Annotated in this window: 120 protein-coding genes, 22 tRNA genes, 3 rRNA genes, 2 riboswitches and 1 other annotated feature (1 of these 148 only partly in view); of the genes, 33 read left to right on the forward strand and 112 right to left on the reverse strand. The window is 41.7% G+C overall.

Going from position 1 to position 113,632, the window contains the following annotated elements; genetic code table 11:
* Positions 1–210: 210 nt before the first annotated feature.
* From MKZ05_RS13590 to MKZ05_RS13605, 4 genes are all read right to left on the reverse strand, one after another.
* Entirely contained in the window at positions 211–963 is a 753-nt protein-coding gene (locus MKZ05_RS13590; protein ID WP_339160368.1) for an NAD(P)-dependent oxidoreductase, read from the reverse strand.
* Positions 964–1,009: 46 nt separating this feature from the next.
* Positions 1,010–1,912, reverse strand: coding sequence for a dienelactone hydrolase family protein (locus MKZ05_RS13595; protein ID WP_339160370.1), 903 nt, complete (start codon positions 1,910–1,912; stop codon positions 1,010–1,012).
* A 130-nt stretch (positions 1,913–2,042) separates the two neighbouring features.
* Entirely contained in the window at positions 2,043–4,457 is a 2,415-nt protein-coding gene (gene leuS / locus MKZ05_RS13600) for a leucine--tRNA ligase (protein ID WP_050943523.1), read from the reverse strand.
* Positions 4,458–4,554: 97 nt separating this feature from the next.
* Positions 4,555–4,776, reverse strand: a binding site (T-box leader).
* Positions 4,777–4,879: 103 nt separating this feature from the next.
* Positions 4,880–5,209, reverse strand: coding sequence for a DUF4257 domain-containing protein (locus MKZ05_RS13605; RefSeq protein WP_223250657.1), 330 nt, complete (start codon positions 5,207–5,209; stop codon positions 4,880–4,882).
* A 425-nt stretch (positions 5,210–5,634) separates the two neighbouring features.
* Between MKZ05_RS13605 and MKZ05_RS13610 the strand changes: the two genes are divergently transcribed.
* Both MKZ05_RS13610 and MKZ05_RS13615 read left to right on the forward strand, forming a co-directional pair.
* Positions 5,635–6,438 carry an STAS domain-containing protein gene (locus MKZ05_RS13610; RefSeq protein ID WP_003217570.1) on the forward strand — a complete coding sequence of 268 codons (804 nt, stop codon included), beginning with the start codon at positions 5,635–5,637 and terminating at the stop codon, positions 6,436–6,438.
* 86 nt (positions 6,439–6,524) lie between these two features.
* On the forward strand, positions 6,525–7,226 hold the full coding sequence (locus MKZ05_RS13615; protein WP_106033025.1) for a hypothetical protein: 702 nt from the start codon (positions 6,525–6,527) through the stop codon (positions 7,224–7,226).
* Between the two features lie 58 nt (positions 7,227–7,284).
* Here MKZ05_RS13615 and MKZ05_RS13620 read toward each other — a convergent pair whose 3' ends face one another.
* The 7 genes from MKZ05_RS13620 to MKZ05_RS13650 all read right to left on the reverse strand — a co-directional run bounded on the left by MKZ05_RS13620 (position 7,285) and on the right by MKZ05_RS13650 (position 12,172).
* Entirely contained in the window at positions 7,285–8,595 is a 1,311-nt protein-coding gene (locus tag MKZ05_RS13620; protein ID WP_339160371.1) for an FtsX-like permease family protein, read from the reverse strand.
* Complete coding sequence (locus tag MKZ05_RS13625; RefSeq protein ID WP_044142163.1) at positions 8,585–9,283, reverse strand: ABC transporter ATP-binding protein; 699 nt, start codon at positions 9,281–9,283, stop codon at positions 8,585–8,587. Before MKZ05_RS13625 ends, MKZ05_RS13620 begins: the two co-directional genes overlap by 11 nt.
* A 21-nt stretch (positions 9,284–9,304) precedes the next feature.
* Positions 9,305–10,300: an ABC transporter permease subunit gene (locus tag MKZ05_RS13630; RefSeq protein ID WP_335364906.1), complete on the reverse strand. Its 996-nt coding sequence runs from the start codon at positions 10,298–10,300 to the stop codon at positions 9,305–9,307.
* Positions 10,294–11,172: an ABC transporter ATP-binding protein gene (locus MKZ05_RS13635; RefSeq protein WP_050943515.1), complete on the reverse strand. Its 879-nt coding sequence runs from the start codon at positions 11,170–11,172 to the stop codon at positions 10,294–10,296. The genes MKZ05_RS13630 and MKZ05_RS13635 overlap by 7 nt, the downstream gene beginning before the upstream one ends.
* Positions 11,165–11,557, reverse strand: a complete 393-nt coding sequence (locus tag MKZ05_RS13640) for a GntR family transcriptional regulator (protein ID WP_003217551.1) — start codon at positions 11,555–11,557, stop codon at positions 11,165–11,167. Before MKZ05_RS13640 ends, MKZ05_RS13635 begins: the two co-directional genes overlap by 8 nt.
* Positions 11,558–11,574: 17 nt before the next feature.
* Positions 11,575–11,754 (reverse strand): hypothetical protein, encoded by a 180-nt coding sequence (locus MKZ05_RS13645; RefSeq protein ID WP_003217546.1) that lies wholly within the window; start codon positions 11,752–11,754, stop codon positions 11,575–11,577.
* A 142-nt stretch (positions 11,755–11,896) separates the two neighbouring features.
* On the reverse strand, positions 11,897–12,172 hold the full coding sequence (locus MKZ05_RS13650) for a YtzC family protein (RefSeq protein WP_003217632.1): 276 nt from the start codon (positions 12,170–12,172) through the stop codon (positions 11,897–11,899).
* A 152-nt stretch (positions 12,173–12,324) separates the two neighbouring features.
* On the opposite strand from MKZ05_RS13650, the gene MKZ05_RS13655 reads away from it, so the two are divergent.
* Together MKZ05_RS13655 and MKZ05_RS13660 are read left to right on the forward strand one after the other, a co-directional pair.
* A complete protein-coding gene (locus MKZ05_RS13655) occupies positions 12,325–13,290 on the forward strand; it encodes a TIGR01212 family radical SAM protein (protein WP_012010971.1) in 966 nt (321 codons plus the stop codon).
* A complete protein-coding gene (locus MKZ05_RS13660; RefSeq protein WP_339160374.1) occupies positions 13,287–13,868 on the forward strand; it encodes a class I SAM-dependent methyltransferase in 582 nt (193 codons plus the stop codon). The genes MKZ05_RS13655 and MKZ05_RS13660 overlap by 4 nt, the downstream gene beginning before the upstream one ends.
* Before the next feature lie 15 nt (positions 13,869–13,883).
* Here the strand turns inward: MKZ05_RS13660 and MKZ05_RS13665 are convergent, their stop codons facing one another.
* Entirely contained in the window at positions 13,884–14,963 is a 1,080-nt protein-coding gene (locus tag MKZ05_RS13665) for a tetraprenyl-beta-curcumene synthase family protein (RefSeq protein WP_050943513.1), read from the reverse strand.
* A 30-nt stretch (positions 14,964–14,993) separates the two neighbouring features.
* The gene (locus tag MKZ05_RS13670; protein ID WP_339160377.1) at positions 14,994–15,773 is read right to left on the reverse strand and encodes an alpha/beta hydrolase; all 780 of its coding nucleotides are present in this window, start codon (positions 15,771–15,773) and stop codon (positions 14,994–14,996) included.
* A 45-nt stretch (positions 15,774–15,818) separates the two neighbouring features.
* Between MKZ05_RS13670 and MKZ05_RS13675 the strand changes: the two genes are divergently transcribed.
* Entirely contained in the window at positions 15,819–16,334 is a 516-nt protein-coding gene (locus tag MKZ05_RS13675; protein ID WP_034620867.1) for a gamma carbonic anhydrase family protein, read from the forward strand.
* Positions 16,335–16,477: 143 nt separating this feature from the next.
* Here MKZ05_RS13675 and asnB read toward each other — a convergent pair whose 3' ends face one another.
* Both asnB and metK read right to left on the reverse strand, forming a co-directional pair.
* On the reverse strand, positions 16,478–18,376 hold the full coding sequence (gene asnB, locus MKZ05_RS13680; RefSeq protein WP_106028996.1) for an asparagine synthase (glutamine-hydrolyzing): 1,899 nt from the start codon (positions 18,374–18,376) through the stop codon (positions 16,478–16,480).
* 148 nt (positions 18,377–18,524) lie between these two features.
* Positions 18,525–19,727, reverse strand: a complete 1,203-nt coding sequence (metK, locus tag MKZ05_RS13685) for a methionine adenosyltransferase (protein ID WP_050943510.1) — start codon at positions 19,725–19,727, stop codon at positions 18,525–18,527.
* 195 nt (positions 19,728–19,922) lie between these two features.
* Positions 19,923–20,056, reverse strand: a riboswitch (SAM riboswitch).
* Between the two features lie 227 nt (positions 20,057–20,283).
* On the opposite strand from metK, the gene pckA reads away from it, so the two are divergent.
* On the forward strand, positions 20,284–21,870 hold the full coding sequence (gene pckA / locus MKZ05_RS13690; protein WP_003217554.1) for a phosphoenolpyruvate carboxykinase (ATP): 1,587 nt from the start codon (positions 20,284–20,286) through the stop codon (positions 21,868–21,870).
* A gap of 45 nt (positions 21,871–21,915) precedes the next feature.
* On the opposite strand, the gene MKZ05_RS13695 is transcribed toward pckA, so the two are convergent.
* The 6 genes from MKZ05_RS13695 to MKZ05_RS13720 are packed head-to-tail and all read right to left on the reverse strand — an operon-like array spanning position 21,916 to position 27,052.
* Entirely contained in the window at positions 21,916–22,158 is a 243-nt protein-coding gene (locus tag MKZ05_RS13695; RefSeq protein WP_003217584.1) for a DUF2584 domain-containing protein, read from the reverse strand.
* Positions 22,159–22,197: 39 nt separating this feature from the next.
* A complete protein-coding gene (locus tag MKZ05_RS13700) occupies positions 22,198–22,992 on the reverse strand; it encodes a prolyl oligopeptidase family serine peptidase (RefSeq protein ID WP_137055392.1) in 795 nt (264 codons plus the stop codon).
* A gap of 26 nt (positions 22,993–23,018) precedes the next feature.
* A complete protein-coding gene (gene crtI / locus MKZ05_RS13705) occupies positions 23,019–24,500 on the reverse strand; it encodes a phytoene desaturase family protein (RefSeq protein ID WP_339160379.1) in 1,482 nt (493 codons plus the stop codon).
* Complete coding sequence (locus MKZ05_RS13710; protein ID WP_106035201.1) at positions 24,497–25,624, reverse strand: glycosyltransferase; 1,128 nt, start codon at positions 25,622–25,624, stop codon at positions 24,497–24,499. The genes crtI and MKZ05_RS13710 overlap by 4 nt, the downstream gene beginning before the upstream one ends.
* Positions 25,609–26,355 (reverse strand): lysophospholipid acyltransferase family protein, encoded by a 747-nt coding sequence (locus MKZ05_RS13715; protein WP_106035200.1) that lies wholly within the window; start codon positions 26,353–26,355, stop codon positions 25,609–25,611. Before MKZ05_RS13715 ends, MKZ05_RS13710 begins: the two co-directional genes overlap by 16 nt.
* Positions 26,324–27,052: a carotenoid biosynthesis protein gene (locus MKZ05_RS13720; RefSeq protein WP_251190195.1), complete on the reverse strand. Its 729-nt coding sequence runs from the start codon at positions 27,050–27,052 to the stop codon at positions 26,324–26,326. The genes MKZ05_RS13715 and MKZ05_RS13720 overlap by 32 nt, the downstream gene beginning before the upstream one ends.
* Positions 27,053–27,225: 173 nt before the next feature.
* Between MKZ05_RS13720 and MKZ05_RS13725 the strand changes: the two genes are divergently transcribed.
* Genes MKZ05_RS13725 through MKZ05_RS13735 form a run of 3 tightly spaced genes read left to right on the forward strand, consistent with a single transcriptional unit; the run spans position 27,226 to position 29,794 of the window.
* Positions 27,226–28,227 carry an ABC transporter substrate-binding protein gene (locus tag MKZ05_RS13725; protein ID WP_253622308.1) on the forward strand — a complete coding sequence of 334 codons (1,002 nt, stop codon included), beginning with the start codon at positions 27,226–27,228 and terminating at the stop codon, positions 28,225–28,227.
* A 15-nt stretch (positions 28,228–28,242) separates the two neighbouring features.
* The gene (locus tag MKZ05_RS13730; protein ID WP_106035199.1) at positions 28,243–29,013 is read left to right on the forward strand and encodes an ABC transporter ATP-binding protein; all 771 of its coding nucleotides are present in this window, start codon (positions 28,243–28,245) and stop codon (positions 29,011–29,013) included.
* Entirely contained in the window at positions 29,000–29,794 is a 795-nt protein-coding gene (locus tag MKZ05_RS13735) for an ABC transporter permease (RefSeq protein ID WP_339160381.1), read from the forward strand. The genes MKZ05_RS13730 and MKZ05_RS13735 overlap by 14 nt, the downstream gene beginning before the upstream one ends.
* Positions 29,795–29,824: 30 nt before the next feature.
* On the opposite strand, the gene ytkD is transcribed toward MKZ05_RS13735, so the two are convergent.
* On the reverse strand, positions 29,825–30,301 hold the full coding sequence (gene ytkD, locus MKZ05_RS13740; RefSeq protein WP_034665337.1) for an RNA deprotection pyrophosphohydrolase: 477 nt from the start codon (positions 30,299–30,301) through the stop codon (positions 29,825–29,827).
* A gap of 248 nt (positions 30,302–30,549) precedes the next feature.
* Between ytkD and MKZ05_RS13745 the strand changes: the two genes are divergently transcribed.
* Both MKZ05_RS13745 and MKZ05_RS13750 read left to right on the forward strand, forming a co-directional pair.
* Positions 30,550–31,203, forward strand: coding sequence for a TerD family protein (locus MKZ05_RS13745; RefSeq protein ID WP_003217746.1), 654 nt, complete (start codon positions 30,550–30,552; stop codon positions 31,201–31,203).
* A 22-nt stretch (positions 31,204–31,225) separates the two neighbouring features.
* Positions 31,226–32,017: an AIM24 family protein gene (locus tag MKZ05_RS13750; protein WP_339160383.1), complete on the forward strand. Its 792-nt coding sequence runs from the start codon at positions 31,226–31,228 to the stop codon at positions 32,015–32,017.
* A gap of 29 nt (positions 32,018–32,046) precedes the next feature.
* Here MKZ05_RS13750 and MKZ05_RS13755 read toward each other — a convergent pair whose 3' ends face one another.
* From MKZ05_RS13755 to MKZ05_RS13770, 4 genes are all read right to left on the reverse strand, one after another.
* Positions 32,047–32,355, reverse strand: coding sequence for a hypothetical protein (locus MKZ05_RS13755; protein WP_003217683.1), 309 nt, complete (start codon positions 32,353–32,355; stop codon positions 32,047–32,049).
* 43 nt (positions 32,356–32,398) lie between these two features.
* Entirely contained in the window at positions 32,399–32,803 is a 405-nt protein-coding gene (locus MKZ05_RS13760) for a phage holin family protein (protein WP_003217754.1), read from the reverse strand.
* Positions 32,804–32,959: 156 nt separating this feature from the next.
* Positions 32,960–33,151, reverse strand: a complete 192-nt coding sequence (locus MKZ05_RS13765) for a hypothetical protein (RefSeq protein WP_003217712.1) — start codon at positions 33,149–33,151, stop codon at positions 32,960–32,962.
* Between the two features lie 125 nt (positions 33,152–33,276).
* Positions 33,277–33,714, reverse strand: a complete 438-nt coding sequence (locus tag MKZ05_RS13770) for a Dps family protein (protein WP_003217576.1) — start codon at positions 33,712–33,714, stop codon at positions 33,277–33,279.
* Between the two features lie 131 nt (positions 33,715–33,845).
* On the opposite strand from MKZ05_RS13770, the gene ytzI reads away from it, so the two are divergent.
* Positions 33,846–33,992: a YtzI protein gene (gene ytzI, locus MKZ05_RS13775; protein ID WP_003217544.1), complete on the forward strand. Its 147-nt coding sequence runs from the start codon at positions 33,846–33,848 to the stop codon at positions 33,990–33,992.
* Positions 33,993–34,000: 8 nt separating this feature from the next.
* Here ytzI and MKZ05_RS13780 read toward each other — a convergent pair whose 3' ends face one another.
* Together MKZ05_RS13780 and MKZ05_RS13785 are read right to left on the reverse strand one after the other, a co-directional pair.
* Positions 34,001–34,435 (reverse strand): FixH family protein, encoded by a 435-nt coding sequence (locus tag MKZ05_RS13780; protein ID WP_003217735.1) that lies wholly within the window; start codon positions 34,433–34,435, stop codon positions 34,001–34,003.
* 114 nt (positions 34,436–34,549) lie between these two features.
* A complete protein-coding gene (locus MKZ05_RS13785) occupies positions 34,550–35,023 on the reverse strand; it encodes an S-ribosylhomocysteine lyase (protein WP_339160384.1) in 474 nt (157 codons plus the stop codon).
* 126 nt (positions 35,024–35,149) lie between these two features.
* On the opposite strand from MKZ05_RS13785, the gene yidD reads away from it, so the two are divergent.
* Positions 35,150–35,374: a membrane protein insertion efficiency factor YidD gene (gene yidD / locus MKZ05_RS13790; protein ID WP_003217666.1), complete on the forward strand. Its 225-nt coding sequence runs from the start codon at positions 35,150–35,152 to the stop codon at positions 35,372–35,374.
* A gap of 1 nt (position 35,375) precedes the next feature.
* Here yidD and MKZ05_RS13795 read toward each other — a convergent pair whose 3' ends face one another.
* The gene (locus tag MKZ05_RS13795; protein WP_106028995.1) at positions 35,376–35,942 is read right to left on the reverse strand and encodes a carbonic anhydrase; all 567 of its coding nucleotides are present in this window, start codon (positions 35,940–35,942) and stop codon (positions 35,376–35,378) included.
* A 214-nt stretch (positions 35,943–36,156) separates the two neighbouring features.
* Between MKZ05_RS13795 and MKZ05_RS13800 the strand changes: the two genes are divergently transcribed.
* Positions 36,157–37,146, forward strand: a complete 990-nt coding sequence (locus MKZ05_RS13800; RefSeq protein ID WP_003217657.1) for a zinc ABC transporter substrate-binding protein — start codon at positions 36,157–36,159, stop codon at positions 37,144–37,146.
* A 76-nt stretch (positions 37,147–37,222) separates the two neighbouring features.
* Here the strand turns inward: MKZ05_RS13800 and MKZ05_RS13805 are convergent, their stop codons facing one another.
* On the reverse strand, positions 37,223–37,465 hold the full coding sequence (locus MKZ05_RS13805) for a type B 50S ribosomal protein L31 (protein WP_253622304.1): 243 nt from the start codon (positions 37,463–37,465) through the stop codon (positions 37,223–37,225).
* Positions 37,466–37,641: 176 nt separating this feature from the next.
* On the opposite strand from MKZ05_RS13805, the gene MKZ05_RS13810 reads away from it, so the two are divergent.
* The 4 genes from MKZ05_RS13810 (at position 37,642) to MKZ05_RS13825 (ending at position 40,485) form a co-directional block, all read left to right on the forward strand.
* Positions 37,642–38,973, forward strand: a complete 1,332-nt coding sequence (locus MKZ05_RS13810; protein ID WP_003217550.1) for a cytochrome ubiquinol oxidase subunit I — start codon at positions 37,642–37,644, stop codon at positions 38,971–38,973.
* Between the two features lie 21 nt (positions 38,974–38,994).
* Positions 38,995–40,041, forward strand: coding sequence for a cytochrome d ubiquinol oxidase subunit II (locus MKZ05_RS13815; RefSeq protein ID WP_170966031.1), 1,047 nt, complete (start codon positions 38,995–38,997; stop codon positions 40,039–40,041).
* Between the two features lie 68 nt (positions 40,042–40,109).
* A complete protein-coding gene (locus MKZ05_RS13820; RefSeq protein ID WP_008360682.1) occupies positions 40,110–40,268 on the forward strand; it encodes a DUF1540 domain-containing protein in 159 nt (52 codons plus the stop codon).
* 25 nt (positions 40,269–40,293) lie between these two features.
* Positions 40,294–40,485: a hypothetical protein gene (locus MKZ05_RS13825; protein WP_012010998.1), complete on the forward strand. Its 192-nt coding sequence runs from the start codon at positions 40,294–40,296 to the stop codon at positions 40,483–40,485.
* Between the two features lie 106 nt (positions 40,486–40,591).
* Here MKZ05_RS13825 and menC read toward each other — a convergent pair whose 3' ends face one another.
* From menC to MKZ05_RS13855, 6 genes are all read right to left on the reverse strand, one after another.
* Positions 40,592–41,716 carry an o-succinylbenzoate synthase gene (gene menC, locus MKZ05_RS13830; RefSeq protein ID WP_339160385.1) on the reverse strand — a complete coding sequence of 375 codons (1,125 nt, stop codon included), beginning with the start codon at positions 41,714–41,716 and terminating at the stop codon, positions 40,592–40,594.
* Positions 41,703–43,163: an o-succinylbenzoate--CoA ligase gene (locus MKZ05_RS13835; protein ID WP_106035196.1), complete on the reverse strand. Its 1,461-nt coding sequence runs from the start codon at positions 43,161–43,163 to the stop codon at positions 41,703–41,705. The genes menC and MKZ05_RS13835 overlap by 14 nt, the downstream gene beginning before the upstream one ends.
* 71 nt (positions 43,164–43,234) lie before the next feature.
* Positions 43,235–44,053: a 1,4-dihydroxy-2-naphthoyl-CoA synthase gene (gene menB, locus MKZ05_RS13840; RefSeq protein WP_003217719.1), complete on the reverse strand. Its 819-nt coding sequence runs from the start codon at positions 44,051–44,053 to the stop codon at positions 43,235–43,237.
* A 14-nt stretch (positions 44,054–44,067) separates the two neighbouring features.
* Positions 44,068–44,892: a 2-succinyl-6-hydroxy-2,4-cyclohexadiene-1-carboxylate synthase gene (gene menH / locus MKZ05_RS13845; protein ID WP_137055398.1), complete on the reverse strand. Its 825-nt coding sequence runs from the start codon at positions 44,890–44,892 to the stop codon at positions 44,068–44,070.
* Positions 44,877–46,619: a 2-succinyl-5-enolpyruvyl-6-hydroxy-3-cyclohexene-1-carboxylic-acid synthase gene (gene menD, locus MKZ05_RS13850; protein ID WP_339160386.1), complete on the reverse strand. Its 1,743-nt coding sequence runs from the start codon at positions 46,617–46,619 to the stop codon at positions 44,877–44,879. The genes menH and menD overlap by 16 nt, the downstream gene beginning before the upstream one ends.
* Positions 46,612–48,030: an isochorismate synthase MenF gene (locus MKZ05_RS13855; RefSeq protein ID WP_310426635.1), complete on the reverse strand. Its 1,419-nt coding sequence runs from the start codon at positions 48,028–48,030 to the stop codon at positions 46,612–46,614. Before MKZ05_RS13855 ends, menD begins: the two co-directional genes overlap by 8 nt.
* Positions 48,031–48,412: 382 nt before the next feature.
* On the opposite strand from MKZ05_RS13855, the gene MKZ05_RS13860 reads away from it, so the two are divergent.
* The 3 genes from MKZ05_RS13860 to MKZ05_RS13870 all read left to right on the forward strand — a co-directional run bounded on the left by MKZ05_RS13860 (position 48,413) and on the right by MKZ05_RS13870 (position 50,766).
* Positions 48,413–49,351 (forward strand): 1,4-dihydroxy-2-naphthoate polyprenyltransferase, encoded by a 939-nt coding sequence (locus MKZ05_RS13860; RefSeq protein WP_003217744.1) that lies wholly within the window; start codon positions 48,413–48,415, stop codon positions 49,349–49,351.
* Positions 49,352–49,468: 117 nt separating this feature from the next.
* A complete protein-coding gene (locus MKZ05_RS13865) occupies positions 49,469–50,203 on the forward strand; it encodes a TraR/DksA C4-type zinc finger protein (RefSeq protein ID WP_251190190.1) in 735 nt (244 codons plus the stop codon).
* Positions 50,204–50,289: 86 nt separating this feature from the next.
* Positions 50,290–50,766, forward strand: a complete 477-nt coding sequence (locus MKZ05_RS13870; protein ID WP_034620862.1) for a tryptophan-rich sensory protein — start codon at positions 50,290–50,292, stop codon at positions 50,764–50,766.
* Between the two features lie 79 nt (positions 50,767–50,845).
* Here MKZ05_RS13870 and MKZ05_RS13875 read toward each other — a convergent pair.
* The 25 genes from MKZ05_RS13875 to MKZ05_RS13995 all read right to left on the reverse strand — a co-directional run bounded on the left by MKZ05_RS13875 (position 50,846) and on the right by MKZ05_RS13995 (position 59,830).
* Positions 50,846–50,917, reverse strand: a tRNA-Glu gene (locus tag MKZ05_RS13875).
* Positions 50,918–50,924: 7 nt separating this feature from the next.
* A tRNA-Ser gene (locus tag MKZ05_RS13880) sits at positions 50,925–51,015 on the reverse strand.
* A 3-nt stretch (positions 51,016–51,018) separates the two neighbouring features.
* Positions 51,019–51,093, reverse strand: a tRNA-Asn gene (locus MKZ05_RS13885).
* A gap of 6 nt (positions 51,094–51,099) precedes the next feature.
* Positions 51,100–51,176: transfer RNA gene (locus MKZ05_RS13890), tRNA-Ile, on the reverse strand.
* A gap of 17 nt (positions 51,177–51,193) precedes the next feature.
* Positions 51,194–51,267 (reverse strand) — tRNA-Gly (locus tag MKZ05_RS13895).
* Positions 51,268–51,278: 11 nt separating this feature from the next.
* Positions 51,279–51,354: transfer RNA gene (locus MKZ05_RS13900), tRNA-His, on the reverse strand.
* Positions 51,355–51,381: 27 nt separating this feature from the next.
* Positions 51,382–51,454: transfer RNA gene (locus MKZ05_RS13905), tRNA-Phe, on the reverse strand.
* Positions 51,455–51,472: 18 nt separating this feature from the next.
* A tRNA-Asp gene (locus MKZ05_RS13910) sits at positions 51,473–51,549 on the reverse strand.
* 48 nt (positions 51,550–51,597) lie between these two features.
* Positions 51,598–51,674, reverse strand: a tRNA-Met gene (locus MKZ05_RS13915).
* 23 nt (positions 51,675–51,697) lie between these two features.
* A tRNA-Ser gene (locus MKZ05_RS13920) sits at positions 51,698–51,790 on the reverse strand.
* 7 nt (positions 51,791–51,797) lie between these two features.
* A tRNA-Ile gene (locus MKZ05_RS13925) sits at positions 51,798–51,874 on the reverse strand.
* 4 nt (positions 51,875–51,878) lie between these two features.
* A tRNA-Met gene (locus MKZ05_RS13930) sits at positions 51,879–51,952 on the reverse strand.
* A gap of 24 nt (positions 51,953–51,976) precedes the next feature.
* Positions 51,977–52,049, reverse strand: a tRNA-Ala gene (locus MKZ05_RS13935).
* Positions 52,050–52,057: 8 nt separating this feature from the next.
* A tRNA-Pro gene (locus MKZ05_RS13940) sits at positions 52,058–52,134 on the reverse strand.
* A 7-nt stretch (positions 52,135–52,141) separates the two neighbouring features.
* Positions 52,142–52,218 (reverse strand) — tRNA-Arg (locus tag MKZ05_RS13945).
* An 11-nt stretch (positions 52,219–52,229) separates the two neighbouring features.
* Positions 52,230–52,315: transfer RNA gene (locus tag MKZ05_RS13950), tRNA-Leu, on the reverse strand.
* Positions 52,316–52,327: 12 nt separating this feature from the next.
* Positions 52,328–52,399, reverse strand: a tRNA-Gly gene (locus MKZ05_RS13955).
* Positions 52,400–52,429: 30 nt separating this feature from the next.
* Positions 52,430–52,512, reverse strand: a tRNA-Leu gene (locus tag MKZ05_RS13960).
* Positions 52,513–52,520: 8 nt separating this feature from the next.
* Positions 52,521–52,596, reverse strand: a tRNA-Lys gene (locus tag MKZ05_RS13965).
* A 37-nt stretch (positions 52,597–52,633) separates the two neighbouring features.
* Positions 52,634–52,709, reverse strand: a tRNA-Thr gene (locus MKZ05_RS13970).
* A 33-nt stretch (positions 52,710–52,742) separates the two neighbouring features.
* Positions 52,743–52,818 (reverse strand) — tRNA-Val (locus tag MKZ05_RS13975).
* Positions 52,819–52,967: 149 nt separating this feature from the next.
* Positions 52,968–54,503 carry a hypothetical protein gene (locus MKZ05_RS13980; protein WP_251191617.1) on the reverse strand — a complete coding sequence of 512 codons (1,536 nt, stop codon included), beginning with the start codon at positions 54,501–54,503 and terminating at the stop codon, positions 52,968–52,970.
* A 488-nt stretch (positions 54,504–54,991) separates the two neighbouring features.
* Positions 54,992–55,107 (reverse strand): 5S ribosomal RNA (gene rrf, locus MKZ05_RS13985).
* A gap of 61 nt (positions 55,108–55,168) precedes the next feature.
* A 23S ribosomal RNA gene (locus MKZ05_RS13990) occupies positions 55,169–58,099 on the reverse strand.
* 182 nt (positions 58,100–58,281) lie between these two features.
* A 16S ribosomal RNA gene (locus tag MKZ05_RS13995) occupies positions 58,282–59,830 on the reverse strand.
* The 16S, 23S and 5S rRNA genes sit together here, the layout of an rRNA operon.
* Positions 59,831–60,267: 437 nt before the next feature.
* Positions 60,268–60,369, forward strand: a riboswitch (TPP riboswitch).
* A 98-nt stretch (positions 60,370–60,467) separates the two neighbouring features.
* Between MKZ05_RS13995 and thiT the strand changes: the two genes are divergently transcribed.
* Positions 60,468–61,043: an energy-coupled thiamine transporter ThiT gene (gene thiT / locus MKZ05_RS14000; RefSeq protein WP_226803854.1), complete on the forward strand. Its 576-nt coding sequence runs from the start codon at positions 60,468–60,470 to the stop codon at positions 61,041–61,043.
* A 240-nt stretch (positions 61,044–61,283) separates the two neighbouring features.
* Here the strand turns inward: thiT and MKZ05_RS14005 are convergent, their stop codons facing one another.
* A complete protein-coding gene (locus MKZ05_RS14005) occupies positions 61,284–61,838 on the reverse strand; it encodes a GNAT family N-acetyltransferase (protein WP_003212763.1) in 555 nt (184 codons plus the stop codon).
* Between the two features lie 169 nt (positions 61,839–62,007).
* On the opposite strand from MKZ05_RS14005, the gene MKZ05_RS14010 reads away from it, so the two are divergent.
* From MKZ05_RS14010 to ftsW, 3 genes are read left to right on the forward strand one after another with little or no spacing between them, the layout of a single operon-like run.
* Positions 62,008–62,643: a DUF1232 domain-containing protein gene (locus MKZ05_RS14010; protein WP_339160387.1), complete on the forward strand. Its 636-nt coding sequence runs from the start codon at positions 62,008–62,010 to the stop codon at positions 62,641–62,643.
* 14 nt (positions 62,644–62,657) lie between these two features.
* Positions 62,658–63,812, forward strand: a complete 1,155-nt coding sequence (gene rodA, locus MKZ05_RS14015; RefSeq protein ID WP_050943986.1) for a rod shape-determining protein RodA — start codon at positions 62,658–62,660, stop codon at positions 63,810–63,812.
* On the forward strand, positions 63,809–64,951 hold the full coding sequence (gene ftsW / locus MKZ05_RS14020) for a putative lipid II flippase FtsW (protein ID WP_339160388.1): 1,143 nt from the start codon (positions 63,809–63,811) through the stop codon (positions 64,949–64,951). The genes rodA and ftsW overlap by 4 nt, the downstream gene beginning before the upstream one ends.
* 30 nt (positions 64,952–64,981) lie before the next feature.
* On the opposite strand, the gene MKZ05_RS14025 is transcribed toward ftsW, so the two are convergent.
* Both MKZ05_RS14025 and MKZ05_RS14030 read right to left on the reverse strand, forming a co-directional pair.
* A complete protein-coding gene (locus tag MKZ05_RS14025) occupies positions 64,982–66,529 on the reverse strand; it encodes a flotillin family protein (protein ID WP_339160389.1) in 1,548 nt (515 codons plus the stop codon).
* An 11-nt stretch (positions 66,530–66,540) separates the two neighbouring features.
* Complete coding sequence (locus tag MKZ05_RS14030; protein ID WP_034620073.1) at positions 66,541–67,071, reverse strand: hypothetical protein; 531 nt, start codon at positions 67,069–67,071, stop codon at positions 66,541–66,543.
* A gap of 204 nt (positions 67,072–67,275) precedes the next feature.
* Between MKZ05_RS14030 and MKZ05_RS14035 the strand changes: the two genes are divergently transcribed.
* Complete coding sequence (locus tag MKZ05_RS14035) at positions 67,276–67,755, forward strand: DinB family protein (protein ID WP_003213650.1); 480 nt, start codon at positions 67,276–67,278, stop codon at positions 67,753–67,755.
* 40 nt (positions 67,756–67,795) lie between these two features.
* On the opposite strand, the gene MKZ05_RS14040 is transcribed toward MKZ05_RS14035, so the two are convergent.
* Both MKZ05_RS14040 and betB read right to left on the reverse strand, forming a co-directional pair.
* Positions 67,796–69,004, reverse strand: coding sequence for an iron-containing alcohol dehydrogenase (locus tag MKZ05_RS14040; RefSeq protein WP_339160390.1), 1,209 nt, complete (start codon positions 69,002–69,004; stop codon positions 67,796–67,798).
* 27 nt (positions 69,005–69,031) lie between these two features.
* Entirely contained in the window at positions 69,032–70,501 is a 1,470-nt protein-coding gene (gene betB / locus MKZ05_RS14045; RefSeq protein WP_003212701.1) for a betaine-aldehyde dehydrogenase, read from the reverse strand.
* A gap of 207 nt (positions 70,502–70,708) precedes the next feature.
* Here betB and MKZ05_RS14050 point away from each other — a divergent pair, with 207 nt between their 5' ends.
* Together MKZ05_RS14050 and MKZ05_RS14055 are read left to right on the forward strand one after the other, a co-directional pair.
* Positions 70,709–71,266: a GbsR/MarR family transcriptional regulator gene (locus MKZ05_RS14050; RefSeq protein WP_106029201.1), complete on the forward strand. Its 558-nt coding sequence runs from the start codon at positions 70,709–70,711 to the stop codon at positions 71,264–71,266.
* Between the two features lie 72 nt (positions 71,267–71,338).
* Positions 71,339–71,411: transfer RNA gene (locus MKZ05_RS14055), tRNA-Ala, on the forward strand.
* A 52-nt stretch (positions 71,412–71,463) separates the two neighbouring features.
* Here MKZ05_RS14055 and MKZ05_RS14060 read toward each other — a convergent pair.
* The 37 genes from MKZ05_RS14060 to MKZ05_RS14240 all read right to left on the reverse strand — a co-directional run bounded on the left by MKZ05_RS14060 (position 71,464) and on the right by MKZ05_RS14240 (position 98,523).
* On the reverse strand, positions 71,464–71,652 hold the full coding sequence (locus MKZ05_RS14060; protein ID WP_106029225.1) for a hypothetical protein: 189 nt from the start codon (positions 71,650–71,652) through the stop codon (positions 71,464–71,466).
* A 114-nt stretch (positions 71,653–71,766) separates the two neighbouring features.
* Positions 71,767–72,591 (reverse strand): peptidoglycan-binding protein, encoded by an 825-nt coding sequence (locus MKZ05_RS14065; protein ID WP_339160391.1) that lies wholly within the window; start codon positions 72,589–72,591, stop codon positions 71,767–71,769.
* 58 nt (positions 72,592–72,649) lie between these two features.
* A complete protein-coding gene (locus tag MKZ05_RS14070; RefSeq protein WP_339160392.1) occupies positions 72,650–73,720 on the reverse strand; it encodes an acyltransferase family protein in 1,071 nt (356 codons plus the stop codon).
* Between the two features lie 62 nt (positions 73,721–73,782).
* Positions 73,783–74,046, reverse strand: coding sequence for a phage holin (locus MKZ05_RS14075; protein ID WP_003212734.1), 264 nt, complete (start codon positions 74,044–74,046; stop codon positions 73,783–73,785).
* 11 nt (positions 74,047–74,057) lie between these two features.
* The gene (locus MKZ05_RS14080; protein ID WP_106029229.1) at positions 74,058–74,270 is read right to left on the reverse strand and encodes a BhlA/UviB family holin-like peptide; all 213 of its coding nucleotides are present in this window, start codon (positions 74,268–74,270) and stop codon (positions 74,058–74,060) included.
* A 79-nt stretch (positions 74,271–74,349) separates the two neighbouring features.
* Positions 74,350–75,834 (reverse strand): hypothetical protein, encoded by a 1,485-nt coding sequence (locus tag MKZ05_RS14085; RefSeq protein WP_284907265.1) that lies wholly within the window; start codon positions 75,832–75,834, stop codon positions 74,350–74,352.
* Positions 75,825–76,016 (reverse strand): XkdX family protein, encoded by a 192-nt coding sequence (locus tag MKZ05_RS14090; RefSeq protein ID WP_284907266.1) that lies wholly within the window; start codon positions 76,014–76,016, stop codon positions 75,825–75,827. The genes MKZ05_RS14085 and MKZ05_RS14090 overlap by 10 nt, the downstream gene beginning before the upstream one ends.
* Positions 76,013–76,342 (reverse strand): XkdW family protein, encoded by a 330-nt coding sequence (locus tag MKZ05_RS14095; RefSeq protein WP_251191363.1) that lies wholly within the window; start codon positions 76,340–76,342, stop codon positions 76,013–76,015. Before MKZ05_RS14095 ends, MKZ05_RS14090 begins: the two co-directional genes overlap by 4 nt.
* Positions 76,343–76,351: 9 nt before the next feature.
* Positions 76,352–77,230 carry a hypothetical protein gene (locus MKZ05_RS14100; RefSeq protein ID WP_339160395.1) on the reverse strand — a complete coding sequence of 293 codons (879 nt, stop codon included), beginning with the start codon at positions 77,228–77,230 and terminating at the stop codon, positions 76,352–76,354.
* Between the two features lie 15 nt (positions 77,231–77,245).
* Entirely contained in the window at positions 77,246–77,629 is a 384-nt protein-coding gene (locus MKZ05_RS14105; protein WP_003212666.1) for a phage tail protein, read from the reverse strand.
* A gap of 11 nt (positions 77,630–77,640) precedes the next feature.
* The gene (locus MKZ05_RS14110) at positions 77,641–78,564 is read right to left on the reverse strand and encodes a YmfQ family protein (protein ID WP_339160397.1); all 924 of its coding nucleotides are present in this window, start codon (positions 78,562–78,564) and stop codon (positions 77,641–77,643) included.
* Complete coding sequence (locus tag MKZ05_RS14115; protein WP_339160399.1) at positions 78,548–79,597, reverse strand: baseplate J/gp47 family protein; 1,050 nt, start codon at positions 79,595–79,597, stop codon at positions 78,548–78,550. The genes MKZ05_RS14110 and MKZ05_RS14115 overlap by 17 nt, the downstream gene beginning before the upstream one ends.
* Positions 79,590–80,012 carry a DUF2634 domain-containing protein gene (locus MKZ05_RS14120; RefSeq protein ID WP_012011034.1) on the reverse strand — a complete coding sequence of 141 codons (423 nt, stop codon included), beginning with the start codon at positions 80,010–80,012 and terminating at the stop codon, positions 79,590–79,592. The genes MKZ05_RS14115 and MKZ05_RS14120 overlap by 8 nt, the downstream gene beginning before the upstream one ends.
* Before the next feature lie 14 nt (positions 80,013–80,026).
* Positions 80,027–80,293, reverse strand: coding sequence for a DUF2577 family protein (locus tag MKZ05_RS14125; RefSeq protein WP_106029232.1), 267 nt, complete (start codon positions 80,291–80,293; stop codon positions 80,027–80,029).
* Positions 80,290–81,300, reverse strand: a complete 1,011-nt coding sequence (locus MKZ05_RS14130; protein WP_339160400.1) for a phage portal protein — start codon at positions 81,298–81,300, stop codon at positions 80,290–80,292. The genes MKZ05_RS14125 and MKZ05_RS14130 overlap by 4 nt, the downstream gene beginning before the upstream one ends.
* Before the next feature lie 11 nt (positions 81,301–81,311).
* Complete coding sequence (locus MKZ05_RS14135; RefSeq protein ID WP_339160401.1) at positions 81,312–81,980, reverse strand: LysM peptidoglycan-binding domain-containing protein; 669 nt, start codon at positions 81,978–81,980, stop codon at positions 81,312–81,314.
* Positions 81,973–86,106 carry a transglycosylase SLT domain-containing protein gene (locus tag MKZ05_RS14140; protein ID WP_339160402.1) on the reverse strand — a complete coding sequence of 1,378 codons (4,134 nt, stop codon included), beginning with the start codon at positions 86,104–86,106 and terminating at the stop codon, positions 81,973–81,975. Before MKZ05_RS14140 ends, MKZ05_RS14135 begins: the two co-directional genes overlap by 8 nt.
* Complete coding sequence (locus MKZ05_RS14145) at positions 86,107–86,244, reverse strand: hypothetical protein (protein ID WP_088002055.1); 138 nt, start codon at positions 86,242–86,244, stop codon at positions 86,107–86,109.
* A 41-nt stretch (positions 86,245–86,285) separates the two neighbouring features.
* Positions 86,286–86,726 carry a phage portal protein gene (locus tag MKZ05_RS14150; protein ID WP_008344099.1) on the reverse strand — a complete coding sequence of 147 codons (441 nt, stop codon included), beginning with the start codon at positions 86,724–86,726 and terminating at the stop codon, positions 86,286–86,288.
* A gap of 522 nt (positions 86,727–87,248) precedes the next feature.
* Positions 87,249–87,692: a phage tail tube protein gene (locus MKZ05_RS14155; RefSeq protein WP_106029234.1), complete on the reverse strand. Its 444-nt coding sequence runs from the start codon at positions 87,690–87,692 to the stop codon at positions 87,249–87,251.
* A gap of 1 nt (position 87,693) precedes the next feature.
* The gene (locus MKZ05_RS14160) at positions 87,694–89,040 is read right to left on the reverse strand and encodes a phage tail sheath family protein (protein ID WP_339160404.1); all 1,347 of its coding nucleotides are present in this window, start codon (positions 89,038–89,040) and stop codon (positions 87,694–87,696) included.
* Between the two features lie 3 nt (positions 89,041–89,043).
* Positions 89,044–89,256: a hypothetical protein gene (locus MKZ05_RS14165; RefSeq protein ID WP_339160405.1), complete on the reverse strand. Its 213-nt coding sequence runs from the start codon at positions 89,254–89,256 to the stop codon at positions 89,044–89,046.
* Entirely contained in the window at positions 89,243–89,698 is a 456-nt protein-coding gene (locus MKZ05_RS14170; protein WP_106036168.1) for a phage portal protein, read from the reverse strand. The genes MKZ05_RS14165 and MKZ05_RS14170 overlap by 14 nt, the downstream gene beginning before the upstream one ends.
* Positions 89,699–89,702: 4 nt before the next feature.
* On the reverse strand, positions 89,703–90,200 hold the full coding sequence (locus MKZ05_RS14175) for an HK97 gp10 family phage protein (protein ID WP_050944008.1): 498 nt from the start codon (positions 90,198–90,200) through the stop codon (positions 89,703–89,705).
* Complete coding sequence (locus tag MKZ05_RS14180; protein ID WP_339160406.1) at positions 90,197–90,553, reverse strand: YqbH/XkdH family protein; 357 nt, start codon at positions 90,551–90,553, stop codon at positions 90,197–90,199. The genes MKZ05_RS14175 and MKZ05_RS14180 overlap by 4 nt, the downstream gene beginning before the upstream one ends.
* On the reverse strand, positions 90,550–90,933 hold the full coding sequence (locus tag MKZ05_RS14185; RefSeq protein ID WP_050944009.1) for a DUF3199 family protein: 384 nt from the start codon (positions 90,931–90,933) through the stop codon (positions 90,550–90,552). Before MKZ05_RS14185 ends, MKZ05_RS14180 begins: the two co-directional genes overlap by 4 nt.
* A 13-nt stretch (positions 90,934–90,946) precedes the next feature.
* The gene (locus tag MKZ05_RS14190; RefSeq protein ID WP_253622286.1) at positions 90,947–91,870 is read right to left on the reverse strand and encodes a phage major capsid protein; all 924 of its coding nucleotides are present in this window, start codon (positions 91,868–91,870) and stop codon (positions 90,947–90,949) included.
* 22 nt (positions 91,871–91,892) lie between these two features.
* Positions 91,893–92,981 (reverse strand): XkdF-like putative serine protease domain-containing protein, encoded by a 1,089-nt coding sequence (locus tag MKZ05_RS14195; protein WP_339160407.1) that lies wholly within the window; start codon positions 92,979–92,981, stop codon positions 91,893–91,895.
* Positions 92,982–93,019: 38 nt separating this feature from the next.
* Positions 93,020–94,477 carry a phage portal protein gene (locus MKZ05_RS14200; protein WP_044140773.1) on the reverse strand — a complete coding sequence of 486 codons (1,458 nt, stop codon included), beginning with the start codon at positions 94,475–94,477 and terminating at the stop codon, positions 93,020–93,022.
* Positions 94,474–95,775: a PBSX family phage terminase large subunit gene (locus MKZ05_RS14205; protein ID WP_226805368.1), complete on the reverse strand. Its 1,302-nt coding sequence runs from the start codon at positions 95,773–95,775 to the stop codon at positions 94,474–94,476. Before MKZ05_RS14205 ends, MKZ05_RS14200 begins: the two co-directional genes overlap by 4 nt.
* An 8-nt stretch (positions 95,776–95,783) precedes the next feature.
* Entirely contained in the window at positions 95,784–96,428 is a 645-nt protein-coding gene (gene terS, locus MKZ05_RS14210; protein ID WP_339160408.1) for a phage terminase small subunit, read from the reverse strand.
* 152 nt (positions 96,429–96,580) lie between these two features.
* Positions 96,581–97,099 (reverse strand): sigma-70 family RNA polymerase sigma factor, encoded by a 519-nt coding sequence (locus tag MKZ05_RS14215; RefSeq protein WP_339160409.1) that lies wholly within the window; start codon positions 97,097–97,099, stop codon positions 96,581–96,583.
* A 136-nt stretch (positions 97,100–97,235) separates the two neighbouring features.
* Complete coding sequence (locus tag MKZ05_RS14220; protein ID WP_012011053.1) at positions 97,236–97,442, reverse strand: XtrA/YqaO family protein; 207 nt, start codon at positions 97,440–97,442, stop codon at positions 97,236–97,238.
* A complete protein-coding gene (locus MKZ05_RS14225) occupies positions 97,439–97,840 on the reverse strand; it encodes a holliday junction resolvase (protein WP_339160410.1) in 402 nt (133 codons plus the stop codon). Before MKZ05_RS14225 ends, MKZ05_RS14220 begins: the two co-directional genes overlap by 4 nt.
* 50 nt (positions 97,841–97,890) lie before the next feature.
* On the reverse strand, positions 97,891–98,133 hold the full coding sequence (locus tag MKZ05_RS14230; protein WP_310025092.1) for a hypothetical protein: 243 nt from the start codon (positions 98,131–98,133) through the stop codon (positions 97,891–97,893).
* A complete protein-coding gene (locus tag MKZ05_RS14235; RefSeq protein WP_170965973.1) occupies positions 98,111–98,263 on the reverse strand; it encodes a hypothetical protein in 153 nt (50 codons plus the stop codon). Before MKZ05_RS14235 ends, MKZ05_RS14230 begins: the two co-directional genes overlap by 23 nt.
* Positions 98,260–98,523 (reverse strand): helix-turn-helix transcriptional regulator, encoded by a 264-nt coding sequence (locus tag MKZ05_RS14240; RefSeq protein ID WP_310025094.1) that lies wholly within the window; start codon positions 98,521–98,523, stop codon positions 98,260–98,262. Before MKZ05_RS14240 ends, MKZ05_RS14235 begins: the two co-directional genes overlap by 4 nt.
* A gap of 158 nt (positions 98,524–98,681) precedes the next feature.
* Here MKZ05_RS14240 and MKZ05_RS14245 point away from each other — a divergent pair, with 158 nt between their 5' ends.
* From MKZ05_RS14245 to bioB, 4 genes are all read left to right on the forward strand, one after another.
* Complete coding sequence (locus MKZ05_RS14245; RefSeq protein ID WP_050944016.1) at positions 98,682–99,059, forward strand: helix-turn-helix transcriptional regulator; 378 nt, start codon at positions 98,682–98,684, stop codon at positions 99,057–99,059.
* Between the two features lie 200 nt (positions 99,060–99,259).
* The gene (locus MKZ05_RS14250; protein ID WP_003213146.1) at positions 99,260–99,610 is read left to right on the forward strand and encodes a hypothetical protein; all 351 of its coding nucleotides are present in this window, start codon (positions 99,260–99,262) and stop codon (positions 99,608–99,610) included.
* 363 nt (positions 99,611–99,973) lie between these two features.
* Positions 99,974–100,327 carry a hypothetical protein gene (locus tag MKZ05_RS14255; RefSeq protein WP_339160411.1) on the forward strand — a complete coding sequence of 118 codons (354 nt, stop codon included), beginning with the start codon at positions 99,974–99,976 and terminating at the stop codon, positions 100,325–100,327.
* Positions 100,328–100,486: 159 nt separating this feature from the next.
* A complete protein-coding gene (gene bioB, locus MKZ05_RS14260) occupies positions 100,487–101,482 on the forward strand; it encodes a biotin synthase BioB (RefSeq protein WP_339160412.1) in 996 nt (331 codons plus the stop codon).
* A 41-nt stretch (positions 101,483–101,523) separates the two neighbouring features.
* Here bioB and MKZ05_RS14265 read toward each other — a convergent pair whose 3' ends face one another.
* From MKZ05_RS14265 to MKZ05_RS14280, 4 genes are all read right to left on the reverse strand, one after another.
* Entirely contained in the window at positions 101,524–101,997 is a 474-nt protein-coding gene (locus MKZ05_RS14265; RefSeq protein ID WP_003212767.1) for a hypothetical protein, read from the reverse strand.
* 170 nt (positions 101,998–102,167) lie between these two features.
* A complete protein-coding gene (locus tag MKZ05_RS14270) occupies positions 102,168–103,001 on the reverse strand; it encodes an undecaprenyl-diphosphate phosphatase (protein ID WP_050944681.1) in 834 nt (277 codons plus the stop codon).
* A gap of 125 nt (positions 103,002–103,126) precedes the next feature.
* A complete protein-coding gene (locus tag MKZ05_RS14275; RefSeq protein ID WP_050944018.1) occupies positions 103,127–104,269 on the reverse strand; it encodes an AI-2E family transporter in 1,143 nt (380 codons plus the stop codon).
* A 65-nt stretch (positions 104,270–104,334) separates the two neighbouring features.
* The gene (locus MKZ05_RS14280; RefSeq protein ID WP_284907279.1) at positions 104,335–104,727 is read right to left on the reverse strand and encodes a DoxX family protein; all 393 of its coding nucleotides are present in this window, start codon (positions 104,725–104,727) and stop codon (positions 104,335–104,337) included.
* Positions 104,728–104,927: 200 nt separating this feature from the next.
* Between MKZ05_RS14280 and MKZ05_RS14285 the strand changes: the two genes are divergently transcribed.
* On the forward strand, positions 104,928–105,911 hold the full coding sequence (locus tag MKZ05_RS14285) for a Gfo/Idh/MocA family oxidoreductase (RefSeq protein WP_003213546.1): 984 nt from the start codon (positions 104,928–104,930) through the stop codon (positions 105,909–105,911).
* Between the two features lie 82 nt (positions 105,912–105,993).
* Here the strand turns inward: MKZ05_RS14285 and MKZ05_RS14290 are convergent, their stop codons facing one another.
* The 5 genes from MKZ05_RS14290 to MKZ05_RS14310 form a co-directional block, all read right to left on the reverse strand.
* Positions 105,994–106,518, reverse strand: a complete 525-nt coding sequence (locus MKZ05_RS14290; RefSeq protein WP_339160413.1) for a type 1 glutamine amidotransferase domain-containing protein — start codon at positions 106,516–106,518, stop codon at positions 105,994–105,996.
* A 90-nt stretch (positions 106,519–106,608) separates the two neighbouring features.
* Entirely contained in the window at positions 106,609–108,597 is a 1,989-nt protein-coding gene (locus MKZ05_RS14295) for a methyl-accepting chemotaxis protein (protein ID WP_339160415.1), read from the reverse strand.
* A 165-nt stretch (positions 108,598–108,762) separates the two neighbouring features.
* Positions 108,763–110,739 carry a methyl-accepting chemotaxis protein gene (locus MKZ05_RS14300; protein WP_339160417.1) on the reverse strand — a complete coding sequence of 659 codons (1,977 nt, stop codon included), beginning with the start codon at positions 110,737–110,739 and terminating at the stop codon, positions 108,763–108,765.
* A gap of 176 nt (positions 110,740–110,915) precedes the next feature.
* On the reverse strand, positions 110,916–112,907 hold the full coding sequence (locus MKZ05_RS14305) for a methyl-accepting chemotaxis protein (protein WP_050944024.1): 1,992 nt from the start codon (positions 112,905–112,907) through the stop codon (positions 110,916–110,918).
* A 129-nt stretch (positions 112,908–113,036) separates the two neighbouring features.
* A protein-coding gene (locus tag MKZ05_RS14310) for a methyl-accepting chemotaxis protein (RefSeq protein WP_339160419.1) crosses the window boundary here: on the reverse strand, positions 113,037–113,632 show its end. 1,396 nt of this gene lie beyond the right edge of the window; 596 of the gene's 1,992 nt are visible here — the last part of the coding sequence; the start codon falls outside the window, past its right edge; it ends in the stop codon at positions 113,037–113,039.

Consider the following 113,632-nt stretch of genomic DNA (forward strand, 5'->3'; position numbering starts at 1 on the left):
TATGTTCATCACGCCCTTTCTTTGTAAGCGTTATCATTTTATCCGAAAATAAGCTGCAGCCTGTGACGATATCGTGATTAAAATGTAACAAATGGGGGAAGAAAGCGTCTATAATCATCTTGACAGTCCAACTGGGTCGATCCTGTCAGTCGTGCTTTTATGCTCATGAAACAAAAGAATAAGATCATCAGCTAATGACATGATTATGCCCTATGCCTGATCGTTTTCTTCAAGGATTTCCGTCGTATTCACATCGGGTCTATAGCCTAACTCCTGCTTCGTGTTTTCCGTAGACCAAGGCTTTTCTTCGTTTTCTGATACGGCATAATATGTCCCAAAGGGAACGGTCGTTTCAATCGCTGCCTTTATCATCCCTGCTAGATCTTCATGTGAAAGAAGTGTTCGTTTTGTTCGATCTTTCTCGTGTAATGCCTCCATCTCATCCGTCACAACCGTTCCAATCCGTAAATTGATAACAGACATTCCCGTTTGATCGTGGAACAAACGGCCTAGCTGTTCAGAAGCAAATTTTAAAATGCCATAGACATTTTGAGTCGCAGGTACATCGTTTGTTGTAATATGTCTCCCTAGTAAGGAGCGTCCATCTTTTTCATAACGATCGGTCACGTGATTGCTGCTTGCAAAAATGACTTTTCGTATGCCGAGGCTTGCAGCTGATCGAAACATAGAATAAGAGCTCCTCCAAAAAATATCATTCATTTTTTCAAACTCCTCATGATTCATCACATCATGCGTCATCTCCATGTTTAAAAGGTGTATGATGACATCTATATCTCGCGGAATCGCCTCATATAATTCCTGTTCATTCGTTGCATCTGCTAAAATGTCTCCTTTTACACAGCCCGTTTGATCAATAATGGTGATCTCATACTCAGAAGAGAGCGTTTTTGTTAAAATACGGCCGATCACACCGCACCCGCCAATGATCGTGATCTTCTTCATGTGTCTCCTCCTTTCTAATGACGTAGTATGTCCAAGCCTTTATAGATTACAGCCATTTTTTTAAGAATCGAGTGGCCTCGTGACGCATAGCGGCTGTTTCAAAATGACCTGCATGAAGACCAACAAGCTGATACCGTTCTTTCAATGAAGCCGCTTGATAAGTTTGGCTCAATCCCTTTTGAATGCGAGCGACGCCTTCAGCAGGCGTGAGTGGATCAAGTTTTCCAACTAAGCTTAAATGCGGCCTTGGAAAAATCATTTCCTGAATATCAGCTGCCGTAAAGTACTTTGCTAAGCTTGGTACATAGTAATAAAAGCCATGCCTGTCTAAATTGTTCGTTTCAATTAATGTGTGGTGATCGACCTGTGCGCAAAGATCAATACACACACTGACCCTCTCATCAAGCGCAGCCGTCCACCAGGAAAGAAGCCCGCCCATTGACATTCCAAAAATAGCTAACCGGTCCGGCAGCACATCAGGTCGAGACAGCACATAATCAATTGCACACATGCTTTCATACAGCATCATGCCCCACATCACTTTCCCTGTTAAAAGCATTTCCTTAAAAATTTCACTTTCGGTTCTTCCTCTTCTCTCACCAAATCCTGCATGATCAATAGCCAGAACACTATAGCCTTTTGAGGTGAACTCTTTCGCATATGAAGGCGCTTGCAAATAATGAGCACCCTTGATGAGCTCTTCCTTCCCATCGACGTAGTTCCCGCCATGAGAGTGCTGAAAGAGCACAACGGGTCTTTTTTTCACCGTATCCTTCGGCTTCACAAAATAAGCGGGCACTTCCTCCACACCATGGATTGAAAGAATGAGTGTTTCGATGACGTACGATTCACGATCCTCGACCTTTAACGTATATGCCTCCACGCGATGGCGTTCTGGCATTTCTCCTAACAGACTGAGCAGTTGTTCACGTTTGCTTTCCTTTTCCATTGACGTCACTCCTCCTTTTGTTGATCATCTGTTAACATACGAGATCGATCGTGCAATCACCTTGTTTTCGACAAAATTATGTCCCGGGAAATAAAGAACACCCACCGGTTCATACCGATGGGTGTCATCATTAATTTGCAACAATATTGACAAGCTTCCCAGGAACCGCAATCACTTTGCGAATGGTTTTCCCTTCAAGCTGTTCTTTTACACGTGCATCATTTTTTGCAAGCTCTTCTAACTGTTCTTTTGTTGCATCAGCAGGAACAGTTAATTTTGCTTTCACTTTCCCATTCAATTGTACGACAATTTCTACTTCATCGTCGACAAGCTTTGACTCGTCATATTGCGGCCATGCTTCATAAGAGATAGACCCTTCATGACCAAGTTTATTCCAAAGCTCTTCCGCTACATGCGGTGCAATTGGAGAAAGTAGTTTCACAAAGCCTTCTGCATATTCTTTCGGCAGTGTATCAGCCTTGTAGGCATCATTGATAAACACCATTAATTGTGAAATCCCTGTATTGAAGCGCAGGCCTTCATAATGGTCTGTCACCTTCATCACGGTTTCATGATAGCTGCGTTCTAATGCGCCTCCAGTTTGCTCTGTTATTTTATCACTGATTGTGCCATCTTCGTTTGTGAATAGACGCCATACACGATCAAGGAAGCGGCGAGCACCATCAAGTCCTGTTTCAGACCAAGCGATTGATGCATCTAAAGGTCCCATGAACATTTCATAAAGGCGCAATGTATCCGCACCATGAGATTCTACGATATCATCTGGATTGACAACATTTCCTTTTGATTTACTCATTTTTTCATTATTTTCCCCAAGAATCATTCCTTGGTTGAACAATTTCATGAAAGGTTCTTTTGTCGGAACAACGCCGATATCATACAAGAACTTATGCCAGAAGCGCGCATATAGAAGATGAAGTACAGCATGTTCTGCTCCGCCAATATATACATCAACAGGAAGCCATTTCTTCAGCTTTTCAGGAGATGCAAGCTCTTCTGAGTTATGCGGGTCAATATAACGTAAGAAATACCAGCAGCTGCCTGCCCATTGCGGCATTGTATTGGTTTCACGGCGTCCTTTTTTACCTGTGACAGGATCGACAACCTCAACCCAATCTTTAATATTGGCTAAAGGTGATTCACCTGTGCCACTTGGCTTGATCTCAGTCGTTTTAGGCAAAATGAGTGGAAGCTCTTCCTCTGAAACAGCTGAAGACGTTCCGTCCTCCCAATGAATAATTGGAATTGGCTCACCCCAATAACGCTGGCGGCTAAATAGCCAGTCTCTTAAACGGTAAGTGACTTTCTTTTCGCCTTTTTGATGTTCTTCCAGCCATGCAATGACTTTTTCAATCGCTTCTTCTTTTCCTAATCCATCGAGGAAATCAGAGTTAATGTGTTTTCCATCACCTGTGTAAGCTTCTTTTTCAATGTCTCCGCCTTCAACAACTTCCTTGATTGGAAGATCAAATGTTTTGGCAAATTCATAGTCACGCTCATCATGGGCAGGTACCGCCATAATCGCGCCTGTTCCATAAGTAGCCAGCACGTAATCTGCAATCCAGATCGGCATCTTTTCACCATTTAATGGATTGATGGCATAAGCGCCTGTGAAAATACCCGTCTTCGTTTTTGCAAGATCTGTCCGCTCTAAGTCGCTCTTAGATTGAATTTCTTTCATATATGCTTCGACTGCTTCTTTTTGAGCAGCTGTTGTCATTTTTTCAACAAGTGCATGTTCTGGTGCAAGTACCGCATAGGTTGCCCCAAACAATGTATCAGGACGCGTTGTGAAAACAGTAAACTGTTCATCATGTCCTTCTACTTCGAAATGAACATGTGCACCTTCTGAACGTCCGATCCAGTTACGCTGCATATCTTTAATGCTTTCAGGCCAATCAATGTCTTCTAAATCTTCTAACAGCCTGTCCGCATATGCCGTAATCTTTAGCATCCATTGCTTCATCGGACGTCTTTCAACCGGATGCCCTCCGCGTTCACTTTTTCCATCAATGACTTCTTCGTTTGCAAGGACTGTGCCAAGCGCTGGGCACCAGTTCACTGGTACTTCATCGATATACGCCAATCCCTTTTCGTACAATTTCAAGAAAATCCATTGTGTCCATTTATAATAATTTGGATCAGTCGTGTTGATTTCTCGATCCCAATCATATGAGAACCCTAGTGATTGAATTTGGCGGCGGAAGTTATTGATGTTCTCTTCTGTAAAGACCGCCGGATCATTCCCTGTATCTAGCGCATACTGTTCTGCTGGAAGACCAAATGCGTCCCATCCCATTGGATGAAGAACATCATATCCCTGCATACGTTTCATGCGTGATAAAATATCCGTTGCTGTGTAGCCCTCAGGGTGGCCGACATGAAGTCCTGCTCCTGATGGATATGGAAACATATCAAGTGCATAGAACTTTGGTTTATCTTCCGAGTCAGATGTGGCGAATGTTTTATGTGTCAGCCAATAATCCTGCCACTTCTTTTCAATTTCCCGATGCTGAAAACTCAATGTGAAAACCTCCTTTAATATGTACGGCTGTATCTGCTCAGATGACCACTGCAAGAATTCAGATTTTTCTAAAATCAACAAAAAACCCTCATCCCTGGAAAGGGACGAGAGATTTTTTGGTTCCCGCGGTACCACCCTTGTTAGCGTAACTTTCTGTTTGTACGCTCACTTAATATCTTTAACGCAGACATGCGACAGAAGCTTTAACGCAACTGCAACTCTGAGGCGAGTTCAGAAGCAGATTTGATTGACTTTCACCAGCCGTCAATTCTCTAAAGACAAATACTGCTTTCCTACTACTCCTCTTCACTGTTCTTATCGTAACCGTCATCTAAGTAGTATTTTATAGAATTATGATCATAAGTGCAAGCAGGTTTGTATACAATGGGAATGTACCCTAGATCAGGGTAAAGTAGAGGATATTATTCGTGTGGAGATCGGTTATGACGGTTGGAGTCTGCATTCTGTGAATGCTGTTCTCTTACAAAATCAAAGCTTCGCAGAACTGCTTCTCCTCCGTAACCTGAAATAATTGATAAGATGACCAAGTGCAGACTAGAATCGGGATTTGAGGATAAGACAAGCAGTGTAGCGGCAATCATCCCAACGAGCCAATCTTCAATAAACCCTAAATAAATAAACTTTTTTGTCATTCTGGGCTTCTCTAGCCTGCCTTTTTTCTTTACGTGACCGAGAATGCCCATGACCCCTCCAATGGCGCAAGCAATAATGACTTGTTGCAGCATTTTCATCACCTTCCTAAAGCCCTTAGAATAGTAAAGCGACTTCAGGCTGTCCAGCCCCCTGTAATGCCATTCTGCTGTTCCGTCATAATCCATGTAAAAGGTCTATTCTCTCTAACGAAGAAAAAAAGCTTGTTTCTTCCATTATATGTGAATGACCCAAAACAATCTTGATGCATTGGAATCATTTTTACCTAATCCATATTGACTATTTTTGTCATTTTATGAATTATGAGCAATTGATTCCTTCTTTTTCTAAAGAAAAGTCTCCTTACTTACTATATTCTAATGGAGGACAAACTATGATGACAAATTTAACAAAGCCATTGCAATCGTTGAAACAGAACATATGTTATGTTACGTTAGTAAGGAATACCTTTGGTTGAAAAGACAACCATTTGATATGTCTGATAGCAGCAACAAAGGAGGGTAATATGGTCAGCTCGAACATCTTCGGCTTACAAAAACAGCTTGAACTCATAAAAAAAGCGCTAGATCATGCGCGGATCGGTGTTGTCATTACAGACCCTTCTTTAGAGGATAACCCTATCGTTTATGTGAATCATGGCTTTACACACATGACTGGATACAAACCAGATGAGATTCTTGGGCGTAACTGTCGATTCCTTCAAGGGAAAGACACAGATCAAAAGCAGCTTGATTTAATACGTCATGGAATACAGAATAAAACACCTATTACCACACAGCTAAAAAATTATAAAAAAGACGGTACTTTTTTTTGGAATGAACTCAATATAGATCCTCTATACATTGAACAAGATGATAAAACATTTTTCATTGGCTTTCAAAAGGATATTACGAAACAGAAAGAATATGAACAGCTCCTAGAAGATTCCTTACAGGAAGTCACCTCTCTTTCGACGCCAATCGTCCCAATCAAAAATGGTGTATCTGCTCTGCCACTCATTGGAAAACTATCTGAAGAACGCTTTGATGCCATTGTCGCGAAGTTAACTTGTATATTAGATGATTCAAAGGATGATTATTTAATTGTCGATCTTTCTGGTTTAATCGATGTCGATGATTCCGTTGCAGCACGCATTTTCAAGCTGCATCGTCTTCTTAATCTAACCGGAACCGAACTGATCATCACAGGAATCAAACCGCAGCTTGCAATGAAAATGAAAGACTTGGATACAGATTTTCAGGATACAATCACTTATTTGACGGTTAAGGAAGCAATCAAAGGATTACCATTAGCTGAAAACCCTGTCTAAAACAGGGTTTTTTTAGTTGAAACGCCCCCTAAAAATGGAAAAATGAGGTATGATAGGTGTAATAAAGGATGTAGGGGGGCTACTAGATGATGATGTTACTCATCATAGGTCTTTTATGTGTTTGTTTTGCCATAGGATATGCCGTCAATTTCTTATTACTCAAACACCAGAATGCGCAGATCTTTTCAAAGAAACTATTTTATCCTTTCTTGATCTTGGGTCTCATCTTTTCCATTATGTCATTACCGTTTGCTGCCACAGATGCACCGAAGGCACAAGCAGATCCATCTTCAGAACAGCTGTTAAAGGATCAAAAGCAGCTCACATCTGACATAACGCGCTTAAAAGCTGATAAAGAGGAGCTTACCGCTTCTTTAGAGGACGCAACAAAGGATAAAGAAAAACTAGCGAAAAAGCTAGAAACCATCACCTCAGAAAAAGAAACAATCAAAAAGCAAGAAAAGACCATTCAAGCGCTTGAAGAGAAAATAGACAAGCTTGCCTCAAGCAACGAAACACTCAAAAAAGAGAACAAGAAAAGCAGCAGCGATACTGAGTCTTCTACCGTTCAGCGGTCCGCTCCTAAAGATGAAGGAAAAAGCACAGGCGGTCATGAGTCACAGAAGGAAACAAAAAAAGAATCTGCAGCCTGTAACATCAAAGGAAGTGTCAACGGTATTTATCACACACCGAGCAGCAGATACTACTCTAGAACAAAGAATGTAACCAAGCTATTCTGCTCTGTAGAAGAGGCAGAGCGTGCAGGGTACCGGGCACCTAAGCAATAGCTATACGAAAAAAGAACCTCCTGTCAGCCCAATTGGGTGCCTTAGGAGGTTCTTTTTTTTAGATTTCTCTTCTTAATGCTGCTAATACATTCGTTTTTGTTGCTTTACGTGCTGGGTTAAGCCCTGAAAGGATTGCTACCCCTGCGCTAATCACTGTTGCTGTAATTACAAGGCTGAGCGGAATATAGGAGAAGGTGATCGAGAATTGATCGCTTGACCCTCCCTCTGACATGGACGACAAAATGGCTGGAATGATTAAATTGACGGCGAAACTAATGATATATGAGATGATAATACCGATGATCGACCCAATCACCCCAATGTAAGCACTTTCCATGAGGAACATTCGCTTGATAATCGATGGATTCGCGCCAATGGCTTTCATAATCCCAATTTCTTGTGTCCGCTCTGTTACTGCCATTGTCATCGTATTAAAAATACCAATTGCAGAAATAATGACCGCAATACATCCAACAAAAATAAGTCCAATTTTGAAGACTGTAAAGAACATATCCATTCCTTCGAGCTGATTCGTCACAGAGATGACTTGATAGCCCTCATCTGTCAGCTTATTCGTGAGTGCACCGACATTGTCGAATTTATCTGCATAAACAGAAGTCATTTTCTCGACATTTCCTGCTTCAGGAGATAGATCGAGTACTTGACCAAATTCCTTTTCATACGCATTCGGAATAAAAATTTTATGATCCTCTTGCCACTCCAGATTCGGCTTTTTCAACACACCTACTACACGGAAATCAAATGTTTTTTCTTTGACGACTTCATTTTCTTCGTTGAGTTTTGGTACCTTGACTTGAATCACTTTATTTAAAATATCTTTCGTGTAGCCCTTAGGCTCCTCTGGCATTTCTTCGCCATTTGATGTCTGATTTAATTTTTTTTCATAGGCTTGGCGTTCTTTTTTTGTCCACAGTTGTTCAGCCAGATGATACCCGACCACAATTTCGTTCGCTGATGTTGGGACTTTTCCTCGGTCTAGCTCAAGCCCTGCTTCTTTTTCTTCTTTCATATCGGTTAGAGCAGCCTGCGTTTCACCTGAGCGATCATCGAGCTCGACGTTTACCGTTGGAATGAGCGCAGTTCTTGAGACGACAGATTTCACATGATCATATTTCTTTAAATCATCTGTCTTGACGTCACCTTTTTCCTTGCCTAACACTTTCACTTCTGTGATGATTTGCTGTTTCATGATTTCATCTTGCGCCGATTTTTGCAGACCAAAACCGACAGATGCTAAAACGATTAAGAAAGAGCATGCCATTGTCGTCGCAAGAATGGTCATAAACACACGCAATCTATTTTTCTTCATGTTTCTTCTAATAAATTTGACCTGATCTCTAAATTTCAATGGATTGTTCCCCTTTCTTTAATACACCATCATGAAGCTGGAACGTTGTATCTGCGATTGAAGCGACTTCATCGTCATGTGTAATAATGACAAACGTGATTCCTTTTTCACGATTAAGCTGCTGGATAAAGGCTAAGATTTCTCCTTCGGTTTCTGAATCTAGACTGCCTGTTGGTTCATCCGCTAAAATAATAGATGGATTTAAAATCAAGGCTCTTGCAATACTCACACGCTGCTGCTGCCCGCCTGACAACTCATTCGGGTAATGCCCTGCATGATGTTCTAAACCTACTCGTTTCAGCATTTCTTCTACTTTCGCCTTTCGTTCAGACGGCTTCACACCTTTTAAGGTGAGCGGAAGTTCAACATTTTCATACGTCGTTAAGCTCCCGATCAATTGAAAGCTTTGAAAGATAAAACCAAAGTGATCTAAGCGGAAGTCCGCCCATTCTTTTTCATTAAAACCAGTCACATCGGTACCATCAATGACAATTTGTCCGCTCGTTGGCGTAATATATCCTGAAATTAAGTTCAATAGGGTAGATTTCCCCGAGCCACTTCGCCCAACTATACATGCAATGTCGCCTCTTTTGATGGACAGGTCAATCCCTTTCAGCACAGGAATCTCATTCTCTCTGCCCTTTTTACCAATTGTAAACACATGATCTAACGCTTGAACTTGAATCATCTCTACTCCCCTACTCTCTGTTTATCTTTTTCGATATATTAAGAAATAACTTGTTAGTGCGCCTACAACGCCGCCGATGATCATGCCAACGATATAACCCAATATGGAAGTGTCAGAAGAAAATCCAACCCATCCAAATCCTAGAACACCGAAGACAATGACCAAAATCTGAATCGGTCTATCCATTTTTGAGTAAAGGAAGAAACGGCCATTTCGTTCAATAGGATGCTTCATAAAGCTAAACAAACCAATAAGATAGAATACAATCATCATCACAATAGGTATGATGAATTCTTCACCAGTGAACCAAAGTGGATATTTATCTATATCTCGAAATTGAAAACGGTCTGTTATATAAGTAATTGGGGCGATAGGCATAATAAAGTAGTCATAACTGACATCGACCCAATGCCTATTCGTTCTTAAAATAAAATCCAAATGAAACATCGGAAGCCAAATTAATAAATATGGCAATATCGCTGTACTGAATGTAACAATGGCTTGACTAATTGCGCTTCCTGTTAACGCACCTGCTGCAAGACACAAACTATATATCATTAAGGTTGATACGAGTGCAATGAAGTAACCACTATTAAAGTCAAACGTCTCTTTTGGTTGAGTGCCTAATATGAGTAAGTAAGTGAAAGCATATGACAACACATGAACAAGCGTTATGATTCCGGCACCTAAGAAAAACTTTGTATGATAAATGGTACTTCTACTGAACGGTAAGGATAAAGTAAAATCGATTTGCCCTTTATTTCTTTCATATCCCAGCTGGATAATCGCAAAAAGCAAACCCATAAGCCATGAGAGGGCGATAAAAATATCAGAACTGAAATTATAATAAAAGTATTGATCTCCGATTGTACATGTGGGGTCGTTTACACAAGTTTGAAAGGACGAGTATCCCAGTAAAAAGGATAATGGCGTCGTAAAGACTGCAACCAGCATCACTAAAATAAATGTCAGCTCTGATTGCTTCCATTCCTTATATAATAATTGCCGCTTTACCATCTCCGTTTCCCTCCAAACTTTGCAATAAATACTTCTTCTAAATTCACAGGCAGTTCATGCCATACTTTTGGCTGCAGCGACTTCAAGTACTCTTTGGCCTCTACATCGGTTTTAAGAATAAGTGCTGTATAAAAAATGCCCGCTTGATCTAATATAGCAACGCCATTTTTTCGTATACTCAAGTTCATATCTTCTTCAAAAGCCATCTGGATTTTGACATAATCATTCTTTAATTCATCTAGATCCATGACACTTGTGAGTTGATTTCCTTCTAAAAACCCGATTCGGTTGCACATACGCTCAATATCCTCTAATCGGTGCGATGTGATGAGAATCGACGTTTCACGTTCCGCTACCTCGTCGATCATGAGCTGAAGAACATCATTTCTTGTGACGGCATCAATACCATCTGTTGGTTCATCTAACAGAATCACGGCTGGCTTGATCGCAAAGCTTAAAATTAATGAGAGCTGCTTTTTTAACCCTGTCGATAGTTCACGGTATTTTACTTTTTCCGGTATTTCATAGCGGTTCACAAGCTCATTGGCATATGTCACGTCAAACTTCGGGTAAATATGCTTTAACAGCTGGACAAGCTGCCCGTAATTGTATCTGTCAAAGTAGGGATTGACGACTGGCATATACACAATATTTTGCTTTACTAACGGGTGGTCTTTCACAAGCACGTCTTTAAAATAAATCTCTCCTTCATCTGGAAGAAGAATTTGCTGAATCAAGCGGAGAAGTGTTGTTTTACCAGAGCCATTCCTGCCAAGCAAACCAAAGATCTCACCTTCGCCTATTTTGAAGGAAACGTTACTGAGTACTTCACGTCCATTTAATGTCTTCGATACATTTCTAACCTCAATCAACTTTATTTCCTCCCTCGAGACTTGAGCCAATCTCTTCTATCCATTCCTTCAGTTGTTGAATATCAATACCGGCATAATGAGCTTCTATAATGAGTTGTCTTAATTGCTCCTTCATCTCCAATACCTTCCCTTCATTCAGCTTTAACCGAGCCTCTTCTGTTACATACGTACCGCGCCCTCTTAGTGTTTCAATAATCCCTTCCCGCTCAAGCTCCTTATATGCTTTACTGACGGTGTTCGGATTGGCGATGATAATAGTGGCGAGCTCTCTGACAGAGGGCAGTTTGTCACCAGGTTTCATTACACCTTTTAGACATAAAATTTTGAGTTGCTCAATGATTTGTTCATATATTGGCGCAGCGCTTCGTGGATCTATTTGAATCATGATGGCTCCCTCTTTCCTCATTCATGCTTTTGCAGTCCTATTGCTTGTTCATGCCCTTGCATTAAAGGGATTGAATTAAGTATCAAATCTTTTTGAACTTCAAAACCAATGAAAACGAGAACGAAAAAAAATGTACATGCTAACACAACAGCCAGCACCATCCACTTCAAATTGATTGGTTTTTTTTCTTTTTTCATGGTTAAACACCTTTCTTCACTTTTTAAGTGTCTTTAGTGTATTAGTTGATGTAGTACACTTAATACAATATAGACACTTAAATAAAAAGTCAATAGCCTTTCAAAAAATAAAAAACAGACCCTTTAAAAAAGGATCTGTTCATCATTCGTTGTCGTAAGAAATGCCTAAAATCATTTGATTTTGCAAGCTTTGCATTTGAACACGTGCCCTGTCTAACCGCTCTCTTTGCTGGTCATTGGCGACATCTTTTAATTTTTCTAATTCGTTCACCGCATCTTCAAGCATAAGCTGTGCCTTAGAAAATTCGTCCTCATTATAATGCTCTTGGCGTAAGTTCAAATCAAATTGCTCATTTGCAAACTCAAGGGTTTCAGTACTTTTTTGGATAAATTCATCGATTGACTGCCTTGTTGCCATCTTGCATTCCCTCCATTTCATCATTGCTCCCGCCTATTTTGCCCACGTAAAGCTTTTTCACTAAAGAAAATGTTGGACAGATTCAATTGTCCTCCTTCATGATTTTTGTTAAACTTTAAGGATGCCTATTATTACGCAAGGAGGTTACTGACTTGGATCAGCATAACCCTTTTTTATATTCAAACAGCGAAAAACGCTATCACACATGGAACTATCATTTGCGAGAGCACTTTGGTCATAAAGTTTTTAAAGTGGCCTTAGACGGTGGCTTTGACTGCCCAAACCGTGATGGTACTGTAGCCCATGGAGGCTGTACATTTTGCAGTGCCGCAGGATCTGGTGACTTTGCAGGAAACCGGGCGGATGATCTCGTCACTCAATTTAACGAAATCAAAGACCGGATGCATACAAAATGGAAAGACGGAAAATATATGGCGTATTTTCAGGCGTATACAAACACACACGCCCCGCTTCCTGTTTTAAAGGAAAAATTTGAAACCGTGATGAATTTGGATGGTGTAGTTGGTTTATCTATTGCGACAAGACCTGACTGCCTGCCAGATGACGTGGTGGAGTATTTAGCTGAATTAAATGAGCGCACTTATCTCTGGGTAGAGCTTGGTCTTCAAACGGTTCATGAACGGACAGCGATGCTCATTAACCGTGCCCATGATTATGAATGCTACGTAGAAGGTGTAGAAAAACTGCGAAAACACGGCATTCGTGTCTGCTCGCATATCATCAACGGCTTGCCTCTTGAAAACCGGGACATGATGATGGAGACAGCAAAAGCTGTTGCTGATTTAGATGTGCAAGGAATTAAAATTCATTTGCTTCACCTTTTAAAAGGAACCCCAATGGTCAAGCAATATGAAAAAGGCAAATTGGAGTTTCTAAGCCAGGAAGAATATGTCCAGCTTGTTTGTGATCAGCTGGAGATCCTGCCGCCAGAAATGATTATTCATCGTATTACAGGCGATGGCCCGATTGAATTAATGGTTGGTCCAATGTGGAGTGTAAACAAATGGGAAGTATTAAATGCCATTAATGCTGAGCTTGAAAGACGTAACAGCTACCAAGGCAAACGTTTCGTCAGATTGGAAGAAGCAGCAAAATGATCTTGAAACGCATGCTCCCTTTTAGTAAAGAGCTGTTAGAACGGGCTTGTCAAAAAGGCGACATCGTCATTGATGCAACGATGGGAAATGGCCACGATACACTCTATTTAGCTGATCTTGTCAGTCATGATGGACAAGTTTTCGCATTCGACGTACAAGAAGAAGCCATACAGCAGACGCGTAAAAGGCTTGGCGAGGGATATCCATATGTTCATCTCATTCACGATGGTCATGAAAAACTGGCTCAACACTTGCCAAGAGATGTTTATGGACATATCTCTGGAGCGGTGTTTAACCTTGGGTACTTGCCCGGAGGCGATAAAACCGTCACTACTCAGGCCGAAACAACCATTAAAGCCATTGAGCAGCTCCTCGACTGGCTTAAACCCGGAGGTCTGATCGTCCTTGTGATTTATCATGGACACCCCGAAGGGAAAAAAGAAAAAGAAGTGCTTCTCGACTATTGCAGATCACTTCCTCATGAAGAGGTACAAGTTTTATCATATCAATACATGAATATTCAAAACGACCCGCCTTTTGTGGTCGCCATTGAAAAAAAACTAAAGCTCAAATCCTAATGGATTTGAGCTTTTTTATGAGGATTTCATCCAAGGCATTTTCTGATAGGTCCGGTAGGCTCTTCCGTTGATATAGAAAAAGAACGATGTTTTCCCGCTTGATTTGATCAGCCGTTTTGCCAGCTTATTCATCTCTTTTTGGGCTGTTACTTTTTCATCGGACAAATAGACTGCCAATAATCCTCTGTTAATTAATTTGTGAAAGTTTTCGTGCGGAATGCCTTTCAGCTGCTCATCCGCTTTTTCAATAAAATGCTGAAGTCTATCCATCATCTCATGATGAGAGGCATAGTAGGAGCAAAAGTTCAGATCTCCTCCAAGCCGGTCTTCTTCTTGGTCAATTAAATAATCAAGTAAAATGTGCAGACCTTGAATATAAGGGAAATAACTTTCATAAATTTGCTTCGCCTGCTTTTCTGTAAAGTCCGGTTGCAGCGCGTACGCCACAAGACAGAAAATCCCTAACGTTGATCCTGCACAAGCTGAAAATTCATACCATTCCATCTTAGGCAAATCCTTTTCATATTGGCGGAACCACGATTCTAGCCGCGGCACACGCTCATGAGGAACGACGTGTTTATGTACTTGCAAATCACTGTAGTAATCGCACAGCGTGTGTAAATATGGCTGAATGATCGGATAATGCTTAAGACGCGACAGCACGTCTTGGCATGTGCGGACAAGCGCGTGTAAATATCCATGATCTTCTTGATCATCACGGAATTGGTAGTATGGCTTGAGCTCAGCATGAATATCAAGCGCATCTCTCATCGCTTGATGCAGCATATGAAAATCTTTTGGATCAAGCGACGTACTGCGGTCACACAGGTTATCTAAGTAATCACTGATGGTTTGATACGCCACAATGAATTCAATACACGTTTCTTTCGCCTCACCTGCTAGAAGAGATAAGATACCTCCACCTTCGCAGTGGAAGGTTTTACTCGATATGCTCGCTAACGCCTGCGTACGCAGTTCTTCATTTTCAATCATTTCTGCATGAGCCCGCCACTTTTTTAGCTCCTGATGAACAAGCGGAAAAATATCTTTATACACCTTTGTCATCAGTGCAAAAGGACGCTCTGGTACTGACAAATCAATCCACCCCTAACTTAAAGCTCACCATCAAATATATTGATCTGTAAAGGCTCTTGCCGCCTTAAACACATCTTCTCTTTCCGGTTCATTAAAAATTTCGTGATACAGTTCTTCCCATTCACGATATGATTTATTGGTTGATTCAATGCCATTGAACCATTTGATCACCCTCGTTTTATCGACGATCTTATCATCGCCCGCCTGCATTAAAAGGAGCGGAATCGATTTAAATACATTCGTAGGCTGCATGGCTGCATCAATATTTTTGATCAGCTCTCGGTACCAGCGAACCGACACCTTTGTTACGTAAAGGGAATCATTTGAGTCTGCTTCAATCACAGTCTGATTTCGTGTGGCTAGTTCAATCGACAGCCCTGACTCGACTTTAAAGGACGGTGCGAGCACATTTAGACCTTTTGATGCAAAATCCATTAGCTTCTTCGGTTTAAATTGCAGACCTAAACAAGGTGATGATAAAATAAGGCCATCAATCTTCGTATGGGTATACTGCTTGACCCACTCAATTGAAATGAGTCCGCCCATACTGTGTCCAAGTAAAAAAGTAGGAAGCCTGAATGATTTCGCATGTTCGATCCATTCATCTACTGTATCAATGTATTCTTGAAACGAACGAATGTGGCCGCGCGCACGTGTCGACGTCCCTTGCCCAGGCAGGTCACCCATGACGACGTGATAGCCGGCATTTCGCCACATTTCGATCAGCCATTTATATCGGCCGTGATATTCACTCGCACCATGTACTATCACAATTGTACCAGCTGGTCTTTCAGCATGCCAAGTCCACAAAGTAAACACCTCACAAATGTTGTATTAAGAAAGGAAGTCGAAAAAGTGATTTATCCATATCATCAGTTTACACCTGAGATTCATGAATCGGTCTTTGTCGCAGATAACGCCACCATTACAGGAGATGTCACGATTGGAGAATATTCGAGCGTGTGGTTCCAAACCGTCATCAGAGGCGATGTCGCTCCTGTGAGAATTGGAAAAAACGTCAATATTCAAGATTTATCCTGTCTGCATCAAAGTCCTGGAAAAACACTTCTAATAGAAGATGGTGCTACCATTGGACACCAAGTCACATTACATAGCTCAATCATTCGAAAAAATGCCCTCATTGGTATGGGGTCTATCATTCTCGATGGTGCAGAAATTGGCGAAGGTGCCTTTATCGGTGCAGGTAGTCTTGTCCCTCAAGGAAAGATCATTCCAAAAGGATCACTCGCTTTCGGCCGTCCAGCCAAGGTCGTCCGGCAGTTAACAGATGAAGATATCCAAGACATGGACAGAATCCGTAGAGAATATGTAGAAAAAGGACAATACTATCGTTCCCTTATACCCCGTTAACATCATACGCGTTATCTTCACTTTATCATGTTTTTTTCAGGATATTAAGCAATAACTATGAACCGCTTGTTATTTTACCCTTTTCCGCCGCTTTCTATCATAACAAAAAAGGTTTTCAGCTTTGTGCTGAAAACCTTTTTTCATTAACTAAAGATAACTTCTTTCGGTTGATGATTCAACTGCTCTGGATCAATGCTGCGCTCCACATAAATGCTGTGCCAAATCATAAAGATAAGGACGGTCCAAATCTTACGGCTATGATCTGCTTTACCAGCACAATGCTCATTTAATAAATCAAGCACATACTCTTTGTTAATGTATTCATCTGTTTGACTGTTTTTGATGATGTCTTTTGCCCAAGCATTCATCTCATTTTTCAACCAATGACGAATTGGCACAGGGAAACCAAGCTTTTTACGGTTTAACACATGGTCAGGCACAATGCCTTCTGCTGCTTTACGCAATAAATATTTCGTTGTGCCATCTTTTGTTTTCAGCTCTTCTGGAATTTTAGAAGCCGCTTCAAAAACGACCTTATCAAGGAATGGAACACGAAGCTCAAGAGAATTCGCCATCGTCATCTTGTCTGCTTTCAATAAGATGTCTCCGCGCATCCACGTATGGATATCAACATATTGCATTTTGTTAATATCACTGTAGCCTGCGCTTTCCTCGAAGTATGTCTTCGTTATGTCACGATATGTGATGCTTGGATCATAATGTTTGAGGAGATTTTTCTTCACTGGCTCTTCAAAGATTTTCGCATTACCGATATAACGTTCCTCTAATGGCGTACAGCCGCGAACGATAAAGCTCTTCCCTTTCATTCCTTCTGGCATTAAACGAGCCAGACGAAGAAGAAGCTTTTTCAGCATAGATGGTACAGATTCAAATGGTTTAAGAGAAAGAGGCTCACGGTAAATATTATATCCACCGAACAGCTCGTCCGCTCCTTCACCTGAAAGAACAACCGTCACTTGTTTCTTCGCTTCTTTTGCCACGAAATACAATGGAATCGCTGCCGGATCAGCTAAAGGATCGTCTAAATGCCAGACAATCTTCGGAAGCTCGTTCATATATTCTTCTGGAGAAATGACGGCGCTGAAGTTTTGTAAGCCTAGCTTGTCAGCTGTTTCCTTCGCGACATCGACTTCACTAAAGCCATCCTGCTGGAAGCCAACAGAGAATGTCTTTAGCTCAGGGTGTAATTCCTTTGCGACAGACACGATGAAGGAAGAATCAATACCACCTGATAGGAATGAACCAACAGGTACATCACTTCTCATGTGAACTTTCACAGAATCATAGATCGCATCGCGTACTTCTTCAATTAACTTCTGTTCTTGTGTTTGCTCAGGCTTGAATTGAACTTTCCAGTATGTCTTAAATTCGATCTCCTGTCCTGGGCGTAAAATAAACTGATGACCAGGCTCAACTTTATGCACCTTTTGATCAAGCGTATTTGGCTCAGGAACGAATTGGAACGACATGTACTGCTGCAATGAAGTCTCATCAAATAAAATGTTCTCGTTCACAGCCATCAAGCTTTTGCGCTCAGACGCAAAGTACACTTGCTCATCCATTTGTGTGAAATAAAGCGGTTTGATGCCAAAAGGATCTCTTGCGCCATATAATTGCTGCGCTTCTTTATCCCAAATTAAAAATGCAAACATGCCGCGAAGCTTAGAAGCCGCTTCTTCTTTATAATGACGGTATGTGGCAAGCAGTACTTCCGTATCAGAATCTGTGCTGAACGTATAGCCCTTTTTCACAAGCTCTTCCTTCAGCTCCACATAGTTATAAATTTCCCCGTTAAAAATAATCCAGTACTTTTCATCTTCATAAGAAAGCGGCTGCTTTCCGTGTTCAACATCTATAATACTTAAACGTCTAAATCCAAATCCTACATGCTCATCATGAAAGTACCCCTCATCATCCGGACCACGGTGAACGATGAGACGATTCATTTGTTTAATTAACTCTTCCTGCTCAGTAGTTTCGGACAATGGACGGTGATTAAACACACCAACAAACCCACACATATTATTGCCTCCACGTTATGTTATTTCTTAAAAGTAGACCTATAATTAGACAGTTATTTGTCCGATTTTGTTTCACATTTTTTCGCTTTTTGTAGAATTTTTTTTAATCAAAAGGAAAACCGCTTAAAATAAGCGGTTTTATATGTTGTTATTGTCCTAATGCTTCCTTGCGAAGCGTATCGGCTTTATCCGTTTTTTCCCACGGAAGATCTAAATCATGACGGCCGAAATGTCCGTATGCAGCTGTTTGTTTGTAGATCGGACGACGCAGGTCAAGCATTTTAATAATGCCAGCTGGACGAAGATCGAAGTTCGCACGAACCACTTCAATTAATTTTTCTTCAGAAGCTTTTCCTGTTCCGAAAGTATCAATTGAAATCGATACAGGCTGTGCAACACCAATTGCATAAGCAAGCTGTACTTCACAAGAATCTGCAAGGCCAGCAGCTACGATGTTTTTCGCTACGTAACGAGCAGCGTATGCCGCAGAACGGTCAACCTTTGTTGCGTCCTTCCCAGAGAAAGCACCGCCGCCATGACGAGCGTATCCGCCATACGTATCAACGATGATTTTACGTCCAGTTAAACCAGCATCCCCTTGAGGTCCACCGATCACGAAACGGCCAGTTGGGTTAATAAAGTATTTTGTCTGTTCATCAATTAGTTCACTTGGAACGACAGGGCGGATGACATGCTCTTTTAAGTCGCTTTGAATTTGTTCAAGCGTTACTTCTGGTGCATGCTGCGTTGAAATAACCACTGTATCAATACGAACAGGTTTATTTTGGTCATCATATTCTACTGTTACTTGTGTTTTTCCATCTGGACGTAGATAAGCAAGTGTTTGATCCTTGCGTACTTCAGTTAAACGGAGAGATAATTTATGCGCTAGTGAAATCGGCAGCGGCATAAGTTCTTCGGTTTCGTTGTTGGCAAAACCAAACATCAATCCTTGGTCACCTGCACCAATCGCATCAAGTTCTTCTTCAGTCATTGTGCCTTCACGTGCTTCAAGCGCTTTGTCTACACCTTGCGCAATATCAGCAGACTGTTCATCAATAGATGTGAGCACTGCACATGTTTCCGCATCAAAACCATATTTCGCACGCGTGTAGCCAATTTCCTTAATCGTGTCACGCACCGTCTTTGGAATATCGACATAAGTAGACGTTGTAATTTCTCCGCTTACTAATACGAGACCCGTTGTAACAGAAGTTTCACAGGCAACACGTGCATTTGGATCTTTCTTTAAAATTTCATCCAAAATGCTGTCTGAAATTTGATCACAGATTTTATCCGGATGTCCTTCCGTCACTGATTCTGAAGTAAATAAACGACGATTTTGACTCATAATGGCTATTTCCTCCTGTACAAGACCACATCATCCCAAGATGAGGTCTCCAATATGATACGGAACTCGTTCCCTCTTATATTTGAAAACGTTTCTATTAGAGATGTTATTGGCAATTTGTTCATATGATATCCCAAAAATAAAAAAACCATTTCCTTCATTGCGAGGAAAGGGTCTGAGATCGCATGCCTTTCACTCTTATCGCTCAAGGTGTTCTTGTACCTTGCATCAGGTTAGCACCTTGGTTTCTCAGCATATTCATGCCTTTTCATAAGAAACCGGTTGCTGGGCTTCATCGGGCCTGTCCCTCCACCAACTCGGGATAAGAGTATCCGTTCAATAAGATATCTTATCTTAAATACTTGTATCATGTCAATGCTTCATCAGAATTATCTTCCCTTTTTTTCACCACGTTATTAGCATCACCAAAAAGCATATTTTCATAGCAGAAATGAAAAAACACACACAAAAATATTTAAATAGTATAGACTATTATTACGAATGTGTTATACTAATCGAAACAAAACAAATTCAACGGTAAAGGAAGGGTTTTTTTATGAACTCAGTGGATTTAAAAGAAGATTTGCAGTCATTGCTCTCATTAGAAAATACGCACCAAAATTTATCTGTTCCGAAACTTGTTGAAAAGATTTTGGCACGTGATGAAGGCGTTTTAACATCAACAGGAGCTGTCCGTGCTACAACGGGTGCCTACACAGGACGTTCGCCTAAAGATAAATTTATCGTGAAAGAAGAAAGCTCTGAACATAAAATTGATTGGGGTCAAGTCAACCAGCCGATTTCTAAAGAAGCATTTGACCGTTTATATACAAAGGTTGTTTCATACTTAAAAGAACGTGATGAACTATTCGTCTTTGAAGGATTTGCCGGTGCAGATGAAAGATACCGTATGCCAATTACAGTGGTAAACGAATTTGCATGGCACAATCTCTTTGCAAAGCAGCTATTCATCAGACCTGACGGATCAACACCTTCTTCAAACGAAAAACCGTTTACCATCTTATCTGCACCGCATTTTAAAGCAGATCCTGAAACAGATGGCACAAACTCTGAAACGTTTATTATCGTTTCTTTTGAAAAACGTACCATTCTGATCGGTGGAACAGAGTATGCAGGAGAGATGAAAAAGTCCATCTTCTCTGTCATGAACTACCTGCTTCCTGAGCAAGATATTTTATCCATGCACTGCTCAGCAAACGTCGGTCAAGAAGGCGATGTCGCACTATTCTTCGGCCTTTCAGGTACAGGGAAAACGACGCTTTCTGCAAGCGCAAGCCGCAAGCTAATCGGTGACGATGAACACGGCTGGTCTGGCTCAGGAGTCTTCAATATTGAGGGCGGATGCTATGCGAAATGTGTGAACTTAAGCGAAGAAAAAGAACCGCAAATCTACAAAGCCATCAGCTTCGGATCAGTTCTTGAAAATGTTGTGCTTGATGAAGAAACACGTGAAGCGGATTATGATGACACGTTCTTTACTGAAAACACACGCGCTGCTTACCCAATCGAAATGATTGATAACATCGTGACGCCAAGTATCGCAGGACACCCATCTGCCATTGTCTTCTTAACAGCTGATGCGTTTGGCGTTTTACCTCCAATCAGCCGTTTAACAAAAGAACAGGCGATGTACCATTTCTTGAGCGGTTACACAAGTAAATTAGCAGGAACTGAGCGCGGTGTCACATCACCAGAAACGACATTCTCTACTTGCTTCGGTTCACCATTCTTGCCGCTTCCAGCTCACGTCTATGCTGAAATGCTTGGCAAGAAAATTGATGAGCACGGCGCAAAAGTATTCCTTGTGAATACAGGTTGGACTGGCGGAGGCTATGGTACAGGCAAACGTATGAACCTAGCGCATACAAGAGCAATGGTGCAAGCAGCGATCGAAGGCGACCTCGACAACGCCGAAATGATCACTGATGACATCTTTGGATTACACATCCCGCTTCATATTCCTGGCGTTCCAGATGAAGTGCTTCAACCTTCTAAAACATGGGATGACCAAGAGGCTTATCAAGAAAAAGCACACTTCCTTGCCAATGAATTTAAAAAGAACTTCCAAAAATTCAGCCACGCAGCAAGTGACATTGAAGCCAAAGGCGGACCACTCGTATAATCAAATGACAAAAGCTGAGGGGAATCATTCCCTCAGCTTTTTTTGTTAGTTTGTTGAATGTAATGAGACGAGACGGTAAGTGACCTTTGTCACATTGTCTGTAAGCTCTAGCTTTTCAACGTGTGCTGTCCCTGTTTTTTCTCCGTCTTTCGTTTTACGCACCTCAAGCGGAATATTTAATGGATAAATGCGGTACCCTTCCTTCATGAGTTCAAATACATTCTCTTCAATTCTTGTCTCTTTTCCCTTCGTGACAATCATTGTATTAAATTCAACAGGCATTCCCATATTGAAAATCCCCCTACTTTCTAAAATTCGTTATACTGCTTATTTTACCACATTTCCGCTTTTCCGGCTGTGCATCCACGTCGTCAGCCTTCTGACAATTTCCCGATTATGCTGCGGCGGAAAATAATGGTTGTATCCATGGAAATACCAAGTCTCCACTGACTTTCCGTGCTGGCGCAGCGCATCTTCTAATAAATACGCATGCTCAATGGATACATTCTGATCCTCTTCTCCGTGGATGATGAGAACAGGCGCTTCAATTTTGTCTACATCATTTAAAGGCGTTCTATCCTCATAGGCCTCTGGCACTTTGTGCGGGGGACCGCCAATCACACGTTTCATCATCCTTCTCATATCCACACGCTCTTCATAGGTGAGCTTCATATCACTGACGCCTCCCCATGTCACAAAGGAAGCGGCCTCCTGTTTCATTTCAACAGCGGTCCAAATGCCCATAATACCTCCGCGCGAAAAACCAAAGATATGAATACGCTCCTGCTTCACCTTTTTATGATGCTTTAACAATTGAAAGGCAGCAAAAGCATCTTTCCGGTCCTCTCCGGCAAAGTCTTCGTTCCCTTCGCCTCCCTGATTTCCTCGGTAAAAGGGCGCAAATACAACAAATCCCTGCGCGGCAAATTGCACAATCCGGCCTGGTCTGACCATTCCCACATTTTTTATGCCGCCTCTTAAATACAAAAAGCCGTCATAGAAACCTTCTCCGGCCGGTTCTGCGAGCAGCCCTTTGATCCGAAGTCCATCTGCCTCATAGGTCACTGTAAATAAGTGAATATGCGGATGGGGGGACGGAAACCTTCTTTTTTCCACAATCACTTGATTTCTCTCCTTTTCATCTGTTCTTACGTCAAATGCTTGATGATAGCTTCTGCAACGAGCTGGCCTGATTTAGTCACCATCGGCGTGCCGCCGCCTGGATGACTCGTTCCTCCAACAAACCATAGCCCTTCAATGTCCTTTGACTGATTATTGATGCGGAAGAACGCCTGCTTGAACGAGTTGGAAGACATACCATAAATGGCTCCATGATATGCGCCCGTTTTCTGCTGCAGATCAAGCGGAGTTTGAACCGCTTCATATTCGGCCACCTTATCCAGATCAAAGAGACCCTTTTTCTTTAATTTTGTTTTCATATGCTGCGGGTATGTCTCCTTTAGCATGTCCCAATCGTGCTCATTTGTCACATAAGGCGCATTCGCCAGTACAAACAAGTTGCTTCTTCCCGGTCCTCCGCTTAAAGCTGGTTCTGAATGACCTGAATAACAGATGTAAAGCGTTGGATCCTGAGGCAGTTGTTTTTTCTGAAAAATATCCTTGAATTCTTGCTCATAATTCTCTGGGAAAAACACATTGTGATGGGACAGCTGTTCATAGACTTTAGGTACACCTAATAAGAGAACAAAGCCAGATAGTGACGGTTCAATGGCAGTAAGCTTTTGATTTAAAAAGCTTGGGCGGTCTTTTTCATCAATCAGATGGCGGTAGACAGTCAGCGCGTCCGCTCCGGCAATGACTTGATCTGCTTCATACATCTGGTGAGCCGTTTCTACTCCTTTGATTCGCCGGTCCTTCACATGAATCTTGTTGACTTGTTCATTCAGGTGAATCTGTACGCCTAATTCCTTTGCCAAAGTCTCAAATGCTTCAACTAAACGATATGTACCGCCCTTTATGCCATATATCCCTTTCTCCCCTTCTAAATACGCCATCATATTAAAAATAGCCGGAGCCTGATAGGGAGAAGAGCCGATGTATGTAGCATACCGTCCAAACATCGCCAATGTATGCGGATGACGGAAATATTGACGCAGCAAGCGTTGAACGGTTGTAAACGGTTTGACAGAGAGAAGGGCTTTCACGAGCTTTACATCCGCCTTATCCTTCCACGTCAATAACAAACGATTTAAAAACTGATCCTCAGCCTTTTGAAAAAGCATCTTTGATTCCTGTAAAAATGCACGGTATTGCTTCGCATCTTCAGGACTGAATGCTGCAATTTGTGATTCCATCTGCTCAATATTCGGCGTAAATTCGACCGTATGTCCATCTGAAAAAACATTTTTGGTCAGAGGAGAAATCGGATAAAATGTGACGTAATCCTCCATCCGTCTATGACAGGAAGCAAATACTTCCTCAAAGTATGACTTCATTGTAATGGTACTCGGTCCTAGATCAAAAGAGTAGCCAGCCCCCTGATGACGCTGCAATTTCCCGCCTAAAGCCGCTTCTTTTTCTAATATGGTGACCTGAACTCCGCGTGACTGTAAGCGGATCGCTGCTGATAATCCGCCAAGACCGCCGCCGATGATGATCACTTTTTTCATTCGTACCTTCTCCCTTTCCATTCATACCCTTCTTTTTTCAGCCCGATTTTCATAGAAGCAAGGCCAATGGCGATCAGACTTAAAATGCTGATCGGTAATAAAAAGGCCATTGCAGATGTTCTTCCGTTCTCAATATCAATTGCCGCTTTGATCGACACACCCAGTCCGTAGCAAAGAATGGCTAAGCATATACTGAGCACATTCAGCTGCAGCAAAGCCATCATCAAGCAAATGACAGGAGCCAAATAAAGCAGGGTGTATAAACAAAAGACACTGCTTAACAAAGCAATGCTTCGATTCACACCTGGAAACAAATTTTTCCGGTAGCCTTTCCAAACCTCTTGTCCACTCTCATACATTCTCATATACACAAATGGATGAATGCTTGCTAGTGTGAACGGTAAGCCTTGTTCCTTCACCCGTCTAGCCAATGCCATATCATCCACTAGCGAATCCTTAATCGCTTCATGCCCGCCGATATTGTGATAGCAACTCTTTTCAATGGCAATAAAGCCTCCATGCGCGGCGGCAAAAGCCGGATTCTTTGATTTTCTGACCCACTTCACAGGTAGATGACAGCCAATGGTAAACATCATCATGGGAACGACAAGATGCTCAAAGAAAGTGCCTGTTTTTTGCTCTGGGAAGCCTGACAGCATGCCCGTTTTTTGCGCGCATAACTGCTCGTACACAGCTTCAATTGCTCCCCGTTTCAACCGGACATCCGCATCTAAAAAAAGCAGCCAATCAGAAGCCGCCACCTCAGCGAGCTGAGAACAGGCGTATGATTTTCCTAGCCAGCCTGGCTTTAACGGCCGGCCTGACTGCACACGAATCCATGGATATGTTTGTGAGAAGCGCTCCACAATCGCTCTTGTCTGATCGGTCGAATGATCATCAAGTACAATCACCTCTTTCGGATAAAGACGTTGATTAACGATTGACTGAAGACAGGCTTCTATCCGTTTCTCCTCATTTCTAGCCGGAATCAATATCGATAACGAAATGGGTTCATCTGATGAAAAGGAAGCGGGCTTTAACACGGGAAACTGCTTCATATTCCATATGGTGAATAGAAACTGGCAAAGCAGCAGCACACTGATTACGGTTAAGAAGAGCGCCATGTTCTCACCCACTTTTTAAAAGAATCAAACGCATCACTTGTTGACTGACTTGTCCTTGTGATCTGTTTAAATTCTTCGTTTATTGAAAAATCAGGATCCGCAATGACCTGTGCTTGATGCCTGTTTAACTGCGTTTCAAGCAGATCGCCAAGCATACGCGTCATATCTTTGCTTCGCAGGGAGCTTCCAGATACGATGGCATCATCACCGAACACAACAGAAACTATCGGCTTTTGATATTGATTAAATGTATACTGCAAGGTTACAGGCTTCACCACGACTTGCTCAAATTGCCTCACTAAAAAAGAAGCCCCGCCTTCCAGTTCAAGCGGTCTCACGTCCTGATGCATAATTTTCCCCTGTGGAAAAAGCCATACCGCTCCGCCGTCCTGCATGTTCTCTTTTGCTGTCATTAAAGCTTGTTTCACGCTTCTCAGGTTCTCTTTATGAACCGGAAACGCCCCAAGCTTACGGAAAAAAGCATATTGCTTCAGCTGCTTCTCTTCCATCATCATGTAGTGATCAAGTTCAGACGCTTTTTCTGTTAAAAGAAAAATGATCAGTCCATCCCACCATGAGCTATGATTGGCGAGATAAAGAACAGGCAGGTTTTCCTTCGGGTCCACCGAGCCTTTCATCATCACACAGCGGAAATGCTTATGGAGCAAATATCGCTCTAGATAAAGTGAAAATAGACGTCTAAACGATCGGCTTTTGTCGCTTTCTTTCAAATCGAACCCTTCCTTCACACAAAATGACAATGATCAATGCTAAATAAAAAATGACATCGAGTCCGCCCTTTAATGCCAAAAGACCAAAAAAGAACACCATCGCCTGATAAATACGACTCGTCCAGCTGAGTGCCTTTTGATCAATTGAGACAAGCGGGAAAAGAAATGAAAGTCCTGCTCCAATCATACCCCAGCTCACAAAATTCTCAAAAGGAATACCATAAAACCCACCGCCGTCATACCACACCCAAAACTTCCGCTCAGCTGCTACTGGATCTAATATGAGGTCAAGCAACACAATCCATATCCCCGTTTCGACGGCTCGTCTCCACTTTGACTGCTGATTGGATAAAAAAAGGCTGTTTAAAAACACGCCAACCCAAGCAAATGCAATGGTTAACGGCACCCCCGCCACTAGAAAACCTAGCGTCGGATAATAGTCATAGGCCCCAAATGGGAACCCCGTTGTGATCCCTACCCACTCCACCGTAAATGTAAGCACCCCGACAATGACTGCCCTTTTGATGACAAACCCCCAGGAGCCATAAATCTGTCGCCCAATCTCTATGACGCAGCAAGCATACAGCACAAGAAAGATTCCGTTTGCAAACTGAAGCCATGCTGGCACTTCAAAAAAGACCATTAAGATCAGACCTACTAAATACCATCCAATAAATACCCAACTCAATCTATACACGAAACCGCTCCTTTATTTCTGCCAAATTCAAGAAAGCCTTCATGCCTCTAGTATAGAAAAAAAGACGCGTTCTATAAATAAACAATGCGCTTCTTATTTTCATCTAGGCACTCACCAAAAATCCCTTTTCACATACTTTAATAGTGATCTAGAACAAAGGAGGCGAATTACTCTTGAATCGTTCCATCAAAGTCAGACTGGCATTCATCGTCGTCGTCCTGCTCTTTATTCCATTTGTCGCCTGTAAAAAAGAACAGGAGCAGACCGTACAAGTAGCCGAGGTGACCCATTCGGTCTTTTATGCTCCGCTATATGTCGCCTTATCAGAGGATTTCTTCAAAGAAGAAGGCCTGGAGGTTGAACTAAAAACCACTTGGGGCGGCGATAAAACGATGACAGCTCTCTTATCAGGCGGTGCTGATATCGCACTGACCGGGTCTGAATCCTCTATCTATGTAGAGGCTCAAGACACAAAGGATTCTGTCATAAACTTTGCACAGCTGACGCAAACAGACGGCACATTTCTTGTTTCAAGGGAGAAAGTAAACCAATTCTCTTGGGATCAATTAAAAGGTAAAGATTTCTTAGGACAGCGGAAAGGCGGCATGCCGCAAATGGTCGGTGAATATGTCTTGAAAAAAGAAGGCATTGATGTAAAAAAGGACCTTCGTATGATTCAAAATATTGATTTTGCCAACATTTCAGGTGCGTTCTCCTCTGGAACTGGCGATTTTGTACAGTTATTCGAACCGACCGCTTCCTTACTCGAAAAAGAAGGTAAAGGGTACATTACCGCCTCCTTTGGAGAAGCTTCTGGCAAGGTGCCATATACCACCTTCATGGCAAAGAAGAGTTACTTAGAGGAAAACAAAGAGACCGCTGAAGCCTTCACCCGAGCCATTTACAAAGCGCAGAAATGGGTAGAAACCAAGCAGCCTGAGGAGATTGCAAAGGCCATTCAAGCTCATTTTCCTGATACAGACCTTGATGTCTTATCAACTGCCATCAAACGCTACAAACAGCAAGATTCCTATGCAACAGATCCCCTTCTAAATGAAGAAGAATGGAACAAATTGCAGGAAATCATGAAGGAGAGCGGTGAATTGCCGGAATTTATTCCGTACAAACAACTTGTCGATTCATCCATTGCAAAGAAGGTCACAGATCACAAATAGAATAGGAGGTAGCACATGTCTTTCCTTCAAATTGACCATGTGACCCATACGTACTTCTCTTTAAAAGAAAAAACAACAGCTATACAGCACATCAATATGGAGATAGACCAAGGTGAATTCATCTCATTTATTGGTCCCAGCGGCTGCGGAAAAACCACCTTGCTGTCTATCATCGCAGGAATTACGCCGCCCTCTGAAGGTCGAATTTTAATCGAAGGAAAAGAACCAAATCAACAGGAGCATCAAATCGGCTATATGCTCCAGCAAGATTATTTGTTTCCTTGGAAGACCATCAAGGAAAATGTCATTCTCGGGTTAAAAATTGCGAAACAAGATTCACATGAGTCCGTCTCAGCTGCCCTTGATTTACTGCCAAAGCTTGGACTGCCTGAAGTAGAGGAAAAATATCCGAAGGAGCTGTCTGGCGGAATGAGGCAGCGTGCGGCTCTCGCCCGAACGCTTGCAGTTGATCCCGGTCTGCTTTTACTAGATGAGCCATTTTCAGCGCTAGACTACCAAACCAAACTCACATTAGAAGATCTCGTCTTTCACACATTAAAAGACTATCAAAAAACAGCGGTTCTTGTGACACATGACATTGGCGAAGCCATTGCGATGAGTGACCGCATTTTCTTATTCTCAAAGCACCCAGGCTCTATCCAGCGAATCTTTACCGTTCCAGACGACATAAGGGCTCTCTCTCCATTTGAAGCGAGACAGACCCCGCATTTCCAAGAGCTCTTTCAAACGATTTGGAAGGAGCTGAAAACAGTTGAAACACAGTGACCTTTTACATGAAGCCTATCGCAAAAAATACCGAATGGAAAAACGGATCACACGTATCTATCAGCTCATCATATTTGCCAGCTTCTTTTCGCTTTGGGAGCTTGCCAGTCATTTCAGGTTCATTGATCCGCTTATTTTCAGTTCACCATCTGCGGTCTGCCAATTGTTTGTGCAAAAAATTCAAGATGGTTCTTTAATGAATCATATGAGTATTACATTATTTGAAACGGTGCTCGGTTTTCTATTTGGTACCTTTTGCGGCATTTTGCTCGCTGCCGCCTTATGGTGGTCCACCCGATTAGCAAACGTTCTTGATCCTTATTTAGTCATTTTAAATGCCATGCCGAAAGTTGCCCTCGCCCCCATTTTAATTGTTGCCCTTGGACCTGGTATGATCAGCATCGTCGCCATGGGTGCGATCATTAGTGTGATCATTACGACGATCGTCATTTACACTGCCTTTCAAGAGGTCGATGAGAATTATTTAAAGGTGATGAAAACCTTTGGCGCGAAAAAAAGCGTCGTCTTTCGTGAGGTCATTTTGCCAGCTAGTATTCCAACGATGATTTCTGCCATCAAAGTGAATGTTGGTCTTTCTTGGGTTGGGGTCATTGTAGGGGAATTTCTTGTATCCTCAAAAGGGCTCGGCTACATGATCATTTACGGCTTTCAAGTCTTCAACTTTACACTCGTGTTCTTAAGTCTTTTCATTATTGCTGTGTTTGCGACCATCATGTACCAGCTTGTGGAATGGCTCGAACGCCGTTTTCTCCAAAAATAAAAAGCACAGGGAGATCTCCCTGCGCTTTTTTTAACGAATCAAACCGTTCTTTTCTAAATAAGCAAGACTTTGTCTTAACACATCATCTTTCATAATAAAACTGAAATTCTTATTTTTTGCGATGGATCTTGGCAAGTCTGCGAAAAGAACAGGTCCTTTCGTTTCAAAATACGTGTCTTGCTTCACTAGCCTTTCAATATCAGCGAAATAAATATTTTTTACGATGACCTTTTCTCTGCCTAGCACCTGATACTGACCGATATACGTTAATTCACGAACAACAGCACCCGTCTCTTCTTGAATCTCACGTATAGCGGCTTGGTCTGCTTCTTCATTTGGCTCAACTTTCCCTCCTGGAAACTCATAGCCCCGATCCTCATGTTCAGTGAGCAGCCATTTCCCCTGGTAACGGCAGATAGCCCAAACATGCTTTGGATGACTTGAAAAAGGCTTCTCTTCAAAGGAGAGCTTGACCGTATTATGATAATAGTCTTTAAATACATGCATGTGAAATCCCTCATATCCTGTCCTTGCTTCTTGTAAAACATCATACCACAGATCACATTTCTCTGAAGAATTTTTATCAAAAGTGAAACAAACGAGTGGTTTCATTTCGTCTGTATTTAAAATGAGGTCTTGTTGCTAAAACCTTTTTATCATCCCCAACTTCACCCTATTTTAATCATGAAACCTTTTATCCCTTGATGACGTAAATCAATTAGTGTTTGTCCTATTACGACAAGGAGGAAAACAGCATGAGGATAACAAATGGGTCAAAACAAGAAAAAGATCAATCGCTTACGCCCAGTAAAATTGAAAAAGATGACGCCCCTCATGAGGTGATCAAGAAACACCTCATCAAAGGGCAAAAGCTAGATTTAACTAAAGACAATCCAAATATCGACCAAATTCAAATCGGGCTTGGCTGGGATTTGGCTGGCCAGCCAATTGATTTAGATACGCAAGTGTTTCTCTTAAATGAAGAGGACAAACTGTTGTCTCCAAGCCATCTGATCTATTATCATCAGCAGCAGAGCTTAGACGGAGCTGTTCGCCATCTTGGTGATCATCAAGTTGGCGGCGGATATCGAGACAATGAAATGATCATTATGCAATTAAGCAGAGTCTCTCCTGATATTCATAAAATCGTTGTAACAGCCACGATACATGATGCACACGAGCACAAGCATCATTTTGGACAAGTGACGAACGCTTATGTGCATCTGACTGATCAAATATCACAACAAGAGATTTGTACCTTTCAATTAACAGAAGATTATTCGTATTGTACCTCCATCATTTGCGCCCAACTCATAAGAGATGAGGAAGAATGGAAAATTATCGCCACCGGACAAGGAACTACGCTAGATTTAAATGATTTATGCCGCATCTATGGATTCACATCTTGACGCAGGAAAGGAGCCGGCACCAATGGGATTTCAATTCAACACAATAGAAGAACTCACTTTACAAGCAGAAGGCAGCGGAATCTTTTTTGCGAAAAAAGGCGCAATGATTGCCGATCAAGGTACGTTTCAATACCGCAAACGACTACTCGGTACGAACAAAGGAAATATGGTCAGTCAAGTATTTAACCATATCAGCAGAAAATTGACAGGTGAAAACCTTGAGGTGATAGAAGTAAGTGGACAAGGTACTTGTTATTTGGCTGATTCCAGCGAGCACGTGACAGTGATTAACCTTGAGCCGAGCGGTCCTTGGCAGCATGTAAGTGTAGAAAGTGAGGATTTACTTGCCTTTACTGAGGAATGTCATTACGGCGTGACACCAGTAGGCGTAGGGATTTTATCACAGAAAGGACTGTTTACATCAAAGCTCTCCTATCAAGGCCACGGGGCGCAGGTCGCCATTAAAACAAATGGAAACCCGCTCATTTTAAAAGCCCCTTGCCGTGTAGACCCTGACGCCATCGTCGCTTGGACAGGTAAAGCACCGAAGGTCAAATTAGATGTGAACTGGAAGACCCTCATCGGACAAACATCTGGTGAATCCTACTTATTTGAGTTCCAAGAACAAGACCAAATTGTCATTATCCAGCCATCTGAGCGTACATCCGGCTTACGGGTTGGTTTAGATGATAACCGTTATAAGCCTCAGAGCCAGAACTCCTCCCATGAATTCACTAATTCACAGACATCTCAGCAAGAGAATAGAGGCGGACTTAGTGATCTGATCGGAGGCATCTTACAACCGCGAAAATAAAAGCATGTAGAAAATCTCTACATGCTTTTTCAATTCATTAATCCATTTGTTTCAATAAAGTTCTTTGTCTCTTCATTCCCGAGCTCGAAAATCATTGAGTATATCTCTTTTCTTTTTCGATCCATTTCATCATTCGGACTGTCATAATGATATTCAAGATACGGAACATGCGCTCGAAAGAAGCCTTTCCAATCTGTCATATACTGTTCATCGAAATAGTCTCTCAGCTGCAAAATTTGATCATCGTCTGCTTCTATTTGAAATTGCCAAGCCGCCGCATCTCTATGCTGAGATATCGACCCATCCTGTACGGATACATAATATGTGTGTCTCGTCATCTGATTCATCCTTTTTCCTTTAGTATGACCAGATATGAAGAAATTACGGCTTTTTGCGCAATTTATTTTTTAACATGTCCAACACATCAATAAACAACTGTGGAATGGGAATTCCGAGGGCATTGGCTGTCGAGACGATTTGGTAAGATTCATAAATAATATAGAAGATGATCGCTAAATCCTTAATCATCCCATTTGTCTTCAGCATGACATCGAAGAAATGCGCCATGGATATTAAGGAGACCGTCACAATCTTTCGAACAAGCCGTGTAGAAAAACGTTTCATTGTGAGCTGTCCTGTCAAAGATTCTCTTAGGCTTGAACAAATTAATTCAATGGCCATGAGTGTTACTAATATCATCAGTAAATATCCTGCTCCACCAAACAGAAAGCCCATCGCTGACAAACTGACTGTAAACAACGAAAAGATGCCTAAATCTTTGCTCACTTGGCATCAACATCCTTTCAGAGTGGAACTCCTTACCTCAATAGTATATGTCAGATCCTCGCAATAGCTTGGACGACAAAAAATAAAGGCGTCGCCTTTTAAATCAGAGAGAGTGATGACAAGAAAAAAAGCCACCTTGTGCGGCGGCTTCCATCTTTAGACTCTCACATCAATAAAGCGAGCGTCTGAATCCTTTGGTTGAACAGCTTGAGGCTGCTGCTGAACTTGATCCAGCATGACCATGGCTTGTGCTGTATTCGTAGCAAGCTGTGAATTCAACAAACTAATATTAAGTGTTTTTTGAATGCTCGCGACTTGCTGACTCATCATTCCTGCAATAGAAGACATCTTCTCCCCTCCCTTCTCTTTTCTCTTCGGCTGAAAGCCCTATGATTTCAATGGGCTGTCTGTCCCGATTCCAACAAAAAAGGAATGTCGATCTCTTCATGATCGACATTCCTTCCACATACGTATTATCCCAAAAATGCTTTAAGCATCCAGTTGTGTTTCTCAATAGATTGATGAATCGCAAGCAGCATATCACCTGTTGTTTCATCGCCAACTTCTCCAGCCAGCTCCATTCCTTGCTTTAATTCCTCAGCGATATTGGAGAAATCATCATATAGATTTTTCACCATTTGCTCCGCTGATTCATTACCTTCAGCTTCTTGAATGCTAGAAATTTCTAAGCATTCTTTCATTGTCGCAACAGGCTGTCCATTTAACGCAAGCATACGCTCAGCCAAATCATCAATGTACGTCGCTGTTTCTGTATAAAGTTCCTCAAATTTCTCATGGAGTGTAAAGAAGTCTTTTCCCTTTACGTACCAGTGATAGTTATGTAATTTTACGTAAAGCACAGTCCAATCAGCTACTTGTTTATTAACGACGTTTAATAATTTTTCAGACATGTTTATTCCTCCTTATGTAATTGCGTTTAGTATGAGAATACCCTTTTCCTATTATACTGAAACCTGCCATGAATTTCTTCTATTTTGACTGCATGAAATATATGTTAATATGGAAATAAGGAGGGAGTTAGATGCTGCTACTTGGGATTATCAGCTTTATCATTATCTCAATCGTTGTCTTTTTATCACTATGGACAACATCGAAGGCTTATGAATATAAGCATAAAGTCGATTCACCACAGGATGCTGAACCAAACCAACGTCCTAACCCGAAATAAAATGACACTTAATGATGTGAGGTTTCTTCTTCAGTAGATGAACTCTCTTTTTTCACATCACCTACATGGATATTTGTCTTTGGCATATTATGCTGCTGTTTAGCTGTCACATGGACTTGTATGATATAAAGGCCATCTTTTTTAAAGGCTGTATGCAATTCATATACACCTTTGTTCTCTTTCTTTGGCTGAATCATCTTGCTGTTATCCTTATCGCCATCTTTCCACACTTCAAATTGAACTTCGTCTGCATCATCAACAGGCGTATCACCATATGTGACAGCTGCTTTTACTATAACGCTTTCATTTTTCTCCACTTGTTCAGGTCCTGTAAGCTTCACTTCTAATAGCTCAGGTACCTCCCCTTCGCCACTATTTGCTGCAGAGTTCCCACATGCACTTAGTAACAAGAGCATCAATATCATTCCCAACATTTTTCGCATCCCGAGTTCCCCCTTCTTTTACTGACATGTCCATTTTAACAAATATCCCCTATTTTGACATCTCATGATCGAATACAAAAAAACCGGACATCATCATGTCCGGTTTATGATCGATTAACCAAATACTTTGAGAAGCTCTTCTTGATCTTGAGAAAGCCAGAAACGCATCAAACGTTTTGCACCTTCAAGGTCATGAAGCTTCGCTTGACCGCATTGCTCTTCGTTTGCAGCAGGAATCACTGTTACCTCAACTGCATCCTTGAATGTTGCATCAAGAAGTTCAACGATTTCTTTTGGAGTTGGTGCACCACTGACCACTAAATAGTAGCCTGTCTGGCAGCCCATTGGAGAAATATCAATGATATCAAAATGGTCGTATTTCTCTGAGTGTGTTCTAATGTTAAACGCAAGTAAATGCTCTAATGTATGAATCGTATCAGGTTTCATTGCTTGTTTGTTTGGCTGACAAAAACGAATATCAAATTTATTGACTTCTCCATCTGATCCCACTTTATGAACGCCACAATGACGAACGTATGGCGCTTTTACAGCATTATGATCAAGTTCAAAGCTTTCAACTGAAGGCATAATCACCACTCCTATAATTGCAATTTCCTATATTATAACATATTTCTCCGACCAGTTTAGTTTATAAAACTTTCCTTCCTTGTCCTTTTTTCTTATACTGTGGAAGACAGACAAGGAGGAACTTCTATGAAACAAATTTTTATCGGCATCATACGCTTTTATCAAAAGTGTATTTCCCCTCTTACACCGCCTAGCTGCCGGTTTTACCCAACATGCTCAAACTACGGGCTAGAAGCGATCAAAACGCATGGCGCTTTAAAAGGCGGCTGGCTCACCATCAAACGGATTTTAAAATGTCATCCGCTCCATCCTGGCGGCATCGATCCTGTCCCGCCGAAAAAGGAAAAATAAATTATTTTTCTTCATATCCATTGACGACTACGTCAAGCTTGCCAGTTCCTGGATCAATGACAAGACCGTGCACAGGCACATTTGATGGGAGAAGCGGGTGATTTTTCACAACGGACACACTGTCCTTCACGCTCTCTTCAACCGAACTAAAGCTTTTGAGCCACTGTTTAAAATCGATTCCTGAGTATTCCAGTACTTCAATACGTTTTTCTGGGATACCACGCTCAATGGCTTTGTTTAAAAGTGTTTGGCTGTCTATTTTGCTCATACCGCAATCATGATGCCCAATGACATAAACCTCGTCAGCATTTAATTCATAAACAGCCACTAAAATGCTTCGCATAATACTTCCAAATGGATGAGACACAAGAGCACCAGCACTTTTAACGATCTTGATATCTCCATTTCTCATGTTCATTGCACGTGGAAGCAACTCGACAAGCCTTGTATCCATACATGACAGAATGACAGCTTTTTTCTGTGGAAACTTCGTTGTTGTAAATTCTTCGTATTTCTTTTCTTCAATAAATTGTTGATTATATTCGATGATTTCTTCTAAAAGTTTCATACGTTGTCCATTCCTTTATCTTTTTTTAAAAATAAATATAGCACAATGTGAGAAATTTCGTCACGTTTTGCAGCGCATTTTTTTAAAAGGAAACATCTGCTGTTGAAAATTTTTTATTTTCCTCTTTTCAAATCGTAATTATTACGATACAATAACTCAGGACATTAAATCGTAATCATTTCTATCTAATAGATTGAGAGGAGACATTTTCCACATGAAAAAAATCTTTTATATGTTAACAGCTGCTTTATTTGCGATCGGTCTTGCCGCTTGCTCAAGCAGTGCGGGGACAAATGCTTCAAAAGGGAAAGCAGACGGAAAACTAACCGTTTACACCACAATTTTCCCGATTCAAGATTTCACTGAAAAAATTGGTGGTTCTCATGTTCATGCGCAAAGCGTGTACCCTGCCAATGCAGATGCACACAGCTTTGAACCAAGTTCAAAAACGATGGTTGAAATGGCTGAAGGAGACGCCTTCATCTACAGCGGCACAGGCGCTGAAGCATTCGCTGACAAAACCGCTTCTACGTTAAAAGACCAAGGCGTGAAAACAGTCAAAGCAGCCGAAGGCATCAAATTGTTATCGACAAAAGAAGAGCATTCACATGAAGAAGGCGAAGACCATGATCACGATCATGAAGGGGAAGATCATGACCATGATGGACACGATCACGGAGATAAAGATCCTCATGCATGGTTAGACCCTGTTTATGCACAGCAAATGGCAAAAAACATTAAAGATACACTCGTTTCATTAGATCCAGATCATAAAGACGAATACACAAAAAACTATGAAAAACTAAAAAAGGATTTGCAATCGCTAGATCAAGAGTTCAACACAACGTTATCTAAAGCAAAACATAAAGAAATCCTTGTTTCCCACGCAGCCTACGGTTATTGGGAAAAACGCTACGGCATTGAACAAATCAGTGTATTAGGGTTATCCGCTTCTGAAGAGCCTTCACAAAAGCAGCTCGAAAGCATTGTACAAAAAGCTGAAAAGCATCACATTCAATATGTGATTTTTGAAAACAACGTCAGCAGCAAAGTCTCAGATACGATCCGCAGTGAAATTGGGGCAAAAAGCCTCACACTTAAAAATCTAGAATCTATTACTGAAGATGATGCCAAAAATGGCGAAAGCTACGTCAGCTTAATGAAACAAAATCTAAAAACCTTAAAAACCGCTTTAAATGATTAATTGTTAAAATCCCGGATGATTATTCGGGGTTTTTTGCTGTAAAAAAAGCACACCATTGTAGGGTGTGCTTTTTATATTACATTTGATACTTTTTCTTAAACAACTCGGCTCTTCCGCCTTTTTCTCCGAACTTTTGGCGTCCTGTATAAAAAGGATGCGTATCAGAGCTTGTTTCTACTTTAATGACAGGATACGTTTTCCCATCTTCCCATTCTACTGTCTCATTGGATGACTTTGTCGATTTACTCAAAAAGCGGTAACCGCTGTTTACGTCCATAAATACAACTTCATATGAGGTTGGATGAATATTTCTTTTCAATGTCAAAACTCCTTTCGTTATCAAAACGTAATTATTACGTTTTATATTTATATTCTACTCCCTCTCTTACAACTTGTCAAAAATCAAGCTTTCTTAGTCAGGAAGAATAATCTAAAAATGGTGGAGAATAATAACATCATGAAAAAGAGAAGCGATAAGAAAGGCGGAGAAAAAAATTGACTGATCTCGTTTTAGCTAGAAGCCTGTTCGGCACAACCATGGGCTTTCACATTATTTATGCCTCGCTTGGTGTCGGCATCCCGCTAATGATTTTGTTAGCTGAACTCATCTTCCAAAAAACGAAGGACCCTCACTATGCTGTCATGGCGAAACGGTGGACGAAAGCGCAGGCTGTCTTGTTAGGTGTCGCCATTCCAACAGGCACGATTGCTGGTACCCAGCTCGCTCTTCTATGGCCAGGTTTTATGGAGGTCATCGGAAAGGTCATGTCACTGCCATTTCAGATTGAAATTTATGCGTTCTTTATTGAAGCATTATTTATGTCTATTTATGTGTACGCAGCGGATCGCCTATCACCTGCTATGCGCATCATTACCGTTATTTTTGTCGTGATTGGTGCAGCCGCTTCAGCGATTCTGATCACAAACGTACATGCGTTTGAAGGTACTCCTGCTGGCTTTCAAATGGTCAATGGAGAAATTACGAATATCGAGCCCTGGAAGGCCTTTTTCAATCCAAGCTTTGTCGTAACTGCGACACATGTCGTGCTGTCTGCTTTTACAACAGGTGCTTTTGTGATTGCATCAGTGGCAGCTTTTAAAATGCTTAAAACAAGAAAGAATGAGAAACTCTATACGTTTCATCGAAAAGCCCTTTTTCTTGGACTTATTGTAGGCGGCCTCTTCTCATTTCTTACGGCCATAAATGGTCATGAGTCTGCTCAGCTTCTGTATGAATATCAGCCAGAAAAATTAGCTGGTGCTGAAGGTTTATTTGAAACACAATCACATGCGCCGCTCGCAATAGGTGGTTTTACTGATGCTGATTCAAAGGAAATTAAAGGAGCAATTGAAATCCCTTGGGCGCTTAGCTTTCTGGCAGGAAATAGCTTTGATACAGTGGTCAAAGGCTTAAATGATTTCCCTCGTGACGAGTGGCCGCCTTTATTTATTCACACGTTATTTAACGGCATGGTCATTATTGGCTCAGTTCTCATTTTGTTTGCGGTGTTAGCACTGCTTTACCGTAAAATTTTAAAACGCGAGCATTATCCGAAGTGGCTCCTTTTTCTTTACTTATTCGGCGGGCCCCTTAGTCTTTTGGCCATTGAGTTCGGCTGGATCTTTGCATGTACAGGCCGTCAGCCATGGGTCATTTATCGAATGCTCAAAACCTCAGAGGTCGTCACATCATCAGGCTCGATCGGTACGCTCTTTATCCTTTTTGCCATTGTCTATCTCATCTTAGGCATAGCAACTGTGATTGTGCTGACGTACTACTTTAGAAAACATTCGATTGAAGAAGACCTACGGTTAACAGAATCTTAAAAAGGAGCGATCAAGATGCAAATGGATGTGACAACTGATGCACTCATTGCAATCACCATCTTATGGGGGTTCGTTTTTATCTATGCAGTGATGGCATCAATGGATTTCGGTGCAGGATTTTGGTCCATGATTTATATGAATAAAGAACAAACAAAGGCCGCTAATATCGCAAATAAGTACCTTTCTCCAACATGGGAAGTAACTAACGTATTCATTGTGGCAATTGTTGTCGCATTGTTTAGTATGTTTCCAGGTGCGACCTTTGTCCTTGGTACTGTTTTATTAATACCCGGCAGCATTATATTATTGCTTCTTGCACTGCGAAGCGGGTTTCTCGTGTTTTCTCATTCTCTTCCTAAGAAATACAGAAAAGCAGTGACTTACATTTCAGGGATTAGCGGCTTTATCATTCCATCGATCCTGATCATGGTTCTTCCGATTACTCATGGTGGATTTATCTTTGAGGAGAACAACAACTACTCATTAGATCTTGGACTGGTCTTTACGAGTGCAAATGTCTATTCTTTTGTCGGCTTTGCCATTTTCAGCACCCTTTTTCTTTCGTCATTGCTTTTAGCTGATTTCTCGAATGTGGCTGATGAAGATGAAGCTTACAGCATTTATAGAAGAGGAGCGCTCATTACGGGTCCGCTTTCACTCATGATGGCCTTTTTCATCATGCTGACATTAAGAAGCGAGGCAAATTGGCTGTTCACAAAAATGATGCAGAACATCCCTATTCTTCTTGTATCACTCCTGATGTTTTTGCTAGCAGGGCTGGCTCTATTTTTACCAAATAGTCGGTTTAAGCATAGAAAAGGCCGGCCTCGTTTAGCTGTCATTGCGATTACCATTCAATATTTTTTAGCAAGCTATGTGTACGGACGTGCCCATTTGCCTTATATGGCCTATCCGGATATTACAATCATGTCTGGATTTACAGACCCTGTGACATTTAGAGCATTATTTATCACGTATATTGTAGGTTTTATCATCTTATTCCCTGGGTTCTATTTCTTCTGGAAATTGTTTATGAAGGATAAGCGCTATATTCGCCAGGAAGATTAACGTGAATGGATGAGGTTCATTTCGGTTACATTATAGAAGAAAGACATACTCAAAAGGAGGTCATCTGTATGAGTCAAAAAATCCTTTGTGAAGTCAATAACTGTTCCTATTGGAATGCTGGAAACCGCTGTGGGGCAGATGCAATCTATGTCGTCAGCCACACAGGAAATACGGCTGAAAAAAGTGAAGAAACAGATTGTAAAACGTTTAAACCACAAGATCTTTAAGTCTCATTTAAGGAGGCGCTTCACATTGAAACACGATCGGCTGCTTCAAACGTTTTTTGACGAAATTCATGACGCGGACGAAGCCGCATTTTATCAGGCTGCTCACTCCTTTTTAAACCTTTGGGATTATGAATATGGCCATGCAGCAGACATGCCCAGTGAAATGAATCACTATATTGGACAGCTTGCTTATGACAGCGAACTGGTAGAAGAGTAAGAAAGAGCGGATCACCGCTCTTTCTTTTTTGTTGAGACAGGAAGGAAAAACTTTCTCTCACTATATATAGATTTTATTGGATGTGCAAAAGGTGAATACCTTATTTTCACATCACAAAATCATGTTTTGTAAAGACGTCAATTTTATCTGAAAAGGAACGAAGCGCTTGATAATCCACTTCTACGCCCATTCCTGGGGAACGAGGCACCTCAATAAAACCATTTTCAACCTTGATTTCAGGATAAATGATATCCTGCTCCCAATATTTTGACGAAGCGGAAATATCACCTGGAATTGTAAATTGCGGAAGCGAAGCAAGTGCCACGTTCTGTGCGCGAGAAATGCCTGTTTCAATCATTCCTCCGCACCATAACGGAATTTGATGCTCCTTACTGAATGTATGGATTTTGAGGGCTTCTGTCATCCCTCCAACTCGTGAAGGCTTCACATTAATAATTTGACAGCTGCCAAGCTCTACAGCTTTTCTAGCATCATCTAAGGAACAAATACTTTCATCCAAACATATCGGTGTTTTTAAATGCTTTTGCAAATGGCGATGATCGACGATATCATCTGCAGCTAATGGCTGTTCAATCATTAATAAACGAATGTCATCGAGCTGTTTGAGCTTGCTAATATCCTTTAATTCATAAGCAGAGTTTGCATCCGCCATTAGTGGAAGGTGAGGGAAAGACTCTCTAATTTTTTTAAGGAGTCCGATATCCTGCCCCGGCTTAATTTTCACCTTCACCCGCTGATAACCTTGGTCCACAAATTGCTGTATTTGCTTCAGCATGTCATCAATGGGTCCTAACCCCGCCACAACACCAGAAGGTATTCTATCCTTGGTGCCGCCTAATACATCTCGTAACGACTTATTCTCACGCTTCGCATAAATATCCCAAACAGCCGCTTCAATTCCCGCTTTCGCCATCCTATTGCCTTTAAATTGGTACAGGCTGTCTGGTATTTCTGAAGGGTGTGTAAAGGTGCGTGTCAGCACATTTGGTATAAAAAAGGCTCTCAGCATATGGTAACAAGTCTCAATGGTTTCTTCTGTATACCACGGAGAAGAAAAGGCTGACACCTCTCCCCATCCAGTCAATCCCGTTTGATCTTTTACCTCGACAATAATAAACTCACGCTCTGAGATGGTCCCAAGACTTGTGGTAAATGGCTGCTTGAGCTTCATCGTGACATGATATAAAATCACTCGTTCAATTTGAATCATCTAAAAACCCCTTTGACTTGAGTCTGTGCCTCTGCAATTTATTTGACGCATTTCTTGGCAGCTCGTCCACAAAGTGAAAAGCGGCAGGCCATTTATATTTTGCTAGATGCGACTCACATAAAGCATAGAGCTCGTTCTCTGGTATTTTATGGTCTGTGACAAGAAAGGCAGCTGGTACCTCTCCCCATCTATCATCATACATACCCGTCACTCCGGCTTCCTTTACATGCGGATGTGTTAACAGGATCGCTTCAATTTCAGCAGGATAAATATTCTCACCGCCAGAAATAATTAAATCTGAACGGCGGTCAAGCACAAATAAAAATCCTTCCTCATCCACATAGCCGATATCACCCGTTTTCAGCCAGCCTTGATCAAAAGCAGCCGCGGTCGCCTCTTCGCGGTAAAGGTACCCTTTCATGACATTTGCCCCTTTCACCATAATTTCGCCATGCTCAAAAGGACGACAAATGCGTGTACCATCTTGAATTTTCAGCTCACATCCAAAAAGGGGTTTTCCCGCTGATCCAAGCTTCTCTACACTAAATTCAGGCGCAAGGGTCACAATTTGTGAACAGGTTTCTGTCATGCCGTACGATTGAAACACAGGGAAGCCTTTCTCTTTGCTTTCTTGAAGCATCGCAAAAGGCGCAGGTCCTCCGCCTAATAACAGACAGCGCAAAGAAGACGGACATTCTTCCAGCCTGCTTAATAAACGGGATAACATCGTTTGAACAACAGATATCATCGTCACACGATGCTGTTCAATCGAACCCTTTACTTCATCGACATCAAACTTTTGATGAAGTACGACAGTCATCCCATAAATCACAGACTTAAATAAAGCGGATAACCCGCTAATATGAAAAAGAGGCAGTGCAATAAGCCAGCGGTCATCCTCTCTGAGGCCCATATTGAGTGCAGAGGAAACAGCACTATAAAAATGATTACCAAACGTTTGCTCGACCCCTTTTGGTTGTCCTGTTGTGCCAGACGTATACATGATCGTTGCTGTTTCATTCAAATCAAATTCGCTTTCGATTTTCTTTCCATTGTCGTGACCTGCTTCTGGTAAAGTCTCCATTGTATAAACGGGTAGATCACCCTTATGATCACTTGCATAAACAGGTTCAGTAAATAAAGCGGCTGCTTTTGCATCTTCAAGTTGATAGCGCCTTTCAGCTTTTGTTAACTTATTGTTCAATAGCACGATTTTGAATCCTAATGAAAAACAAGCATGAACAAGCATCACCATTTGAGGCTGGTTGTTCATCAAAAGCCCGACCGTTTCCCCTTTTTTTAATGATGCTTGTGCAAGTCTATTTGAAAGCTCATTGACTTCATCAGCTAAATCGCGAAATGTCCACTGTTTATCCTGATAAATGAGTGCGACTCTTTCTGGTGTTAAATAAGCACGGTGCAGCAGCCAATTCGGTTGCTTCATCATGACACCTCCTTTTTGTAAAAGAAAACAGCTTAGTCTGATGCACTAAGCTGTTTTTCATCGCTATGATTGAATCAAGGGAAACGCGGGAACTGACCGAAGTCCGGCTTGCGTTTTTCCTTAAAGGAATCGCGTCCTTCTTTTGCTTCATCTGTTGTGTAATAAAGAAGTGTCGCATCTCCTGCAAATTGTTGAATTCCAGCTAATCCATCCGTATCTGCATTAAATGCAGCCTTCAAGAATCGTAAAGCAGTCGGGCTCTTTTCTAGCATCTCCTCGCACCACTTCACTGTTTCCTCTTCAAGCTGCTCTAATGGTACAACAGTATTAACAAGTCCCATATCAAGCGCTTCTTGTGCATTGTATTGACGGCATAAGTACCAGATTTCTCTCGCTTTCTTATGACCAACAATACGTGCAAGGTAGCCTGAGCCATAACCAGCATCAAAGCTGCCTACTTTTGGACCAGTTTGTCCAAAAATCGCATTATCTGCTGCAATTGTCAGGTCACATACAATATGAAGAACGTGTCCGCCGCCGATTGCATAACCAGCAACCATCGCAACAACAGGTTTTGGAATCACACGAATTAAACGCTGTAAGTCGAGTACATTTAGACGCGGAATTTGATCGTCTCCTACATAACCGCCATGACCGCGTACTTTTTGATCTCCACCAGAACAGAATGCTTTGCCGCCAGCACCTGCAAGTACGATCACACCAACATTCGAATTATCACGAGCACGTGAAAATGCATCAATCAATTCACTCACAGTCTTTGGTGTAAACGCGTTATGTACATGTGGACGATTAATCGTGATCTTTGCAATCCCATTGCATGTTTCATATAAAATTTCGTCATATTGACGCTCAGTTTGCCATTCAATAGCCATCAATAGTTCCTCCTCTAATCTTGCGTAATAAACTCACTTACTATTTTACCAAAAAAATGTGGTTGTTCCACATGAACTGTATGCCCAGCCTGCTCAACCAATATGAATTGACTGCCTTCAAGCTCCTGCTGCATACGTGTGGCGATCTTGCAGAACTTTTCATCAAGCGCTCCGCACATCAACAAAACAGGTAAATTCATATGCTTTAAAGCCTTCCAAACAGAGGGCTGCGAACCTGTTCCTATGCCTTCTAAGCTGCGAGCCAGTCCAAGTGGATTGGCTTTTAGCCTTTCCTCTCGTAGTTGAGCCTGCGTGTCAGCTGATAAAGTTTTCTGCGAAGCAAACAGTGGAATACTCTCCCAAAAATCCACAAACTTCACTAAACCTTCATGTCTCATTTTCTGAGCCAGCTGATGATCATGTTTGAGTCTTGCCATCCGCTCTTTAAACGTGCGAAGCCCTGGAGAGGTACTCTCTAGAATCAACTTGTTGACTCGCTCTGAATAACGAGAGGCAAATGATAAAGCAATACGTCCTCCCATAGAATATCCGAGAATATTCACTTTGTGAAGCTTTAATTGGTTTAAAATCTCTGCAAGATCTGCTAGCTGATGCGACATCGCATATCTTCTTATACTTTCTGGTGAGTCCGTGCGGCCATGTCCAAGCAGGCTGACTTGAATCAATCTTGTATTTCCCATATAAGCATTCAAGAATGTCCAAGAAGCCGCGCTTCCAGTGAAGCCGTGTAAGCATAGCGTGGCATTCTCACCTGATGGATTCTGATCCACCACCTCGTACGCCACACCATCACGCATCCGTATTATGAAAGAAGACATTCTTTTTTCACTTCTTCCAATATGTCATCCATCATTTGACGATGCTTGCTTACACGAGAATGCCGATCTGTTTCAATTTCAATTAAATGAAGTCCAGGCTCTTCTATATGCGCCTTGTAGACATCATGTAATTCTTGTTTCGTTGACGGTTTCGAATAGGTTCCCCCATACAACTTCGAAGCATACTCAAAATTCAGTCCAGTCGGTGTACCAAAGAGTTTTTCATAATACGGTTCCTCAGACGCCTGTGGAAGGAAAGAAAAGATGCCTCCTCCATCATTGTTTAACAACATAACCGTCAGTGGAATGTCCATCAACTTCGCTGCAAGGAGACCATTCATATCATGGTAAAATGATAAATCTCCAATCACTAAGGTGACCGGCTGTTTCAAAGCTGCATACGTGCCAAGTGCTGTAGACACAACACCATCAATACCATTTGCTCCTCGATTCGCCATCATTCGAAAAGACTTCGATTGCGCTTCAAAAAATGTATCCACATCACGAATCGGCATACTATTCCCGATAAAAAGGACACTCTCCTTCGGCAAAAGATGCTGAAGCTGACGGTACACATTCCCCTCAAATGACAGATCCTCATCAGAATAATGGGAAGCATGCGTTCTGAATGATGAATTTGCATCCTGCCAGCGCTTTAGAAAACTTGTATCCTCACGTTGATCCGATCTATTGACTACTTCATCTACAAAAGCTGCCACATCACTTTCAATGACATATGAAGCACTCAGCCCAGGATCTCGAAAACCTCCGGCAGCATCAACAACAATCTGATTCACTTCCGCATGTTTTTCCAGCCACTTGAATAAAGGCTTAGACACAGGCATCGGTCCAAAACGAATGACCATATCCGGCAATAGGTGCTGCTGCAATGCTTCATCTTTCAATAAAGAATCATACGCATCAATAATAAGATCTGCATGCTCATGACCATTTCGTAAATGAGAAAGCGGGTCCGCTAAAATCGGCATATGCAAGGCTTTTGAAAGACGTAATACTGCCTCTATCTCTTCCTCCGTATGAAGCTCGCCACACACAATCAGTCCCTTTTTGGAACGGTTCATAACCGTCACAATTTCAGATATCGCATCATCATTTGGGAAAGCCTGTCCTGTAGCTAATACCTTTTTCAGGTCTGTTTCTTCTCGCTCGAAAGGATCAATAGACAAATCAGGAAGCAACGGTTCTCTCAGAGGGACATTGATTTGTACAGGTCCCTTCGGCTCTTGCATCGACATATGATTTGCTCTTGCCGCAGCCGTCTGAACATAGCGTAACATCGTCTGACTTTCTTCTGGCAATGCTAAGTCTGTGAACCATTTAACAAACTTACCGAATAAGAATTGCTGATCAATCGCTTGAGGTGCTCCAACTTCCCTCAATTCGTGCGGCCGATCAGCAGTTAAAACAATAAGTGGGACACGGGAATAATGTGCCTCTACAATGGCTGGGTAAAAGTTAGCTGCTGCTGTACCTGACGTACAAATAAGCAGCACTGGTGTTTGACTTGCTTTTGCAAGACCAAGCGCATAAAAAGCAGCAGACCGTTCATCCACTAATACATGGACATTGATGTCTTGGTGGGCTAGAGCCAGCATTGCAAGCGGGGTCGAACGAGAACCTGGACAGACAACTGCCTCTTGTACGCCACCTTGGACAAATTCATCCATCAATCTGCCAATATATGTTGTCATGATTTGATTATTCAATAGGACGACCTCCAAGGGCAGATAGCATTGGTCTTAATTTCACTTGCGTTTCCTCGTACTCCTGCTTTGCAAGGGAATCCTCTACAATGCCGCAGCCAGCGAACAAACGAACATGGTCTTCCTCAATAAGACCTGACCGAATGGCAACAGCAAATTCTCCATTATCCTGAGAGTCAATCCACCCTACCGGCGCTGCGTACCAGCCACGTTTCAACGGTTCGATTTCACGAATGACCTCAACCGCCTTTTCCTTCGGATATCCGCCTAATGCTGGCGTCGGATGGAGCTGTTCAATTAATGAAAAGAGAGAACAGCTGCTTTTAATTTCTCCTACAATCGGTGTAAACAAATGCTGAATGTTTTTTGTTTTATAAAGACTAGGTTGATTTGGTTTATGCACGCGAAGGCAATTAGCCTCAAATGCTTGCTCAATCATATTGACAACAATTTGATGTTCAATCAAATTCTTCTCATCATGCAACAGCTCCTCGCCTAATGCTCGATCTTCCGCTTCATCTTTTCCACGAACAATCGAACCTGCTAAACAAGATGAAAAGACCTCTCCGCCGCTTTTTTTCACTAAGCGTTCCGGCGTAGCTCCGACAAATGCTTGTTTCCCCTGTTCAACCGCAAATACATAACTCGTTGTTTGATGCTTTAATAATTCTGATAACAGTGGAGCGAGTTCAATTTGATTTTTATAGTGAAGCAAGACTTCTCTTGCTAAAACAACCTTTTCATATTCGTTTGCACGAATGTGGTCTGTCGCTTCTTGGATCGCCTTCATCCATTCCTTCACATCTCGTTCTTCCATATGAACAAGTTCAGCTTGTCCACCATGTCTAAGCGGTAATGTTTCGTAATGAGAGGCTTTTTGTTCTAATTCTTGAATGAGCTGATGAACATTCCCGTCCACCTGCTTCCATTCATTGATCGTCAGAAACGTGCCTTCTTTCGAGACAGTAAGCATCATCGATGGCACAAAAAAATGAGCCTCGCCAAAAGCTTCCCAGTGACGCGCCTTCTCTTCATACGGATCAAATGAGAATCCTCCAAATAAAAGCGGACCAACAGCCGCTTGCCTTAACTCCTTCTCATCATGAAAATGGAACATGTGCTGCTTCAGCTGTTCCCATTCTTGATGGACTGTATCAAATCGTTCCTTGCCTTGCTCAGATGATTTAATAACGGCCGCTCTGCCAAGTCCAGAAAATATCATTTGGCTTTCTGGATCAGACCAAAAAAACCGCTCGCCTAAAAAATCCGCTTCGCCGCTTTGGAAAAAGGCAAGAGGATCCAGATCGTCAACTCTTCTGGAGTAGCTTATCAAAACAGCATGGTTGACGTTATTCGCTTCTTCTAATGTCGCAAGCGCTTCCTGCCGGAAAGTACTTTGCACTGTTGTCACCATGATACATTCCTCCAAAATCCATGAAATAACATAAAAAAATAAAACCATAATGAACAAATACGTGAACATTCGAGTATGTCGAATGACCTGCTTTTCTATTATAAACCTTAACAGATGAACTTAGTAAAGAAAACAGCTTTTTAAACCTCGAATCCTTATTATATCACGCTTTCTAGATTTTTTCGCTCCTGCTTCTTGAAACGAGAGCATCTATAAGAAAAATGGAAAGTCTTGTTCTAAGATCAAGCTTTCTCTCGATATGGCAACGATTAGCAAACATCTTTTTCAGGTTTCATCGCATCAATATATTGACACCTTTTTGAACTTTGCTAAACTGGAATTTGGACGTGTACGTATTTTTTTATTTAAAGGAGTATATTTTATGCAGCATCAATCGATATCAGATCAGCTTTCACCGATTAAGCCTGATAAGAACTGGCGGATTTGGTGGAATTTACTACGACCGCATACATTAACAGCAGCATTTATTCCCGTTACTTTAGGAACTGTTCTCGCACTTCCAAGTGGTCAAATACATGTTGGGCTATTTTTAGCTATGCTGTTTGCATCTATGTTTATCCAAATCGCAACGAACATGTTTAATGAGTACTTTGATTATGTTCGCGGATTGGACAACGAGAAATCTGTCGGCATCGGCGGCGCCATTGTCAGAAATGGTGTGAAACCTAAAACCGTTCTCAGCCTTGCTTATGCACTATTTGCGCTTTCTTTACTACTAGGGGTGTACATTTGCATGATGTCTAGCTGGTGGATTGCACTGATAGGACTCATATGTATGGCAGCAGGCTATTTCTATACAGGCGGTCCTGTTCCTATTGCATATACACCGTTTGGAGAAGTTGTATCAGGTGCTTTTATGGGACTAGGAATCATCCTGATCAGTTTCTATATTCAAACAGGCACACTGACGTCTAAAGCTGTTCTCGTCTCATTACCAATTTCTATTTTAGTTGGTGCCATCTTACTATCGAACAATATCCGCGATTTAGACGGCGATAAAGAAAATGGACGAAAAACACTTGCTATTCTTGCTGGGCGAAAGGCTGCTGTGAACATTTTACTTTCCATGTTTTTGATCTCTTATGTACTTATTTTTGTTTATATCTTCACAGATATTGTTGGCCTTTGGAGTCTTCTTGTTTTACTCAGTGTCCCAAAAGCATATACAGCTATCAAAGAATTTAAGCAAAAAGAAAAACCAATTGAATTAATGAATGCCATGAAATCTACAGCTCAAACCAATACATTTTTCGGTTTCCTGCTGACAATCGCTTTGATCTTACAATACTATATCGCGTAACAAAGAACGCCTGCAGCCGCAGGCGTTTTTTCATGAGGAATTGCTTCAATTTGGAACTAGTCTTACAGACAAAATTGCTCATACTAATATTATGTTTGATATGAAAGGATGATCGCTTTGTTGTCTAAAGACGAATTACATCATTTGAAGCAGCGACTTCTCGATGAAAAGCACGAACTCGAAGCCAAAAGCCATGACGATGAACAAAAAGTATCATTTCCTTATGATTCGGTCGGAGACCTGTCAGCCTATGATAATCACCCAGGTGATCAAGGGACAGAGCTGTTCGAACGCGGGAAAGATATTGCGTTAAACAGTTTGGAACATGAACATCTGTTAGACGTTAATGAAGCACTTCAAGCCATCACAGACGGCTCTTATGGCCTATGCAAGGTCTGTAAATCACCTATCCCAAAGGAACGCTTAGAGGCCTTACCTAGTGCCGTCACATGCACAGAGCATTCAAAAGAACAAACCGTTTCACAAAACCGTCCGATTGAAGAGGATTTATTAAGTCCGCCATCAGGGCAATTCGAAAATGAAGAAAGTGCAGCCTATGATGGAGAGGATGCATATCAAGACGTAGAACGCTACGGAAACTCTGATACGCCGTCTGATATGGAATTTCCTCCATTGACATACGATGATGTGTATACACAATCAGAAGATGAAGATTATGTCGAAGACTATGAAGGATTCGCAGCTGCTGATATTGAAGGCAAGGCAAGTAAAGTATATCCAAATAAAGCACACGAAGCCTATGAAGAGGCATTGGACGAAGAAGGCGTCATGACCGTATTTGGTGACTTGAAGCCGTACGAAGAAGAATCTTATACAGAAGAAAATCATTAGTCCCCTCATAATGGGGGCTTAATGTTTATATCATGTAATGATTGGGAAATCATTTTAAGAGTGAATTTGATTGGAGGAGATTCTTAATGGCGAGAAAAAGTATCATTTGGGCAGTGGTTGTCTTCTTTATTACATACGCATTATTCTCTATTGCCGGATTCTTGTTTCCGATTGACAGAGAGTGGTATGATGCATTAAATAAACCGGAATGGACACCGAGTGGTGGAGTAATTGGCGCTGTGTGGGCTGTCTTATTTGCTCTCATCTCGTTGTCCGCAGCGATCATTTATGGAAAATATGGATTTCAAAAAATCACTTTACCCTTTTGGATTCTTTTTCTTTTAAATTACGTATTTAATCAAGCCTTTAGTTTTTTTCAATTTACACAAAAAGATCTATTTGCCGCTACGATCGACTGCCTGCTTGTAGCGCTGACAGCACTTGCTCTTGTTATCGTCTCGCGTAAACTAAGCAAAGTCGTTCCAATTTTACTAATTCCTTATGTCTTATGGGGCTTCTTTGCAACATACTTGTCTTATACGATCTATTCCATGAACATGTAAAAAAAGACCGCTATAATGGCGGTCTTTCTTTTTTGAAGAAAATAAAAAAGAGATCTTTGACAAGACCTCTTTCTAAACATGACCCGTACGGGATTCGAACCCGTGTTACCGCCGTGAAAGGGCGGTGTCTTAACCGCTTGACCAACGGGCCAGATAAATGGCGGAGAAGGAGGGATTTGAACCCTCGCGCCGCTCGCGCGACCTACACCCTTAGCAGGGGCGCCTCTTCAGCCACTTGAGTACTTCTCCATTTGGCTCCGCAGGTAGGACTCGAACCTACGACCGATCGGTTAACAGCCGATAGCTCTACCACTGAGCTACTGCGGAATATCATGGTGGGCCTGAGTGGACTCGAACCACCGACCTCACGCTTATCAGGCGTGCGCTCTAACCAGCTGAGCTACAGGCCCATGAATGGATATACAAATGGAGCGGGTGATGGGAATCGAACCCACGACATCAGCTTGGAAGGCTGAGGTTTTACCACTAAACTACACCCGCAAAAATATGTATGGGGCGATTGATGGGAATCGAACCCACGAGTGCCAGAGCCACAATCTGGTGCGTTAACCACTTCGCCACAACCGCCATACTATCAATATTTTTTTATAAAAGTGGCTCGGGACGGAATCGAACCGCCGACACACGGATTTTCAGTCCGTTGCTCTACCAACTGAGCTACCGAGCCAAGTATTCATTTTAAAAATGGCGGTCCGGACGGGACTCGAACCCGCGACCTCCTGCGTGACAGGCAGGCATTCTAACCAACTGAACTACCGGACCATTTTGGTTGTACTCAATGAGCACTCCCCATTGGTACATAAAATAATTTGGTTGCGGGGGCAGGATTTGAACCTGCGACCTTCGGGTTATGAGCCCGACGAGCTACCGAACTGCTCCACCCCGCGATGATATAAGTTTTTAAAAAATATGGCGGAGGAAGAGGGATTCGAACCCCCGCGGGCTTTGACACCCCTGTCGGTTTTCAAGACCGATCCCTTCAGCCGGACTTGGGTATTCCTCCGTATAGATGGTGGACCTTGTAGGACTCGAACCTACGACCGGACGGTTATGAGCCGTCTGCTCTAACCAACTGAGCTAAAGGTCCTTTATAGCGGCGGAGGGGATCGAACCCCCGACCTCACGGGTATGAACCGTACGCTCTAGCCAGCTGAGCTACACCGCCATGATCAAAATAATCTTTTAAAAGTGGAGCCTAGCGGGATCGAACCGCTGACCTCCTGCGTGCAAGGCAGGCGCTCTCCCAGCTGAGCTAAGGCCCCATAAAAGATGGTCGGGAAGACAGGATTCGAACCTGCGACCCCTTGGTCCCAAACCAAGTGCTCTACCAAGCTGAGCTACTTCCCGATCTTAATGGCGCGCCCGAGAGGAGTCGAACCCCTAACCTTTTGATCCGTAGTCAAACGCTCTATCCAATTGAGCTACGGGCGCTTATTTTATAATGCCGAGGGCCGGACTTGAACCGGCACGGTAGTCACCTACCGCAGGATTTTAAGTCCTGTGTGTCTGCCAATTCCACCACCCCGGCGTGGATGGTATAAGCGGAAGACGGGATTCGAACCCGCGACCCCCACCTTGGCAAGGTGGTGTTCTACCACTGAACTACTTCCGCATTACAGGATTTCTTTATTTTATTTGGCAATGCGGGTGAAGGGACTTGAACCCCCACGTCATAAAGACACTAGATCCTAAGTCTAGCGCGTCTGCCAATTCCGCCACACCCGCATGAAACATGGTGAGCCATGAAGGACTCGAACCTTCGACCCTCTGATTAAAAGTCAGATGCTCTACCAACTGAGCTAATGGCTCGCTTTAAAAGCGACTTGTCTATCTTACCATATGAAACTGGTGCCGGCAAGAGGACTTGAACCCCCAACCTACTGATTACAAGTCAGTTGCTCTACCAGTTGAGCTACACCGGCTTTATCTATCCTAACATTATGTAAGAATAAATATGGTGGAGGATGACGGGCTCGAACCGCCGACCCTCTGCTTGTAAGGCAGATGCTCTCCCAGCTGAGCTAATCCTCCACTATGTAGGAATCTCTCGATCCGACAAAGATTATTATAAAGGATTTTAAATTCATTGTAAATATATTTTTAAAAAAAACAAGAAAAACTTAGTCCATAACATAAAAAGTATCCGACTAAGTTTTTCTTGTTATAAACTAGATATTTCACTATATAATGTAATATCTTCTCAATTTTAATTTTAATTTTTTCAAACTTAGTTTAGGTGACATTCTAATTTCATCTTTTCGATGCTTATCGTCTGTTTTCTTTAAATCCGTTTGTTTGAAATTCCTTGGACTTGAATTCGGATATAGCCCAATGTCTACCATATAAGCATTATATCGTTTTCCAACATTTTTATCACTAACATTTAAATTTACGAGGTGGATCAACCTCAAATCCATTAGTTGTTTTATTAAATTATATTCTTCAGGATTAGTTTCTATTTCATCTTTTTCTACTAAGAAAGTATTTCGTTTCTTGTTTTCAATGATTTCATATTTAATATAATAGAGGGTATCTTCCAAACTCATAAATTCTTCTTCATTTTCAGATTTAATAGAATCGATTTTATTGCTAATCTGTTCAATTGCCATTTTAGTTACATCGGGCTTTTTTATTCTAGCAATATCATTAGAAATAATTTTATTCAATAATCCGGTTAACAAGCTTAAAAAATCCCTTGGTATCCCTCCGGAGGCATAACACAGTTGATCAAATCCTTCACCAGCAAACAAATTATTAATGAATTGAGCATCATGTTTTGAATTAATATGATTTAAAATATCTTTCATAAATAGTGCGGTTGATTTAAAATCTCCTAGAGTATAATCTAATTCAATAGCCATTACATCATGATTAATTTCCATACCTACATAAGTATCTTTATCTTCTTCATATAATTTAGTTCTAAATTTGATTGATGCAACTTTTAAAAATAATGCAGTGTCCTTTGTAAGTCTATGTAAATAATCTATAAATTTACTTTGTATTGCCCGTGGAATAAAATAAAAATCATCTAACACTAAAAATATATGATCTATTTCGTAGAAGTTTGAATAGCTATTTAATATTTCTTTATAATTTGAGATTTTATCTTTCAAATTTAAGAGCTTATCTTTCTCGTATGTTCTAGTTGATTCTTTTTTTTCACGATTTATACTTTCCCTTTCCCCCGCTAAATTAAGTTGACTAATACCTTTTAATTCTCCTTTAGCTTTTGTATTTGTTTGATGGTTGTTTTGGCTCATCTCGGTTAGTGTATACTTCTCTGGTTGCTCCAGTAACTCTTTTAATTCCTCGATTGTTTGTTCCACTTTTTTCTTTAATTCTTTTCTACGCTTTTTAAATAATTTATTTTTCTTTAATTTATACCATTTAGACTTTTTAGGTGGGAATTCAAATTTCTCAAATACATTTATTAAAATGTGAGTTAAAATATTAGGAAAGGCAATATCTTTAAAGTCTTCCATATTTAACTTAATTATGACACCATTATTCATTGAGCCATCTTTTAACTCATTTAATAAACTTGATTTACCAGCACCTCTTCTCCCAAAAATAACATGATTTTGCTTTGTTAAAAGTCTATTTTTTTGATTTCTAAGATCAACATAGCTCAAATCTGTTTTTGTGGAATTTCTTATATTTTCTTCTATAAAATTGACAACATTCTGTAATTTTAAAATTTCATCTTGATTCATCATACTAATCTCCATTTTTTATTAATTATAACTCTAAAAGGGATTTAAAGCAAAATTTATGAGGTGTATTCACATTCTAAACTCTTTAAGATTAATCACACTCCAATAAGCTTTGTAGATTTTGTCCATAAGCTCAGGCTGTCAAGAAAATTTCGACAGCCTGAGCTTAACATTAAATTTCCCATTATCACCTTTTTCTCATCTTTCACACTAGAAATTTTTCTCAGCCTGAAGCTGAATTTGTATTATTAGATCAACTGGTCGAAGAGAATCACCTACTTCGTAAATAGATCAGTACATTGAGTTTTCATTTATCGTTGATAAAGTAACACTTGTATTATAGTGAGAATAAAGGGTCGCCCTTCTCTTGTTCGTTCCATTTATTTTGTTCAAAATGATGTTTAACGGATACTTGTACTGTATCCTTAGAAAATTTTCTCAAGAAGCACAAAAAAGACCAGTTCCGTATGGAACTGATCCTTATACAAGCTTGGCGGCGTCCTACTCTCACAGGGGGAGACCCCCAACTACCATCGGCGCTGAAGAGCTTAACTTCCGTGTTCGGTATGGGAACGGGTGTGACCTCTTCGCTATCGCCACCAAACCTGATGGAGAGAATGTTCTCTCAAAACTAGATAACAATGTTCAAACTTCACATTAGAATATAGGTTAAGTCCTCGATCTATTAGTATCTGTCAGCTCCACGTGTCACCACGCTTCCACCTCAGACCTATCAACCTGATCATCTTTCAGGGATCTTACTTCCTTGCGGAATGGGAAATCTCATCTTGAGGGGGGCTTCATGCTTAGATGCTTTCAGCACTTATCCCGTCCGCACATAGCTACCCAGCGATGCCCTTGGCAGAACAACTGGTACACCAGCGGTGCGTCCATCCCGGTCCTCTCGTACTAAGGACAGCTCCTCTCAAATTTCCTGCGCCCGCGACGGATAGGGACCGAACTGTCTCACGACGTTCTGAACCCAGCTCGCGTACCGCTTTAATGGGCGAACAGCCCAACCCTTGGGACCGACTACAGCCCCAGGATGCGATGAGCCGACATCGAGGTGCCAAACCTCCCCGTCGATGTGGACTCTTGGGGGAGATAAGCCTGTTATCCCCGGGGTAGCTTTTATCCGTTGAGCGATGGCCCTTCCATGCGGAACCACCGGATCACTAAGCCCGACTTTCGTCCCTGCTCGACTTGTAGGTCTCGCAGTCAAGCTCCCTTGTGCCTTTACACTCTGCGAATGATTTCCAACCATTCTGAGGGAACCTTTGGGCGCCTCCGTTACATTTTAGGAGGCGACCGCCCCAGTCAAACTGCCCACCTGACACTGTCTCCCTGCCCGATAAGGGCAGCGGGTTAGAAGGTCAATACAGCCAGGGTAGTATCCCACCGATGCCTCCACCGAAGCTAGCGCTCCGGTTTCCAAGGCTCCTACCTATCCTGTACAAGCTGTACCAACATTCAATATCAGGCTGCAGTAAAGCTCCACGGGGTCTTTCCGTCCTGTCGCGGGTAACCTGCATCTTCACAGGTACTATAATTTCACCGAGTCTCTCGTTGAGACAGTGCCCAGATCGTTGCGCCTTTCGTGCGGGTCGGAACTTACCCGACAAGGAATTTCGCTACCTTAGGACCGTTATAGTTACGGCCGCCGTTTACTGGGGCTTCAATTCGCACCTTCGCTTACGCTAAGCGCTCCTCTTAACCTTCCAGCACCGGGCAGGCGTCAGCCCCTATACTTCGCCTTACGGCTTCGCAGAGACCTGTGTTTTTGCTAAACAGTCGCCTGGGCCTATTCACTGCGGCTTCTCGGGGCTTTAACACCCTAAGAAGCACCCCTTCTCCCGAAGTTACGGGGTCATTTTGCCGAGTTCCTTAACGAGAGTTCTCTCGATCACCTTAGGATTCTCTCCTCGCCTACCTGTGTCGGTTTGCGGTACGGGCACCTCTCACCTCGCTAGAGGCTTTTCTTGGCAGTGTGGAATCAGGAACTTCGCTACTAAATTTCGCTCGCCATCACAGCTCAGCCTTTACGGGAAACGGATTTGCCTATTTCCCAGCCTAACTGCTTGGACGCGGATATCCAATACCGCGCTTACCCTATCCTCCTGCGTCCCCCCATTGCTCAAATGGTGAGGAGGTGGTACAGGAATATCAACCTGTTGTCCATCGCCTACGCCTTTCGGCCTCGGCTTAGGTCCCGACTAACCCTGAGCGGACGAGCCTTCCTCAGGAAACCTTAGGCATTCGGTGGACGGGATTCTCACCCGTCTTTCGCTACTCATACCGGCATTCTCACTTCTAAGCGCTCCACCAGTCCTTCCGGTCTGACTTCACAGCACTTAGAACGCTCTCCTACCACTGTTCGTAAGAACAGTCCGCAGCTTCGGTGATACGTTTAGCCCCGGTACATTTTCGGCGCAGAGTCACTCGACCAGTGAGCTATTACGCACTCTTTAAATGGTGGCTGCTTCTAAGCCAACATCCTGGTTGTCTAAGCAACTCCACATCCTTTTCCACTTAACGTATACTTTGGGACCTTAGCTGGCGGTCTGGGCTGTTTCCCTTTCGACTACGGATCTTATCACTCGCAGTCTGACTCCCAAGGATAAGTCATCGGCATTCGGAGTTTGACTGAATTCGGTAACCCGGTAGGGGCCCCTAGTCCAATCAGTGCTCTACCTCCGAGACTCTTACCTTGAGGCTAGCCCTAAAGCTATTTCGGAGAGAACCAGCTATCTCCAGGTTCGATTGGCATTTCACCCCTACCCACACCTCATCCCCGCACTTTTCAACGTGCGTGGGTTCGGGCCTCCATTCAGTGTTACCTGAACTTCACCCTGGACATGGGTAGATCACCTGGTTTCGGGTCTACGACCACGTACTCATGCGCCCTATTCAGACTCGCTTTCGCTGCGGCTCCGCATCTTCTGCTTAACCTTGCACGGGATCGTAACTCGCCGGTTCATTCTACAAAAGGCACGCCATCACCCTTTAACGGGCTCTGACTACTTGTAGGCACACGGTTTCAGGATCTATTTCACTCCCCTTCCGGGGTGCTTTTCACCTTTCCCTCACGGTACTGGTTCACTATCGGTCACTAGGGAGTATTTAGCCTTGGGAGATGGTCCTCCCGGATTCCGACGGAATTTCACGTGTTCCGCCGTACTCAGGATCCACTCTGGAGAGAACAACATTTCAGTTACAGGGCTGTTACCTTCTTTGGCGGGCCTTTCCAGACCTCTTCGCTTATATCGTTCCTTTGTAACTCCGTATAGAGTGTCCTACAACCCCAAGAGGCAAGCCTCTTGGTTTGGGCTGTTCCCGTTTCGCTCGCCGCTACTCAGGGAATCGCATTTGCTTTCTCTTCCTCCGGGTACTTAGATGTTTCAGTTCCCCGGGTATGCCTTCTCATACTCTATGTATTCAAGTATGGATACTACTCCATTACGAGCAGTGGGTTTCCCCATTCGGAAATCTCCGGATCAAAGCTTGCTTACAGCTCCCCGAAGCATATCGGTGTTCGTCCCGTCCTTCATCGGCTCCTAGTGCCAAGGCATCCACCGTGCGCCCTTTCTAACTTAACCATTTCTTACTTTAGAAAGAATCACTATGTGTGATGAACTTTGCATTGCATTCAATGTGAATGTATTACTTATTGTTATCTAGTTTTCAAAGAACAATCCTGTCTCGCTAGAGACATGTTTTGAAGGAATGATCCTTCAAAACTAAACAAGACGAAAACGCACACTGCTCCATATATCCTTAGAAAGGAGGTGATCCAGCCGCACCTTCCGATACGGCTACCTTGTTACGACTTCACCCCAATCATCTGCCCCACCTTCGGCGGCTGGCTCCATAAAGGTTACCTCACCGACTTCGGGTGTTGCAAACTCTCGTGGTGTGACGGGCGGTGTGTACAAGGCCCGGGAACGTATTCACCGCGGCATGCTGATCCGCGATTACTAGCGATTCCAGCTTCACGCAGTCGAGTTGCAGACTGCGATCCGAACTGAGAACAGATTTATGGGATTGGCTAAACCTTGCGGTCTCGCAGCCCTTTGTTCTGTCCATTGTAGCACGTGTGTAGCCCAGGTCATAAGGGGCATGATGATTTGACGTCATCCCCACCTTCCTCCGGTTTGTCACCGGCAGTCACCTTAGAGTGCCCAACTAAATGCTGGCAACTAAGATCAAGGGTTGCGCTCGTTGCGGGACTTAACCCAACATCTCACGACACGAGCTGACGACAACCATGCACCACCTGTCACTCTGTCCCCGAAGGGAAAGCCCTATCTCTAGGGTTGTCAGAGGATGTCAAGACCTGGTAAGGTTCTTCGCGTTGCTTCGAATTAAACCACATGCTCCACCGCTTGTGCGGGCCCCCGTCAATTCCTTTGAGTTTCAGTCTTGCGACCGTACTCCCCAGGCGGAGTGCTTAATGCGTTAGCTGCAGCACTAAGGGGCGGAAACCCCCTAACACTTAGCACTCATCGTTTACGGCGTGGACTACCAGGGTATCTAATCCTGTTCGCTCCCCACGCTTTCGCTCCTCAGCGTCAGTTACAGACCAGAGAGTCGCCTTCGCCACTGGTGTTCCTCCACATCTCTACGCATTTCACCGCTACACGTGGAATTCCACTCTCCTCTTCTGCACTCAAGTTTCCCAGTTTCCAATGACCCTCCCCGGTTGAGCCGGGGGCTTTCACATCAGACTTAAGAAACCGCCTGCGAGCCCTTTACGCCCAATAATTCCGGACAACGCTTGCCACCTACGTATTACCGCGGCTGCTGGCACGTAGTTAGCCGTGGCTTTCTGGTTAGGTACCGTCAAGGTGCGAGCAGTTACTCTCGCACTTGTTCTTCCCTAACAACAGAGCTTTACGATCCGAAAACCTTCATCACTCACGCGGCGTTGCTCCGTCAGACTTTCGTCCATTGCGGAAGATTCCCTACTGCTGCCTCCCGTAGGAGTCTGGGCCGTGTCTCAGTCCCAGTGTGGCCGATCACCCTCTCAGGTCGGCTACGCATCGTCGCCTTGGTGAGCCATTACCCCACCAACTAGCTAATGCGCCGCGGGTCCATCTGTAAGTGACAGCCGAAACCGTCTTTCATCCTTGAACCATGCGGTTCAAGGAACTATCCGGTATTAGCTCCGGTTTCCCGGAGTTATCCCAGTCTTACAGGCAGGTTACCCACGTGTTACTCACCCGTCCGCCGCTAACATCCGGGAGCAAGCTCCCTTCTGTTCGCTCGACTTGCATGTATTAGGCACGCCGCCAGCGTTCGTCCTGAGCCAGGATCAAACTCTCCGAGGTATGCAGGATGCATATCACACATGCGTTGCTACACGATGTAGCGAACTTAGCATGTGATCATTTCCTGCCTCGTCAGCGTTTGACTGACTACCTATGATGTTTCATAGGATTTTTTTATAAAAACTCGAATTAACAGGTACGTTTTGTCTTGTTTAGTTTTCAAAGATCATCTTCGCCGTCTCTCAGAGGCGACTTTATTAATATAACATTCTATCAAGATAAAGTCAACAACTTTTTTCTTTATGTTATTTAATAACCGCGCTTTTTTAGCGGCGAATACAAATATAACACCTTTTGAGAGAGGAAACAAGTATTTTTTCTAAATAATTTATTTTTTCTTATCTCTTCCTATATAATCATACAAAAATTAATTGTCACAGGAATTCTCTATTGTTGATCCTGAAGGTCTTTAGTATATTTATAATAGAAGAAAACTAAATAACCGCAGGGGGAGCTTTGTGCTGAGAGTGAACACTCGTTGTTCTGACCCTTTGAACCTGTCAGTTAATACTGAAGTAGGAATGTGGATTCAATTGAATACATGTGGTGTATTCAACTCGATATGTTTTTCTATGAATAACATACTCATCCTTACACGGTCTCTCCTTGCTCAATTCATGAAAAGGGAGATTTTTTTATGCAGCAATCAAATCAATTGGTACGACTGATGGAAATCGCAATTATGACTTCACTTGCACTAGTATTAGATTACTTATCAGGTCTCTTTTTAAGAATGCCGAACGGCGGATCTCTTGCGCTGATTATGATACCCGTCATTCTTATGTCTATTAGATGGGGAATATCAACCGGGTTTATCATTGGTGTGCTTATTGCAGGCCTTCAACTGATGAATGGCCCTATTATCGCTACACCAGTTCAAGGATTTCTCGATTATTTCGTCGCATCTGTTGTCATTTGTCTAAGTGGTCTCTTTTCTGGATTGATTAAAAAAGCCATTCAGGATCAACAGCGAAAGCAGCAATTCTTTTATATTATCTTATCTGTATTTGTTGCAAGTTTCTTCAGACTGTTGACGTTCTTTATCTCTGGTGTTGTTTTCTTTTCTCATTATGCACCAAAAGGAACTCCAGGTTGGGTTTACTCTTTAATTTATAACAGCACATATATGGTTCCTTCATTTATTATTTGCAGTATCGTTCTTTGCATACTCATACCAAGTGCATCTCGTTTGGTTTTTCCTCACAAAAAATAACTGGCTGATTTCAGCTGGTTATTTTTTTATGCATAAATTGCCGCTCTATGGAATCTATTAATAGTAGAAGATTTCATGTTGGAGGTACGCCAATGAACCCTTACTCCATTATGCTGTGCTGTTATATTCTCAGTCTTGCTTATTTTTTGGCAGGTTTCTATGAAGCTTTAAAGATAGCAGGAATAAAAGGAAAAGTAGAAGCTTCTCCTCTTATCTCTTATATGCTTTTAGCTATGCTTTTCACTTTTTTCTCTCATTATTATTGGAAGCTGACGATTTAATTCGGTGTAGATGGTCATTTAATACAGGCAGCTCCCACCCATACCCTATTTCATCATGCTTCTCGCCAGCCAGCTCGAACTGGCTGGTAACGACAAAATGAGGTTGAAGCTTTTGATAAAAATGCTTTGCCGAATTTTGTTCAAATACCCACAGCATGATATTCTGATACCCTTTCTCTATTAAATAGCTCACTCCTTCTGTAATTAAAGCGATACCTGCTCCTGATTTCTGTTTCTCTTGCAATAAATAGATCGCATAAAGTTCTCCATCATATGTTGGATAGCGCTCATCACGTTGTTTTCCAAAAGAAGCAAAACCAAATACCCCCTCGTCATCTTCTGCGACAAACGTCCCTTCAAGTGACCTTCTTCTCCAGCTCTCTTCTCGATCTTCTATATTTAAACCATCCAAATAATCCTGATTAATAATGCCTTGATAAGTCGTCTGCCAGCTCTTCACATGTATTTCGGCAATTTTAGGAATATCTTTTTGTACAGCATGTCTCACCTTCATCCGCGTCACTCCTTCTCACTGTTTTCATCCTATCTTTATTATGATAAATTCCTATTTCCTAAAATTCAATCAATAAAGGATATTCGTTGACATTTTGTCAACACACCTTTATATTGGGTACGACTTCTTCTATAGAAGAGTTGATACATCATACAAAGGATGGCGTAAAATGGATTCTAAAACAACTGAGCTTGGGTCTCTCTTAAAGGAAAGATTGCAACAACGTTCTTTATCTTTAAGAGAGCTCAGCACATACACAGAAATTGATAAAGCGACACTGTCTCGAATCATGAATGGAAAAAGAAAACCAACTTTGAATCATCTGCAGCAGCTTTCAGATTCTCTGAACCTATCATTAGATCAACTATTAGCTGCTGCAGGGTTTCCAATCAAAAACGAAAAGGTACATAGTGATACGTTCATACAAACGGTCGTAGAAATCGAAACAACACTGAAAGATGAGAAGGTCTACGACGGTACATTTAGTCAGACCAAATTGAAACAAAAGCTAAACGAATATGAGACCTATAGCCAAACAAACGAGGGAAAAGAAACGATCTCAGCAAAGTTTGAGAAAAAGATGGAGGCGGTAAACGGCGCCGGGCCATTCCTTCAGCATTTGAAAGACATGTACAGCTTATTTATGACCGGACGAGGTACTTCTCGAGAATTAATGATGATGGGGAGCGCACTCCTTTATTTCATTATGCCTGTTGACTTAATACCAGATTTTATTTTTCCGATCGGCTATATTGATGATGCTGCGGCTGTGAAAATCGTCATAGACCAGCTGACAAATAGGTAACAGGACAAGAAGCTATGAAAAAACAGTACAACATTGACTTCGTACTTTTACTCACTGTGATTTGTTTATTTGTCATCAGCCTAATAGCTGTATATAGCGGATCAGGACAGTATGAATCGCAGGATATGTTTTATTTCGTCAAAAGACAAATTTTCTGGTATATCGTAGGTTTCGGTCTTATGGCTGCTGCTGCATACTTTGATTATGAACTTCTTGAGCGTTTATCTTTTCGGTTATTTACAGGTGGTATTTTTCTCATTATTCTTGTGCACTTTTTCGGAACGAGTCAAAACGGATCCCAAAGATGGATCAGCTTCGGTTCAATCAAAATTCAGCCATCAGAGTTCATGAAAATTTTTGTGATCCTGCTGCTAGCGGCTGTCTTGAACCAATATAAGCATCAGCGATTTTCGTTTAAAGAAAGCATCATTCCTACAAGTAAAGTCGTTTGCTGGACCGTTGTCCCTTTTTTCCTCATCTTAATTCAGCCTGATTTAGGGACAGCGCTCGTGATATTATCTATCGCCTTTACACTGATGCTCGTGTCAGGAATTTCCAGCAAGATGATGACCGCATTAATGGCTTCTTTTCTTGCACTTCTTTCATTTTTGGTCTACTTACACAACGAACACTTTGAGCATTTCACAAAAATCATTAAGCCACATCAGCTTGATCGCATTTATGGCTGGCTCTCCCCCGATGAATTTGATTCAACATACGGGTATCAGCTGAAACAATCGATGCTCGGTATTGGATCAGGTCAATTATCAGGAAGCGGTTTTACAAAGGGGCATCAAGTACAAGGCGGTAATATCCCCGAAGCGCATACGGATTTTATCTTTGCCGTCATTGGTGAGGAGTTTGGTTTTATCGGCGCCTCCCTTTTGATGTGTTTGTACTTAATGATGATTTACCGAATCATTCATGTGGCTATGCATGCTAATACGCTTTATGGTTTGTACATATGTGCAGGAGTCGTTGGGCTGATCGTGTTTCAAGTTTTCCAAAACGTAGGGATGACAATCGGTTTAATGCCTGTGACGGGACTCGCGCTTCCTTTTATCAGCTATGGAGGCAGTGCGCTATTGACTAACATGATCGCCATTGGCCTCGTGTTTAGTGTCAATATCAGGTCATCATCCTATATGTTTGGAGACAACTGGAATTGAAGATGATGGCAGTTCTTCTATCTCATCTCAAAAAAATCGACCGCGTTCTTGCTGGAACGATTGTGTTCCTCTGCTTATTTGGTTTACTGATGGTGTACAGTGCAAGTTATCCTTTAGGAGAAGTGAAGTATGAGAAGGGCAGCTATTTCTTTATCAAACAATGGCAATGGCTCCTGATTGGGGGATTCTTTTTCTTCATTGCCACTCTTTTCCCTTATCAGATTTATCGTAAATGGATGAAATGGCTTGTCATGCTGTCATTGCTATGTCTCATCCTAGTCCTGATTCCTGGAATCGGTGTTGTCAAAAACAATTCACAGCGGTGGATTCAGCTGGGCTCTCTTATGCTCCAACCTTCTGAAGCTGTGAAACTAGTGATGGTGATCTATTTTGCCTATGTGTACGCGAATAAACAGGCGTACATTACATCTTTTAAAAAAGGCGTACTGCCGCCACTCATCCTTTTAAGTCTTGTTTTTTTATTAATCTTAAAACAGCCTGATTTAGGCACAGCTGTGTCTATTTTATTAAGCTGTGGCATCATTTTATTATGCGCTGGGTTGAAAACGCGCCATTTCATTTTGCTAGGATCGACTGCCGTAGCATGTATCACTTTTTTTGCAGTGACAGCTCCTTACCGTTTGAAGCGGCTGACTTCTTTTCGTGATCCCTTTCAGTATGAAGATGGGGATGGCTATCAGTTGATTCATTCGTATCTCGCAATGAATTCCGGCGGGCTGATAGGGAATGGCTTAGGCGGGAGTATTCAAAAGCTAGGCTTTCTTCCCGAAGCGCATACGGATTTTATTATGGCCATTATCAGTGAAGAGCTGGGCATTATGGGGATTTTGATTGTGATAGGTGTATATCTATTCATCATGTATCGCGCAATGCGAATTGTGCAGGCTTTACATGACCCTTTTGGAAAACTGTTAACGATTGGGCTTACGTTTCAAATCATGCTCCAAGCAGTCTTTAATTTAGGCGCTGTCTTTGGTCTTCTTCCGATCACAGGCATTCCGCTTCCTTTCATTAGTTATGGTGGCTCCTCCCTAGTGTTCATGATGATATCTGCTGGTATTCTCGTAAATCTTTCTTCATATGTAAAAAGGAACCCATATCGGGCACATGCCAAATAGACACCTTCTGATGGAAGGTGTCTATTTATTTTATTCTTCTATTTGAGTATCAGCGATCTCTTTTTTTCTTGGCTGTTTGATTTCATTCGTTAGTTCCTGAATGCTTTGCTTCACATTGCCTTTGCCGGAAAAGTTCTCAATAATTTCTTTGACATCAATTCCAGAGGATGCTTTCAGGCTTTCTTGCAGACTGGACATAAGGTTTGTAGCATAGCCAGTGACTTTATTGGCACCGCTGCCTTCTCCGTTACCTCCCGTATCCACAACCGTAATTTTATCAATGTTAGAAAGTGGTGCAGATACTTGCTTCGCATATTCAGGAAGCATTTTCACAATCATATCAAGGATCGCTGCCTGACCATACTGTTCGAACGCTTCAGCGATTTTCTCTTTCGCTTCGGCTTCCGCAAGTCCTTTCAGTCTAATGACTTCGGCTTCCGTTTCCCCTTTTGCACGATCAGCTTCCGCTTTGGCAAGCCCGTCAATTCGGACTTTCTCAGCTTCTGCTTTTGCCATTGCTTCAATGCTGTATTTCTTGGCATCTGCTTCAGCGAGGCATTTCGCTTTTTCCGCTGCAGCTGACTGCTCAACCGCATAACGGTCCGCATCTGCTTTCTTTTTCACTTCAGAATCGTATTGACGCTCACGACGCTGGATCTCTTTTTCTTCTAATTCAATTTGCTTCTGACGTTCAATGATTTTTACTTGCATTTCTTGTTCAGTTACGTGCTGACGGTTACGTGCTGTTTCAAGATCGTACGCTTGGTCGGCACTTGCTTTTGCTGTATCTTGTTCACGTCTGAATTCTGCTCTTTTCAGCTCATTGATCTTTTCTGCTTCAGCGATTTCAGTGGCACGCTCAAGCTCAGATTTCTTCGCATCTTTATCTGCTTCTGCACGTTTGATACGTGTTTCTTTATCTGCTTCTGCTGTTGCAATATCTGCATCGCGTTTCACTTGGGCAATTCTAGGTTTACCTAGTGATTCTAAATAGCCATTTTTATCACGGACATCTTTGATTGTAAACGATACAATGACAAGACCCATTTTCGCTAGATCTTGAGAAGCGACACGCTGTACTTCTTGAGAAAATTTCTCTCTGTTTTTATAAATCTCTTCAACTGTCATTGACCCTAAAATGGAGCGAAGGTGTCCTTCTAAAACTTCTCTCGCTTCGTTTTCGCGGTCTTCTTTTGTTTTACCTAAAAATTGCTCTGCAGCAGTAGCAATTTCTTCAATCGATCCGCCGATTTTAATGATGGCTGTTCCGTCCGCCATGACTGGTACACCTTGTTCAGTATAGACTTCAGGTGTTGAAACATCTAGCTTGCTAGATAGTAAGCTGAGCGGCTCTGCTTGTTGAAAAACAGGGAGTACAAAGGTACCTCCGCCTCTTACAATCTTAATCTTGTTTCCACCTTCATCCACGTGGACATTTTTACTTCCGAGGTAACTTCCTGTGACGATTAACGCTTCATCTGGACCTGCAGTCCGGTATTTCGAAACAAATACACCAATAAGTGCAATCAGAATCACAAGCACAATTCCAATGATAATCAAAATGGTTGTTCCTGGCATAGCATTCCCTCCTAGATTTCTTCATTTGGTATAACTGATAAGACGCCTTTGTTCACTTCGACGACCAGTACCCGAGTTCCATATGGAATCTCCTCTTCGTCGAAGCTGACGGCAGGCTTTGAGATTTTCCCGCTATTACTAATTAACAGCACTTCTCCAAACCCGTCTTTTGGAACAGATACAATGATCTCCCCAGTTCTTCCTTTTAAGTCGGCCTCCGTATATGAGAGAGATTCTTCAGCAGAGGAAAGCGGGACTAAGACAAATACATTCAAACAGGTCACAAGAACCACTGCGAGGATGGCAGATAAGACTGCGCCAAGTCCACTTCCTACAATTGCTGTTTTTTCAGAGATAAACCCTCCAGCCGAGAAAAAGGTAAGAAATGCGAGGATTAATGTTGGTTGAAGGAATGGAACAGGAATCGCTTCAAACAATCCATCAAATACATCGCCGAAAAAGACGAAAACAAGTGTCAGGATTCCTGATATCATCAATATGTATAAATACAGCGTCTGAAGTGGCAGCCCGAACACATCCATCTTCCTCACCCTTTCTTCATGAAATGAACAGCCTTTGTTTCATTTAGACCATGCTCACCTCCAATGTATTCCTTCTAACAGGTAATACGAACCACTTTTGTAAAGGTTTCAAATTTCCTCACAATTCTTCACAGGAATTCGCCGATAGCTCAAGAATGATTGTCATGTACCAGTATGTTAAAATTTGATCTTGAGGTGATGAAAATGAGTTTATTACATGATGCAAGACAAGAATTGTGGCAAGAGCTACAAGGTTTGAACGAAGAGCAATTGAATCAAAAATTATCTGATGATACTTGGAGTATTCAAGAGGTGGCAGATCATTTAAAGAAGATGGACCTCGTGGCAGCAAAACATCTAGCTGCTGAGGGAAAAAAAGCACCGATCAAAGAATATGAGCCAAAGCCGGTGGAAATGGCAGAGGATCGTTCTAGAAAAGCGACTGCGCCTAGTATTGTTGAGCCTGAGCGCAAGCATGTGACACCTACACATTTAAAAGATGAGCTCGATACAGCCCGTGAGCAGCTCAATCAAATTCTATCAACGTTTACTGAGGATGATTTCAAACGCGTCATTGCACACCCTGTGTTTGAAGAGTTATCGCTTAAGCAATATCTTGATTTTATCGGCGCACACGAAAAACGCCATATCCATCAAATCAAAGAAATTAAAGAACAGCTATAAGACATAAAAAAGACTCCCTTTTGGGAGCCTTTTTTCATTGTTACACTGTTTTAGGTGTTAGATCAAAACAGCGAGCATAAATCCAGTTGTACGCTTTTTCGTTTAGATCTCGTGGGTTTCCAATTGTTTGCGGATCTTTCATTGCTTCTTTAGATAAACGGTCAATCATATCTTTTGATACACCTTGTTCTTCTAATGAAGGAACTTCTAGGTCTTCCACTAAATCATACATCCAGTTCACTGCTGCTTTTGCGGCTTCCTCTATTGACATTCGGCTAATATCAATTCCAAATGCTTGCGCAATACGAGCAAATTTTTCGGGATACCCTTTCCAGTTATACTCCATCACCGGTCCCATCATTGCTGCGACACACTGACCATGCGCTACAGGAATAATGCCTCCGAGTGTTTGACTCATCGCATGTGCAGCTCCAGCTGATTCGCTTCCATAAGAAAGCCCGGCAAGCATTGCAGCTTGTGCCATTCCATACCTGGCTTCTAAGTCCTCACCATCGGCAAAGGCACGGCGAATATAATGAGCTGCATATTCAATGGCCATGAGCGCGACCGCATCTGTAATAGGCTGAGCAAATTTCATTGTATAGCATTCAATGGCGTGTGCAAGTGCATCAATTCCAGTCATTGCCGTCACATGAGACGGCATGGATACATGTAGCTCTGGATCAATGACTGTGAGGTGAGCTGCAATGAGCGGGCCACCTGTGTTGAATTTGAATTCTCTTTCTTCATCTGTAATCACTGCCCACTGCGTGACTTCTGAACCTGTACCAGCTGTTGTCGGAATAGTGGTTAAAGGCGGGATTCTGTTTTCAAGCGGTTTTTTCCCCTCTGCCGCTTCGTAATCAAGGACTGAGCCTTCATGCGTCGCTTCTACACCGATCGCCTTCGCTGTATCCATTGAGCTTCCGCCGCCTACTGCAACTAATCCATTACAGCCTTCTTTTTCATATAAAGCAGAGCCTTCATTCACTAAACGGACTGGCGGGTTTGGCTCTACTTTATCAAATAGCACCACATCGATTTGCGCTTCTTTTAATGAAGCAATCACTGGGTCTACCACGCCCGCCAGGTAAATACCTGGGTCTGTTACAAGTAATACCTTTGAGACACCGTATGCTTTTACTTCTTCCCCAACATGTTTCACTGCACCGATGCCATGTTTGATGACAGTCGGAATTTCAAATGTATGGAATTTCTGCATGCTTTCAATTTTCATATTTAATGTCATATAGAATCTCCTCCAAATGTGTGATTTTTATTGAAACCAACGAATCGCTTCAGGTTTTGTATTACGATATACATGCTTCAGTTCCGTATATTCCTCAAGCCCGGTGCGTCCTAATTCACGTCCTAGACCTGATTGCTTATATCCACCCCAAGGTGCTTGAGCGAAATAAGGATGGAAGTCATTGATCCAAACTGTGCCTAATCTTAATTGACGAGCGACTCTTTCGGCCTTGCTGATATCAGTAGACCACACGGCTCCTGCTAATCCATAAATCGTATCGTTTGCCAGCTCAATCACTTCTTCCTCTGTACGAAAGGATTCAACTGTCAATACTGGGCCAAAGACTTCTTCCTGGACAATCCGCATCTCTGACGTGCAGCCTGAGAATATCGTTGGCAAGTAGAAGAACCCATTTGAAAGCTCCTCTGCGTCCGGTCTTTTTCCGCCTGTTTCTAATTTGGCGCCTTCATCTAACCCAATGCTGACGTATTTTTCTACTTTTTCTCGATGCTCAGCTGAGATGAGCGGGCCGCTTTGGGTTTCTTCATCAAAGCCGTTGCCTAGCTTGATTTTTTTCGTGCGCTTCACCAGTTCTTCTAAAAATTCAGCATGAATGGATTCTTCCACTAGCAAACGTGAACCTGCTGAACACACTTGCCCCGCATGGAAAAACACAGCATTCATTGCCTGGTCAACCGCTACGTCTAAATCAGCATCTTGAAACACAATATTCGGATTTTTCCCGCCGAGCTCAAGGGCGATTTTCTTCACATTCCCACTGGCTCCCTGCATGATTTTCTTACCTGTTTCAATACCGCCTGTAAATGAAATCAAATCGACTTGATCATTCACAGCAAGCTCATCACCAACCGTTGCACCCGGCCCAAGGACTAGGTTCGCAACCCCTGCTGGAATGCCTGCTTCTTCCATGAGTTTGAATACTTTGATCGTGGTGAGTGGTGTAATTTCACTTGGCTTTAATACGATTGTATTCCCCGCCGCTAGAGCAGGAGCGATTTTCCAGCTTGCTTGAAGCAATGGATAGTTCCATGGAGTAATTTGCCCGCATACACCGACAGGCTCTCTGACCAATTCGCTTTTAGAGTTCGGAATTGGCGATGCAATGATTTCCCCGCCATCTTTGTCGGCAAGACCGGCGTAATATTGGAACACGTTCGCAATATCGTCCATGTCTGCTTTGCTTTCCTCTACTGTTTTACCAGTATCAAGCGATTCTAATTTGGCTAGTTCATCAAGATCACGTCTAATCAATTCAGCAATCTTAAACACCATATTTCCTCTTTCAAGTCCAGGCAAGTTTGCCCAGTCACCTTGATCGAAGGCTTTTCTCGCTGCCTTAATGGCTAGCTGCGCGTCATTTCTTGATCCTTCACTGACTGTCGCGATCACTTCTTGATTAAATGGATTAATGATATCCCGCGTGTCGCCACTTTTGGCGCCAACCCATTGTCCATCTATAAATAGTGTTTGACTCATAGAAGGAACCTCCTCTGATTCTCTTTGGTAAGTTTGTTAAATAAAAATTTAACGTTTTGAACATAATTAACGTATCATGTTCAAATTTTTCTGTCAAAGGGAGATATGCTTCATTTTCTTTTGACATTTTGCATTCTTTCGTTAACATATAGTCCATAAAGATTTTTTTGAACGTATTGAATTCTCTTAATAGAAAGCAGGGACAGGATGAAAAAGCAGGAACAGCCGCAAGCAGAAGAGCGTATTTTAGCTGCTAAAGATCTAGTCATTGATTCCATAGCTGAAACGATGGATCTCTATGGAATTACACGAAGTGCTGGTATTCTTTATGGGACCATGTATTTAAATGAGGAAATGACGCTGGATGAAATGCGTGAAGAGCTGCAAATGAGCAAGCCGAGTATGAGTACAGGTGTGAAAAAGCTTCAAGACATGAATATAGTCAAAAAGACCTTTCACCGAGGACGAAGAAAACATAGCTTTGTTGCTGAAAAAGACTTTTTTAAGTTTTTCATGAACTTCTTTCCACAAAAGTGGGAACGAGAGGTCGAGGTCAATTTAGCGGCGATAGAAGAAGCGCAAGTCCGGCTTCAAGAGGTGGCTCGTGATGATCAGTTGGAGGAACATATAAGAGAGGAAGCGCAGCAGCTCATAGAGCAGCTTGAAAGCTCAAAAGCCTACTATGACTGGCTGAGACGCTTAGCAGACTCTGTTCATTCAGGGGAAATCTTTGACTATATCCCGATTGATCAGAAAGAAAAATAGACGATGTGTGTGCGTTTTAAAGCTTGAATTTTACAGGAGGATTGATTATAATAAATTAAGTCGTAACACATCGGGGCATTAGCTCAGCTGGGAGAGCGCTACGCTGGCAGCGTAGAGGTCAGCGGTTCGATCCCGCTATGCTCCATACGAAAAACCATTCTTGAGAAATCAAGGATGGTTTTTTATGTATTTATTTCTTACAGCTCTGTTTGTTCTTTGTTTTTTCTTGAGCCTAATATCTTTATGATGCGGTACGCGATCACAGAGACATAAGCCGTGATGAGAATGATTGTGTAAGACACAGGATAATCACTCGTCATTCCGTGATAAAAGAAATAGATGAGCAGCACTGACAGCATGATGACTTGGAACAGTTCCTTTTTCATTTTACTCTCCCCTCATGATAGTGATTCGGTCGATTATATCACAAATGATGTCATTTTTTTCTAGCTATCAGCAAGGGAAATTCCATTCACCTGCTGATAGCCCTTTATGAATGATTACTTTTTTAGCAATTGTTCCATTTTGTTCTTCGTCTTCGGACCGTAAATCCCGTCTGCCGCTAGACCATTCATGAGCTGGAACCGCTTGACCGCATTCGCTGTTTTCGGTCCATAATAGCCATCAACTCCGTTGTTTTTTGCCCCTTTGTCCGGGTAGAAATAGAGTGAGGATAAGGCTTTTTGCACGGCTATGACTTGTGATCCTTTTGTTAAGGGCTTGGTTATTTTTAAGATGCCAGATGGCAAGATATCTAACTTTTTAGATGTACTTGTTTTAGATTTTATCGAGCCATTTGCTAATAATTTTTCAACAGACTTTGTCTTAATTGGCTTTTCAGAAACTTTATTTGATATAAATGACACCAAGAAAGGTCGTTTACCCGCTTGAAGCTGCGTTAAAGTCAAACTGCCCATCATTTCAAGGTGTGGGTAGTCCTTAAAACTCTTCCAGTCTCCACCCCACGAAAACCCTAGTGATTTTCCGATTTGAGCTACTCGACGCCATTTTTCGTTGACTGTCCAAAGTGCTTTTTTTCCATCCGCACTTAATAGAACGTAATCGATCGCTAAACCATAGTTGTGATTTGATTGACCACCTTTAGCGTTGGTGACAATCTTCCCAGGAGCGGTACGACCTTGAGCGTAAAGCTTGTTTTGTTCTGCAAACGAACGGTAGCCAGAAGTAATCTGAACAAAGATACCTTCTTTATATGCTTGCTTGATCATTTCAATCGCACTTTTTTTTACAACCCTGTGAATGCCGGAACCCATATTTCTAATGGAACGGTCGATAAGAGTTTGCAATCCAATTTTTTCAGCCATGTTCTTTCTTCTCCTTTGATTAGTGTATTGAGCATTAAAAAAGCCCCTGCTAAGGGACTTAGAAATTTGTATTTTTTTCTTCTGCTTTTGGTTTTAATAAAGATGTTAATTTTTTGATTGTATTATATGGGGAAGTGATGAACCAACTGACTGCCGCAAAAAGATTGGAGCCTAGACAGCTCACAATGATAAATGCTAATGCGAAATAAAAAACAAGTTGAGTATCTCCGCTCCATTCATTCATGAATTCAGTCTTTCTTAATATAAACACAAAAACAGGATGGAACAAGAAAATTCCTAGTGAATAATCCCCCCACTTTGTCAGAATGCTCTTCTTACTATTTACTGCGATAAGAACAAGCAAACATATCCAAGCTGACAAGAGATAATGAAGGAGCATTTTCATTAAATAACTTTCATCATGAGCCAAAAATCGTTTTATTCCAAAGCTGCCACGAAACAGCCATTCTAAGTTTGGTGTGTACTCAATCAATAAAATTGTTAATGATCCCGTTACTATGAGTAACACCTTTGCCATTGAGGGTTTTATAATCTTATAAACAGCATTCAAGCTTTCCTTTGTCATAAAAAAGCCAGCAAAAAAGAAGGGTGCAAATGAAATTGTCCTTTGATAACTAAGAGTGTAAGATGTAAAATTCGGATAAAACTCTTTCACTGTATTTACGATCACACCTGTGTACTGGCGTGAAATAAAACAGACAATGAATATAATAATAAAGATACTTAATTTCCCTATTAAACTTAGTCTTAACTTTGATAACCCCCAAGCTAGTGCATACCAAAAGAGCATACTTACGATATACCACAAATGAAATTGTGGCTTACCATAATGAAACGATAGGGTTTTATATTCTCCTATAAAATAAAGAAACCAGTCAAAAAACGACTGAAATATAAAGTATAAAAGAAATAGATTAATCATTTTACTTACTTTCATTCTTTTAGCTAAATACCCACTGATAAAAATAAAAAGTGGCATATGAAAAGCGTAAATAAACACAAAAAGCTGATAATAATTCTGCTTATTGAGTTCTATTAAGTGTCCGAAAACAACTAGAAAAATCAACAAGCCCTTTATATTACTTAATTTTAAATCTTTTTCTAACAACTGGCTTCCCTCCAACTCCAATTTTAGGATATATGAAGAAGGAAGCCAGCGCAACTATACATTTATTTTGTTAGCCCTCTTTGTTTCAGGGTATCTTTTTGTAATTGACCTTTGTAGGTCACATAATTGTTTTTAAACCAAGCGATAATGGCTGTCACCATCGTAAAAATGGTGGAACCTGCTACATATAGTGCCTCACCAGCGGTTTGTACTTGCTCCTCACTAATCGGCAGCACCGTCTGTCCAAACATGACAAGCGTTTGATTGATGAGCGCAATAAAAAGAAGCACTGTGCGAATCACTGTGCCTTTGTCGAATGTCTTCATGATTTTTCCTCCTATTTTAAATTCCGTTCAATTTTGTCGAGCTTGTCGATCACAACATCATATTTCTCACTAAACTTTGCTAACACATCATTTTGCGCCTCGATTTGTGCATTAAGCTTGTTTTCTCGTTCCTTTGTTGTGTTGAGAACATAGAACAGAACCCAGCAAAAGAGAACGGCAAAAGGACCTTGTGTCATTAAGTTTTGGACGACATCTACTTCCATTGGAATCACCTTCTTCCCGAAATAAATTACCCACATTGCACCAATTTGTCCATTTTGGATCTGGATTGTAACTTACTTTTTACCATCTTAATTGAGATAAGGTAACGTAAGCTGTTCCAATAGTGATGGTTCTGCCAGTATTTTTGGGAGTAATATAAAATGTTAACTTATCTCCTGCTTTAAATTTTTGTTGAAGGAACATCACATAGACACTGGATGAAATAACTGGATTCCAATTTCCAAAGCGTTGATATTCTGATCCATTCACGTAGCATGAGATAATACTATCTGATCCAACCGGAATATTCGTACTTGTCAAATAAAGTCTTATTAAATATAAGCCGTTATTTTTCAAAGTAATTTCAGACCGTGAACGATCATATTCGCCCAAATCATCTGATCTTGTATCTCCAAAAAGGAGTTTTGTTGGAATATTTTCAGATGCTACAGTTGTAGAATTATTCTGATCATACGAATCAACAAAAGAAGTATTTGACATATCCTCCACTGTTAATATCCGTTTCCAGCCTCTGAAAATCCCATCTGTATGAGTCGTTCCGTACCAATGACTATTATCATAGCTTCGACTCACATGAAATGTTTTGCGGTTATTTCCCGTTTCTATAATATCTACATTAAACCAAGAAGCATCGGTCGTTGATGGCATATTCACTGCGTTCGTTCCAGAGACATAATAAAAGCCAGATGGCAGTGTTAATATATCTGTACCAGTAGGGATAAGCATTCTATTTCCATTCGCCTTCAATAACGGATGCTCGTTCAACCTCTTCCATCCGCTCCATTCTTGCTGAGTACCGGTAACATCTGTCGTGGATCGATTGATGTACACATCACCAGTATTATTTGCCCCAATAATCCAGCCATAGGTATTTTCACTAAAGACTGATAAGGCTCTCATAGAACTTCTTGTCGGCAAATCAGGATGTGCTTCGTGGATATACCAAGAATGCACGCCTGGTAATTTGATGAGTTTATCCAAAATACTAGGATCGTTTGCATTAATTCTTTCGTATGCTCTTCCATCGTCAGCGGTAATTTTAGATAGTTGTCCTGCGTCCCATTTGTTTTTTTCGTTTTGACTAGGTATTTGCAGCCAATTGATCGCAATGTCATTCACATGATAGGAAAAACAAAATGCATTGCCTGATGTGTCAATCGCGATTCCTACGCCAATATTATTTTGACCCACAAGCTGAAAGCCTCTTAATGCAGCATTACCTATAGCAGGAGAATCGACTACTCCAGAACCACCTGGGGCATAGAAAGAGCAGGCACCTAACGATTTAATTCCGTTATAAATACTGCCGCCAGCTGGAATATTGACCAATTGGGATCCGTTATCATTCGTCATTTTATATAACTGAGATTGATTCCATTTCTTCTTTTCTGTTTCAGATGCGTGTACTCTCGCATCATTTGTATGTTTTAAGAACTGCTCTATTAATCCATGATCATTTTCAAGAAGTACTTTGACCATGTCATTAAACAAATCAGCATGTGCTTTATCATTTACTTCAAAAGGTTTTGGTTGTTTTATTTCCATTCAGTTTTCACTCCCTTGCTTTGATGCTTGGTTCCACTTCTTGGTAGCTGCTCTAGAGTGAGCATCCTTTGCTCATATCCTGTTTTTAAATCTTCCATTGAACAATCGCCTAGTTCCACCGCTTGCTTGACCAATTCAGGAGTCACCCATTTAAAATACAACGCCATTACCCAATAATTCATGATTCACGCTCTCCTTTATATAAAAGGATCTCATTTTTTAGCGCTTTTATTTCGTTTGTTAGATGATCACATTGATGTTCAAGCTGTTTTCTCATGAGCTTTTCTTTGGCTACTTCTTGTGCTAGATAATCTAGCGGAAGAGGCGGTTGATAACTTGGATTGATTTGAGATTCGTCCCACCATTCTTTCAATTCTTTTGCCGTTGGCTTTGGCACATCTAGATGCCACTCGTTAATGTAAGAACCGTCTCCATCATTTCTAAGTTCAAAGTCCTTTTGCGGATCCGCATCGGGGTATTTATACTTAATGGCTTCATATAAAATCATAGAATCCTCCTATCCTCTCAGGAAATTTCTGCCGCCTACTTCTGTAATATCAAAATAGTTGTACCAGCCTGAATTTTCAGATACATAACGACTAACATCTCCGTCATATCCTGCATACATGTAAATTTCTAAATAATCCCCTTTATTAGCCGGTACATTCGCAGCACCATAAAGTCCCATACTAAAGCTCAACGTATCAGATGGGCTGGTCGGGCTCTGTCTTTGATGTGCAATATTTTTATACCTTTTTCCATTTAAATAGATCGATAATTCAAAGTTTGCGTATCGTTGAAAGGTTTCAATATAAACACCTGCATTCACTGAATACATTCCGTTTTCAGGGCAGATGAAGCGATTATTTTTGATGTCAAAATTGTTATGACTGTCTTTTATCTTTCGATTAAAAAGGATTTTTTGATACTCACCTTTGGTTAATAACTGTTTTCCAGTTGTACCTATATTGGCATGACAGAACCCAGAGAGCTTATGCCAGTCGGTCCAACCAGATCCAGTCCACCAATGACGGCACCATGTACCCGTGCTATCAAAATAACTGCCCGCTTCGTTTCCAGTCCCATAGTAATATTGAACAAATCGAAAGTTACTATATTTTTCATTTTTCACAAAGCCAAATCTCGTAGGATATCCGGTATCATTCGCTTGTCCAATATCCATGAACGTAATGCCATCTGGATATTCCTCACCGCTGACTGATGCATCTTGAATGGCTTGATCGCCTGTTAGTTTAAATAAGCTTTCATTTGTGATTCCTTCTATTTGTCTACTGAGCTCATTGTCATTCTCCACAAGTGTGTTGACCATCCGGTTAAATAAGTTGGCATGGGCTTTGTCAGAGGTTTCAAACGGTAAAGGTGATTTTATTTCCACTTCTTTTCCCCTCCATTAATAAATATCATCAATCTCAAAAACAAATTCGATGTCGCCGTCTTTTTGTTTGTCTGTCATGGTGCGGATGGCGGTGAATTTGCCGGCTTCGTCGACAAGTGCTAGTTCGTTGATGACTTCTCCTGCAAGTTCTCCTTCGGCGATCGTGCAGGTGTAGCGGATTTTTGCTGGTTCCATGAAGGTAAACGAATCAATCTCTTTTTGGACGAGTTCTTTTTTGAGTTTTTGTTCAGTGCCGTCTAGTGAGATCGGTTTCCCATCCTTCGTCCCACCATTTCCAAATGCCATTTTGACGACTTTTGTGAGTTTTGTTCCTTCGGCTCTTGCCTTTGCCATTTGTTGACGTGCATATAATGTTGTTACGGTTAATTGATCAGCCATTGTGATCCTCCTTATAGCTCTATTTTTTGAGAAGTAGCTGCTAGCATTTTTGATCCGTCCAGCGGAACAGATCCATCGAGAATCCAGTAATGATCCTTAATCAGTAAGCTGCCGCCTTGTTCAGTTTGGACATGTACTGGCAGACGGAACGTCATCTTCTTTTTGGTTTGATGTGACAGCTGGTTTTTTATGCGTAAAGTCAATGCCGCTCCTTGCTTCGTTTCATGTACCGCTCCAGTCATGACATAATTCATTCGGTATGTGTTCTCTGACTTATGCTGAAGCGGCATTCTCATCTTCAACGAATGCCGAAAACGAGCAGGTACATCGGTTGTCCCTCGAGTTCCGCTCAGATAAAACGACCCATTTAATAAAAATTCACCATTGAGTAAAATCGGAATATGATCGAAAAAACCCACTCTGCTTCGCAATGTGAGCCTCCCGTGATGATCATTTATTTCATGTACATCGGTATGATGAAATGCAGTGAATGTATAAGCCAAATGAGCCGGTTTTAACGTTTCAAGTATTTCTACAATATATCTAGTGTTTTGCAGATCATCTAGATTCACACGTAAGGCGAAATGGTAGCGATTGGTGGTCAGATGGATGATGGCACTTGGATTTTTCAGAAAACGATTCACCGATTTCTCTAAAGAAAGATACGTGATCGGTGGAATGTTTGACATCATATTGAGTAAGCGTGCTCTGCGAAGTTCAATGGAATCATCTGATTCTCGCTGCACCTTCAGCATTCTTTCCCATCTATTCAATCCCCATGTCGCTGTCAAAGGGAAGAACTGATCCGTTAAATCGAAAATGGATTCATCCAATTGCTCAAACTCTGGCGCTTCTGTTTTAAGCAGGTGATCGACTTCATAAATCTCTGTAAAATATGGCGGCAAGTAGTTTTTCATTTCATCTTGTTTGCTCAATAACCTTCACCTGCCTCAGACGCGGTATCTCAATGTCCTGTAACACTAAGTTTTTTGACTCCCCATTCAATAACACGTTTGCATAATCTGATACACTTTCTGAATGGTACAGAATGTCATTTAATGCGGACATTCGAATGGTACTTTTTTCAAATGCAATTGATTTCAACAGCGCTTTGACCTTTTCTTCTATTTCTTTCTGCGCTCCTTCAAGGGTCCAGTCCATTTGAAGTTCGACGGCTACTTCTATGTCAATGTCCAGCCATTTGGCGCTTTCGACGGTCGCTTTTGAACCAATAGGCGCTTGTCCTTCTCCTTCGCCTGGTACTGGGTCGATATATTCCTGTACTCTTTTAACAAGCAGATCTGATGCAACATCTAGATTGCCGTCTGTGATGACAATCTTGACTGTTCCTTCTCCATTCCAAAGCGGGAATACCTTCGCTCTGCCAACCCCTGTCACTTCCTCAGCCCATTTTTTATAATGCGCCTTGTTGGCACTGACAGCCTCCCGCCTAGCACGTATTAAGTAGCGATCATATAACGAAGCGTCATCTTCTTCCTCTTGTCCGGGTATTACCAAATCTTTCATGATAATTGATTCAAGCCCCGGGATTGTATCAAGTGAAAGCAGCGCCTGATCTGTTAATTGACCATTGCCGACTTTGCCAGGTGTCTCGCATTCTAGCGTGCCATCGTTCGAATATTGGAAATAGACGTCTTCAATAAAAAACCGTGAGCCAGCTGGGATGTTGATATCCTCCGGCTGAATAGCTGCGGACCAAACCGCTTTAGTCGCTGGTTTTCTTTCAATTCCTACTTCAGCGGCCCGCCGATCTAGAAACTCTCCTTGTGCTGTATCTGCAAAGACCAGCTCGAATACTTGATCAAGCCAAATATAGGACTGGGCCAGTTCAGCGGCAGCAGGTGCCAAGGCATTCCAAATGACGCTGTTTTCTCTTTTATCTATATCATCTGGCAGTCTGTCTAGCATTCTTTCCATTAATGCTTCATACTTTTGTTCCTCAAACATCGCTCTCCATCACCTCCTCTATTTCTAATGTGCCTTCATCTGTGACAATAGCTAGCTTGACATGAAACGAGTCATTTTCCTTTGTGACCTCTATCTCTTCAATATGATCAATCCGTTCGTCCACAATCAATGCTTCCTCTAGCAGCCTCGGAATCTCCATTTCTTTGTATTCATCCGTGGCTTCTGTATCCGTCAAGAGCTCCTGAATTTCAGTGCCAATGTCGTGGCTGTAAATAGGATGTGCATACCGCTCTGTCCTAAGTGTCATATAAACGAATTGACGAATTGCTTCAATGCCTGAAATGGTTTCACCTGTCAATCTGCCAGTTTCAACATCTATTCGATACGTCGTCGAGGTTTCCACCTCTTCGTCTTCTTCTGTTTCCTCAATTTCTTCCTCTGGTGAAAGTGCCACGTTCATCACCTCCCTTACAATTTGTCGATGATGTAGAAGGATTGCCCTCCTGCCATTGCCAGCACCATAATGCTGTCTCCCCTTTTCAGTTCATCATCCTCACCCTTATTTAGGCGCTTTGGCCAAATCAGTAATTCTTCCGGGATGATCAGTTTATGGTTTTCATTTAACCGGATGCTTACAGGAGAAACTGCCGTGACTTCTCCAATCACCAGATCAATTGGAGAGGCGGCATCTACAGCATTCACTGCTAATCGTTTAATCGCTTCACTTAACCTCACGCTTGATCACCCTTTGGAATGGAATTTTTCTCAACGACATCAATTGTCATGGTGTGTTTCACTCCACTGAATTCATGTTTGTCTTGATCGATCCAGTACGTTTTTTTTACGTTGATTTCAGGGATTTTCAAATAGATTGGAAGACCGCTTTGCAGTTCAGGAATGCCTAGCGCTTGGATGCTTTTGACTTCTTGTTTCACGCCTTTTTTCTCTGCCAGCTGTACTTTGGCTCTTTTTTGTAGCTGCGGCTGGTTGATTTGCCCTGTAACCGTCTCAACATGCTGTAAAATACCGTATTTACTCTGACCTGCTTTATCCTGTTCGACCACTACAATCTCTGATTTACTGCCTTTTTTCTTATTTTTCCCCTGTTCATCTGCAGACGTGCGCAGCTTGACACGAGTGGCTGTTTCTTCAATCGAGGTGCTGTACTGATAGCCAATGAGATTGACACCTGATTCAATGACCCATACGTCCTCTGGATCTGGCCAAGCTCTCAGCCCCATCTTTCCTTTAGCAGAATAGATTTGATAGTTTCTGCCGGTTTGCCGCTTTGTCTCTTTTAATGCTTTCAGAATCATGTCATATAGGCTCGTATCGTTTTTAAACACTAGTGATTTTATGACATGACCTGTATTGGCGATGGAGGTCATGGGAATTTGAAAGTCAGCTCCAATCCGTCTCAAGATTTGATCTGCTCTTTGTTTTGAAAAAACATAGACATCTTGGTTTTTCACCAAATATTGAAGCATGTCGTATGCGGTAAAGGTCAGTTTCCCTTCAACAGGCGTCCTAGAAAACACAATGCCTCTGAACAGCTCTTTTCCTTTCCATTTAAAAAGAACCGTGTCCCCTTCTGAGACACGGTAATATGTTTGACTCCCTTGCTTTGTGATAATATTTGCTTGAATAGAGCGAGGGGCTTGATACCTTTGCCCCTGAAGTGTCACACTCTCTGTGACAAGCTCATACATGGTGCCGCTTCTGATGGCAAAAAGCTCGATCAATGCCAGCCCCCCTATTGTGGTATTTTTAACCTTTGTCCAGGGAAAATCCAATGCCCCGGCTGCTTAATATTGCGTTTGCTACGTTTAATCATCGCTAATTTATTCGCATTCCAAATACGCCGCCATTTTGTACTGTCGCCATAAAACCTGCCTGAAATGGCCCATAGCGTATCCCCTTTTTTGACGGTGTACATTTTTGGCGGTGTTTTTGAAGGCCTTTTCTTTTTCGTTTGTTTTGCTTTTTTCTTTCGTTTAATTTTCCTAGGCGATGCGGTTTTGTATTCCTTTACCTCGATCGTAAATTCACGATCGCCAATATCATACGATCCTTCTTTATGGGTGAAGCTTTCAATGCTGCACGTCATGTTGATTTTTGTCCCCGTTACAATCAGCCGCACAGACTTCTTTGAACGCATCATTCGTTCTATTTTCGCTATCGCATTCTCCGGTGATGGAATGCTTTTATATTCAGCAATTGGCGAATATTTCTTAGGAAATAATGAAGTGAATGATACTTGCTTAGCCGATGGGACATCAATAAAGGTCAGTTCTCCAAAAGAGGCAACCTTTACCGTTTCATTTTGTACGTTATTTGTGATTTCAAGTTCGGATGGAAGGACAGGGAATCGCAACTTGTCCTTTCCTTGGGAAATCCACAATTGATACACTGATTTACCCATCAATCACGACCCCCTTCGTTCCTGTATGAAGCTCTACTTCCAGTTCATCTACGAGCATTTGTCTAATTTTTTCGACAAGCGATTGCTGATCTTGTCCATTATGGAAATTCTGGTCCCCATTGAATTGAATGGTGATTTGCTTATTACTTGACGATGCTGTACGACTAGAAGACTGAGCTGAGGTGACTTGCTGCATTTGTGATTCTGGTAAAGGAGCAGACGCATTTACTGGATCATATACTTGCATTCCAAGTGCCTTGGCTGCCTGCGTTAATAAATACCTTCCGCGTATGCCTCTTTCTTCTGGAATGATCCATTCGCGTTTGTTTCCTTCACCGACTCTAGCAACCTGCTCCTGAGTAATCAGTCCACCATTTGCGTAGCCTTTATAAGGCCCGCCTGTTCTCATACTTCGTAATCCCGGTGTATTGAAGACTGTTCCATATCTGCCCTTAATGTAGTTAATGGCTGCTACGGCATTATGAATTGGGTTCCAAATGTCATTCATGCCTTTGCCTTTATTGGAGTTAAACGTCGTTCCAATTGTTTGCATTAAGCCTTTAGAAGGCGTTCCCTTCTTGGCGTTAGAATCCCATAAGTTGATTGCTCTCGGATTTCCATTCGATTCATGCTGCGCAATGGTCATCAGACCTGGAAGCCAGTTCATCGATGTGCCAGTTGCCATGAGAGCTGCCATGAGCCATTGCTGAACACTAAGACCTGAAGCCCCCATACCGCTGAAAGCTCCAATTAATGAACCAGCCTGATTTTCAGCAAACTTTTTCACATCAACTGAGTCGAGTCCTTTGACGACACCGATCGATGCAAATTTCCCAAGACTCATCATGACGCGTGAAGGGGAATGAATATCTAATTCCTCTCTAAACGCCTGCTCTACTTTCTTCGCCATTTCTTTGGCGGCTTGTGTGACTTCACTTGCTTTTGAACGCATGCCACTGTTAAAGGCATCCATCATTCCTGAGCCCCAGCCTGGTGATTCTTGTTTTGCTTGTAGAAATGGTTGTTTGATGTGCTGATCTACGTATTGGCTAGTACCAACTGAAGTGGCATTTTGACCTGTGGCAAAACCACTAACCGTTCCAGAACCCCAAGTTGGCGATGCTGTCATCACTTGTTGGTATGGTGCTTTTACACGACTTTGCAAAAAGCTATCTGTTCCTGTTGGTGTCATCTGCTGACCATTCGCAAAAGCAGCAACTGTTTGCTGACCGAACTTATTTGAGTCTGAGGTCAATTGACCAAAAGGCTGCTGAATATTCTTTTGCTTCCATTGATCAAGTGTAATCATTTTTTGATTTAATCCTTGTTCAAAATCCTTATTAAATTGCTCGCCTATGCTGGAGGCTTGAATGTTCCCAGTCATCGAGACCGATCCGTCTATTGAACCGACAGAAGATGATGAAGCTACTGCTGTAGGAGCTGGAGAGCTTGATACTTGATTTCCAGCTGCTCCGCTTGGCATAACAGACATCCCAAGATGAGAAGCAGCCTGAGCAAGCAGCATCTTCCCGCGCCCTCGGTTATTTTGAGTTGGAATGACAAATTCGTTACCTGCTTCACCGACCCATGATAAGGTTGGCTGGGTGATATAGCCGCCTGTGGCTTTTTTATCAGGGTCTCCAAAGACATGTTTCAATACAAAATCAACCCCACCGCCAGCCTTATTAAACAAATCTTTGACCCACCCAAACGCTTTAGAAAACCCATCACCAATAGCTTCTGCTACTTTTACAATCGGCTTTTGAATGTTGTCCTCAAACCATTTGGATAATCCATCCCATATATCTGTCACCACTTTATACGCTTCTTCGAACTTTTTCCCGAAACTGTCTTTAATGGTTCCTACGGTATCTACAAGTGGATTCCACACATTTTCCATAAACCATGACGATACAGCTCCAAAGATTGATTGTATCTTTTTCCATGCATTTGATAATGCTGTCCAAATCCCTGTAGCGACTGTAACAACTGTACTGCTCAGTGGTGTCCAAACGTTTTCAATAAACCAACCTGCAACTGCACTGAACGTTTCTTGTATCCATGTCCAGGCATTGACTAGACTTGTCCAGATGGTTGTTGCTACCGTAACGACTGTGTCGCTGAGCGGTGTCCATACGTTTTCGATAAACCAGCTTGCAACTGCACTAAATGTTTCTTGAATCCATGTCCAGGCATTGACTAGATTTGTCCAGATGGTCGTTGCTACTGTAACGACTGTATCACTTAGTGGCGTCCATACGTTTTCGATAAACCAGCCTGCAACTGCACTAAATGTTTCTTGAATCCATGTCCAGGCATTGACTAGATTTGTCCAGATGGTCGTTGCTACTGTAACGACTGTATCACTTAGTGGCGTCCATACATTTTCTGTGAACCAAGCCGCGACTGTTGACCAAACTTCGACAATTTGATTTTTGATTTCAATGGCTTTTTGGCCAATCTTTTCAAATCCGCCGCCATCAAACCATTTTCCAATTGTTTCACCGATAGATTCTCCGCCCATACTTCCAGCGATGCCGCCTACTAGACTGCCGATGGCTGTACCTATCCCTGGGACTACGCTTCCAATAGCTGCACCTGCTGCAGCACCTGCCATTCCGCCGGCGATGCCGCCTCCAGTCGTACCAATCTTTTCACCAGCATTCTCTTTGTTCATACCAATTAGATTTGTTGCACTAAGTACACTTCCTAGAATAGGTACTTTCTTTAATAATTTTCCGCTCCCTTTACCTATACTTTTCATTGCATTCCCTAATCCACTTAACCCCTTGCTACCTTTCACTAAACCCGTAAGTCCGCCAGCTGAAGCTGCGATACCCGCACCTTTCTTTAGTCCAGTAGGGATTTTTCCAAATAATTTACCTGCATTTGTTTTCAGTTTCCCTAATCTACTTGGAGGTCTTCTATTCATTTCGGCCCTTGATGTAGCATTTGGATTTCTTGTCTGTCTTGGTGAGCGACCATTTCGATTTTTAGTTTTAGTAGATCCTCCCCTGCTTAAACCTCTTGCACAGCAGGGGCAACAACTATTGCGAAACAAGCCTTTTCCACCTCGCGACTGAGGTTTCGTTTTGGGAGCTGGATTTGATGGTGCTGTTGTTGGTGCTGTTGTTGGTGCTGTTGTTGTTGGTGCTGTTGTTGTTGGTGCTGTTGTTGGTGCCTGAGTGGTACTTTCACTTGATTGATCACTTGCACCTAAGAACCGATCTAATACATTAGTCACCAATTGATCTAGTTTTTTTTCAGGATTAAATTTAATTTTCTCTTTAATTCTTCCGATCACATCTTGCTTGTACTCTTCTATTTTATTTTCAACCCAAGGAAGTGCTTTTTCATCCCAAAACTTTCTAGGACTCAATTTTTCCTTCACTTTATCTGCAACGTCACCTGCATATTTTTGAATTTCACTTAATCCCTTATTGGCAAGGTTCTGGAGCCAGCTCTGTTTAGGATCTTCTGTTTTCACTGACGGACTAACAGCCTCAGGTTCTTTTTTTATGTTTTGTTCTTTCACAACCGACTCTGCTTGATCTCGTTTTTTCAACTTACTCTTTGCATTGTCTTGAACAGACACTCTGATTTCGTGTTTAGACATCGTCAAGCTTTTGAGCGTCTTTTTGATTCGTTGAATTGCAGCGGTGGCTTGGTCAACCATGTTTAATCTCATATAGTACGTTCTGTTCATGAGCTGAAAGATAGATTTTTTGATTGATGACATTTTACCTGACAATTGATCGTTTAGTTTAAACGTCAGCATAATGGGGCTTGTTCCCGCTTGCTTTAAACGATTTATGCTCGATTTAATGACATCTAATCCCTTCGCTTGAATGGATATGACCAAGTGATTCGGGAACATATTTAACTGATTGTTTAATGCTTTAAGATCACGATAGATTCCTTGATCCAGCCTCATGGAAATCACTGACATTTTCCGAAGCGATAAACTAAAGTTTCTTAATTTCTTGTCATCTATATCCAGGTTTATTTTCACCGGTTTTCTAAATGGTTTGAGCTGCTTCTCAAAGGTTTGAAATCGTTTTTGAATGCGCAGCAGCTTCTTCGATACTTTGTCTTCTAATTCAAATCGCGCAGTGAGTTTCGCCAATTATTTCCCTCCTTTCTTTGCTTCTTTTTCTAGCATGTCGAGTTTGTAGCTGATGAGTCCAAATAGGAGTGCTTTGAATGGTCTTGGTGATTCGTATAAATCTAGGAGTTCAGATGGGGAATAGTGAAGCTCGTGCATGGCGTAATATAAAAACACGGCTTCCTTATCCCCATCTTTTATTAGTTTTTTGCTGCGTCTTCTAAATCTTCAATTTCGTCTTCGAATCCGTTGATTTCAATCGCTTTGTTTAACCAGTTTGCGTATTCACCGCCGACAGATAATACACGTTTTGCGACTTCAACTGGATCTTGTGTGCTGTAGGCTTCTCTTAATTCCTTCGAGCGGAAATCTGGATAAATAGTCGATTCAATGGCAATTCGTGCGTAGAAACGCTGGCTGTCTAAGTCCTTCACGCGGCCTCTGCCTTTGACATTCTTGAAGGTCGTGTTTTCTTTTTCCAGTTCATCAATGCGTTCAGTTGTAATGGCTTTAAAGACAAAAGGAATGACATTCCCTTTTTTATCAACAAAACGCTTAGAAATTGGTACTTTGACCTCTTCCGCTTCTACTGTTTGTCCTGGCATAAAAAATGAAAGATCAAATGTTTGTTTTTCGCTCATGTTTAAAAACTCCCTTTGTTATGTTTTTTTGAATGCAAAAAAGCACATCCATTTTTTGAATGTGCTTTCCAATCTTTTCATGTATAATTTAAACGGTACAATTGAACGGCTTGCTCAAGGGTGTCTGGCTCATCCCCGATAGGAAGGGGGTGATGCCAATGTCAACATTTGAAGCGATTTCCCTAATGCTTTTATTCGGGATGTTTATCTTTACTTTGTTGACGTATATAGACAAAAAATAGACTCCCCTTGAGCTTTGGACGGTTGAAGGGAAAGTCTATCCTTAAAACTATCTAATTGATTAGCCAGCCCCTTGAGGGCCTCATTGTACATTGCCGGGATGTTGTCGCATCCTGGCTTCTTTTTATTGTATGCAAATCGCTTTGCATGTAAACACGTTTTCTTAATTATTACATTGTTTAAGGATTACAGTTAAGTGTAATTACAGAATCCGTAATTTGAATTCATTATAACATAACGATAATTTTTTCAACAAAGAAATGTTACTTTTTTTATCTCTTTTTAAAATGTATCTTTCAACTTCTCAGGAAGATCAAAGTCCTCGAACGTAAACGGAACTTCTTCTTCAAGTGCCTCTGAATCGACGTCCAATCCAGCAATTTTAGCCGAATCAAAGTTGACATCGAATAACGTCACACGCTCTGTGCCTCTGCCTGATGATTTATCATCAATCACCGCTTGAAGAGTGAAATAAGGATCTTCCCCTTTTTTCACATAGTTGAGCATGAGTTGTACGAAACGTGAAGTGACTTTATAGAATGTTGCCGTTCCTGTTCCGTTTGCCCCAGTTGTTTTATGACCAGTCATTCTTCGGCCCATCACGTTGACTTCTGATTTGTTTTTCTCCACGTTTGCTTCAAACGTTTTGATAAAGGCAAGCTCCTCACCTTCTAAGAAAAGACGACCCTCTTTACCTGAAATTGTATTTTGCGCTTTAAAAGCCATCTTACTTCACCTCCACGTTGAAATAGAATTTTTCTGCTGCATCTACTGGTTGAACAGCTAGATCGATAATAAATCCATCACGATCTTCATTGAGACCGATCACGATATCTGTTTCTGAGTTAAAGCCTGTAATGCCGCTGCCATCTTGAAGCTGTGTGAGATACTGTGTAATCAGTGTTTTCACAAGCTGCACTCCATCATCAGATGCTGGGATGTCATTGCCATTGGCTTTGCGTAATTTAATCAGATTTTTTAATTCGAACGTTAAATCATTGTTGATGGCATCAAGCACACGAATGATTTTGTTTTTCGCCATTTGCTGATTCTTTTCAGCTGTGAAGCTTGTTAAAGAGTTAATATCTTTTTCAACACTCACCGTGCGGTCTCTCGCATCAAAAGTGAAGATGAACTCCCCTTGTGATAATCGGTATTCTACTTGATCATTATCAAGGCGTTCTAATGTATCTACTGCTCCTTCGTATTCAACAAAGGTGAGTGACTGATTGAAGTTTGCACCTGCACTTGCACCTGCAACCCAAGCTGTTGTTTGAGCAGGTGTTAGTTCTGTTCCATCTTCCAGCACAACACCGCTTGTCACATTAATGATGCCTTCTTGGTCAGCTACATAGTTCGCCACAATGCCTTGCACCTTACGTCCTTGCTTATCACGTAAACGCTCGATAAAGGAAGCGAATGTCGCTTTTAATTGCTCACTTTTATCGACTGGGAGCGCAATGACATCAAAGTATTCCGTTTCAGCTGCTTCTAGGAAAGCTGTATAATCTGCGACACTTGCCACACCGTTTTTCCCGCCGCTTAGTGCCACACCAGCCGTGATAACTGCTTCACCTTCACCAGAAAATTGAACATATTTGTTTTCTACAAGATCTTTGACATCCGTGACAACCTGCTTATCGACAATATCTGTTCCAAGATAAGTGATGACGTCACGTTTTGTGCTGTCGAGTACATTTTCTGCCACTTGGATAGTGATCTCATTTCCTTTTTGACCGCCATAATTGGCTGTGACCACAAATTTTTCTGCGATTTCCGCTTTGGCTTGTACCCCTTCGTTTAGGCGGTAAAGCAAGACCGTTTGTGCTTTTTTCTTTGCTTCACGGAAAAGAAGAAGAGACTTGTCATCAATGTTGAGTCCAACCTTTTTATTTAAGTCTTCCATATTGGAAACGGAAATAAAGGTTTTTGGTTCTCCCCAGCTCATCACAAGAGGAAGTGCCACCGTACCTCGATCGCCTAAAGTAATTCGCTGCTCTGCTGTTGTTTTAAAATTAAAGTAAATGCCAGGACGCTTTTTCTCTGTACCTGGTGTAAATGTGCCTCCGTTCATCCTTTAAACCTCCTTGGACAAAAAAGCATCAATGTGCTTTTTCGCTTCTGTTTTTGTAATTGGTTGATGTTTGATATAAAAAAGAGCACCTTCAAGGACTTCTGGTTTAACCCCAAAAAGATCCTTACTGTGCTCCTTTAAGGCTTCAAATGAAAAGCCAAATTCTTTTTCTTCGCCAGCTGTTTGAGCAGGCTCTGCTTTTTTAGTCTTGCTCACGTTTGATCACCCCATCTGAAAAGTTGATGTCTTCAAGGCTCGCTTGTTTGTCTCGGTTGTACCAATAACTGCTATCCCACGTCAGGACAATCGCTGCTACGCCTTGATCTATCATTCTTGTTTCCACTCTTTTTATGCGGACATAATCATCAAGCACCTCTCCATCTTCACTCATCATCTGAATCATTTGACGATCAGCAAGCAATGCATCAACAATTATTTCTGCCGCGTCATGTGCTTTTTCTGAATCCATATGAAACACTTTCACTTGCAGCGAATAAGATTTCATAAATGTAGATACCGTATCTGGACCGCTGATGACTGTTACGGGCGGCACATAAACGGATGGCACTTGAAAACGCTCTGGCAAAAGTCGATCATACATTGTCACAGGAAAGTGTGTGTAAATATAATGCATGATTGCCCCGACTTCTTGATTCATTTCATCACCTCCCAAAATGTCGATCGAACCAGCTTTGAAGCTTTCGATCCAGCGACTGTTCAAACATTTGCTCATAGAGCATGACAGCATGATCCCAGTAGCCATTTCCATCTACCCATTGAGAGGCAAGCATCATTCCTGTCTTTGCATTCGGATCATATTCAAAGCGGCTGCCAGCCCACCTGCCAGGCACCCATCTTCGCTCTCCACTTGAAGAAGTAGCATGTCCGTCATTGACATAGGAGGCATATTCAAGCTTCGTTCCCACTTCAAGTGTGAGACCACCTTTTGACATGAGAAAATGATTCTCCTTGTCTCCTTGCGTAAAGGAGCTTAGAAGCCGACCTGTATCGACAGCATTCTCCTTGATTAACTCATCCTGAATGATGTCCAAAAGCTCTAGACCCATGTCCTCTAGCCAATCTTGATATTCTGCTTTTAAGCCGCCGGCACACGCTGTTTCCAGCTGTGAAAGCAGCCGGTCAAGTCCATCAATTTTCATAGATTTTCCTTCCTGACTGCCATCACTTCAATGTGATGATTTTTCACTTTTTTGGGCTGCTGTAACTTAAGTGAGACGCCGTTCCACACCATTTTGTCATGCAGGCGAATATCACTTGCTAAAGGGAAATGGACAAGATAGGACTGATAAATCACTATATTCGGCTCTTCTTGCACAAGCGACTGATTCTTTTCTATGACATAACAAGCCAGATCTGTCAGGCTAGGCGCATCAGGATAGGAAAGAGTCATTTGTAAGTCATCAGCTGGAATCCCGAATTTTCCTCGGGAAGCCTCCTGATGTTCAAGGTGAAAAAGATCACAGCGATCTGTTAAGAGAGATTGATAACTCATAATGATCTCACCTTTAATTTGGTACTGCCCCCAGTAAATGATGGTTCAATGTAATCGACAAGCAGGGCATATACATAAGGTTTGCCTTTCACTTGATCAGCTGCCTTCGCATATGAATAATCACCCATTTTTTCTGACGTAAAGCCTTTCATCATAGATTCATCATCATTCAGCATGGCAAAATATTGGGCCATTTTTAATAATGCGATTCTTGCTTTTTCAGGGAGGGGCTGATATTTTTCGCTTGAGAAATCATGACCTACGATTTGAAATACCGCAGCTTCTGCTTCGATAATATCTGCTGTCAGTCTTTCTACAGATCGATTTTTCACACGCTCAAATACAGAATAGGCTTGCAGTTCTTCAGGAGAAATAATCATGGCCTGATGTCACCTACTCTTTCACTTTCATCACTTTTGCTACAGCATCCTCTTCCTCAAATTTGCTGTCTAGCTTCGCTGTTAGGACAATAATAAATTTACGTCTGCGAATATCTTTTTCTACTTCAATTCGAATATGACGAGAAAAACCTACGATAATATTTTTAGGGTGTGTCAGCAAAATATCTGATACGTCTGTTCCCGCTTCGTCATATGGCTGCATATTGGCAAGGCCTTTGACTGGCACACCGAATGCAGAAGAAAGTCCGCCTTGAATAACCGCATCTCCGAGAGTTGTCTGACGGTTTGCTACTTGATCCTTCCATTCCACCTCTAAACTTGGGGATGTGTAGAAACGGAAATCCTGAGGTACACGTAAATATTTTGACGGCATCGCTTTATAGGCTTGTTTAAACATTTGGCGGCTAATTTCCGCTCCATTGGCATCGACAATATGAGATACTGCTTGTTTTCTGACGCCATCCATTTGGGCTAAAAACGGATCTGATGAAGTCGTATCCCCATTGACGATGAGCTCTTCAATATCAACGGCCGCTCGTTCAGCAAGCATTTGCATAATTGTCTGCTGAATTCCGTCTTTTTCAATATTGTTTTCAATGCTGTCGTAGGTCATATGAATTTCTGCAATGACCTCTTTTGCATTTAGCTGGACAGTGCTTGTCGCTGGGACAACACGGTCTTTTGCATCAAGCGCTTTGCCTTCCTCTGCTGGGCGCAAAATACGCTGGCCAAAGCCGATTTTTTCGATTTTTTGTGAATCACTTTCCATCGGAATGATGCGTGCATCATTTAAAACGGTTGGGGTGTTTTGCATCATTCTAATGAATGTGTTGGATTGGGTTGCGTTCATGAGACCGCCGGTTTTTAAGCTGGCAAGTGTCATTTCGGCCTTACGAATCAACTCTTGATTTCTCACACTGTTTCCTCCTTATTTCGGCTTATAGTAAGCCATCCCATATGGGTTTTGTCGTGTCGTTTTGTGTATCGTGGATTGTTTGTTTTGATATGCCCCTTGCCTTTTCAAGCATGTGAATCCGCTCTGAAATAGGCAAAAGCTGCTCCTGAAGCACTTCCTGCATCGCTGCTTTTTCTCTGCTGGCTGATTTCTCTAAGGAAGAGAGCTGATGACGAATCGGTGCAACGACTTGTTCGAGCACTTTTTGGACAGGTTCTTCCCCTGTTTGTTCTGTTTCCTGCTTTTCAGCCTGCTGCAAGACGTTTTCGATGGCCTTTTTTGCCTTTTCGAGCTCTCGCACTTGATCCGTCGTCAAAGCGGCCTCTTCTTTTTGTACGTCTGCTGGCCTTTCACCAATCGTTTGAAGTACATCCTCTGTCTTCAGGATGTCCTGCATGATTGGAATGAGCTGTTCTAAGGTAGCTCTTACATCCGCCTCATCACCATCACTTGACTGTAAGGTTTCCAGCAGATGGTCTAAAATATTCCAAAATGGTTGTGACATGTTTGCACCTTCCTCTTTTAAAAAGAAATTTTTCAGCAAAGAAAAAAGACCTCTCTCATTTGTGTCTTGAGATAGAAGCTGATCTTGTTCTTCTATGGCGACGATGTCCGCCGTTCCGGCCATTGAATAGCCTGTAATGTGGCCTTTTTGAATTTGATCCCAAATCTCTTGGGAAGCCTTTGTCACAAGCACCCAAGATCCTTTGCGAATCAGCTCCCCGCCCACTTCAACATCAGCCGGAGCAATATATGATTCAACCACTTCGCCAACACCATCTTGAAAATCATGCTGCTTATCAATATGACGGGCATCCTTCATAAAGCCGTGTGCCGCTCTTTCAATTTCCTTGGCTGTCATAAAGTCTTGATGTGCATCAGGTGTATTCGGCTCATACACGACACCGTACACGAGGCGATGAGCATCTTCTGCCTTTGTCAGGACACTGACCTCCTTTTGAAAGTCAGGCCGCTTTTTCTTTGCTTTCATCAAAAAGAATTTCTTCTTGTTCGCTGCTTTGTCCACGTAGGAAACATGCGTAATTTTAGCGTTTTTTAGTTCTCTTGGCATATGTTCACCCCCTTTCAAAAAAGCGCACCCGCTTCTGTTTATTTCGTCAGCTGGTCCGGCTCTGGTTGAGGCTTTTCTTCAGCTGATTTCATGCGGCTTTCTAAAGGGCGGTGATACAGTTCCTCAGGCCATTCCTCTAGCGTTTTCCCGAGGATTCTTCCTGCTAAATCGCGCAAATCGTTAGGTGACACTGCCCCCGCCTGAATAAATGGTGTCAGTACTTTGGCAATCTCTAATGGATCTCTAAAATCAGGACCATTTAATAGAAAACGGACATGCCAAATTTCAAGATCCGGCAGAAAAAGAGTATTGAGTTTTCCTGTGATGAGATGCCGTTCCGGCTGAAATACTTGCTCTTCTGTTGTTTTACGCGCTGTATCTGCTGTCGCTTTGTTATAGTCTTGAGACTCACCTGTGTAAATTGGTGGAAGGCGAAACGCAGAGCGGATTTTGTTTCTTGTTTTTTCATCGTATTCTAAAAAAAGCGCATCTTCTTGCAGGATCTCGGCTAGAGATTTGAAGTTTACTTTGACATTTGAGACATCTTCTTCTCCCGTTAGCCCTTTTTCTGTCGGCAGACCTTCAACTTCAAGCAATAGAAATTTATGTGCATGATCAGATCCTTCAATATCGTCCATATAATCTTGAAGCTGCTGATAAGAGGATTCTGACAGCATCCCATTTTCGACAATGATGGCACCTGGTACATGCCGTCCTTGTTTAAAATAAAGATAGTTCAGCTCCTCTGCCTTGCGTGCTCCGTACATATTGACGATGTTGCCAATCCAGCGGGGAATCCCATACGTTCCGCTGCCAATTTTAAAATGAATTACTTCTGTTGCGCGAAGCGGCTCTGGTGTGGTGTCATCGTACTTGCCTGTTTCACAGTGCAAAATGCGCGGATCACCATACTCCTTGAAGAAGACTTTCTTTTCGTTGATTACCTGCACATATTTGCGGAATCGTTTCTTTCGATTCATTGTTCTTAATTCGCCATTTTCTGTGTAACTGAATTCAACGTCGACTGGCTCACTAAGCTTGCAAATGCGGATATGGAGCGCATCTAAATACTCGATTCCGGCCGGCTTTCCTTGTCCATCTCTCAGCACCTCTAAAAAGCCATTGCCCGTTTTCTCTCGGTCTTCGAGGACATAGCCAAGAATCACATCAGCGGACTCATCATAGTTCATGTACTTCGTAAACTCTTCAAGTCTTGTCCATTCCTTTTCTGCGGCTTTCTTTTTTGCCGGTTTTACACCTTCTGCATTAAAGTCAAAGGCATATTCCACCCCAAACCCAAAACCCAAAATATTCGTTTTGTACGCATCAATACATTGCTGAAGAATGGTTGAATATTCTGCCATGCTTTTTAATTCATTGATGTTGTAAGGCGGGGGAACAATGTCGTCTTTTTCATAGGAAAATTCATCTGCATACATTTGTTTTGTATGATCAGACATGTTTGCCTTCATAATCGTTGCTTTCAATTGTTTCATTGTATGGACCTCCTCTCTCTGTTTGGACGGACACGCTCTGAGGCGGTCTGTTTCAAATCCGTCACTTCATAATCATCCAGCGCATACCAGATCGCTGATAATGTGTGCGGATCGATTTGAAATGCATCTTCCTCTAAACGTCCATCCTTATCTGCCTTATAGGTCAGTGATTGAAGTTCATAGATTGTGTACGGACAAGCATCAGAGCAAATGATTTTTTTAAACCGTTTGATCTTTTTCGTATACTGCAAACGAGAGCCTTGGAACTTATGTGCTGCCACCATTTGAAATCCACGCTGCCGAAAATAGTGAATGGTTTTAGGCTCGGCTGCATCGGCTTTGATGAGTTCCTTTGATTCAATGAACTCTTTTAGGTCAACAGCTGTTTCATCATCTGTTTTCCCGCGGTCGTAATATTCCCAGTAAATATATAAGTACTTTTTTTCATGGTCGACGGCTAATCGAATGAGCGCATTGTATGATTCAACAAATCCAAAATCCATGCCTGCTCGTTTTAGCGGCCGGTCCATCTGCTGAATGGCTTCTAATACATCAGAATGGCTTCTCACCTCAAATTGAGGAAAAACCTTTGTGCCGTTGATGCCGAAATAGCCCTTCCTCGCAATTCGATAGAGGTCTGGGTCGTATTCTTTCAGCTCATCCAGCTGCTCCACATAGCTTTTAGGGAGAAATAGGTTATCTTCCGCTGTGGAGTGATGATAGTACGTATCCTTGATCACAACGGTGCGTTTTTTGTATAAGGTTTCGTCATCTAGGACAAATCGCTTCAACTGTTCATCTCGAAAGAAATGTCTGTACGTCCAATTATCTTGACCAACAGGATTGGTCGATAACATCATATAAAGCGGTAAGGACGGGTGCCTCAGCCTTCCAAGCAGCTCTTTAAAGCCTTCATAAGAAACCTCTGAACACTCCTCAATCCAAATCATCGAGATGTTGTTAATCGATTTCAATTTCTCAGGCTTGTCCAGCCCTTTGAATAAGATGCTGCTGCCATTTCGAAACGTCAAGGCAAGCGGCGAACTGCGGCACTTCACCACATGATCGATGCCAAGATCGCTGACGATCTCTTGTAAGAGAGAAAAGGTTGATTCGCGGTGCGTATCATATACTTCTCGAATGACAAGTGCTGTCCGTTTTTCTTCCAGCAGCTTTAAAATGAGTTTTAACGCAATGTGATAGCTTTTCGAGGAGCCGTAGCCGCCTACTAAAAATTGAAACTTTTGATTCCAATCGAATAGAAAGTGTTCAAAGTGAGGATTGACTTCTTTTTCAATCAATGGCGTCATGAGTTATCCTCTTTTCGCTTGATCATGATGTGAAGATCTTCCTCTTTTTCTTCGCGCACTGCTTTTTTTGTTTTTTCGATGGTCAGTTCAATTTGCTTTAGCCTTAATCTTCGTTCATCCTTCGCATGTGCAAGCTCTTCAAACTGTTTAATGAGACGCCTGAGCTCTCCCATTGCACGGGATTGGGCATTTAAAAAGGTGGCATGCCGATCCCATGAAAATTGAAACGAATATTCTTCTGTGCTGATTTCTTGTTCTAGCTGAATGCCTTCTACTGTTTCTTCTAATGAAGAAGGCATGTATGCTGCCTTTTTCAGCTCTTTGATCATGTCATCTTGATCTGACACATACATGATTCGCTGCGCCCGAATAATAGCAGCATATTGAATTTGAATTTGATCCCAGATTAAATCAAGCGATGTACGCCCGCCCATTTTCTCCATGATTTCAATTGTTTCATCTGAAAGAAACTGATTGAAGATCGAGTGTGCCTGCTTTGACGAACCTTTTTGCCTTTGCCATCCGTATCGTCTTTTCCATGATTTGACGGTATGGATTGAGACATTGTAATGATCAGCAATTTGCTGGTACGTCATCCCTTTCATATAATCTTGCTTGGCTTCTATCCGTTTATCTTTCATTTACATTCACCTGCCGCCTCCTTTTAATTCGAACGATTTCCTGTGAAGGAATCATTTGTGTAGGGCTAGCAAACATCCGTTTGGTCTTTCTAACTATAGGTGGCAACTGTAAGACAAGTGTTGCTCCATTTATTTTGTAAAAGAAAAAACGCCTATTCAGCTGCTTCGAATAGGCGTTCTTGTACTTTCTTGGACATCTTTGTCCGAGCTCTCTCCATATGTTTTTGGACAGTTCCTTTTTTCACATCCAGCATAATCGCAATCTCGCTAAACGATAATCCTTGTGTTGTGTGCATGAAGAATACGTCCTTTTCTCGGTCCGTTAAAACGGACAAGGCTTCGTCAATTCGTTTCTTGTCCCGCTCACTGAATTCTTTTTCATTTTCTTGGATGATTGTATATTCATGTGATAAAGCCTCTAACACTTCTGGATTTGCTAGAATGGTGCGCTGATAGACTGAACGTCTGTCTAATCCTCTGCGTGCGCCTGGCTGTCTGCCAATTTGAAGCCATTCCACGACGTATTCGAGATCGCTCACCATACTAGCGATAATTTTTTTATCATGCTTCTCTTGATCTGACAGCTGTTTGTCTTCTTTTTCTCTAAATGGTTCATATCTTTTTCTAGCATCCTTTAATGCTCGTTTGTATTCAATGAGTAAATCTTGCATATTGGCTCTCTCCCTTTTTTAAGAAAATAAAAAACGGACACCAATCAGTCCCCTTTTCAGGGTCTTGATCAGTGTCCGCAGGCTTTCCGTCTTGGACGTATGATGTTGTGATCTGTTCAGTGATCTGTTCAGTGATCTAGCTGATTTTAAAACCAATCTCGTGATCTACTCTTGCAAAATGACCTTTTGCCGTTTGTATAATGGTTTTTCCATGTTCAGGTACATCTATCTGATAAGCTGTTCCTACATTCCCATCTAACACGATGACTTGAATTTTTCCTGTTTCCATCTCACCGACAAATGTCTGATTTTCTTGAATGAATAATTGTTTTGGCTCGTTCATATGCTTGTCTCCTTAATTGGTGAGGACTTCGTGCCATCACCTATCGTATTTAAAATGATTTCAACTCTTGGACGCATACTATAAAACTGGGAAACTCTTAAATCAACGATCTGTAGAGGGGCCCTATCCGCAATAGAATGAAGTGCTTCTTGAATATGGTGTAGTCGTGGCTGAAAGATGCTGACGTTCACTGGGCGTATCAAACCTTTTTCTGCGTATGTACGCTTGATTTGACAGTCAGCTATGTCAAGCGGCATGTCGTCAAATAAACGAATCTCGAGTGATAGTGCGTCTTTTATTTTATGCGGGCATTGCGCTTTGGCAGCTGCTCGTATTCTTTTTATCAATGTATCTTTTGTTAACAAAAACTCTGCCTCAATAATGAAATGGATGACCATGTTATGATCTCCCGTCATCCTTTTCCCACTGACGGATGTTTTGTTCGTTTTTACTCGCTTTGAGCAAGCATTTGAGGATTGTCAGGATTTTCTTCCATCGTTTCATGTCGTCTTGATCCCTCCTTTTTTGCTTCAGCGACCTTTTCCGCCAAGAGGGTCATGTATGTTTGCTTGTCTTCTGATGTGGAAAAAACAAACACCGGTTTCTGGTGATGAAAGGTCATCCAGCCGCCAGCTTGGACTAAACAGAGCTGCGCTTCCTTTCTGGCATCAAACGTCATCTGATGTTTCATCTTCTTCAAATCCCTCCAGACTCTCTTCAATCTCGACTTGATACCCATAACGTGTCATGTCATATGACCAATAGCTTTTTGGATATCCAAAGTCATTCATCTGCGCTACCATTGGATGTTCAATATTCATTTTGTTCGTCTCCCCTTTTCAAAGAAGTGCTCTTCCTTTAAAGAATTACTCTTTTCGTGTAACTTTTGGTTAAAAAAAAGCTCTTGAACACCCCTATTCAGCAAATCTGCAATATGCTTTGCTATTTCTAAGCTGGGCTTCGTTCTGCCCATTTCTATATTTGCATAGCCGCTCGTATACTTATACCCTAACTTTTTCGCCATATAGGTTTGTGTTTTTCCTTGTAAAATGCGTTCTTCTCGTAAATTTTCAAGTTTCATCTTTTCACCTCTTACTCAATATGTGTAAGTTATATTCATTATGATAATATACACAAAACGAGTAAGTCAATCATTTTTTATTCTTTTTGTGTAATTATTTATCTTTTCCGTGTAATTCATGATAAAATTTACTCATAACATGAAAAAAGGTGTTTCCAATGGATAATTTGACTGGGAAGATTTTAACTGAATTAAGAGAGAAGCATGGATGGAGCAAGTCAACGGTTGCTAAAAAACTCGGATTAAAGGCGATGTCCACTTATGCAAATTGGGAATATGGCTTGAGAAAGCCCGACGGTGAAATGATTGTGAAAATCGCCGAGTTATACGGAGTTTCAACGGACTATCTTCTCACAGGTAAGGACAAAGGCGGAACTGATGGCGACCTTGCAGACGATCCTGATTTGCAAATTGCGTTTAAGGCTGCCTCCGATTTTTCCGAAGAAGCACGAAGACAAACCATCGATTTTATTCACTACATTAAAGAAAAAGAGAAGCAAAAAGGCCGTCAGCCAAAACAGCGAGACGACGATTGAGCATCTCTTTTCATAAAGCTTTACATTGCTGGGATACGCCCAGCTTTTTTTTTATGCCTCTTTTTCCCCTAAAAAAGAGAAGGCTCATGAATAATATGTGACAATTTTCACCATAAATACTCTTTTTTTCACATATTTCAATTGACATATAATACTATTATTATTAATATATGTATATACCAAAAAAAGGAGTGTTAGCGATGAAAAAATTAATGAAAGCTTGTACATTGTCTTTAGCTGCTTTAGGTGCTCTTACGTTCTTCCAAACTGAAGGTGCACATGCAGCTGCACAGCCAAAAGAACCAGTTATAGCAAAAGCTCCTATTATGAATAAAGTGATTACAGTGAACCGTACGCTTACTGTAGGTTCTTCAATCGCCGTCTCTCTTCCAGCAAGTCAAATTTCTGTGTCAGGCGCAACATATGCCATTCAATTAGATCAAACAGCTCCGAACTTCACTTGGATTCGTGCCGTACAACGTGGTTCTGTCACAGTTTCTTACTATAATTCACTAGGCGAGCTTGTGATTAACTATATTACTGTTCGATAAGCAATCTAGCTTTACATATGAAAAGTCGATGACTCAAGACATCGACCCATACCGTAGACAACCCCACTTTTACTTTAAATAAAAGTGGGGTTGTCACATTTTTTCGATAAAACCTCATGTTTTTTGCACTGAACAAGATTCTTTCAGGTTCATGGCATCATAAGTACGCATCTCTTACTAAGTAAGCCACTTTTCCCCTCTAAAAAAGACGAACAAAAAATCATGTATTTTTTATTCTTCCAATTTACTATTCGAAAATTTATTGAAATTTTCACCAAAAATACTTATTTATCACCATTTTAAATTGAAATATAATGCTATTATTGTTAATATATGTATATATCAAAAAAAGGAGTGTTACCGATGAAAAAATTAATGAAAGCTTTCACATTGCTTTTAGTTGCTTTAGGTGCTCTTACGTTCTCTCAAACTGAAGGTGCTCATGCAGCTGCTCAAGTAAAAGAACCAGTTATAGCAAAAGCCCCTATTATGAATAAAGTAATTACGATCGACCGTAAAGTTAAGGTAGGATGGTCTGGTGCTTTTTCTATTCCAATCAGTAAAATAACTTTATCCGGTGATACAGATGCTGTTGAACTGAAACAAACTGCTCCAAATTTCACTTGGATTTACTATTTAAAACCTGGCTTTGTTAAAGTATCTTATCTAAATTCAGATGGTGAACTTGTAATTAACAACTATACAATTACCTACTAAAACACTTTTAAATTTATTAAACTTAAGGCGATGACATCATATCATCGCCTTTAATAATGTGATCATTCTCTAAAACCAGCTAGACATTCAATTCTTGCTATAGACCAACCAATATGTTAACTTTTATTTATGATAAGTTAACATATTGAGGGGCTGATGATGATAAAACACAAATCTTTGTCTTGGGAAGCGATAGCAGAGAAAGCGCTGAAAAATGAACGAATCACGCTGCAAGAAGGTCTAGATATTCTTGAAGCTGACGATAGAGAATTATTATCTATGATGCATGCAGCCTATCAAGTACGATTTCATTTTTTTCAAAACAAGGTGAAATTAAATATGATTTTTAACGCAAAAAGCGGTTATTGTCCTGAAAACTGTGGTTATTGTTCACAGTCGATCATTTCTAAAGCATCGGTTGAACGATATACAATGCTTGATCAAAAAACGATTGTGGCTGGCGCGCGTGAGGCGCTCAAGAGAAAAGCGGGGACTTATTGTATTGTCGCGAGCGGCAGAGCACCTTCTCACAGAGAATTAGATGAGGTGACAGCAGCAGTAAAAGAGATCACTGAGACCATGCCTTTAAAGGTGTGTGCATGTCTTGGGTTATTAAATGAAGACAAAGCGAAGCGGCTGAAGGAAGCAGGGGTTCATCGGTACAATCACAATATCAATACACATCAAGATCATCATACTCACATTACGACAACTCATACATATCATGACCGCTTGTCGACCCTTGAGGAGGTCAAACAGTCGGGCATGTCACCTTGCTCAGGGGTTATCATTGGAATGGGTGAAACCAACCAGCAAATTGTTGAAATGGCTTTTGCGCTCAGAGCCATTGATGCGGATTCCATTCCAGTCAACTTTCTTCATGCAATTGAGGGAACACCACTTGAGCATCAAGAACGAACACATCCGGTCAAAGCATTGAAAGTGTTGGCACTCATGAGGTTTGTCAATCCAACCAAGGAAATTCGAGTATCTGGAGGCAGAGAGTTCAATTTACGGACGCTTCAGCCGCTTGCCCTTTATGCGGCAAATTCCATTTTCGTAGGCGATTATTTAACAACAAAAGGTCAGCAAGTCCAAATGGATCATCATATCATTGAAGATTTAGGTTTTGACATAGAAGAATGTGCGTTATAAAAAAAGTCTGCCGGTGAATCGGCAGACTTTTAACAATAAGATTAGAATCTTTTATGGAAGTCGACAGTGCCGCTTCCTTCCTCACGGTCAAAGCTGCCGACAAATGTCCAGTTAATATAGCCGCCGTCACCATTATTGACGAACGTCCCATCTTCAAATACCCAAATACCAAACGTAATACCATCATATTCAACACTATCATAGTAAACCACATTGTTCAGTCCGCTAAAGTCATGGTCTTGGCTTAAGTTTTGGACAACGACGTTATAGTTTTGACCTGCTTCATAGAAGGCGCTGTACGCCGCATTTTTAACGAATCCATCACGATTTTGAGATGATTTTACTGCTTGTTCAATTTTATCGGCAATGGCTACTGGATCAATAGAGACACTTCCATCAACACCTGTTGTCGTTGCAGCTTCAGCCGTTTGACCAAAAGTCGTAAGAGATAGAGGGGCAGCAACCATTGACGTAGCGATCACAGAACTAACAAAGAATTTGCTTGTTTTTCTCATTATTTCTAACTCCTCCTTTAATTGGTATGTTTATGTACTACCCCTTCTCCAATCTCTTAAACACTAATTTATGAAAAAACTTCTTTTTCTACCAAATAAGAGGGTGATTTTACTGTTTAAAATAGTTAAAACAACAAAAAACTACTCTTTAATAAGAGTAGTTTTCAGCATTACATGAACAGGATAAATAAAATCACACCTAGGATAATTCGGTATATTGCAAAAGGCACCAGTTTGATTTTATTGATCAGTTTTAGGAAGAATCGAACAACAAAGAGAGCCACAACAAACGCACTCACAAAGCCGACGATAAAGAATGGCAGCATGTCTGTTGTTAAATATTCGGCATTTTTCACAAGTGTTAACAAGCTTGCCCCCGCCATAATCGGCATCGCCATGATAAATGTAAAGTCAGCTGCCGCACGGTGATTCAAACCAAGAATAACCCCGCCTGCGATCGTCGAACCTGAGCGAGAGAAGCCTGGCCATAACGCCAAACATTGAAACAGTCCGATATAAAGCGCCTGTTTGTACGTCATGTTATCGACAGAGCTTGTTTCTGTTTTACGTTTATTGATCCAGTCAGCGACAAGCATCAGCACTGCGCCTAAAATCAAACCGACAGCAACTGTTCTCACGTCAAACAAGTATTTATCAATATAATCTTCAAATAAGAATCCTAAAATGACGGCTGGGACGAGTCCTACTGCAATTTGAGCAATGGTCAGTTTATGCCCGCTGCGCTTTTGTTCTTCAGTGATATTTTTCTTTAAGCCTAACAAGTTCAAAATCCGATCCTTGAACACAATCATGACAGCTAAAATAGAGCCTAACTGAATCACGACTTTAAATGTGTTTGCCGCCTCTGGCGTAATGATTTCCTTTGACTTTAACCAAAGATCATCGACAATGATCATGTGACCTGTAGACGAGACAGGTGCATACTCTGTTAATCCTTCGACAATTCCTAAAACCAGTGCCACGAATAAATCCCATAGATTCATGATTTTCTTTCCTTTCAATTCTGATCTTTTGAACAGGCAACCATCTATGTCCACATAAAGACAAGCTTCCTATTTCGAAAGCTCGTCTTTATGATACTATATTTTTTTCAAAAAAGATTATGACATCAAACCTTTTCTTCTTTATACAAATTGGATCGCATTTTAAACCAATCAAATAAGTGAGTCGTGATGACTTTCAGCACGGCGTACGTCGGAATAGCGACAATGATGCCGACCACGCTGAACAGTTTACCGGCTGTTAAAAGAACAAAAATGATGGTGATTGGATGGATGTGAAGATTTTTCCCCATGACCTGTGGAGAAATGAATTTCCCTTCAATCAGCTGGACAACCGTCCAAACAATGATCAATTTTAACAGCATAATTGGTGACGTGACAAGGGCAATCACAATCGCTGGTGTAATGGCAATCGTTGGACCAAGGTAAGGCACGATACTTGTACAAGCAGCAATGATGGCCAGCAGTAAGGCATAGTCTAACCCGATAATCATGTATCCAATTAAGAGAAGAAAACCGATACAGAAGCTGACAATGATCTGGCCGAGAATATAAGAGCTCAGGCGATGGTTCATTTCGTGAAGCACGATATGTGTATGTTCTCTAAACTTATTCGGAATAAATTTCAGGAAATAGTCAGGCAATTTTTTGCCGTCTTTTAATAAATAAAACAGAATGAACGGAACGGTCACGATTGAAATGATGACTTCAGTAAGCGCCCCTAGGAATGTCCCCACTCCGGTAAAGGTACTTTCCAAAATTTTCGTCGCTTGACTTGACGCTTTGCTCACCAATTCAGAAACGTTAAAATTCATCGCTTTTTGCGCTTGATTAATGAAGTTGCTTCCCGTTAGTTGTCTAATCTGATCTTCTACCGTATCAACATATTTCGGAAGGTTATGAAACAGACTCATCATTTGCGCTTGTAAAAACGGAATAATAGACACAATCGTCACTGTAATAATGCCAATAATGACAATATATAAAAGCAAAATCGAAAAGATCCGTTTGACTCTAAACTTCTCTAACAAATTGACAATTGGATTTAATAAATAATACACGACCCCCGTTAAAATAATCGGTAAGGCGATGGTTTTGACGAGTACAATGAGCGGTGTGAAAATAAAGGATGTTTTCATGAAAACAAGGATATTCAATCCAATTAATAGCAGGACGAGTAAAAAGAGAACAAACTTGTTATCAAGAAAAAATTTTCTAAATCGACTGCTCCACATTTGCATAGAATTCATATCGTTCCTCCAAACTCGGGCTATTTTATAAATAAATTGTACACTACCTGATCATGATATGGTGGTCATTGTTTCAGCTTTTTTTCCCATTTCGCAATGGACATCACCCATACAATCAGAATGGGCTGTCCTATCAGTCTTATCCATAGCAAAGACTGCTCTGTGCTTTCTTGACCTGGAAATGGAATTCCCTCTCGTGCAGCAAATAAGTTTGCAGGGAAAATGAGGACAAGATAGACAGCAATGATTTTTGCTGCTGAGATCCTGACATTTGGCAAAAGCAGCAAGACAGCCAGCAGCCATTCTAGGCATGCCGTCGCATAGACCATACCATATGGAAATGGCCAGCCTGGCATCATACGGGCAAAGCCACTCGGCTCTATCACATGAAAAATACCGGCTGCTATGAATAAAAGCGCAAAGACGTATGTACTTCCTATATGCAGGACGCGCTTCATGGTCGTTTCCTCCTCTCCCTTCTATCAGAGTATTACCCGAATGAAGGAAGAAACTACCCACTTCTCGTACATTTATATCCTTTATGTAAGACGCATCAGCCTATATAAAGGTTTCATCCGCTTTTCAATAAAAAGAATGTTCTTTCATACAAACGCTTTCAAAGGATGTATAATCAGAGAAAGTAGAAGGAGGGAACGACATGATTCGATTTGCTGTCATCGGAACGAACTGGATTACAGATCGATTCTTACAGGCCGGTGAAGGAGTAGCTGATTTTACATGTACAGCCGTCTATTCACGGTCCGCTGAAAAAGGCCAGGCATTTGCCGAAAAATACGGTATTGATACAGTTTTTACGAACTTACATCAAATGGCGGAAAGTGATGCGTTTGATGCCGTGTATATTGCGAGTCCAAATGCCCTTCATAAAGAGCAGGCCATGTTGATGATGGAGCACCAAAAGCACGTATTATGCGAAAAACCATTTGCCTCTCACCGAAAAGAAGTAGAAGAAATGATTGCTGCAGCGAAGAAACATCAAGTGTGTTTGATGGAAGCGATGAAAACGACATTTCTGCCCAACTTCCTTCAAATCAAACAGCACCTTGATCAGCTTGGACCCATTCGGCAAGTGGTCGCTCATTACTGTAAATATTCCTCAAGATACGATGCCTACCGAAATGGCGAGATTCCAAATGCTTTTAAGCCTGAATTATCCAATGGTTCTTTAATGGATATCGGTGTGTATCTCGTCTACCCGGCGCTCTATTTATTTGGTCTGCCGAATCAAATCACCGCGAGAGGCTATAAGCTTTCTTCTGGTGTAGATGGGAGCGGCTCTGTCCTTATGCAATATGACGGGCATCAAGCACTTCTTTTTCATTCTAAAATTTCAACGTCTCATTTATCTGCGGAAATTCAAGGAGAGGATGCGACGATGGTGATTGATCAATTCCACCGTCCTTCGCATATCACGATCCATGATCGGCAAGGACACCATACCGACATCTCTCTCGAAGATGATCAGCCAGCCATGTATTATGAAATCTGTCATTTTATTGAGTGTATTCAGCAAGGAATGAGGCAGTCTCCGGTCAATACATTTGCCTTATCTGTTCAAACCATGTCCGTCATGGACGAGGCGAGAAAACAAATGGGCGTGAGGTTTCCTGCCGATAGATAAAATGAATGGGCATGAAATGATAAACAAGGGGCGAACATGATGTGCAAGTTCGCCCTTTGTTTTTTTATTTTGGGTCCATTGTTTATGTTGCCGCTAATACATCCGCAAATGCTTTCACATAGGGAGGAAGATCCGGTGGACGTCTGCTCGAGACGAGGTGACCATCTGTGACGACTGCTTCATCAAACCAGTCTGCTCCAGCATTTGTCATATCATCTTTAATACCAGGTGTACTTGTCACTTTTTTTCCTTGCAGGATTCCTGCTGAAATCAATACCCATCCAGCGTGGCAAATTTGCCCGATTGGTTTTGCCTTTTCATCAAATGAACGTACGATATTTAACACTTCTGGAAAACGGCGCAGTTTATCTGGTGCCCATCCTCCAGGGACAAGCACAGCATCATATTCTTCCGCTTGAATGGAATAAAAATCTGCATCAGATACAGCCGGCACACCATACTTCCCAGTGTACTCATGATTTGCTTTTTCTCCTACAAGATGCACAGTTGCCCCTTCTTCTCGTAAACGCAGAACCGGATACCATAGCTCTAAATCTTCAAAATCATCACTGACAAACGCAATGACCTTCTTATTTGATAAACGCATAACATCTCTCCTATTCTTTCGATTTCCTCTATTGTACGAGATGACCGCTTAAAAAGAAAAGCGGTTCCCCTTGAGGAGAACCACTTGATCTTATTCGCTGATCTTGAATTTTTTAATTAAATCACGTAATTCTTCCGCCATTTGGGAAAGAGTCGTAGAGGAAGAACTAATCTCTTCCATAGAAGCAAGTTGCTCTTCAGCAGATGCAGCGATATCTTGGATACTTGCTGAACTCTCTCGTGATACATCTGCAATTTCATACACTGCTTTAGAAATTTGCTCAGATCCTTTTGAAAGCTCGCGTACTGTTGTATTCATTTCATTCATTCTTGTAGCGATTTCCGCTGTTTGCTGGTTAATTTGTGAGAAGCTTTCTTTCGTTTGATCTGTAATGGAAAGACCATTCTTCACTTCTTCATTCACTGATTTGAACATATTTTGAGATGTTTCGATTTCAGATACAATTTCTTTCACAAGCTTTTCAATCTCTTTTGCTGAATCTGATGATTGAACTGCAAGTTTACGTACTTCCTCTGCGACAACAGAGAAGCCTCTGCCTGACTCACCTGCACGTGCTGCTTCAATAGCTGCATTGAGTGCAAGTAAATTCGTTTGATCCGCAATGCCGTTAATCACGCCTAGGATGTTTGTGATGTCTTTTGATTTATGCTCTAGCCCGTTGATCACCCCTTCAGCTTCTTTCACTGAATGGTCGATCGTCTTCATTTGGCCAACGGTTTGCTCCACAAGCTGTCCGCCTGATTCCGCGACTGTTCTTGATTGAATAGATGATGCTGCGATGACATCAGATGTTTCTGCGACCTCGTTCAGACCTTCATTCATTTGTTTTAAATGAGCCGCACTTTGCTCCACCATTTCGCTTTGATTTTCGTTGCCGTTTGAGAATGTTTCAATAGATGATGTAATATGTTCGGTTGCTTTTGTTGTTTGACCTGCGCTTGCTGTCAGTTCTTCAGATGAAGAAGCCACGTTTTCTACAGATGTTTGTACAGCTTGGATGACATCTCTTAATGATTCACTCATTTCATTAAAGCTTGTGCCTAGCTGTCCAATTTCATCTTTTGACCGGACATCAATTTTTTCTGTTAAATCTCCTTCACTGATTTTCTTTGAAGAAGAGACAAGTATAGATAGTGGTTTTGTAATGGAACGGATGATCAAGAAGATCAGAATCCCGCCAATGATGAGCGCGCCAGCTAAAATGATAGCGGCCATGTTAAAGACTGGCTGTGCAGCTTCTTCTACTTCTGTCACAAACATCGTACCGACAATTTTCCAGCCAGTCGCTTTGTTTGTGGTGAATTCCATTTGCTTTTCTTTTCCTTCAAACATATAACTCATAGAACCTTCATCTTGTGAATAAAGCTTTTCTAGCCATTCACCAGATAATTTTGTTCCCGCTTTTTTCGTAGGATGGGCAACAAAGGTACGATCCGGACTTCCGATAAAGGCATAGCCTTGTTTCCCAATGTTTATGCTATTTGATTCTTTTACTAGATTCGCAATGTCTAGGTTCATTGCAATGACTCCTGATCCGTCCTCTAACTTTTTAGAGATGGTGACCACAAGCGTACCTGTGGAAGCTGTTGGATACGGTGCTGAAACAGACAGCTCTCCGTTTTTCTCCCAGCCGTCTTTATACCAATCCCGCTCCGTTGCGACATAGTCAGCAGGCATTTTTTTATTAGGATATCTTGAAAACACTTTGCCATCACTTGAAGCGACAAAAATGCCTTCTGTGTCATCATTCATACTCATGAACTGCTCAAACCGTCCTTGAATATCTGTCGTGCCTTTTTGCTTAAGCTTTTTCTCCGTAATCCATTTGCTAAAGAAATCGGCTGCGTCTGTTTTCACTTTCACAACCTTCGTAATATTTTTATCTAGCTGCTCGACGTTCTCCTTTGCACTTTGCATGATTTGATCATTCAAAGAAGTACTCGCCGTATGATATGAAGAGAATGCCAACACAATGATTGGGCATAAGAGAATAAATAAGAAAGAGAATACGAGCTTTTTTGAAATAGATGGCTTCCTGAAATACTGTATGAATTTCATAAAAAAGAAAACTCCTTTTAGTAAGATAGTATATATATCGGAAGTACTACTATGTTCTTTACTTTTTTAACTTATTAAAGTCTAAATAAGACCAAAATACCCAAATTATATGTATTGAATGGAAAAAACACCTGACGCCAAAACGTCAGGTGCTTCCCTATATTCTTATATTTTAAATTGTTTAATGAGCTCTCTTAGCTCTTCTGCCATCTGAGATAACGTAGCAGAGGAGGAACTGATCTCTTCCATAGATGCCAGCTGTTCTTCTGCGGATGCTGCGATATCTTGGAAGCCTGCGGAGCTTTCTCGTGAAAGCTCTTTAATTTGATTCACCGCATGTGAAATATCATTTGAGCCATGCGAGAGTTCTTTAGCCGTTCCGTTCATTTGTTTCATTTGTTCTGTCATTTCTGATGTTTTATCGGTAATTTTCTCAAAGCTGATTTTCGTTTCATCTGTAATGTCTAATCCAGATTGTACTTCACCTGCTACTTGTTTAAACATGTTCTGTGATTTTTTAATTTCCTCTACAATCTCGTTCGTCAAGCTTTCAATTTCCTTTGAAGAGCTTCCGGATTGCTCTGCCAGCTTACGAACTTCTTCTGCAACAACAGAGAAACCTCTGCCTGCTTCTCCTGCCCGAGCGGCTTCTATCGCAGCATTTAAAGCTAGGAGATTGGTCTGGTCGGCAATGCCGTTAATGACACCCAGAATGTTCGTAATATCCTTTGATTTCTGCTCTAAGCCTTGAATCACAAGCTCTGCTTCTTTCACTGCCTGCTCGATGGTTTGCATTTGCCCTGCTGTTTTTTGAACAAGCTCTCCACCGGCCTGAGCCGTATTGCTCGAATCAATCGACGATTCCATCATATGAGAGGTCGTATCGACCATATGGGATAAGCTGCGATCCATTTCGTTCAACTGGACTGAGCTTTTTTCGATCATATCATTTTGATGTTCATTGCTGTTTGAGAACTGTTCAATAGATGATGTGATATGCTCAGTCGCTTGAGCGGTCTGTCCCGCACTTGCTGTTAATTCTTCAGAAGAGGCGGCCACATTTTCGATGGAATTTTGAACAGCTTGAATGACTTGTTTCAGCTTAGCTGACATCTCGTTAAAGCTCTGCGCAAGCTTGCCGATTTCATCGTGCGTACGAACTTCAATGTGCTGGGTCAGATCACCCTGACTGATTTTCTCAGCCGATTCAGAGAGTGCTATCAGTGGCTTTCGGATTGATTTAATAATAAAATAAATCGCGATTCCGCCTATGGCAATCGCAACTGCCAGTATGATCATTGTTAAGTCGAGCACTGGCTGTGCAGCTTCTTTGACTTCGTCCACATACATGGTTCCAGCAAGCTTCCAGCCTGTTGCTTCATTTGTGTCAAAGAACATTTGCTTCGGCTGTCCATTGTATTCATATTTGAAACTGCCTTGTTTTTTAGCATACAATTTCGTGATGAAATCACCTGTCAATTTCGCCCCAGGCTTGTCTGTTTTATGGGCAATATAATGCTGATCTGAAGTCGCGACAAACGCATAGCCTTCTTTGCCTATTTTGATGCTGTTTGTATCTTTCACGATCGTGTTCAAGCGCACATTGATTCCAATCACACCAGAACCATCTGCTAGCTGTTCTGATATTCTGATGAGCAGGTCATCTGATGACTTGTCGGCAAAAGGATCTGAAATGATGAGTTTCTCATCTCTCATCGATTGTTGAAACCACGGTTCGTTTTTTACACTCGCTTCACTACCTTTATGAATCTCGGAATATTCGGTTAGTTTACCATTTTGATCTGCAATGAATACTTCCACAACATCTTCGTCTGTTTCCGATAATTGCTTTAATTTCACCTTGAGTAAATCCTTATTTTTAGAAGTCAATTCACTCTTTTTCACCGATTTCGATAAATAAGAAACGATATCAATTTTAGGCTGTACATCTTTATTAATGAGTTCGTTTAATTGCTGAACACCATTTGCAGCACTAGACATAATCTCATTATTGAGAGACTTTGATGCCACATCATAAGAAAATGCTGCCAATACGAGAATTGGCACTAGGAGAATCGCTAAGAATGCAGTAATTAATTTCTTGGACATTGTAAAATGCTTAAAAAAGTTGATTTTTTTCATGACTCTACTCCTTTTGAATTATTATTTGTGGTATTTCCCTTCTATTCTTAGGTAATATGAATTATTTTTCAAGGGGTAATGTTCGAAATCTAATTAAAATGAGTAAATTTACCTATTTCTTTTGATTTATTCGATTGAAAAAGAGCCCTTTAGCTGAAGGGCTCTTTTCATTTTGTCTATTCGACTTTAAATTTGCTGATCAAATCACGCAATTCTTCTGCCATTGATGAAAGCGTAGCAGAGGAGGAGCTGATTTCTTCCATAGATGCGAGCTGTTCTTCCGCTGAAGCCGCAATGTCTTGAATGTTTGCGGAGCTTTCACGTGAGACGTCTGCAATCTCACGGACAGCCTCTGACACATGTGCAGAGCCATTTGAAAGCTGGACAACTGTTTGATTCATGGTTTGAAGCTGGTCAGAAATTTCCTTTGTCATTTCGAAAATATTGTGGAAGCTGACTCTTGTTTGTTCAGTGAAGCTTAGGCCTGATTGAACTTCTCGATTCACTGCAGTGAATACTTCCTGTGATACATCGATGTCTTGAACGATTTCTTTAATCAAATTCTCGATTTCTTTCGCCGAATTGGCTGATTGAACAGCCAGTTTTCTTACTTCTTCTGCTACAACGGAGAAGCCTCTGCCAGATTCCCCAGCTCTTGCTGCCTCAATTGCTGCATTTAGCGCAAGTAGATTCGTTTGGTCGGCAATACCATTGATGACACCTAGAATTTGTGTAATGTCTTTTGATTTACTTTCAAGAGCGCTGATGACATTCTCTGCTTTTTTCACGGACTGATCAATGACATTCATTTGAGAAGCGGTTTTTTCGACAAGCTGTCCGCCTTCCCCTGCGATATCTGTTGATTTGATCGATGAAGCAGTAATGGATTCAGCCGACTCATTCATGTGCTGAAGGCCACGGTTCATTTCATCTAACTCTTCTGAGCTGGATTCGACTTTGTCATTTTGACTTTCATTTCCATTGGAAAATTGTTCAATGGCTAGTGTAATATGCTCTGTTGCTTTACTTGTTTGCCCTGCGCTGGCGGTCAGTTCTTCTGATGAAGAAGCGACATTTTCGACTGAGGTTTGGACGGCACCAATGAGGGTTCTTAATGAGTCAATCATTGTATTAAAGCCTTTCCCAACTTGGCCAATTTCGTCATCTGATTGGATCTGAAGCTTATCGCGCAAATCACCTTCGCTGACTTTTTTCGAGAAGCGGGCAAGGTTGGATAATCTTTTAGATATAGAGCGGACGATAAAGAAGATGAGGGTACCTGCTACGATAAGTGTCACACTGAACACAATAAGGGCTGTATTGAAAACGGGCTTTGCTGCATCTTCTACTTCTGATACGAGCATCGTTCCACCGATTTTCCAGCCGGTTAATTCGTTGGTCACATACGCAACCTTTTTATCTATTCCTTTGAGTGTGTAGCTGCCGTTTCCTTCTTTGTTTTGATAAATAATATTTGCTAGATTCTCATTGACCTGACTTCCTGGCTTTTGGGTCGGATCTGCTAAAACTGTTTTATCTTTCTCCATGATGAAGGCATAGCCTTTTTGCCCAATTTTGATTTCTTTTAACTTTTGAATCAGGGTGTCAATTTCCATATCAAGTCCAATAACACCTGACCCATCTTTCATTTTTTGAGTAATCGTGATGACCATTTTGCCTGTGGAGGCTGCTACGTATGGTTTTGTGATGACTTGTTTACCGTTCTCTGCATTGAGCGCTTCTTGATACCATGGACGCTCTCTTGGATCGTAGCCATCAGGCATCTTTTGAACTGGATATTGCATAAACAATCCCTTTTCGGAGCCTGCATAGATAGCAGAAACATCTTTTTCATTAATTTTTCCAAATTGCTGCAATTCTTTGATGGTCGCATTTCTATTTTTTTCTTGAAGATTAGACGCTTTGAGTGAGTCTGTAAACAGAGCCACAGCATCTGCTTTGTTTCCTATATTCTCATTGATTAAAGTATCAAATGCATTGACTTGACTCATCGCACTGCCCATAATCTGTTTGTCTAGCTCTGTCTTTGATGTAAAAAACGCACTAATTGTCAGTGCAGTGGTTGGCAGGATAAGGACTACCAAAAAGGCAATAATTAATTTTTTTGAAATGGATGGTTTTTTTAACCATTGAATCATTTTCCCCATTTTCTCTTTCCCCCTTTACTTCTCTAAAGTTATTATCGGATGAAAGGTTTATTTTTACAGGCTGAAAACGATGTTTAAAATATAAAAAAAATACCCAGACAATTCTGGGTATTTTTTCATCATTATTATTTAATCAATTTTAAATTGACTTGTGAGCTCTTTTAGTTCCTCTGCCATGTTAGAAAGTGTCACTGAAGAAGATGATATTTCTTCCATAGATGCCAGTTGCTCTTCAGCAGAAGCCGCAATGTCCTGAATGTTTGCCGCACTTTCTCTAGAGACTTGACGCATCTCCTGCATAGCTTGTGCAACTAGCTTCGAACCGCTCGATAGATCAATGGCTGTATCGTTTAATTGCGTCAGTTTTTTCGACATTCCTTCTGCCGCCTCATAAATGTTCTGGAAGCTTTCTTTTGCTTCTTCTGTCATACCAAGTCCTGCATGTACTTCTCGATTGACCGTTTTGAACATATCTTGAGATTTAGCAATTTCTAACACAATTTCTTGAATGAGCTTTTCTATTTCTTTCGCTGAGTCTGCCGATTGGACAGCTAATTTTCTCACTTCTTCTGCCACGACAGAGAAGCCGCGTCCTGATTCGCCTGCTCTTGCTGCTTCGATGGCTGCATTTAACGCAAGAAGATTCGTTTGATCTGCAATGCCGTTAATGACATTTAAAATGCTCGTAATATCTTTAGACTTATATTCTAATTGCTTCATGACTT

The sequence above is a fragment of the Bacillus sp. FSL M8-0277 genome (assembly GCF_037975305.1).
GTDB lineage: Bacteria > Bacillota > Bacilli > Bacillales > Bacillaceae > Bacillus > Bacillus pumilus.

Excerpts from the sequence above, each read along its gene's own strand:
- MKZ05_RS13590 (WP_339160368.1), bottom strand. The coding sequence starts at position 963 with ATGAAGAAGATCACGATCATTGGCGGGTGCGGTGTGATCGGCCGTATT.
- MKZ05_RS13595 (WP_339160370.1), bottom strand. The coding sequence starts at position 1,912 with ATGGAAAAGGAAAGCAAACGTGAACAACTGCTCAGTCTGTTAGGAGAA.
- MKZ05_RS13605 (WP_223250657.1), bottom strand. The coding sequence starts at position 5,209 with ATGAAAATGCTGCAACAAGTCATTATTGCTTGCGCCATTGGAGGGGTC.
- MKZ05_RS13610 (WP_003217570.1), top strand. The coding sequence starts at position 5,635 with ATGGTCAGCTCGAACATCTTCGGCTTACAAAAACAGCTTGAACTCATA.
- MKZ05_RS13615 (WP_106033025.1), top strand. The coding sequence starts at position 6,525 with ATGATGATGTTACTCATCATAGGTCTTTTATGTGTTTGTTTTGCCATA.
- MKZ05_RS13625 (WP_044142163.1), bottom strand. The coding sequence starts at position 9,283 with ATGATTCAAGTTCAAGCGTTAGATCATGTGTTTACAATTGGTAAAAAG.
- MKZ05_RS13630 (WP_335364906.1), bottom strand. The coding sequence starts at position 10,300 with ATGGTAAAGCGGCAATTATTATATAAGGAATGGAAGCAATCAGAGCTG.
- MKZ05_RS13640 (WP_003217551.1), bottom strand. The coding sequence starts at position 11,557 with ATGATTCAAATAGATCCACGAAGCGCTGCGCCAATATATGAACAAATC.
- MKZ05_RS13645 (WP_003217546.1), bottom strand. The coding sequence starts at position 11,754 with ATGAAAAAAGAAAAAAAACCAATCAATTTGAAGTGGATGGTGCTGGCT.
- MKZ05_RS13650 (WP_003217632.1), bottom strand. The coding sequence starts at position 12,172 with ATGGCAACAAGGCAGTCAATCGATGAATTTATCCAAAAAAGTACTGAA.
- MKZ05_RS13660 (WP_339160374.1), top strand. The coding sequence starts at position 13,287 with ATGATCTTGAAACGCATGCTCCCTTTTAGTAAAGAGCTGTTAGAACGG.
- asnB (WP_106028996.1), bottom strand. The coding sequence starts at position 18,376 with ATGTGTGGGTTTGTTGGTGTGTTTAATCACCGTCCATTGTCCGAAACT.
- metK (WP_050943510.1), bottom strand. The coding sequence starts at position 19,727 with ATGAGTCAAAATCGTCGTTTATTTACTTCAGAATCAGTGACGGAAGGA.
- pckA (WP_003217554.1), top strand. The coding sequence starts at position 20,284 with ATGAACTCAGTGGATTTAAAAGAAGATTTGCAGTCATTGCTCTCATTA.
- MKZ05_RS13695 (WP_003217584.1), bottom strand. The coding sequence starts at position 22,158 with ATGGGAATGCCTGTTGAATTTAATACAATGATTGTCACGAAGGGAAAA.
- crtI (WP_339160379.1), bottom strand. The coding sequence starts at position 24,500 with ATGAAAAAAGTGATCATCATCGGCGGCGGTCTTGGCGGATTATCAGCA.
- MKZ05_RS13710 (WP_106035201.1), bottom strand. The coding sequence starts at position 25,624 with ATGGCGCTCTTCTTAACCGTAATCAGTGTGCTGCTGCTTTGCCAGTTT.
- MKZ05_RS13730 (WP_106035199.1), top strand. The coding sequence starts at position 28,243 with ATGTCTTTCCTTCAAATTGACCATGTGACCCATACGTACTTCTCTTTA.
- ytkD (WP_034665337.1), bottom strand. The coding sequence starts at position 30,301 with ATGCATGTATTTAAAGACTATTATCATAATACGGTCAAGCTCTCCTTT.
- MKZ05_RS13745 (WP_003217746.1), top strand. The coding sequence starts at position 30,550 with ATGAGGATAACAAATGGGTCAAAACAAGAAAAAGATCAATCGCTTACG.
- MKZ05_RS13750 (WP_339160383.1), top strand. The coding sequence starts at position 31,226 with ATGGGATTTCAATTCAACACAATAGAAGAACTCACTTTACAAGCAGAA.
- MKZ05_RS13755 (WP_003217683.1), bottom strand. The coding sequence starts at position 32,355 with ATGACGAGACACACATATTATGTATCCGTACAGGATGGGTCGATATCT.
- MKZ05_RS13765 (WP_003217712.1), bottom strand. The coding sequence starts at position 33,151 with ATGTCTTCTATTGCAGGAATGATGAGTCAGCAAGTCGCGAGCATTCAA.
- MKZ05_RS13770 (WP_003217576.1), bottom strand. The coding sequence starts at position 33,714 with ATGTCTGAAAAATTATTAAACGTCGTTAATAAACAAGTAGCTGATTGG.
- ytzI (WP_003217544.1), top strand. The coding sequence starts at position 33,846 with ATGCTGCTACTTGGGATTATCAGCTTTATCATTATCTCAATCGTTGTC.
- MKZ05_RS13780 (WP_003217735.1), bottom strand. The coding sequence starts at position 34,435 with ATGCGAAAAATGTTGGGAATGATATTGATGCTCTTGTTACTAAGTGCA.
- MKZ05_RS13785 (WP_339160384.1), bottom strand. The coding sequence starts at position 35,023 with ATGCCTTCAGTTGAAAGCTTTGAACTTGATCATAATGCTGTAAAAGCG.
- yidD (WP_003217666.1), top strand. The coding sequence starts at position 35,150 with ATGAAACAAATTTTTATCGGCATCATACGCTTTTATCAAAAGTGTATT.
- MKZ05_RS13795 (WP_106028995.1), bottom strand. The coding sequence starts at position 35,942 with ATGAAACTTTTAGAAGAAATCATCGAATATAATCAACAATTTATTGAA.
- MKZ05_RS13800 (WP_003217657.1), top strand. The coding sequence starts at position 36,157 with ATGAAAAAAATCTTTTATATGTTAACAGCTGCTTTATTTGCGATCGGT.
- MKZ05_RS13815 (WP_170966031.1), top strand. The coding sequence starts at position 38,995 with ATGGATGTGACAACTGATGCACTCATTGCAATCACCATCTTATGGGGG.
- MKZ05_RS13820 (WP_008360682.1), top strand. The coding sequence starts at position 40,110 with ATGAGTCAAAAAATCCTTTGTGAAGTCAATAACTGTTCCTATTGGAAT.
- menC (WP_339160385.1), bottom strand. The coding sequence starts at position 41,716 with ATGATTCAAATTGAACGAGTGATTTTATATCATGTCACGATGAAGCTC.
- MKZ05_RS13835 (WP_106035196.1), bottom strand. The coding sequence starts at position 43,163 with ATGATGAAGCAACCGAATTGGCTGCTGCACCGTGCTTATTTAACACCA.
- menB (WP_003217719.1), bottom strand. The coding sequence starts at position 44,053 with ATGGCTATTGAATGGCAAACTGAGCGTCAATATGACGAAATTTTATAT.
- menH (WP_137055398.1), bottom strand. The coding sequence starts at position 44,892 with ATGTCTTCTTTCATAATACGGATGCGTGATGGTGTGGCGTACGAGGTG.
- MKZ05_RS13855 (WP_310426635.1), bottom strand. The coding sequence starts at position 48,030 with ATGGTGACAACAGTGCAAAGTACTTTCCGGCAGGAAGCGCTTGCGACA.
- MKZ05_RS13860 (WP_003217744.1), top strand. The coding sequence starts at position 48,413 with ATGCAGCATCAATCGATATCAGATCAGCTTTCACCGATTAAGCCTGAT.
- MKZ05_RS13870 (WP_034620862.1), top strand. The coding sequence starts at position 50,290 with ATGGCGAGAAAAAGTATCATTTGGGCAGTGGTTGTCTTCTTTATTACA.
- MKZ05_RS13980 (WP_251191617.1), bottom strand. The coding sequence starts at position 54,503 with ATGAATCAAGATGAAATTTTAAAATTACAGAATGTTGTCAATTTTATA.
- thiT (WP_226803854.1), top strand. The coding sequence starts at position 60,468 with ATGCAGCAATCAAATCAATTGGTACGACTGATGGAAATCGCAATTATG.
- MKZ05_RS14005 (WP_003212763.1), bottom strand. The coding sequence starts at position 61,838 with ATGAAGGTGAGACATGCTGTACAAAAAGATATTCCTAAAATTGCCGAA.
- MKZ05_RS14010 (WP_339160387.1), top strand. The coding sequence starts at position 62,008 with ATGGATTCTAAAACAACTGAGCTTGGGTCTCTCTTAAAGGAAAGATTG.
- rodA (WP_050943986.1), top strand. The coding sequence starts at position 62,658 with ATGAAAAAACAGTACAACATTGACTTCGTACTTTTACTCACTGTGATT.
- MKZ05_RS14025 (WP_339160389.1), bottom strand. The coding sequence starts at position 66,529 with ATGCCAGGAACAACCATTTTGATTATCATTGGAATTGTGCTTGTGATT.
- MKZ05_RS14030 (WP_034620073.1), bottom strand. The coding sequence starts at position 67,071 with ATGGATGTGTTCGGGCTGCCACTTCAGACGCTGTATTTATACATATTG.
- MKZ05_RS14035 (WP_003213650.1), top strand. The coding sequence starts at position 67,276 with ATGAGTTTATTACATGATGCAAGACAAGAATTGTGGCAAGAGCTACAA.
- MKZ05_RS14040 (WP_339160390.1), bottom strand. The coding sequence starts at position 69,004 with ATGACATTAAATATGAAAATTGAAAGCATGCAGAAATTCCATACATTT.
- betB (WP_003212701.1), bottom strand. The coding sequence starts at position 70,501 with ATGAGTCAAACACTATTTATAGATGGACAATGGGTTGGCGCCAAAAGT.
- MKZ05_RS14050 (WP_106029201.1), top strand. The coding sequence starts at position 70,709 with ATGAAAAAGCAGGAACAGCCGCAAGCAGAAGAGCGTATTTTAGCTGCT.
- MKZ05_RS14060 (WP_106029225.1), bottom strand. The coding sequence starts at position 71,652 with ATGAAAAAGGAACTGTTCCAAGTCATCATGCTGTCAGTGCTGCTCATC.
- MKZ05_RS14065 (WP_339160391.1), bottom strand. The coding sequence starts at position 72,591 with ATGGCTGAAAAAATTGGATTGCAAACTCTTATCGACCGTTCCATTAGA.
- MKZ05_RS14075 (WP_003212734.1), bottom strand. The coding sequence starts at position 74,046 with ATGAAGACATTCGACAAAGGCACAGTGATTCGCACAGTGCTTCTTTTT.
- MKZ05_RS14080 (WP_106029229.1), bottom strand. The coding sequence starts at position 74,270 with ATGGAAGTAGATGTCGTCCAAAACTTAATGACACAAGGTCCTTTTGCC.
- MKZ05_RS14085 (WP_284907265.1), bottom strand. The coding sequence starts at position 75,834 with ATGGAAATAAAACAACCAAAACCTTTTGAAGTAAATGATAAAGCACAT.
- MKZ05_RS14090 (WP_284907266.1), bottom strand. The coding sequence starts at position 76,016 with ATGAATTATTGGGTAATGGCGTTGTATTTTAAATGGGTGACTCCTGAA.
- MKZ05_RS14095 (WP_251191363.1), bottom strand. The coding sequence starts at position 76,342 with ATGATTTTATATGAAGCCATTAAGTATAAATACCCCGATGCGGATCCG.
- MKZ05_RS14105 (WP_003212666.1), bottom strand. The coding sequence starts at position 77,629 with ATGGCTGATCAATTAACCGTAACAACATTATATGCACGTCAACAAATG.
- MKZ05_RS14115 (WP_339160399.1), bottom strand. The coding sequence starts at position 79,597 with ATGTTTGAGGAACAAAAGTATGAAGCATTAATGGAAAGAATGCTAGAC.
- MKZ05_RS14135 (WP_339160401.1), bottom strand. The coding sequence starts at position 81,980 with ATGGGTAAATCAGTGTATCAATTGTGGATTTCCCAAGGAAAGGACAAG.
- MKZ05_RS14145 (WP_088002055.1), bottom strand. The coding sequence starts at position 86,244 with ATGCACGAGCTTCACTATTCCCCATCTGAACTCCTAGATTTATACGAA.
- MKZ05_RS14150 (WP_008344099.1), bottom strand. The coding sequence starts at position 86,726 with ATGAGCGAAAAACAAACATTTGATCTTTCATTTTTTATGCCAGGACAA.
- MKZ05_RS14155 (WP_106029234.1), bottom strand. The coding sequence starts at position 87,692 with ATGGCTTTTAAAGCGCAAAATACAATTTCAGGTAAAGAGGGTCGTCTT.
- MKZ05_RS14160 (WP_339160404.1), bottom strand. The coding sequence starts at position 89,040 with ATGAACGGAGGCACATTTACACCAGGTACAGAGAAAAAGCGTCCTGGC.
- MKZ05_RS14170 (WP_106036168.1), bottom strand. The coding sequence starts at position 89,698 with ATGAATCAAGAAGTCGGGGCAATCATGCATTATATTTACACACACTTT.
- MKZ05_RS14175 (WP_050944008.1), bottom strand. The coding sequence starts at position 90,200 with ATGAAAATTGATGGACTTGACCGGCTGCTTTCACAGCTGGAAACAGCG.
- MKZ05_RS14180 (WP_339160406.1), bottom strand. The coding sequence starts at position 90,553 with ATGAGTTATCAATCTCTCTTAACAGATCGCTGTGATCTTTTTCACCTT.
- MKZ05_RS14185 (WP_050944009.1), bottom strand. The coding sequence starts at position 90,933 with ATGATTATTTCTCCTGAAGAACTGCAAGCCTATTCTGTATTTGAGCGT.
- MKZ05_RS14195 (WP_339160407.1), bottom strand. The coding sequence starts at position 92,981 with ATGCCAAGAGAACTAAAAAACGCTAAAATTACGCATGTTTCCTACGTG.
- MKZ05_RS14200 (WP_044140773.1), bottom strand. The coding sequence starts at position 94,477 with ATGAAACAATTGAAAGCAACGATTATGAAGGCAAACATGTCTGATCAT.
- terS (WP_339160408.1), bottom strand. The coding sequence starts at position 96,428 with ATGAAAGATAAACGGATAGAAGCCAAGCAAGATTATATGAAAGGGATG.
- MKZ05_RS14215 (WP_339160409.1), bottom strand. The coding sequence starts at position 97,099 with ATGCAAGATTTACTCATTGAATACAAACGAGCATTAAAGGATGCTAGA.
- MKZ05_RS14220 (WP_012011053.1), bottom strand. The coding sequence starts at position 97,442 with ATGAACGAGCCAAAACAATTATTCATTCAAGAAAATCAGACATTTGTC.
- MKZ05_RS14225 (WP_339160410.1), bottom strand. The coding sequence starts at position 97,840 with ATGGTCATCCATTTCATTATTGAGGCAGAGTTTTTGTTAACAAAAGAT.
- MKZ05_RS14230 (WP_310025092.1), bottom strand. The coding sequence starts at position 98,133 with ATGAAACATCAGATGACGTTTGATGCCAGAAAGGAAGCGCAGCTCTGT.
- MKZ05_RS14235 (WP_170965973.1), bottom strand. The coding sequence starts at position 98,263 with ATGAATATTGAACATCCAATGGTAGCGCAGATGAATGACTTTGGATAT.
- MKZ05_RS14240 (WP_310025094.1), bottom strand. The coding sequence starts at position 98,523 with ATGAAACTTGAAAATTTACGAGAAGAACGCATTTTACAAGGAAAAACA.
- MKZ05_RS14245 (WP_050944016.1), top strand. The coding sequence starts at position 98,682 with ATGGATAATTTGACTGGGAAGATTTTAACTGAATTAAGAGAGAAGCAT.
- MKZ05_RS14250 (WP_003213146.1), top strand. The coding sequence starts at position 99,260 with ATGAAAAAATTAATGAAAGCTTGTACATTGTCTTTAGCTGCTTTAGGT.
- MKZ05_RS14255 (WP_339160411.1), top strand. The coding sequence starts at position 99,974 with ATGAAAAAATTAATGAAAGCTTTCACATTGCTTTTAGTTGCTTTAGGT.
- bioB (WP_339160412.1), top strand. The coding sequence starts at position 100,487 with ATGATAAAACACAAATCTTTGTCTTGGGAAGCGATAGCAGAGAAAGCG.
- MKZ05_RS14265 (WP_003212767.1), bottom strand. The coding sequence starts at position 101,997 with ATGAGAAAAACAAGCAAATTCTTTGTTAGTTCTGTGATCGCTACGTCA.
- MKZ05_RS14270 (WP_050944681.1), bottom strand. The coding sequence starts at position 103,001 with ATGAATCTATGGGATTTATTCGTGGCACTGGTTTTAGGAATTGTCGAA.
- MKZ05_RS14275 (WP_050944018.1), bottom strand. The coding sequence starts at position 104,269 with ATGAATTCTATGCAAATGTGGAGCAGTCGATTTAGAAAATTTTTTCTT.
- MKZ05_RS14280 (WP_284907279.1), bottom strand. The coding sequence starts at position 104,727 with ATGAAGCGCGTCCTGCATATAGGAAGTACATACGTCTTTGCGCTTTTA.
- MKZ05_RS14285 (WP_003213546.1), top strand. The coding sequence starts at position 104,928 with ATGATTCGATTTGCTGTCATCGGAACGAACTGGATTACAGATCGATTC.
- MKZ05_RS14290 (WP_339160413.1), bottom strand. The coding sequence starts at position 106,518 with ATGCGTTTATCAAATAAGAAGGTCATTGCGTTTGTCAGTGATGATTTT.
- MKZ05_RS14295 (WP_339160415.1), bottom strand. The coding sequence starts at position 108,597 with ATGAAATTCATACAGTATTTCAGGAAGCCATCTATTTCAAAAAAGCTC.
- MKZ05_RS14300 (WP_339160417.1), bottom strand. The coding sequence starts at position 110,739 with ATGAAAAAAATCAACTTTTTTAAGCATTTTACAATGTCCAAGAAATTA.
- MKZ05_RS14305 (WP_050944024.1), bottom strand. The coding sequence starts at position 112,907 with ATGGGGAAAATGATTCAATGGTTAAAAAAACCATCCATTTCAAAAAAA.